General features: G+C 65.5%; 114 protein-coding genes and 2 tRNA genes (2 of these 116 only partly in view). 57 read left to right on the plus strand and 59 right to left on the minus strand.

Going from position 1 to position 110420, the window contains the following annotated elements; genetic code table 11:
- A protein-coding gene (gene uvrC / locus GRI55_RS11190; RefSeq protein ID WP_160767213.1) for an excinuclease ABC subunit UvrC crosses the window boundary here: on the minus strand, window positions 1-316 show its beginning. Its footprint begins 1649 nt before the window's first position; the window shows 316 of its 1965 coding nt (coding positions 1-316); it begins with the start codon at window positions 314-316; the stop codon falls past the left edge of the window.
- Between the two features lie 64 nt (window positions 317-380).
- On the opposite strand from uvrC, the gene GRI55_RS11195 reads away from it, so the two are divergent.
- Window positions 381-1664, plus strand: coding sequence for an APC family permease (locus GRI55_RS11195; RefSeq protein ID WP_160767214.1), 1284 nt, complete (start codon window positions 381-383; stop codon window positions 1662-1664).
- A complete protein-coding gene (locus tag GRI55_RS11200) occupies window positions 1665-2837 on the plus strand; it encodes a BaiN/RdsA family NAD(P)/FAD-dependent oxidoreductase (RefSeq protein ID WP_160767215.1) in 1173 nt (390 codons plus the stop codon).
- Between the two features lie 29 nt (window positions 2838-2866).
- On the opposite strand, the gene GRI55_RS11205 is transcribed toward GRI55_RS11200, so the two are convergent.
- Entirely contained in the window at window positions 2867-5809 is a 2943-nt protein-coding gene (locus GRI55_RS11205; protein WP_160767216.1) for a TonB-dependent receptor plug domain-containing protein, read from the minus strand.
- Window positions 5810-6016: 207 nt separating this feature from the next.
- Here GRI55_RS11205 and infA point away from each other — a divergent pair, with 207 nt between their 5' ends.
- The 6 genes from infA (at window position 6017) to GRI55_RS11235 (ending at window position 9518) form a co-directional block, all read left to right on the plus strand.
- Complete coding sequence (gene infA, locus GRI55_RS11210; RefSeq protein ID WP_047806247.1) at window positions 6017-6262, plus strand: translation initiation factor IF-1; 246 nt, start codon at window positions 6017-6019, stop codon at window positions 6260-6262.
- A gap of 6 nt (window positions 6263-6268) precedes the next feature.
- Complete coding sequence (locus GRI55_RS11215) at window positions 6269-6844, plus strand: Maf family protein (protein WP_160767217.1); 576 nt, start codon at window positions 6269-6271, stop codon at window positions 6842-6844.
- The gene (locus tag GRI55_RS11220; protein ID WP_160767218.1) at window positions 6837-7808 is read left to right on the plus strand and encodes a ribonuclease E/G; all 972 of its coding nucleotides are present in this window, start codon (window positions 6837-6839) and stop codon (window positions 7806-7808) included. The genes GRI55_RS11215 and GRI55_RS11220 overlap by 8 nt, the downstream gene beginning before the upstream one ends.
- Window positions 7798-7986 (plus strand): DNA gyrase inhibitor YacG, encoded by a 189-nt coding sequence (yacG, locus tag GRI55_RS11225; protein ID WP_050599790.1) that lies wholly within the window; start codon window positions 7798-7800, stop codon window positions 7984-7986. The genes GRI55_RS11220 and yacG overlap by 11 nt, the downstream gene beginning before the upstream one ends.
- A gap of 90 nt (window positions 7987-8076) precedes the next feature.
- A tRNA-Phe gene (locus tag GRI55_RS11230) sits at window positions 8077-8151 on the plus strand.
- 50 nt (window positions 8152-8201) lie between these two features.
- Window positions 8202-9518: a cation:proton antiporter gene (locus GRI55_RS11235; RefSeq protein WP_160767219.1), complete on the plus strand. Its 1317-nt coding sequence runs from the start codon at window positions 8202-8204 to the stop codon at window positions 9516-9518.
- Here GRI55_RS11235 and GRI55_RS11240 read toward each other — a convergent pair.
- Genes GRI55_RS11240 through GRI55_RS11250 form a run of 3 tightly spaced genes read right to left on the minus strand, consistent with a single transcriptional unit; the run spans window position 9515 to window position 12530 of the window.
- On the minus strand, window positions 9515-10771 hold the full coding sequence (locus GRI55_RS11240; RefSeq protein WP_160767220.1) for an adenosylmethionine--8-amino-7-oxononanoate transaminase: 1257 nt from the start codon (window positions 10769-10771) through the stop codon (window positions 9515-9517). The two genes, GRI55_RS11235 and GRI55_RS11240, sit on opposite strands and share 4 nt — an antisense overlap.
- Window positions 10768-11388 (minus strand): dethiobiotin synthase, encoded by a 621-nt coding sequence (gene bioD, locus GRI55_RS11245; RefSeq protein WP_160767221.1) that lies wholly within the window; start codon window positions 11386-11388, stop codon window positions 10768-10770. Before bioD ends, GRI55_RS11240 begins: the two co-directional genes overlap by 4 nt.
- Window positions 11385-12530, minus strand: a complete 1146-nt coding sequence (locus GRI55_RS11250) for an 8-amino-7-oxononanoate synthase (RefSeq protein ID WP_160767222.1) — start codon at window positions 12528-12530, stop codon at window positions 11385-11387. Before GRI55_RS11250 ends, bioD begins: the two co-directional genes overlap by 4 nt.
- Before the next feature lie 149 nt (window positions 12531-12679).
- On the opposite strand from GRI55_RS11250, the gene purC reads away from it, so the two are divergent.
- Window positions 12680-13483: a phosphoribosylaminoimidazolesuccinocarboxamide synthase gene (gene purC, locus GRI55_RS11255; RefSeq protein WP_050599882.1), complete on the plus strand. Its 804-nt coding sequence runs from the start codon at window positions 12680-12682 to the stop codon at window positions 13481-13483.
- Window positions 13484-13591: 108 nt separating this feature from the next.
- Here the strand turns inward: purC and GRI55_RS11260 are convergent, their stop codons facing one another.
- Window positions 13592-15817 (minus strand): TonB-dependent receptor, encoded by a 2226-nt coding sequence (locus GRI55_RS11260; RefSeq protein ID WP_160767223.1) that lies wholly within the window; start codon window positions 15815-15817, stop codon window positions 13592-13594.
- Window positions 15818-16084: 267 nt separating this feature from the next.
- Here GRI55_RS11260 and purS point away from each other — a divergent pair, with 267 nt between their 5' ends.
- Both purS and purQ read left to right on the plus strand, forming a co-directional pair.
- Window positions 16085-16318 carry a phosphoribosylformylglycinamidine synthase subunit PurS gene (gene purS / locus GRI55_RS11265; RefSeq protein ID WP_050599796.1) on the plus strand — a complete coding sequence of 78 codons (234 nt, stop codon included), beginning with the start codon at window positions 16085-16087 and terminating at the stop codon, window positions 16316-16318.
- The gene (gene purQ, locus GRI55_RS11270; protein WP_160767224.1) at window positions 16318-16995 is read left to right on the plus strand and encodes a phosphoribosylformylglycinamidine synthase subunit PurQ; all 678 of its coding nucleotides are present in this window, start codon (window positions 16318-16320) and stop codon (window positions 16993-16995) included. Before purS ends, purQ begins: the two co-directional genes overlap by 1 nt.
- Here the strand turns inward: purQ and GRI55_RS11275 are convergent, their stop codons facing one another.
- Both GRI55_RS11275 and glmS read right to left on the minus strand, forming a co-directional pair.
- Window positions 16996-19362 (minus strand): putative bifunctional diguanylate cyclase/phosphodiesterase, encoded by a 2367-nt coding sequence (locus tag GRI55_RS11275; RefSeq protein WP_307019095.1) that lies wholly within the window; start codon window positions 19360-19362, stop codon window positions 16996-16998. It abuts the gene before it with no gap.
- A gap of 79 nt (window positions 19363-19441) precedes the next feature.
- Window positions 19442-21265: a glutamine--fructose-6-phosphate transaminase (isomerizing) gene (gene glmS, locus GRI55_RS11280; protein ID WP_160767225.1), complete on the minus strand. Its 1824-nt coding sequence runs from the start codon at window positions 21263-21265 to the stop codon at window positions 19442-19444.
- Between the two features lie 256 nt (window positions 21266-21521).
- Between glmS and GRI55_RS11285 the strand changes: the two genes are divergently transcribed.
- A complete protein-coding gene (locus GRI55_RS11285) occupies window positions 21522-23048 on the plus strand; it encodes a CpaF family protein (RefSeq protein ID WP_050599799.1) in 1527 nt (508 codons plus the stop codon).
- Window positions 23049-23099: 51 nt separating this feature from the next.
- Here GRI55_RS11285 and GRI55_RS11290 read toward each other — a convergent pair whose 3' ends face one another.
- Window positions 23100-23330, minus strand: a complete 231-nt coding sequence (locus tag GRI55_RS11290) for a hypothetical protein (protein WP_063506533.1) — start codon at window positions 23328-23330, stop codon at window positions 23100-23102.
- Between the two features lie 82 nt (window positions 23331-23412).
- Here GRI55_RS11290 and GRI55_RS11295 point away from each other — a divergent pair, with 82 nt between their 5' ends.
- Both GRI55_RS11295 and GRI55_RS15165 read left to right on the plus strand, forming a co-directional pair.
- Window positions 23413-24333: a DMT family transporter gene (locus GRI55_RS11295; protein ID WP_050599801.1), complete on the plus strand. Its 921-nt coding sequence runs from the start codon at window positions 23413-23415 to the stop codon at window positions 24331-24333.
- A 52-nt stretch (window positions 24334-24385) separates the two neighbouring features.
- The gene (locus tag GRI55_RS15165) at window positions 24386-24514 is read left to right on the plus strand and encodes a hypothetical protein (RefSeq protein WP_255357748.1); all 129 of its coding nucleotides are present in this window, start codon (window positions 24386-24388) and stop codon (window positions 24512-24514) included.
- A 128-nt stretch (window positions 24515-24642) separates the two neighbouring features.
- On the opposite strand, the gene GRI55_RS11300 is transcribed toward GRI55_RS15165, so the two are convergent.
- Window positions 24643-25140 carry a lactoylglutathione lyase family protein gene (locus GRI55_RS11300; RefSeq protein ID WP_063511666.1) on the minus strand — a complete coding sequence of 166 codons (498 nt, stop codon included), beginning with the start codon at window positions 25138-25140 and terminating at the stop codon, window positions 24643-24645.
- A 93-nt stretch (window positions 25141-25233) separates the two neighbouring features.
- On the opposite strand from GRI55_RS11300, the gene GRI55_RS11305 reads away from it, so the two are divergent.
- On the plus strand, window positions 25234-26130 hold the full coding sequence (locus tag GRI55_RS11305) for a LysR family transcriptional regulator (RefSeq protein WP_160767226.1): 897 nt from the start codon (window positions 25234-25236) through the stop codon (window positions 26128-26130).
- A 38-nt stretch (window positions 26131-26168) separates the two neighbouring features.
- Here the strand turns inward: GRI55_RS11305 and GRI55_RS11310 are convergent, their stop codons facing one another.
- From GRI55_RS11310 to GRI55_RS11375, 14 genes are all read right to left on the minus strand, one after another.
- The gene (locus GRI55_RS11310) at window positions 26169-26762 is read right to left on the minus strand and encodes a DUF938 domain-containing protein (protein WP_160767227.1); all 594 of its coding nucleotides are present in this window, start codon (window positions 26760-26762) and stop codon (window positions 26169-26171) included.
- Window positions 26759-28309 carry a fatty acid--CoA ligase gene (locus GRI55_RS11315; RefSeq protein ID WP_160767228.1) on the minus strand — a complete coding sequence of 517 codons (1551 nt, stop codon included), beginning with the start codon at window positions 28307-28309 and terminating at the stop codon, window positions 26759-26761. The genes GRI55_RS11310 and GRI55_RS11315 overlap by 4 nt, the downstream gene beginning before the upstream one ends.
- A gap of 77 nt (window positions 28310-28386) precedes the next feature.
- Window positions 28387-28839, minus strand: a complete 453-nt coding sequence (locus GRI55_RS11320) for an ABA4-like family protein (RefSeq protein WP_050599806.1) — start codon at window positions 28837-28839, stop codon at window positions 28387-28389.
- Complete coding sequence (locus GRI55_RS11325) at window positions 28839-29543, minus strand: NAD(P)H-binding protein (RefSeq protein ID WP_160767229.1); 705 nt, start codon at window positions 29541-29543, stop codon at window positions 28839-28841. The genes GRI55_RS11320 and GRI55_RS11325 overlap by 1 nt, the downstream gene beginning before the upstream one ends.
- A complete protein-coding gene (locus tag GRI55_RS11330; protein ID WP_160767230.1) occupies window positions 29536-30696 on the minus strand; it encodes a deoxyguanosinetriphosphate triphosphohydrolase in 1161 nt (386 codons plus the stop codon). Before GRI55_RS11330 ends, GRI55_RS11325 begins: the two co-directional genes overlap by 8 nt.
- A 113-nt stretch (window positions 30697-30809) precedes the next feature.
- Complete coding sequence (locus GRI55_RS11335; protein WP_050599809.1) at window positions 30810-31499, minus strand: aspartate/glutamate racemase family protein; 690 nt, start codon at window positions 31497-31499, stop codon at window positions 30810-30812.
- A gap of 74 nt (window positions 31500-31573) precedes the next feature.
- Window positions 31574-32554 carry an alpha/beta fold hydrolase gene (locus tag GRI55_RS11340; RefSeq protein ID WP_160767231.1) on the minus strand — a complete coding sequence of 327 codons (981 nt, stop codon included), beginning with the start codon at window positions 32552-32554 and terminating at the stop codon, window positions 31574-31576.
- On the minus strand, window positions 32551-33567 hold the full coding sequence (locus GRI55_RS11345; RefSeq protein ID WP_160767232.1) for an SO2930 family diheme c-type cytochrome: 1017 nt from the start codon (window positions 33565-33567) through the stop codon (window positions 32551-32553). The genes GRI55_RS11340 and GRI55_RS11345 overlap by 4 nt, the downstream gene beginning before the upstream one ends.
- Window positions 33564-34757, minus strand: coding sequence for a parallel beta-helix domain-containing protein (locus GRI55_RS11350; protein WP_063513205.1), 1194 nt, complete (start codon window positions 34755-34757; stop codon window positions 33564-33566). The genes GRI55_RS11345 and GRI55_RS11350 overlap by 4 nt, the downstream gene beginning before the upstream one ends.
- 59 nt (window positions 34758-34816) lie before the next feature.
- Complete coding sequence (locus GRI55_RS11355) at window positions 34817-35161, minus strand: hypothetical protein (protein ID WP_160767233.1); 345 nt, start codon at window positions 35159-35161, stop codon at window positions 34817-34819.
- Between the two features lies 1 nt (window position 35162).
- On the minus strand, window positions 35163-36611 hold the full coding sequence (locus GRI55_RS11360) for an NAD(P)(+) transhydrogenase (Re/Si-specific) subunit beta (protein WP_160767317.1): 1449 nt from the start codon (window positions 36609-36611) through the stop codon (window positions 35163-35165).
- Between the two features lie 98 nt (window positions 36612-36709).
- Window positions 36710-36994: an NAD(P) transhydrogenase subunit alpha part 2 gene (locus GRI55_RS11365; protein WP_050599815.1), complete on the minus strand. Its 285-nt coding sequence runs from the start codon at window positions 36992-36994 to the stop codon at window positions 36710-36712.
- Between the two features lie 24 nt (window positions 36995-37018).
- A complete protein-coding gene (locus GRI55_RS11370; protein WP_160767234.1) occupies window positions 37019-38149 on the minus strand; it encodes a Re/Si-specific NAD(P)(+) transhydrogenase subunit alpha in 1131 nt (376 codons plus the stop codon).
- Window positions 38150-38153: 4 nt separating this feature from the next.
- Window positions 38154-38279, minus strand: coding sequence for an aa3-type cytochrome c oxidase subunit IV (locus GRI55_RS11375; protein WP_082835688.1), 126 nt, complete (start codon window positions 38277-38279; stop codon window positions 38154-38156).
- Window positions 38280-38466: 187 nt separating this feature from the next.
- Between GRI55_RS11375 and GRI55_RS11380 the strand changes: the two genes are divergently transcribed.
- Together GRI55_RS11380 and GRI55_RS11385 are read left to right on the plus strand one after the other, a co-directional pair.
- On the plus strand, window positions 38467-39885 hold the full coding sequence (locus tag GRI55_RS11380; protein WP_160767235.1) for a sigma-54-dependent transcriptional regulator: 1419 nt from the start codon (window positions 38467-38469) through the stop codon (window positions 39883-39885).
- A gap of 18 nt (window positions 39886-39903) precedes the next feature.
- Window positions 39904-40686, plus strand: a complete 783-nt coding sequence (locus tag GRI55_RS11385; protein ID WP_160767236.1) for an SDR family oxidoreductase — start codon at window positions 39904-39906, stop codon at window positions 40684-40686.
- Between the two features lie 8 nt (window positions 40687-40694).
- Here GRI55_RS11385 and folP read toward each other — a convergent pair whose 3' ends face one another.
- The 3 genes from folP to GRI55_RS11400 form a co-directional block, all read right to left on the minus strand.
- Window positions 40695-41810 carry a dihydropteroate synthase gene (folP, locus tag GRI55_RS11390; protein ID WP_160767237.1) on the minus strand — a complete coding sequence of 372 codons (1116 nt, stop codon included), beginning with the start codon at window positions 41808-41810 and terminating at the stop codon, window positions 40695-40697.
- Window positions 41811-42044: 234 nt separating this feature from the next.
- Complete coding sequence (locus GRI55_RS11395; protein ID WP_160767238.1) at window positions 42045-42575, minus strand: hypothetical protein; 531 nt, start codon at window positions 42573-42575, stop codon at window positions 42045-42047.
- Window positions 42576-42671: 96 nt separating this feature from the next.
- Complete coding sequence (locus GRI55_RS11400) at window positions 42672-43811, minus strand: site-specific DNA-methyltransferase (protein WP_160767239.1); 1140 nt, start codon at window positions 43809-43811, stop codon at window positions 42672-42674.
- A gap of 410 nt (window positions 43812-44221) precedes the next feature.
- On the opposite strand from GRI55_RS11400, the gene GRI55_RS11405 reads away from it, so the two are divergent.
- Both GRI55_RS11405 and GRI55_RS11410 read left to right on the plus strand, forming a co-directional pair.
- Entirely contained in the window at window positions 44222-44434 is a 213-nt protein-coding gene (locus tag GRI55_RS11405) for a cold-shock protein (RefSeq protein ID WP_050599822.1), read from the plus strand.
- Window positions 44435-44528: 94 nt separating this feature from the next.
- Window positions 44529-44741 carry a hypothetical protein gene (locus GRI55_RS11410; RefSeq protein WP_050599823.1) on the plus strand — a complete coding sequence of 71 codons (213 nt, stop codon included), beginning with the start codon at window positions 44529-44531 and terminating at the stop codon, window positions 44739-44741.
- On the opposite strand, the gene GRI55_RS11415 is transcribed toward GRI55_RS11410, so the two are convergent.
- Window positions 44738-45388 carry a ribonuclease HII gene (locus GRI55_RS11415; RefSeq protein WP_160767240.1) on the minus strand — a complete coding sequence of 217 codons (651 nt, stop codon included), beginning with the start codon at window positions 45386-45388 and terminating at the stop codon, window positions 44738-44740. The two genes, GRI55_RS11410 and GRI55_RS11415, sit on opposite strands and share 4 nt — an antisense overlap.
- Here GRI55_RS11415 and GRI55_RS11420 point away from each other — a divergent pair.
- The 6 genes from GRI55_RS11420 to GRI55_RS11445 all read left to right on the plus strand — a co-directional run bounded on the left by GRI55_RS11420 (window position 45387) and on the right by GRI55_RS11445 (window position 50573).
- Window positions 45387-46574, plus strand: a complete 1188-nt coding sequence (locus GRI55_RS11420; RefSeq protein WP_160767241.1) for a PQQ-dependent sugar dehydrogenase — start codon at window positions 45387-45389, stop codon at window positions 46572-46574. The genes GRI55_RS11415 and GRI55_RS11420 overlap by 2 nt on opposite strands.
- A 49-nt stretch (window positions 46575-46623) precedes the next feature.
- Window positions 46624-47145 carry a GNAT family N-acetyltransferase gene (locus tag GRI55_RS11425; protein WP_063512244.1) on the plus strand — a complete coding sequence of 174 codons (522 nt, stop codon included), beginning with the start codon at window positions 46624-46626 and terminating at the stop codon, window positions 47143-47145.
- A 212-nt stretch (window positions 47146-47357) separates the two neighbouring features.
- A complete protein-coding gene (locus GRI55_RS11430) occupies window positions 47358-47906 on the plus strand; it encodes a DUF1285 domain-containing protein (protein ID WP_160767242.1) in 549 nt (182 codons plus the stop codon).
- Entirely contained in the window at window positions 47903-48496 is a 594-nt protein-coding gene (locus GRI55_RS11435) for a CoA pyrophosphatase (protein ID WP_050599828.1), read from the plus strand. The genes GRI55_RS11430 and GRI55_RS11435 overlap by 4 nt, the downstream gene beginning before the upstream one ends.
- 105 nt (window positions 48497-48601) lie before the next feature.
- Window positions 48602-49783: a CCA tRNA nucleotidyltransferase gene (locus tag GRI55_RS11440; protein WP_307019074.1), complete on the plus strand. Its 1182-nt coding sequence runs from the start codon at window positions 48602-48604 to the stop codon at window positions 49781-49783.
- 229 nt (window positions 49784-50012) lie between these two features.
- Entirely contained in the window at window positions 50013-50573 is a 561-nt protein-coding gene (locus GRI55_RS11445; RefSeq protein WP_050599830.1) for a hypothetical protein, read from the plus strand.
- A 126-nt stretch (window positions 50574-50699) separates the two neighbouring features.
- On the opposite strand, the gene parC is transcribed toward GRI55_RS11445, so the two are convergent.
- Entirely contained in the window at window positions 50700-53000 is a 2301-nt protein-coding gene (parC, locus tag GRI55_RS11450) for a DNA topoisomerase IV subunit A (protein ID WP_160767243.1), read from the minus strand.
- Between the two features lie 98 nt (window positions 53001-53098).
- Between parC and GRI55_RS11455 the strand changes: the two genes are divergently transcribed.
- Both GRI55_RS11455 and GRI55_RS11460 read left to right on the plus strand, forming a co-directional pair.
- A complete protein-coding gene (locus GRI55_RS11455; RefSeq protein WP_160767244.1) occupies window positions 53099-53656 on the plus strand; it encodes a type 1 glutamine amidotransferase domain-containing protein in 558 nt (185 codons plus the stop codon).
- 93 nt (window positions 53657-53749) lie between these two features.
- On the plus strand, window positions 53750-55465 hold the full coding sequence (locus GRI55_RS11460) for a mechanosensitive ion channel family protein (RefSeq protein ID WP_160767245.1): 1716 nt from the start codon (window positions 53750-53752) through the stop codon (window positions 55463-55465).
- 43 nt (window positions 55466-55508) lie between these two features.
- Here GRI55_RS11460 and GRI55_RS11465 read toward each other — a convergent pair whose 3' ends face one another.
- The 3 genes from GRI55_RS11465 to GRI55_RS11475 form a co-directional block, all read right to left on the minus strand.
- Entirely contained in the window at window positions 55509-55835 is a 327-nt protein-coding gene (locus tag GRI55_RS11465) for a 2Fe-2S iron-sulfur cluster-binding protein (RefSeq protein ID WP_160767246.1), read from the minus strand.
- On the minus strand, window positions 55832-56908 hold the full coding sequence (locus GRI55_RS11470; RefSeq protein WP_063505423.1) for a cysteine desulfurase family protein: 1077 nt from the start codon (window positions 56906-56908) through the stop codon (window positions 55832-55834). Before GRI55_RS11470 ends, GRI55_RS11465 begins: the two co-directional genes overlap by 4 nt.
- Before the next feature lie 98 nt (window positions 56909-57006).
- The gene (locus GRI55_RS11475) at window positions 57007-58101 is read right to left on the minus strand and encodes a cysteine desulfurase family protein (RefSeq protein ID WP_202392472.1); all 1095 of its coding nucleotides are present in this window, start codon (window positions 58099-58101) and stop codon (window positions 57007-57009) included.
- Window positions 58102-58178: 77 nt separating this feature from the next.
- Between GRI55_RS11475 and GRI55_RS11480 the strand changes: the two genes are divergently transcribed.
- Together GRI55_RS11480 and GRI55_RS11485 are read left to right on the plus strand one after the other, a co-directional pair.
- Window positions 58179-58835 (plus strand): alpha/beta hydrolase, encoded by a 657-nt coding sequence (locus GRI55_RS11480; RefSeq protein ID WP_160767247.1) that lies wholly within the window; start codon window positions 58179-58181, stop codon window positions 58833-58835.
- 152 nt (window positions 58836-58987) lie between these two features.
- Entirely contained in the window at window positions 58988-59650 is a 663-nt protein-coding gene (locus GRI55_RS11485) for a TonB family protein (protein WP_160767248.1), read from the plus strand.
- 10 nt (window positions 59651-59660) lie between these two features.
- On the opposite strand, the gene GRI55_RS11490 is transcribed toward GRI55_RS11485, so the two are convergent.
- The gene (locus GRI55_RS11490) at window positions 59661-59870 is read right to left on the minus strand and encodes a hypothetical protein (protein ID WP_050599838.1); all 210 of its coding nucleotides are present in this window, start codon (window positions 59868-59870) and stop codon (window positions 59661-59663) included.
- A gap of 107 nt (window positions 59871-59977) precedes the next feature.
- On the opposite strand from GRI55_RS11490, the gene GRI55_RS11495 reads away from it, so the two are divergent.
- The 3 genes from GRI55_RS11495 to GRI55_RS11505 all read left to right on the plus strand — a co-directional run bounded on the left by GRI55_RS11495 (window position 59978) and on the right by GRI55_RS11505 (window position 63918).
- Window positions 59978-60355 (plus strand): DUF3597 domain-containing protein, encoded by a 378-nt coding sequence (locus tag GRI55_RS11495; RefSeq protein WP_160767249.1) that lies wholly within the window; start codon window positions 59978-59980, stop codon window positions 60353-60355.
- A gap of 37 nt (window positions 60356-60392) precedes the next feature.
- Complete coding sequence (locus GRI55_RS11500) at window positions 60393-62246, plus strand: DUF885 domain-containing protein (protein ID WP_160767250.1); 1854 nt, start codon at window positions 60393-60395, stop codon at window positions 62244-62246.
- 73 nt (window positions 62247-62319) lie between these two features.
- Window positions 62320-63918 (plus strand): DUF1570 domain-containing protein, encoded by a 1599-nt coding sequence (locus GRI55_RS11505; RefSeq protein ID WP_160767251.1) that lies wholly within the window; start codon window positions 62320-62322, stop codon window positions 63916-63918.
- A 183-nt stretch (window positions 63919-64101) separates the two neighbouring features.
- On the opposite strand, the gene GRI55_RS11510 is transcribed toward GRI55_RS11505, so the two are convergent.
- On the minus strand, window positions 64102-65700 hold the full coding sequence (locus tag GRI55_RS11510; RefSeq protein WP_063506846.1) for a phosphoenolpyruvate carboxykinase: 1599 nt from the start codon (window positions 65698-65700) through the stop codon (window positions 64102-64104).
- Window positions 65701-65881: 181 nt separating this feature from the next.
- Between GRI55_RS11510 and GRI55_RS11515 the strand changes: the two genes are divergently transcribed.
- The 7 genes from GRI55_RS11515 to GRI55_RS11545 all read left to right on the plus strand — a co-directional run bounded on the left by GRI55_RS11515 (window position 65882) and on the right by GRI55_RS11545 (window position 71151).
- The gene (locus GRI55_RS11515; protein WP_160767252.1) at window positions 65882-66637 is read left to right on the plus strand and encodes a response regulator transcription factor; all 756 of its coding nucleotides are present in this window, start codon (window positions 65882-65884) and stop codon (window positions 66635-66637) included.
- 14 nt (window positions 66638-66651) lie between these two features.
- Complete coding sequence (locus GRI55_RS11520; protein WP_160767253.1) at window positions 66652-68217, plus strand: stimulus-sensing domain-containing protein; 1566 nt, start codon at window positions 66652-66654, stop codon at window positions 68215-68217.
- Window positions 68214-68660: an HPr kinase/phosphorylase gene (locus GRI55_RS11525; RefSeq protein ID WP_063511631.1), complete on the plus strand. Its 447-nt coding sequence runs from the start codon at window positions 68214-68216 to the stop codon at window positions 68658-68660. Before GRI55_RS11520 ends, GRI55_RS11525 begins: the two co-directional genes overlap by 4 nt.
- 11 nt (window positions 68661-68671) lie before the next feature.
- Entirely contained in the window at window positions 68672-69568 is an 897-nt protein-coding gene (rapZ, locus tag GRI55_RS11530) for an RNase adapter RapZ (RefSeq protein WP_050599845.1), read from the plus strand.
- A gap of 71 nt (window positions 69569-69639) precedes the next feature.
- Window positions 69640-70065: a PTS sugar transporter subunit IIA gene (locus GRI55_RS11535; RefSeq protein ID WP_050599846.1), complete on the plus strand. Its 426-nt coding sequence runs from the start codon at window positions 69640-69642 to the stop codon at window positions 70063-70065.
- Complete coding sequence (locus tag GRI55_RS11540) at window positions 70062-70340, plus strand: HPr family phosphocarrier protein (protein ID WP_050599847.1); 279 nt, start codon at window positions 70062-70064, stop codon at window positions 70338-70340. The genes GRI55_RS11535 and GRI55_RS11540 overlap by 4 nt, the downstream gene beginning before the upstream one ends.
- Before the next feature lies 1 nt (window position 70341).
- On the plus strand, window positions 70342-71151 hold the full coding sequence (locus GRI55_RS11545) for a TrmH family RNA methyltransferase (RefSeq protein ID WP_307019063.1): 810 nt from the start codon (window positions 70342-70344) through the stop codon (window positions 71149-71151).
- A 26-nt stretch (window positions 71152-71177) separates the two neighbouring features.
- Here GRI55_RS11545 and GRI55_RS11550 read toward each other — a convergent pair whose 3' ends face one another.
- The 5 genes from GRI55_RS11550 to recR form a co-directional block, all read right to left on the minus strand.
- A complete protein-coding gene (locus tag GRI55_RS11550) occupies window positions 71178-71540 on the minus strand; it encodes a response regulator (RefSeq protein ID WP_063505769.1) in 363 nt (120 codons plus the stop codon).
- Window positions 71537-72610: a PAS domain-containing protein gene (locus GRI55_RS11555; protein WP_160767255.1), complete on the minus strand. Its 1074-nt coding sequence runs from the start codon at window positions 72608-72610 to the stop codon at window positions 71537-71539. Before GRI55_RS11555 ends, GRI55_RS11550 begins: the two co-directional genes overlap by 4 nt.
- A 93-nt stretch (window positions 72611-72703) precedes the next feature.
- The gene (locus GRI55_RS11560) at window positions 72704-74167 is read right to left on the minus strand and encodes a DNA recombination protein RmuC (protein WP_160767256.1); all 1464 of its coding nucleotides are present in this window, start codon (window positions 74165-74167) and stop codon (window positions 72704-72706) included.
- 163 nt (window positions 74168-74330) lie between these two features.
- Window positions 74331-74897, minus strand: coding sequence for a peptide deformylase (def, locus tag GRI55_RS11565; protein WP_160767257.1), 567 nt, complete (start codon window positions 74895-74897; stop codon window positions 74331-74333).
- A 200-nt stretch (window positions 74898-75097) separates the two neighbouring features.
- Entirely contained in the window at window positions 75098-75694 is a 597-nt protein-coding gene (gene recR / locus GRI55_RS11570) for a recombination mediator RecR (RefSeq protein WP_063506123.1), read from the minus strand.
- A 52-nt stretch (window positions 75695-75746) separates the two neighbouring features.
- Here recR and fmt point away from each other — a divergent pair, with 52 nt between their 5' ends.
- From fmt to GRI55_RS11585, 3 genes are all read left to right on the plus strand, one after another.
- Window positions 75747-76655, plus strand: a complete 909-nt coding sequence (gene fmt / locus GRI55_RS11575) for a methionyl-tRNA formyltransferase (RefSeq protein ID WP_160767258.1) — start codon at window positions 75747-75749, stop codon at window positions 76653-76655.
- Window positions 76656-76973: 318 nt separating this feature from the next.
- The gene (gene truA / locus GRI55_RS11580) at window positions 76974-77735 is read left to right on the plus strand and encodes a tRNA pseudouridine(38-40) synthase TruA (RefSeq protein ID WP_160767259.1); all 762 of its coding nucleotides are present in this window, start codon (window positions 76974-76976) and stop codon (window positions 77733-77735) included.
- A gap of 81 nt (window positions 77736-77816) precedes the next feature.
- Window positions 77817-78929, plus strand: a complete 1113-nt coding sequence (locus GRI55_RS11585; RefSeq protein WP_050599885.1) for a zinc-binding dehydrogenase — start codon at window positions 77817-77819, stop codon at window positions 78927-78929.
- A 57-nt stretch (window positions 78930-78986) separates the two neighbouring features.
- On the opposite strand, the gene GRI55_RS11590 is transcribed toward GRI55_RS11585, so the two are convergent.
- A complete protein-coding gene (locus tag GRI55_RS11590; RefSeq protein ID WP_160767260.1) occupies window positions 78987-79964 on the minus strand; it encodes an asparaginase in 978 nt (325 codons plus the stop codon).
- A gap of 86 nt (window positions 79965-80050) precedes the next feature.
- On the opposite strand from GRI55_RS11590, the gene GRI55_RS11595 reads away from it, so the two are divergent.
- Window positions 80051-80126: transfer RNA gene (locus GRI55_RS11595), tRNA-Val, on the plus strand.
- A 49-nt stretch (window positions 80127-80175) separates the two neighbouring features.
- On the opposite strand, the gene GRI55_RS11600 is transcribed toward GRI55_RS11595, so the two are convergent.
- Window positions 80176-80733, minus strand: coding sequence for a TlpA family protein disulfide reductase (locus GRI55_RS11600; RefSeq protein ID WP_307019057.1), 558 nt, complete (start codon window positions 80731-80733; stop codon window positions 80176-80178).
- A gap of 16 nt (window positions 80734-80749) precedes the next feature.
- On the opposite strand from GRI55_RS11600, the gene argH reads away from it, so the two are divergent.
- The 4 genes from argH (at window position 80750) to GRI55_RS11620 (ending at window position 84466) form a co-directional block, all read left to right on the plus strand.
- The gene (gene argH / locus GRI55_RS11605) at window positions 80750-82126 is read left to right on the plus strand and encodes an argininosuccinate lyase (RefSeq protein WP_160767321.1); all 1377 of its coding nucleotides are present in this window, start codon (window positions 80750-80752) and stop codon (window positions 82124-82126) included.
- Complete coding sequence (gene lptM, locus GRI55_RS11610; RefSeq protein WP_050599860.1) at window positions 82126-82362, plus strand: LPS translocon maturation chaperone LptM; 237 nt, start codon at window positions 82126-82128, stop codon at window positions 82360-82362. The genes argH and lptM overlap by 1 nt, the downstream gene beginning before the upstream one ends.
- Before the next feature lie 61 nt (window positions 82363-82423).
- Window positions 82424-83686 (plus strand): diaminopimelate decarboxylase, encoded by a 1263-nt coding sequence (gene lysA, locus GRI55_RS11615; RefSeq protein ID WP_050599861.1) that lies wholly within the window; start codon window positions 82424-82426, stop codon window positions 83684-83686.
- A 12-nt stretch (window positions 83687-83698) separates the two neighbouring features.
- Window positions 83699-84466: a precorrin-2 dehydrogenase/sirohydrochlorin ferrochelatase family protein gene (locus GRI55_RS11620; protein WP_063506989.1), complete on the plus strand. Its 768-nt coding sequence runs from the start codon at window positions 83699-83701 to the stop codon at window positions 84464-84466.
- Here the strand turns inward: GRI55_RS11620 and GRI55_RS11625 are convergent.
- Window positions 84463-85434 carry a helix-turn-helix domain-containing protein gene (locus tag GRI55_RS11625; protein ID WP_160767261.1) on the minus strand — a complete coding sequence of 324 codons (972 nt, stop codon included), beginning with the start codon at window positions 85432-85434 and terminating at the stop codon, window positions 84463-84465. The genes GRI55_RS11620 and GRI55_RS11625 overlap by 4 nt on opposite strands.
- Before the next feature lie 124 nt (window positions 85435-85558).
- On the opposite strand from GRI55_RS11625, the gene GRI55_RS11630 reads away from it, so the two are divergent.
- Both GRI55_RS11630 and GRI55_RS11635 read left to right on the plus strand, forming a co-directional pair.
- A complete protein-coding gene (locus GRI55_RS11630; RefSeq protein ID WP_160767262.1) occupies window positions 85559-86131 on the plus strand; it encodes an RNA polymerase sigma factor in 573 nt (190 codons plus the stop codon).
- A complete protein-coding gene (locus tag GRI55_RS11635) occupies window positions 86128-86502 on the plus strand; it encodes a DUF6768 family protein (protein WP_063506991.1) in 375 nt (124 codons plus the stop codon). Before GRI55_RS11630 ends, GRI55_RS11635 begins: the two co-directional genes overlap by 4 nt.
- On the opposite strand, the gene GRI55_RS11640 is transcribed toward GRI55_RS11635, so the two are convergent.
- Both GRI55_RS11640 and GRI55_RS11645 read right to left on the minus strand, forming a co-directional pair.
- Window positions 86499-87002 (minus strand): L,D-transpeptidase family protein, encoded by a 504-nt coding sequence (locus GRI55_RS11640; protein WP_160767263.1) that lies wholly within the window; start codon window positions 87000-87002, stop codon window positions 86499-86501. The genes GRI55_RS11635 and GRI55_RS11640 overlap by 4 nt on opposite strands.
- A gap of 29 nt (window positions 87003-87031) precedes the next feature.
- Window positions 87032-88321, minus strand: a complete 1290-nt coding sequence (locus GRI55_RS11645; RefSeq protein WP_063506993.1) for an adenylosuccinate synthase — start codon at window positions 88319-88321, stop codon at window positions 87032-87034.
- A gap of 125 nt (window positions 88322-88446) precedes the next feature.
- Between GRI55_RS11645 and GRI55_RS11650 the strand changes: the two genes are divergently transcribed.
- Genes GRI55_RS11650 through GRI55_RS11660 form a run of 3 tightly spaced genes read left to right on the plus strand, consistent with a single transcriptional unit; the run spans window position 88447 to window position 90866 of the window.
- On the plus strand, window positions 88447-89265 hold the full coding sequence (locus GRI55_RS11650; protein WP_160767264.1) for an aldo/keto reductase: 819 nt from the start codon (window positions 88447-88449) through the stop codon (window positions 89263-89265).
- 52 nt (window positions 89266-89317) lie between these two features.
- Window positions 89318-90268 carry an oxygen-dependent tRNA uridine(34) hydroxylase TrhO gene (gene trhO, locus GRI55_RS11655; RefSeq protein WP_160767322.1) on the plus strand — a complete coding sequence of 317 codons (951 nt, stop codon included), beginning with the start codon at window positions 89318-89320 and terminating at the stop codon, window positions 90266-90268.
- Entirely contained in the window at window positions 90261-90866 is a 606-nt protein-coding gene (locus GRI55_RS11660; RefSeq protein ID WP_160767265.1) for a glutathione S-transferase, read from the plus strand. The genes trhO and GRI55_RS11660 overlap by 8 nt, the downstream gene beginning before the upstream one ends.
- On the opposite strand, the gene GRI55_RS11665 is transcribed toward GRI55_RS11660, so the two are convergent.
- The 3 genes from GRI55_RS11665 to GRI55_RS11675 all read right to left on the minus strand — a co-directional run bounded on the left by GRI55_RS11665 (window position 90863) and on the right by GRI55_RS11675 (window position 94841).
- Window positions 90863-91975, minus strand: coding sequence for an ATP phosphoribosyltransferase regulatory subunit (locus GRI55_RS11665; protein WP_160767266.1), 1113 nt, complete (start codon window positions 91973-91975; stop codon window positions 90863-90865). The genes GRI55_RS11660 and GRI55_RS11665 overlap by 4 nt on opposite strands.
- Window positions 91976-92003: 28 nt before the next feature.
- On the minus strand, window positions 92004-93587 hold the full coding sequence (serA, locus tag GRI55_RS11670) for a phosphoglycerate dehydrogenase (RefSeq protein WP_160767267.1): 1584 nt from the start codon (window positions 93585-93587) through the stop codon (window positions 92004-92006).
- A gap of 96 nt (window positions 93588-93683) precedes the next feature.
- Entirely contained in the window at window positions 93684-94841 is a 1158-nt protein-coding gene (locus GRI55_RS11675) for a phosphoserine transaminase (protein WP_063506996.1), read from the minus strand.
- A gap of 235 nt (window positions 94842-95076) precedes the next feature.
- Between GRI55_RS11675 and GRI55_RS11680 the strand changes: the two genes are divergently transcribed.
- Window positions 95077-96249 (plus strand): glycosyltransferase family 4 protein, encoded by a 1173-nt coding sequence (locus GRI55_RS11680; protein ID WP_160767268.1) that lies wholly within the window; start codon window positions 95077-95079, stop codon window positions 96247-96249.
- On the opposite strand, the gene GRI55_RS11685 is transcribed toward GRI55_RS11680, so the two are convergent.
- Window positions 96246-96668, minus strand: coding sequence for a hypothetical protein (locus GRI55_RS11685; RefSeq protein WP_237452501.1), 423 nt, complete (start codon window positions 96666-96668; stop codon window positions 96246-96248). The genes GRI55_RS11680 and GRI55_RS11685 overlap by 4 nt on opposite strands.
- 73 nt (window positions 96669-96741) lie before the next feature.
- Window positions 96742-97362, minus strand: coding sequence for a PadR family transcriptional regulator (locus GRI55_RS11690; protein WP_237452502.1), 621 nt, complete (start codon window positions 97360-97362; stop codon window positions 96742-96744).
- Between the two features lie 105 nt (window positions 97363-97467).
- On the opposite strand from GRI55_RS11690, the gene GRI55_RS11695 reads away from it, so the two are divergent.
- Both GRI55_RS11695 and GRI55_RS11700 read left to right on the plus strand, forming a co-directional pair.
- A complete protein-coding gene (locus GRI55_RS11695; RefSeq protein ID WP_160767270.1) occupies window positions 97468-98790 on the plus strand; it encodes a replication-associated recombination protein A in 1323 nt (440 codons plus the stop codon).
- Window positions 98777-99655, plus strand: a complete 879-nt coding sequence (locus GRI55_RS11700) for a hypothetical protein (protein ID WP_160767271.1) — start codon at window positions 98777-98779, stop codon at window positions 99653-99655. Before GRI55_RS11695 ends, GRI55_RS11700 begins: the two co-directional genes overlap by 14 nt.
- Here GRI55_RS11700 and GRI55_RS11705 read toward each other — a convergent pair.
- The 4 genes from GRI55_RS11705 to GRI55_RS11720 form a co-directional block, all read right to left on the minus strand.
- Window positions 99652-100593 (minus strand): glutaminase, encoded by a 942-nt coding sequence (locus tag GRI55_RS11705; RefSeq protein WP_160767272.1) that lies wholly within the window; start codon window positions 100591-100593, stop codon window positions 99652-99654. The genes GRI55_RS11700 and GRI55_RS11705 overlap by 4 nt on opposite strands.
- A gap of 151 nt (window positions 100594-100744) precedes the next feature.
- The gene (locus GRI55_RS11710; protein WP_228135226.1) at window positions 100745-101623 is read right to left on the minus strand and encodes a hypothetical protein; all 879 of its coding nucleotides are present in this window, start codon (window positions 101621-101623) and stop codon (window positions 100745-100747) included.
- 163 nt (window positions 101624-101786) lie between these two features.
- Entirely contained in the window at window positions 101787-102527 is a 741-nt protein-coding gene (locus tag GRI55_RS11715) for a Bax inhibitor-1/YccA family protein (RefSeq protein WP_050599875.1), read from the minus strand.
- A 132-nt stretch (window positions 102528-102659) separates the two neighbouring features.
- Window positions 102660-103163, minus strand: coding sequence for a type III secretion system chaperone family protein (locus tag GRI55_RS11720; protein WP_063506248.1), 504 nt, complete (start codon window positions 103161-103163; stop codon window positions 102660-102662).
- A gap of 279 nt (window positions 103164-103442) precedes the next feature.
- On the opposite strand from GRI55_RS11720, the gene GRI55_RS11725 reads away from it, so the two are divergent.
- Window positions 103443-103871, plus strand: a complete 429-nt coding sequence (locus tag GRI55_RS11725; RefSeq protein ID WP_160767273.1) for a hypothetical protein — start codon at window positions 103443-103445, stop codon at window positions 103869-103871.
- Window positions 103872-103921: 50 nt separating this feature from the next.
- Here GRI55_RS11725 and GRI55_RS11730 read toward each other — a convergent pair whose 3' ends face one another.
- The 5 genes from GRI55_RS11730 to GRI55_RS11750 form a co-directional block, all read right to left on the minus strand.
- The gene (locus GRI55_RS11730; RefSeq protein ID WP_157052089.1) at window positions 103922-104311 is read right to left on the minus strand and encodes a hypothetical protein; all 390 of its coding nucleotides are present in this window, start codon (window positions 104309-104311) and stop codon (window positions 103922-103924) included.
- Entirely contained in the window at window positions 104308-105498 is a 1191-nt protein-coding gene (locus GRI55_RS11735; RefSeq protein ID WP_160767274.1) for a hypothetical protein, read from the minus strand. The genes GRI55_RS11730 and GRI55_RS11735 overlap by 4 nt, the downstream gene beginning before the upstream one ends.
- A gap of 80 nt (window positions 105499-105578) precedes the next feature.
- On the minus strand, window positions 105579-107798 hold the full coding sequence (locus GRI55_RS11740) for a GumC family protein (protein WP_160767275.1): 2220 nt from the start codon (window positions 107796-107798) through the stop codon (window positions 105579-105581).
- A gap of 9 nt (window positions 107799-107807) precedes the next feature.
- Window positions 107808-108521, minus strand: a complete 714-nt coding sequence (locus GRI55_RS11745) for a polysaccharide biosynthesis/export family protein (RefSeq protein WP_237452503.1) — start codon at window positions 108519-108521, stop codon at window positions 107808-107810.
- A gap of 111 nt (window positions 108522-108632) precedes the next feature.
- Window positions 108633-108956: a hypothetical protein gene (locus GRI55_RS11750; RefSeq protein WP_237452504.1), complete on the minus strand. Its 324-nt coding sequence runs from the start codon at window positions 108954-108956 to the stop codon at window positions 108633-108635.
- Between the two features lie 339 nt (window positions 108957-109295).
- Here GRI55_RS11750 and GRI55_RS11755 point away from each other — a divergent pair, with 339 nt between their 5' ends.
- On the plus strand, window positions 109296-109544 hold the full coding sequence (locus tag GRI55_RS11755) for a hypothetical protein (RefSeq protein ID WP_160767277.1): 249 nt from the start codon (window positions 109296-109298) through the stop codon (window positions 109542-109544).
- A 339-nt stretch (window positions 109545-109883) separates the two neighbouring features.
- On the opposite strand, the gene GRI55_RS11760 is transcribed toward GRI55_RS11755, so the two are convergent.
- Window positions 109884-110420: the final stretch of a TonB-dependent receptor gene (locus GRI55_RS11760; protein ID WP_160767278.1), read on the minus strand. It continues 2388 nt past the right edge of the window; 537 of the gene's 2925 nt are visible here — the last part of the coding sequence; its start codon lies beyond the right edge, outside the window; it ends in the stop codon at window positions 109884-109886.

Below are 110420 nucleotides of genomic sequence, written 5' to 3' on the forward strand. Positions count from 1 at the left end.
TGGTGACCACGATTTCCATCGCGCGGCACTGGCTGATCATCCGCTGGATGCGGTTGGTGAGGCCCTTGATTTGCGTGTAATTGGCGACCCGCGCCTTGAGGCTGCGCGCCTTGCCGACATAGAGCACGTCGCCGCGCGCATCGAGCATCCGGTAGACGCCCGGGCGCGGCTTGAGCGTCTTTACCGTTTCGCGGATCGCGGTGATGCCCGCTTCGAGATCGGGCTGCGCACCGGCCACGGTCTTGGTGGCGCGGTCCTCGTGGAACCGCTCCTTGCCTCTCGGATCATGCGGGGAACCGGCTTTCGTGCGCGACATGCAAGGGGAGATAGTGTGCCGCATCGGCTTGTGCAAAGCCGGTTTTGCCGCCATCCCCCGGGCGATGGACCCAACCAAAATTGCACCGCCGCGCACGGTCGGCTTCTGGGGCACCTCGCTGTTCCCGCTCAACGGGATGATCGGCGCGGGGATTTTCGCGCTGCCCGCAGTGCTGGTGGCGGCAGTGGGCAACTTCGCCCCATGGATGATGCTGGTCGGCGGGATCCTCTTCCTGCCGCTGGCGCTGTGCTACGCCTGGATGGCCACCCGGTTCGAGCATAGCGGTGGATCGGTGCTTTATGGCGAGGCCGCCTTCGGGCGGTTCGTCGGCTTCCAGGCCGGCTGGGCGCGCTATGCCAGCGCGATCGTGACCGCGGCGGCGAACATGCATGTGATGGTCGCCTATCTAGCCGCGCTGTTCCCCGGACTGGCGGGGCCGGTCGCCTCGCCCGTCGCGGTGGCGGTGGGGCTGGCGCTGATTACCGCGATCAATCTCTACGGCATGCGCGCCTCGGTCGGCGCGCTGGGCGTGATGACCGCGATCAAGCTGCTGCCGCTGGGCGCGCTGATCTTGTCGGCCTTCTTCGCGGGCAGCGAGATGGGGGCGGTGACGCTGCCGCAGTTCAGCCAGGTCGAGACGGTCATCCTGCTGACCTTCTATGCCTTCATCGGCTTCGAGGGCGTGGTCGAGGCGGCGGGCGAGTTCAAGCATCCCAAGCGCGACGTCCCGCTGTCGATCGTGACCATGGTGAGCGGGGTAACGCTGCTCTACATGGCGATCATCTGGGCCTTCATCGCGATCGGCCCCCAGTTCGCGGGCGAGGACAATGCGCTGGCGGGCGTGGCCGGTGCCTCGATGGGGCAGATCGGGTCGCTCGCGATCGTCGTCGCGGCCAGCTTCAGCATCGGGGCGAACAATTTCGCCAGCGGCGTGGCGCAGCCGCGGCTGATGTACGGCATGGCCGAGCGCGGCATGCTCCCGCGGTGGTTCGAATATGTCCACCCGCGCTTCCTTACCCCGTTCAACGCGATCCTGTTCTACGGCGTGGCGGCAATGCTGTTCGGCCTGTGGGAAGGCTTCGAAGTGCTGGCGATCGCGGGCACGCTGGTGCGGCTGGTGACCTATGTCGTGACCAGCTGCGCGCTGCCGGTGCTCGAACACCGCGAGGGGCGGATCGACCCGCTGCACCTGTTCTGCGTAATCTTCGCGGTGGCCAGCTCGCTGTTCATCGCGGCGCAGGCGCAGACGCAGTCGTGGCTGGTGTTCGGCGGGCTGCTGGTGGTGGGCACGCTGCTCTATTTCATCGCGGCGCGCCAGAAGCCCGAGTATCCGCTCGACGAGGCATAGATGGCCGAGGATTTCGATGCGATCGTCCTGGGCGCCGGCGCGGCGGGGCTGATGTGTGCGGCGCGTGCGGGGCAGCGCGGGCGCCGCGTGCTGCTGCTCGAACGCGCGGCGACACCGGGCAAGAAGATCCTGATCTCGGGCGGCGGGCGCTGCAATTTCACCAATATCGGTGCGGGTCCGGCCAATTACCTGTCGGCCAATCCGCATTTCGCCAAGTCGGCGCTGGCGCGCTACACCGCGCGCGATTTCCTCGCATTGGTCGAAAGCCATGGCATCGCCTGGCACGAAAAGACCCTCGGCCAGCTGTTCTGCGACGGGTCGGCCAAGGAGATCGTTGCCATGCTGCTGGAGGAATGCGCGAAGGGCGAGGTAGACCTGCGCTGCGGCGAGGAAATCGCCTCGGTCGAACAGGCCGGCGGGTTCACCGTCACCACGCCATCGGGCAGGTTTCGCGCGCCTTCGCTGGTGATAGCCACCGGCGGACCCTCGATCCCCAAGATGGGCGCAAGCGGCTATGCCTATGACCTCGCGCGGCAGTTCGGTCTCAAGGTGGTCGAGCCGCGCCCGGCGCTGGTGCCGCTGACGCTGGGCGGCGAGGAAGTGCTGTTCCGCGACATCTCCGGGGTTTCCGCGCCGGTGGTGACCAGCGCGGGGAAGGCGCGCTTTGCCGAGGCGGCGCTCTTCACGCACCGCGGGCTGTCGGGTCCCGCGATCCTGCAGGCGAGTTCCTACTGGCGTCCGGGCGAGCCGCTGTTCGTCGATTTCCTGCCCGACGAAAGCGGCGATTTCCTGCTCGACGCCAAGCGCGCCGCGCCCAGATCGACGCTGCGCGCATGGCTGCGCGAGCGCCTGCCCGCGCGGCTGGCCGATATCCTCGCCGAGCGGCTGAGGCTGGAAGTCGAGTTCGGCAATGCGCCCGACAAGGCGTTGCGCGGGGCGGGCGGACGGCTGAAGCGCTGGACGTTCCAGCCCAACGGGACCGAGGGCTTCGCCAAGGCCGAGGTCACCGTCGGCGGGATCGCCACCGCCGAGCTCTCCTCCAAGACGATGGAAGCCAGGCGCGTGCCCGGTCTCTACGCCATCGGGGAGGCCGTCGATGTCACCGGCTGGCTGGGCGGCTACAATTTCCAGTGGGCCTGGGCCAGCGGCGTGGCGGCGGGCGAAGCGCTCTAGCCGGATTGCCCGCCCCCCGTCGCGGGCAATCAGAAGACCTTCCGGAACTCGATCTCGAACGTCCGGCCGAGCGGGTCGACCAGCCACGGCTGGTAGCTCAGCGGGACCGTGCCGGTTTCGTCGGTCACGCGCTGCTGCGCGTCGAACAGATTGTCCACTCGCAGCGAGAGCCGTGCGCCCTTGAGGAAGCCGGGATTGTCGCCCGCCAGCCACTGCTGCTGTTCGAGGTTCATGAACAACCGCAAGTCGAAGGTCGCAAGGTCGTGGAAGCTGAGGTTGTCGACCTGCGATCCGCTGGCGTAGTTGGCCGACAGGCGCGCGCCGAGGCCGTTGTGGAACAGCCCGCCTTCCATCGTGACATTGTGCCGGTTCACACCGCTGCCGCTGAGCGCATCGCCGCCCAGCAGGTCGAGCTGCGGGATGCCGTTGGCGATGACCGCGTAATTCTCCAGCTCGATCGTGTGATAGACCGAAAGGTTCCAGCGTCCCTGTCCGCCACCGGGGCCACCAGAACCACCGCCACGACCGCGCCCGCCGCCGCCGCGCGTTTCACCGCCCGCAGCCGGCGATTCGCCCGCGTCGCTGCCCTCACCGCCGGGACCGCGTTCGCCGCCGGGGGCTGCACAGACGCGCGCACGAAGCTGGTTGAGCCGCTCGGGATCGACCTGGCCGTCGGGGCCCGCCAGCCGCTCGCGCACGCGTTCCGGCAGAGCCGCGAGGTCGACCGGAGTCGAGGCGGCGGGATCGGCCGGATTCCAGCCGGTGCACAGCCGTATGCGCGCGGCCTCCATCTCTTCGCGGGCCTGCATCCCGTCGGCGCTGCAAATCCGCTCGCGCGCCTGTGCGACACGCTCCGGGTCGACCTCGCCATTCTCGCCGCGCAGGCGCTGCTGCATCCGTTCGGGCAGTTGCGAGATATCGGGCTGGCCCTCGGATGAGCAGAACTGTTCGCGCAGTTGCTGGAAGCGCGCGCGATCGCTGGTCCCGCCTCCCGGCCCTTGTCCCTGCCCCTGACTTTGCGCGCCCGAACCTGCGGCTGCAGACGCGATCCGCGCCATCATCCCGCCGCGCCCACTGCGCGAGCCGCCCTCCGATTCCGAGCCGACGCGGCCGAAGAAATTGAAGCCATACCGGATGCGCGACGAGCCGCGCTCGGCAAAGGTCACTGCGCGCCGGTCAAGCTCGACCAGCTGGCCGTTCTCGCGCGTGACCCGATCGGGGAATGCCGCCTCGATTGCGGGGGTCAGCAGCGGGAAGCTTTCGGTCACGTCGTCCGACCGGTTGCGGACATATTCGACGCGGAAGTTCGACCGGTCGAACAGGTCGAAATCGTAGGAGGCCGCCAGCTTGATGTCGCGCTGGGTCTCCGCCAGCAGATCGGGATTGCCCCCGGTGACCACATTGGCGAGCACGGTGTCACCGGTCGTGAAATCGTAGACCGGGACGTTCAGGTCGACGATCTGCGGGTTGCCGAGCTGCGCGATCCCCGGGGCCTGTTCGCGCACGCTGTAGCTGGCCTGCAGCGAGAGGCTGTCGGATGGGCGCCAGTTGAGCCCCGCGTTCCAATTGGTCAGCAGCCCGAAGTCCGACAGGTCCTCGACCCCGCCGCCGAGATCGAGCGTCAGCTCGCCCAGCGGCGCGAGAAAGCCCTCGCGCGCGCTGGCGAGCGGGATGGCCAGGTTGAGCCCCGCCAGCAATTCGCGGCGATCGAGCGAGGTTTCGACGCCGGGATTGCGCGTGTCCTCGCTGTCGATCCCGTCGAGGTTGAAACCTGTTTTCGCAGTGACGTTCACCTCGCCGCTGGGCAGGAGGATCGGTCGCCCGGTCAATGTCAGGAGGCTGTCGAGCGTGTAGGTCCTGCTGTCGGCCTGCTCGATACCGCCGGCCGCCAGCGGACCGAGATCGCCCGCAATGTCGATTTCACCCGCGGCGGCAGCCGCAACGAGCGCGGCGGTATCGCGTCGCTGATCGGTCCACGTGGTGTTCCACCCGCGGGTCGCATCCACCGTAAGCGCGAGATCCCAATCGTCGATCGGGGCGTTGAACGAACTGCCGAGCGAGGCGGTGGTCGACCTGGTCCGCCGCGTGATCGGGTCGTCGTCGATCGCGCGCAGCTGCGAATTCCCGTCCGGATCGGTCAGCAGGACCGTATCGAGACCCGAGAGCGAGCGCGAGAAACTGCGGTCGAGATTGGCGTTGACCGACAGGCTTGGCACGCGTGCGCCCTCGCCGAAGGTGGTGTTCCAGGTGGTTTCGAGTTCGATGCCCTCGCTGTCGGAGGCGAGGCTGCGGAACTCGGCCGGATCGGGATCGCTCGCTACGGTGGGCGTGTTGCTTGTGGTCTGGATGATATCGCGCTCGGCCTCGGACAGCAGCGACGAGCTGTTGAATTCGGCACCGAACAGCAGGCGGTCTCCGCCATTGATGGTGAGCTGCGAATATTCGACCTCGCCGTTCGACCGGCCTCCGCGCGTGGGCTGGCCGTATTCGAGTTCGACCTCGCGGCTGGAAAAATTGTCCTTGAGGATGAAGTTGATCACACGCTGGTCGGCGGGATAGCCATATTGCAGCGCGACCTCCTCGGGGAAGACCTGCACCTTCACGATTGCCTCGGGAGGATAGCGGCGGAATTCGCGAAAGCCCGAGACACGGCGACCGTTGACGAGGAACACGGGACGCCCGCTGCCACGGCCGCTGGCCGAACCGGTCTGCGGCGCCAGCTGTTCGACCAGATCGGCCAGCGAATCCGCGCCATAAGCGGCGATATCGTCTTCATCGAGTTCGACCACCGGCGGAACCTCGGTTTCGACTTCGCCGCGGATGCGTTCGCCGGTCACGATGATCGCGTTCTCGGGCAGCGCCTCGCCCCCGGTGCCGCCCTGGCCGGTGGCGGGCGCCGCGTCCTGGGCATGGCCCGGCGCGGCAAGGGCGATGGTCAGCGCAAGTGCGGATATGCGGGTGAGAAATTGCATGGCAGGTTTCGCGGTCCTCAATCGTGGTCTCGTGTCCGCCCCCTCACCCGGTCCTGAAGCAGCTCAGGCGGGCGAGCAACAATCCTTGCGTAACAAAGTGTCGCAGCAGACTTGCACCGCGATTAACGTCTGCCACTTCCCTTTCTCACCCACTGAGGCTATGGGCGCGCGATACAAATCGTCCAACGACACGATCCAAGGAAATACATGGCGAAAGAAGAACTTCTCGAAATGCGCGGCAAGGTGGTTGAACTGCTGCCCAATGCGATGTTCCGCGTCGAGCTCGAGAACGGCCATGAAGTGCTCGGCCATACGGCCGGCAAGATGCGCAAGAACCGTATCCGCGTGCTGGTGGGCGACGAAGTGCTCTGCGAACTCACGCCCTACGACCTGACCAAGGCGCGCATCACCTACCGCTTCATGCCCGGTCGCGGCGGCCCCGGCCCGCAGTAACGGCACGTGGGCCAGCCCACACTCATCCTCGCATCGGCCAGTCCCCGCAGGCGCGAACTCATCGCGCGCCTCGGCGTGGAGCCGGCTGCGATCAATCCTGCCGATATCGATGAAACCCCGCTCGCTGGCGAACTGCCGCGCGACTATGCCACCCGCATGGCCCGCGAAAAGGCCGCAGCCGCGGCCTCGGACGATAGCCACGTCCTGGCCGGGGATACGGTGGTCTGCGCCGGTCGGCGGATCCTGCCCAAGGCAGAGGACGAGGCGACCGCGCGGCGCTGTCTCGAACTGCTGTCGGGCCGCCGCCACCGCGTGCTGTCCGCGATCGCGCTGCGCGCCCCCGACGGCAGGCTGCGCGAACGGCTGAGCGAGACGGTGGTGATCTTCAAGCGCCTCTCGACCGACGAGATCGACGCCTATCTCGCCAGCGACGAGTGGGAAGGCAAGGCGGGCGGCTATGCCATCCAGGGGATCGCCGAAGGGCTGATCCGCCGGATCCAGGGCAGCCATTCGGGCGTGGTCGGCCTGCCGCTCTACGAAACGCGCACGCTGCTCAAATCCGCCGGGTTCGACCTTGCCTGACTGGCTGGTCGAGCATGGCATCGGCGAAAGCCGTGCCCTGCTGGTCGAAGGCGATGACATCCTCGCCGCCAGGCTGCGCTGGCCGGGCGATTTGCCAGTCGGCAGCCGGGCACAGGCAGTGCTGGTATCCAAGCCCGCCGGCCGCAGCCGCGGCCTCGCGCGGATGGCCAATGGTACCGAGCTAATGGTCGACCGCATTCCCGCCCATTGCAACGAAGGCGCGGCGGTGCCGCTGGTCGTCACGCGCGCGGCGATCGCCGAACGCGGACGGTTCAAGCGTGCGCAGGCGCGGGTGGTCGAGGACACGGACAACAGCCCGTCGCAACAGGCGGACGATGTTTTCGCGATGGGCGATACGGTCCGCCGGCTGCCTGCTGGCGCGTGGGAAGAGGTATGGCACACTGCGTCTGCGGGCGAGGTCGCGTTCGCCGGCGGCGCGCTGCTGTTCAGCGTGACGCCCGCCATGACGCTGATCGATATCGACGGCGACCGCCCGCCGCGCGAACTGGCCCTGGCGGCGGTGCCCGAAATCGCGCGCTGGCTGCGCCTGTTCGACCTCGGCGGTTCGATCGGGATCGACTTTCCCACGCTGGCAACAAAGGCCGATCGCAAGGCCGTGGATGCCGCGCTCGATGCCGCGCTGGGCGGCTGGCCGCACGAGCGGACCGCGATGAACGGCTTCGGTTTCGTCCATATCGTGGCGCGGCTCGACGGGCCCTCGCTGCTGCACCGCTTTGCCACCGCGCGAATCGGGGCGGCGGCGCGCATGGCGTTGCGACGCGCCGAACTGGTCGAAGGGCCGGGCGCGACGCTGCTCACCGTCCATCCCGCGGTAAAAGCGAAGCTCAAGCCCGAGTGGCTGTCGGAGCTAGAACGGCGGACCGCGCGCCGGGTGCGGATAGAGATCGATCCGGGCCTTGCGATCGAGGCGGCCACCGCCCAGATCGTGGCGCATGACGACTAAACCCCGCCCCTGCCCCATCTGCAAGAAACCGCGCAGCGAGGAGCACACGCCGTTCTGTTCCGCGCGCTGCCGCGATCGCGACCTGTCGCAGTGGTTCGGCGACGGATATTCCGTGCCCGGCCGCCCCGCACTGCCCGAAGAAATCGCGGTTGCAGTGACGCAAGGTTCGGAAGACTGAAATTCCCCCCTTGCCAAGGCGTGCCAGCTTCGCCATAGGCGCGCTCTCATTGCTCGCGGGGCTGTTCAGGCCCCTCCGCCGAAGCAGTGTGCCCGGGTAGCTCAGTGGTAGAGCAGACGACTGAAAATCGTCGTGTCGGTGGTTCGACTCCGCCCCTGGGCACCACTTCGCCCCGATAGCTTCCCCTGCTTCCCCGCCCGCGCTAGTCAGCCGGGATGCATGACACCACCAGCACCGCGCTTTCCGCCTTCGACATCGCCGCGATCCTCGTGGTCGCCTCCGCGCTGCTCGGCTGGTTCAACCATCATTTCCTCAAGCTGCCGCATGTCATCGGGCTGACCGTGATGGGCGCGCTGGGGGCAATCGGGCTGACGGTGGCCGATGCCTTCATTCCCGGCGTGACGCTCGACGACTGGGTCGCCGACACGCTGCAGCAGCTCAACTTCACCGAGACGCTGCTGCAGGGCATGCTCAGCTTCCTGCTGTTTGCCGGCGCGCTGCATGTCGATCTCGACCGCCTGAAGGTCGCGTGGCTGCCGGTGCTGCTGCTCTCCACCGTGGGCGTGATGATTTCGACCGTGCTCGTCGGGCTCGCCATGTGGGGCGTGGGCATGCTGCTGGCGCTGGGGATCGCGCCGATCTGGTATTTCGTCTTCGGCGCGCTGATCGCCCCGACCGACCCGGTTTCGGTGCTCGGCGTGCTGCGCGAGGAAAAGGTCCCGCAATCGCTGCAAAGCGCGGTGGCGGGCGAAAGCCTGTTCAACGACGGCGTCGGCATCGTCGTGTTCATCATTCTCCTCGGCGCGGCGGTGAGCGGGAACGACTTCTCCTTCGCCGAGGGCGCACGGCTGTTCGCGATCGAGGCGGGCGGCGGCATCCTGATCGGGCTCGTCGCGGGCTATGTCGGCTACCGCGCGCTGGCGGGGATGGACGAATACACGCTCGAGGTGCTGGTCACGCTGGCGGTGGTGATGGGCGGCTATGCGCTGTGCAACTACCTCACGCTTTCGGGCCCGCTGGCGATGGCGGTGGCCGGCCTGCTGATCGGCAACCACGGCGTTACCTATGCGATGAGCGACGTGACGCGCGATTACCTCGTCAAGTTCTGGGAGCTGGTCGACGAATTGCTCAATTCGGTGCTGTTCCTGCTGATCGGGCTGGAAATGATCGTGCTGGTCGCGGGCTTTGACGAGCTGGTGCTGGCGCTGGCCGCAATCCCGCTGACGCTGGCCGCGCGCGGGGTCGGTATCTTTGTCTCGACCAAGGCGATCCCCGCCGCACGGCTGCAGGACAAGGGCGCGGGCCGCGTGCTGTGGTGGGGCGGGCTGCGCGGCGGGATTTCGATCGCGCTGGCGCTGTCGCTACCCGCGGGCGAGACGCGCGACCTGATCCTTGCCGCGACCTTCGCCGCGGTGCTGTTCAGCGTCCTCGTCCAGCGCGCCACGCTGGGCCGGCTGATCGAGAAGCTGAAACGCGACCACGCCCCCGCGGTCGAAGACGCTGCCCCCGCACGCGAACCGACTGTTCGTTAGTCGGCGGCGATGGCGTCCGCTGCGGTGCCGATCTCGGCCCAGATGCGCGCCAGGTCATCGTCCTCGATGCAATAGGGCGGCATGACGTAGACGGTGTTGCCGAGCGGCCGCAGCAGCAGGTCCGCCTCGCGGAACCGGCGCAGCAGCTTCGGCCCGAGGTCGGACAGATAGCTCCCTCCCGGATCGCCCAGCTCCAGCGCGGCGATCGTCCCGCAGCGCCGCGCGTTGCGCACCATCGCGTGATCCGCCAGCGTATCGAGATGCGCCTGCTGCTTCGCTGCCAGCGCCGCGATCCGCTCGAGGACCGGTTCCTCGCGCCAGATCGCGAGATTGGCATTGGCCGCCGCGCAGGCCACCGGGTTCGCGGTATAGCTCGACGAATGGTAGAAGGTACGCGTGCGGTCGGTCGAATAATGCGCGTCCCAGATCGGCTCGCTCGCCATGGTCACCGCCAGCGGCATCGCCCCGCCGGTCAGCCCCTTGGACAGGCACATGATATCGGGCACGACATCGGCCTGTTCGCAGGCGGTCAGCGTGCCGGTGCGGCCCCAGGCGGTCATGACCTCGTCGGCGATGAACAGCGTGCCGTGGCGGGCGCAGATCGCGCGCATCTCGGCCAGCACTTCGGGCGGATACATGAGCATGCCGCCCGCCCCCAGCACCAGCGGTTCGACGATGAACGCCGCCGCCCCGCCCGCGCATTCGGCTTCGAGCGCGTCGAGAGTGGGCTGAGGATCATTGCCGGGAAAGGGCACGCGCCCGACATCGAACAGCATCGGCGCATAGGCGGCGTTGAATACCCCGCGCGCGCCCACCGACATCGCGCCGATCGTATCGCCGTGATAGGAGTGCTCCATCACCACGATCCGGCTGCGGCCCTCGCCGCGGTGAGTCCAGAAGCCGAGCGCCATCTTCAGCGCGACCTCGACTGCAGTCGAACCGCTGTCGGAAAAGAACACGCGGGTCAGTTCTTCGGGCAGGATCCGGCACAATTCACGCGCGAGGTCCTCTGCCGGTTGGTGTGTCCAGCCGGCGAAGATCATCTGGTCGAGCCGCTGCGCTTGGTCGGCAATCGCCGCCATGATCCGCGGGTGGCAGTGGCCATGCGTGGTCACCCACCAGCTCGAGATCGCGTCCACCACGCGGCGCCTGTCCTCGGTATGCAGCACAGCGCCTTCGGCATGCGTGACCAGCGGAACCGGATCGCCCAGCCCGTGCTGCGTGAAAGGATGCCATACGGGCGAGTGGGTCATGCGAAATCCACCATATCGAAATTGTCGGTAAAGGCCCGGCCAAGCGTCGCCGCGTCGAGCGTGCCGAGCAGCGGCAGGCGGCCAAGCCGCTTTACGCCGCCGAGCCGGCAGATCGTCGCCTCGCTATCCTCCACCGCGTCGCCGACAAAGGCCACGCCGTGGATCGCTACCCCGCGCGCGCGCAGCGCTTCGATCGTCAGCAGCGAATGGTTGATTGTACCCAGCGCGGTGCGCGCAACGACGATCGCAGGCAATCCCCAGCGCGCGAACATGTCAGCGTAGAGCAAGTCCCCGCCAAGCGGCACCAGCGCGCCGCCGGCCCCCTCGACCACTAGCGGGCGCTGCGCGGGGAGTGCCAACCGGTCGGGATCGATGGCGACCCCGTCGATCTCGGCTGCGCGGTGCGGCGAACAGGGCGTCGCCAGGCGATAGGCCTCGGGCAGCACGCGGGTTTCGGGCAGACCCGCGAGCTTCGCCACCTGCGCCCGGTCGCCGCCTTCGTCCAGCCCCGCCTGCACCGGCTTCCAGTAATGCGCATTGAGCGCGCCGGTGAGCGCGGCGGCGAAGACGGTCTTGCCGACGTCGGTATCGGTGCCGGTGACGGTGAATGCACTCATGCGAGAATCTCCGAAAGCGTGTCGGCCAGCGCATCGATCTGCGCCCGGCCGATATTGAGAGTGAGCGAGATGCGCAGGCGGCTGCTGCCCGCAGGAACGGTGGGCGGGCGAATGCCGCGGATATCGAAGCCCGCGCTGCGCAGAGCCCCGGCAATCTGCATAGTCCGTGCTTCGTCACCCAGCACCAGCGGGATGATCTGCGATCCGCTGGCGCTGACGCCGAAGGGCGCGAGTTTGCGGCCCGCATAACCGATCAGATCGTGCAGCGCTTCGCGCCGCCCCGGCTCCTCCTCCACGATCCTCAGCGCCTCGCGCACGCAGGCGGCCATCAGCGGCGATGGTGCGGTGGAGAAGATGAAGCCCCGCCCGCGATTGATGACATGGTCGCGCATTACGCGCGGCCCGCACAGCAGCGCGCCTTCGCTGCCCAGGGCCTTCCCGCAGGTGCGCAGCACGATCGCATTGTCGCGCCCGTCGATATGCGCTGCCAGTCCCCGGCCGCCATTGCCGAACACGCCGGTCGCATGCGCATCGTCCGCCAGCAGCACCGCGCCATGGCGATCCGCCAGATCGGCCAGTTCGGCAATCGGCGCGCGGTCGCCGTCCATGCTGTAGAGCGTTTCGACCGCAATCCAGGCCTGGCCCGCGGCATTGCCCGCCCGCCAGTGCGCAAGCGCTTCGGCAAAGGCGCCGACATCGTTGTGCGGCACCGCAATGCATTCGGCGCGCGACAGGCGCATCCCTTCGTGCGCGCTGGCATGGACCAGCGCGTCGTAGAAGATCGCATCGCCGCGTTGGGGCAGTGCCGACAGCAGCACGCTGTTGGCGCCGTAGCCATTGGCAAGGAACAACGCGCTTTCGCAGCCGAAGAAGCTGGCGGCCTCCGCTTCCAGCGCCTCGTGTTCGGGATAGTTGCCCCGCAGCAGCCGCGAACCGCCCGAACCGACGGGAACGCCGCGCTCGAGCGCGTCCATCACGGCGTTCTTGAGCCTTTCGCTGCCCGCCAGCGCGAGGTAATCGTTCGAGGAGAAATCGGTGCCGCCGGGAAGCGACAGGCTGCGCAGCCGCGCCGCGCGCGCCAGACCCGTCAGATCGTCGACCTGCGCGGCAAGGGGGGTGTTGGTGGTGCGACCCATAGCCATGCCGCGCGCGCTAAACACCCCGCCGCGCGCCTGCAATTGCTTTCGTCAATCGGCTTCTGTATGGCTCGCTACACGCCCCGGCAGTCGCAATCGCCAGTCGATTCCGTCGCCGGGGCGCTGACTTTTCCAGCGTGAAGGAACGCATATTCATGGCTCGTCGGCGCCAGATCTACGAAGGCAAGGCCAAGATCCTCTACGAAGGCCCCGAACCGGGCACGATCATCCAGTATTTCAAGGATGACGCGACTGCGTTCAACGCCGAGAAGAAGGGCACGATCAATGGCAAGGGCGTGATCAACAATCGCATCAGCGAATATGTGTTCACGCGGCTGTCGCACATCGGCATCCCCACCCATTTCATGCGCCGCCTCAACATGCGCGAGCAGCTGGTGCGCCAGGTGGAGATCATCCCCCTGGAGGTGGTGGTCCGCAACGTGGCTGCCGGAACGCTGAGCAAGCGCCTCGGGATCGAGGAAGGCGAGCTGCTGCCGCACACGCTGATCGAATATTGCCTCAAGGACGATTCGCTGGGCGATCCCAAGGTCTCCGAAGAGGAAATCGCCTGCTTCAACTGGTGCAGCCATGAAGAGCTGCAGGACATGTCGAGCATGGCGATCCGCATCAACGATTTCCTGTCGGGCATGTTCAGCGCGATCGATATCCGCCTCGTGGATTTCAAGCTGGAATTCGGCCGTATCTGGGACGGGGACTACAGCCGCGTCATCCTGGCCGACGAGATCAGCCCCGACGGCTGCCGCCTGTGGGATATCAACACCGGCGAAAAGCTCGACAAGGACCGCTTCCGGCGCGACATGGGCGGCGAAAGCGAAGCCTATCAGGAAGTCGCGCGGCGTCTCGGCCTGCTGCAGAACGAAGACAGCGGCCCGGGCGAAGTGCTCGACATGAGCGCGCATCGCGGCCGGCTGCGGACGCCGTCCAAGCCCAAGAAGTAACGCGGTCAGCCGCACCCGGCGCTAGCCGGGCGGCGCGGCGTTGGCATAGAAAAAGGGCCGGAGGGATCGCTTCCCCCCGGCCCTTTTCTGTCGGTCGTCCGTCGCCGCTCAGTAGCTGACGCGGGCCGAGATACCGAACACGCGCGGATCGTTGACGAAGGCGGTGTTGTTGTTGAAGTCGATGCCGCCCTTCACATTGTCGGCATCGAGAATGTTGCGCACGAAGGCGGCGACTTCGAAGGTCCCGTCGAGCTTGGCATAGCCGACGCGCAGCCCGCCCTCGATCTGGTTGTTGGTGTTGAACTCGGCGCTTTCGTAGATGAAGATGTTCGTCTTGCCCTGGTAGGCCCAGTCGGTGAAGGCGAAGATCTCGCCCGAATTGCCCACCGGAACGGCGTAGCGGGCGGTCACGTCGGCGATCCATTCGGGCGCATTGGGGAACGGATTGCCGTCCACCAGCGCGCGGGTGTTGCCCGACAGGACCACGGTCGGGTCGGTCACGGTGCACTGGAAACAGATGCCCACGGCGAGCGTATCGTCCTGGATCTCGGTGTTGTTCCAGCTGACGCCTGCAGTGACGAGGAAATCGGGCGTGATCTGGAAGGCGCTGTCCAGTTCGAAGCCGTAGCCGCGGCCCTGGTCGGCATTGACCAGCTGCACGAGGTTGCCCGCACCACCGACCGCAGTGAACTGCGGATCGTCGATGGTGTAGTAATAGACCGCGCCGTTCAGACGCACGCTGCGGCCCGCGAATTCGGACTTGAACCCGGCTTCGTAGCTCATGATCTTTTCCGAGGTCGCGATCGACGGTGCCGAACCGAAGGCCACGTCGCGGCCCTGGATGGTCGGCGCGCGGAAACCGCTCGCCACGCGCGCGTAGACGCTGGCGTCGGCGCCGACATCGTAGAATGCCGCGAGATCCCAGCTGATGCGCTCGTCCTTGACGCTGCGTTCCTGCGCACCCGGGCCCGAGATGAATGAGGTCTGCGTCACTGCGAACGCCTTCTCGTCCTCGGTATAGCGCAGGCCGCCGGTCAGCTTGAGCGCGGGGGTGATTTCACCCGTCACCTGGCCGAATACCGCCCAGCTCTCGTTGGTGTGGTTGACGGTCACGGGCGGCGGGAAATCGAAGCCGATCGTGGTGACATCGAATTCGCTGTCGAAATAGAAGCCGCCGACCTGCCATTGCACCGGGCCATTCGAAGCCGACGCGATGCGGACTTCCTGCGTGAACTGCTCGAGATCGATCGAATCCTGCGTGTCGCTGGGAAACGGGATGAAGCCCGGACCGGTGACGAGGTTGCCCCCGTCGATATCGCCGCGGCTGCGGCCTTCGCTGTTGGCCCAGCTGGTGATGCTGGTGAAGGTCGCGAAATCGGCTTCGTAATCGACCTTGGCAGTCGCGATCTCGGCCTTGTAGGCGGCATCGTTGCGCCCGCCGGCATCGTAGAACACGGTGTCGCGATCGTAATTTTCGTTCAGCTCGTTGTCGCCCGGGCCGAGGATGTTGGCGCGGAACAGCGTCGACTGGCCGTCGAGGTCGCGGATCGAGTAACTGCCGAGGATCGAGAGGCGATCGCCAGGGGTGATCAGCAGCTGCGCACGGCCCGCCACTTCGCTGTAGGCGCCATAGGCGTCCTCTTCACCGGTGAAACCGTTGTCGACCCAGTTGTCGCGCTGCTGCCACAGGCCCGAAAGGCGCAGCGACACCACCCCGGGTGCGAGCGGTAGTGTCACGCCGCCATCGGCCGAGATGCTGTTGAAGCTGCCGTAGCTGACCGAACCGTCGACCGCGAACTCATCGCCCGGCTTGACCGTATCGATCTTGACGATGCCGGCGGGCGTGTTGCGGCCAAACAGCGTGCCCTGCGGGCCGCGCAGCACTTCGATGCGCTCGACATCGAAGATCGGGAAGGACTTGAGCGTGACGTTCTCCATCACGACATCGTCCATCACCACGGAGACCGGCTGCGATGCGGCGAGATCGAAATCGGTGTTGCCGAGACCGCGGATGTAGAAGCGCGGTGCGGCGCGGCCGTTCGAGCTTTCGACGAACAGGCCCGGCACGCGCGCAGCGAGCGCGGTGATTTCGGCACCGGCATCGAAGATCGTGCGCACGGTGTCGGCATCGAGCGTGGCGGCCGAGACTGCGACGTCCTGCAGGTTTTCCTCGCGCCGGTTGGCGGTCACGATGATGGTGTTGAGCTGGCCGTCGGCAGCTTCTTCGGCATCGGAGGCATCGGCCTCCTGCGCCAGGGCCGGCTGCGCGGCGAAGGCTGCCACAGCGAGAGTGCTCGCCCCGATGAAGCGGGCGGCGGTGGAACGAATGGTCATGTCGTGGGGGATTCCTGCTTGAGCGCGTCCAGAGTCGGGCACGCATTTGGAGGGGAGCGGCATCGTCGCCGTGGCCGCGCCATAGCAGATCGCGCGGCATCCGGGGGCATCACCGCCGCCAATGCGGCAGAATCATTACCGTTGTTGCAATTGCGCTACAACCGTCACCGATTAGCCACTGCGCCGGCCATGACCCGGCACCCCGCAGCCTACTTGAATGCCGGCAGAGCCTGCGCCATAGGCGCGCCAACACGAAAGGCCTGCTCGATGAAAATCCGCGTCCATGTCTCGCTCAAGCCCGGCGTTCTCGATCCGCAGGGTCGCGCCGTCCACCACGCCCTCGAAGGGCTTGGTTTCGAGGGCGTTGAAGATGTCCGCGTGGGGCGGTCGATCGAACTCGACGTGGCCGACAATACCAGCGACGCGGCGCTGACCGATATGTGCGAGAAGCTGCTCGCCAATACGGTAATCGAAAACTACCGCATCGAGAAGGTCGGCTGATGCCCCCGCGCGCCGCCGTCATCACTTTCCCCGGTTCCAATTGCGACCGCGACATGGCGGTGGCGATCGAGCGTGTGACGGGCACCGCGCCGCTGCGGGTCTGGCACGCCGATGCCGAACTGCCCGAGCGGCTCGATTTCATCGCGCTGCCCGGCGGCTTCTCCTATGGCGACTACCTGCGTTCGGGCGCGATGGCGGCGAACAGCCCGGTCATGCGCGGAGTCAAGCAACAGGCCGAACGCGGTGTGCCCGTGCTGGGCGTCTGCAACGGCTTCCAGGTGCTCACCGAAGCCGGCCTGCTGCCCGGCGCGCTGATGCGCAATGCAAGCCAGAACTTCATCTGCCGGACCGTCCCGCTGAAGGTCGAGAACAGCACTTCCCTGTTCACCGCGGGCTTTGCCAGCGGCCAGACCATCGACATTCCCGTGGCGCATCACGACGGCAATTACTTTGCCGACGAGGATACGCTCGACCGGCTCGAAGGCGAAGGCCGCGTTGCCTTCCGCTATGTCGAGAACTGCAACGGCTCGCGGCGCGACATTGCCGGCGTGCTCAACGCTGCGGGGAATGTCCTGGGAATGATGCCGCACCCCGAACGCGCCGTCGATCCGGCACATGGCGGAACCGACGGGCTGGCGCTGTTCGAAAACGCGCTCCGCTCGCTCGCGGACGCCTGATCAGGCGCTTTCGGCGCGCGGGCTTCCCGTCTGGCGGGCCATAACGTCGAGGACGTCGCTGGCCGGCATCGGGCGTCCGAAGTGGTAGCCCTGGATCTTGGTACAGCCCAGCTCGCGGATCATCTGCGCTTCTTCGTCGTTCTCGACGCCCTCCGCCGTCGTAGTCATGCCGAGGCTGTCCGCCATGGCGACGACCGCGCGGATGATCGCCAGCGATTCGGGGCTTTGCTGCGCGGCCCCCTGCACGAACGAGCGGTCGACCTTGATGGTCGAGAACTTGAGCCGGCGCAGATAGCCGAGCGAGGAATAGCCGGTGCCGAAATCGTCGAGCGCGATCGAGCATCCCAGCGCCATGCACCGTTCCAGCGCCTCGCGCGCAATGCTGGCATCGCGCAGGAAGATGCTTTCGGTGACTTCGATCTCGAGCCGCTTGGCGTTGAGCCCGCTTTGCGACAGCGCGCGTACCACCGAGGCGACGAAATCGGTTTCGAGCAATTGCTCGGGTGAAACATTGACGTTGACCCGCACGTGTTCGGGCCAGTTCTCGGCCGCTTCGAGGCAGGCGCGTTCCATCACCCAAGTGCCGATCGGGACGATCAGGCGGGTATCTTCGGCCAGCGGAATGAACTTGGCCGGGCTGACGAAACCGTGTTCGGGGCTGTTCCAGCGGATGAGCGCTTCGAAGCTGACCACTTCCTCGGTCGTCGCATCGACCACCGGCTGGTAATGCAGCACGAATTCGTCGCGTGCGAGTGCATGGCGGAGCGAGTTTTCGAGCAGGCGTCGCTCTTCGGCATTCGCATGCAGCGCGGGTTCGAATTCGCGGTGGGCCCCGCCGCCTTCGTCCTTTGCGCGGTACAGCGCGAGATCGGCGTTGCGCAGCAATTCCTCCACCGTCCGGCCATCGCGCGGGCCGATCGCCGATCCGACGCTGGCGCCGACGTAGAGCGTGTGGTTTTCGATCTGGTAGGGTTCGGACAGGCGCTGGATGATTTCGCGCGCCAGCGTGTCGATCCGGCTGCGGTCGCTCGTTTCGCGCAGGACTACGGCGAATTCATCGCCGCCTAGCCGGCCGCAGGTTTCGCCGTCGCGGACCAGCGCTTTCAGCCGCGACGCGACTTCCGCCAGCATCCGGTCGCCGACCAGGTGGCCGAGCGAATCGTTGATGCCCTTGAAGCGGTCGAGGTCGATCATCAGCAGCGCGCAGCGCGAGCGCCATGCCGCCGCATGCTCGAGCGCTTCGCCCAGCGCCTCATTCAGCATCCGCCGATTGGGCAGGTGCGTCAGCGTGTCGTAGCGCGCGAGGTAGGCGATCTTTTCCGACGATTCGCGCTGTTCGGTGATATCCGACCCGACACCGCGGAAACCCTGGTAGCGGCCCCGGTCGTCGACGATCGGCGTGCCCGAAAGCTCCCACCAGCGCTGCTGCCCGCCGATCGTGACCTTGACTTCGAGATTTGAGAAATTCTGGCGCCGTTTGAGCTTGTCGGCCAGGTCGTGTAGGCTTTGCGGAAAGCGTCCGGTCTGCCAGCAATCGCCCGAAATCAGCTGGAGGAACGACCCCCCTTCGATTTCCGCCGGTTCGCGTCCGAGGGCAAAGGCAAAACGCGGCGAGACGGACCTGAGCCGGCGGCCGGTATCGACCTGCCACAGCCAGTCGGCCTGACCTTCCTCGAATTCGCGCAGCAGCATCGAGACCACTTCGCTCTTTTCCTGCATCGCCGCTTCTGCCAGCCGCACCGCTACCGATACGCGCGCGCTTTCGATCACGCCGAACACGGCGAGCAGCGTGGACAGGACAACCACGGTCGCAAGGATCGGGTGGAAATCGATCAGGCTGGCGATGAGGCCGCCGACACCTGCCGCAAGCGCGAAGGTTATCGAACTGAGCGGCGCGCCATAGCGGCTGGCGCTGCTGGCCAGAACCAGCATTGCCGCGATCGCCCAGGCCAGCAGGGTATCGCCGAGCTGGCCATAGACCGCGCACAGGATGAGACCGACCGACCACATCGCGCCCTTCGCGGCAGTCGTTAACGCATGCGATTCCATTTCGGTGACCGAGATCGAACGGCTGTCGGCATCGCCCAGGCGAATATCGGCCCGCGCCGAATAGAGCACCGCCGAGATCAGGCCCAGACCCCAAGCTGCCAGCGCGGCAACCGGGACGGTCTGATAAACGGTAAACACGACGAGCGCGAAGCTGACCAGGTGCAGCAGCACCCGCGCGACAACGCGGTCCTTGAGGACGGCATATTGCTGGCCGTGAACCAGCGACCAGTTGGTGCCCTCGGGCGTTTCGAACCCGATGGCTTGCCTGATCGACAGCGACGCCGCTTTTGCTTTCTGTGTTGTTGCCTGGTCGGTCACCGCAGCACGGTTAACGGGAAAGTCTTAGCTCCCGGTAAAGGCCTCTAGCGAAATCCGCGCAGACAGCGAATTGCCGGGCCTATTCGACGGTTACCGACTTCGCCAGATTGCGCGGCTGATCGACATCCGTACCTTTGACGCAGGCGACGTGATAGGCAAGCAATTGCACCGGGATCGTATAGACCAGCGGCGCGATCAGCGGATGGACCTTGGGCATCTCGATCGTGGCGAGGCATCCCTCGCCCGCCTGCTCGAGCCCATCGGCGTCGGAAATCAGCACCACCTGCCCGCCGCGCGCGCGCACTTCTTCCATGTTCGAAACAGTCTTTTCGAACAGGGGCCCGGACGGTGCCAGAACGATTACCGGCACCTTGTCGTCGATCAGCGCGATCGGCCCGTGCTTCATCTCGCCACTGGCATAGCCTTCGGCATGGATATAGCTGATTTCCTTGAGCTTCAGCGCACCTTCCAAAGCAAGTGCATAGTCGGGTCCGCGCCCCAGATAGAGCACGTCGCGGGCTGGCGCGATCAGATGCGCCATGCTGGCGATATCATCATCGTGATCGAGCGCGGCGTTGAGCGCGGCCGGGGCTTCGAGCAGGTGGCCGACCACCTCCTGCTCTTCCTCGCGGCTCATCAGCCCCTTGGTGACCGCCATATGCGCCGCCAGGGCGGCAAGCACGGCCAGCTGGCAGCTGAAGGCCTTGGTCGAGGCAACGCCGATTTCGGGCCCGGCGTGCGTCGGCAGCAGCAGGTCCGCCTCGCGCGCCATCGAACTGGTGGGTACGTTGACGATCACCGCGATGGTCTGGCCGTTCTCCTTGCAGTGCCGCAGCGCCGCCAGCGTGTCGGCGGTTTCGCCGCTTTGCGAGATGAACAGCGCCAGACCGCCTTCTTCGAGGACCGGTTCGCGATAGCGGAATTCGGAGGCGACATCGATGTCCACAGGGACACGCGCGAATTGCTCGAACCAGTATTTGGCGACCATTCCGGCATAGAAGGACGTGCCGCAGGCCACGATGGTGACGCGCTTGATCTGCGACAGGTCGAAATCGAACTGTGGCAGCGCGACCGAATTGTCCGACTGGCGCAGGTAGGATCCGAGCGTCTGCGCGACCACGGTCGGCTGCTCGAAGATCTCCTTCTGCATGAAGTGGCGGTAATTGCCCTTCTCGACAGCTGCGGCCGAGGCGCCCGAGGTCTGGATCTCGCGTTCGACCGGCTGGTCTTCGGCATCGTGGATTTCAGCGGCTTCGCGGGTGACGACCACCCAGTCGCCTTCCTCGAGATAGCTGATCTGCTGCGTCAGCGGCGCCAGCGCCAGCGCGTCGGAACCGATATAGGTTTCGCCGTCGCCATAGCCGACCACCAGCGGTGACCCGCGGCGGGCGCCGATCAGCATGCCGGGATGGTCGCGAAAGGCGATCGCCAGCGCGAAGGCGCCGCGCAGGCGCGGCAGGACCTGCGCCACGGCCTCGCGCGGGCTGCTGCCGTTCTCGATTTCGCGCGAGACGAGATGGACCACAACCTCGCTGTCGGTGTCGCTTTCCAGCGTCCGGCCGTCTGCCTGCAATTCGGCGCGCAGTTCCTTGAAGTTCTCGATGATCCCGTTGTGCACCAGCGCGACGCGATCGGTTGCATGCGGGTGTGCGTTCTGCGCGGTCGGAGCGCCATGCGTGGCCCAGCGCGTATGCGCGATCCCCATGTCGCCGGGGGCGGGATTGGCAGCGAGTTCGGCGACGAGGTTGTTCAGCTTGCCTTCCGCGCGGCGGCGGATCAGCTTGCCATCGTCGAGCGTACACACGCCGGCGCTGTCATAGCCGCGGTATTCCATGCGGCGCAGGCCGTCGACCAGCCGGTCGGCGACCGGCTCCGAACTCACGATACCGATAATTCCGCACATTAACTCAATTCTCCGCACTTGCTTGCGGCGAGACTTAGCGGTTCTCGTCCAGCAATCAATCTTTGCGCGTTCGGCCACGCGCATCCGGGCGAAACGCGCGTTTTCGCAGCGCTTTGGGCATGGCGCGCATGCGCAGCCGGGCATTAGCGTTTAATCAAGGTTTCCAGCCTATTTACCCTGTTTCGAGAGACGAGCTTTGTCATATCCGGACAAGGTTCACCCAACCAATCAAGTATTTCCTCGGGGGTTTTCGGCAATGAGCGCATTCGGACGGAAAAACGGGCCGGCAGGGATCAATGCCGGTGCACGTCCGCAATTCGGAGTCGCCAAGCCCATGCGCGGCGGCACTCCGACGCCGTCCCCGAAATCGCCCGAACCCGACGATGGCGGCGAACAGTTTCCGCCGCTGCCGACCGACGCGCCCGAAGCCGCGGCACCCGCCTCCGCGAACGGCGATGCGATGTCGCGCCTCGCGGAGCGGATGAACACGACCCATTCGGGCCAGAGCGAGGTCGGCGGTTTCGAAGCCAGCGTCCACAAGATCAAGGAGCAGGTGCTCCCGCGCCTGCTCGAACGCGTGGATCCCGAAGCTGCCGCCACGCTGACAAAGGATGAACTGTCGGAGGAATTCCGCCCGATCATCATGGAAGTGCTGGCCGAATTGAAGGTCACGCTGAACCGGCGCGAGCAGTTCGCGCTCGAGAAGGTGCTGGTCGACGAATTGCTCGGTTTCGGCCCGCTGGAGGAATTGCTCAACGATCCCGATGTCTCGGACATCATGGTCAACGGCCCCGACCAGACCTATATCGAGAAGAACGGCAAGCTCGTCATCGCGCCGATCAAGTTCCGCGACGAGACGCATCTGTTCCAGATCGCGCAGCGCATCGTCAACCAGGTTGGCCGCCGCGTCGACCAGACAACGCCGCTTGCCGACGCCCGCCTCAAAGACGGTTCGCGTGTGAACGTGATCGTTCCGCCGCTGTCGCTGCGCGGCACTGCGATCTCCATTCGTAAGTTCTCCGAGAAACCGATCACCCTCGACATGCTCAAGGAATTCGGTTCGATGTCGGAAAAGATGTGCACCGCGCTGAAGATCGCGGGCGCATGCCGGATGAACATCGTCATCTCGGGCGGTACCGGTTCGGGTAAGACGACCATGCTCAACGCGCTGTCGAAGATGATCGACCCGGGCGAGCGCGTGCTGACTATCGAAGACGCCGCCGAACTCCGCCTGCAACAGCCGCACTGGCTGCCGCTCGAAACGCGCCCCCCCAACCTTGAGGGCCAGGGCGCGATCACCATCGGCGATCTCGTCAAGAACGCCCTGCGTATGCGGCCCGACCGCATCATCCTGGGCGAAATTCGCGGCGCGGAATGTTTCGATCTGCTTGCCGCGATGAACACGGGCCACGACGGTTCGATGTGTACGCTGCACGCCAACAGCCCGCGCGAATGCCTTGGCCGTATGGAAAACATGATCCTGATGGGCGACATCAAGATCCCCAAGGAAGCCATCAGCCGCCAGATCGCCGAAAGCGTCGATATCATCGTCCAGGTCAAGCGCCTGCGCGACGGTTCGCGCCGGACGACCAACATCACCGAAGTGATCGGGATGGAAGGCGACGTGATCGTGACGCAGGAACTGTTCAAGTTCGAATATCTCGACGAGGGCGAAGACGGCAAGATCATGGGCGAATACCGCTCGTCGGGCCTGCGCCCCTATACGCTCGAAAAAGCGCGCCAGTTCGGCTTCGACCAAGCCTATCTCGAGGCGTGCCTTTAAGGAGCTTCGCGAATTGACTAGCGCCTTCGGCCGCGAAGATGACGCCTGCAGCTAGCCCTGCAGGATCGCCGGCACCGCGGCCGCCAGCAATCCGCCACCGATGACCGCCAGGGCGAGGAACAGTCCGGTCCACGGCATCCAGCCAACGCGGTTGAGTTCGGCCCGCTTCATCCGCCGCCGTTCCATCAGCAGGCAAGCAAGCGCTGCGGCTATGCAGGCCGCGCCCCAGTAGGCGGCCAGTTCGGCATCGCTTGCGAACAGCAGGAATTCGGGTTCTTTCACAGTGCGGGCATATGGGCCGGCCGGGCGGCGGCTTCAATCTCCCGCTTGCACTGAGCCATGGCTGCTCTATCCGCCACAGGCGATGCAGCCCGAAAGCGATCATCCCCATCACCGCCCGCTGCTCGCGCTGGGACTGCGCCTGGCGGCGGCGCTGGTGCTGGCCGGACTGCTCGCTTGCGTAAAGCTCGCCAGCGAACGCGGCATCCACCTCGCGGAGATCATGTTCTGGCGGCAATTGCCGACCATTCCGATCCTGCTGGGATGGTTCGCGCTGCGGCGGCAACTCGGCACGCTCAAGACCGCGCGGATGGGATCGCACCTGCGCCGTTCGGGTTTCGGCATGGTCGGCATGACGATGAACTTCGGCGCGGCCACGCTGCTGCCGCTCGCGGTTGCCACCACGCTCAACTACAGCTCGGCGATCTTTGCCGTTGTGCTGTCGGCGCTGGTGCTGCGCGAACCGACCGGGGTCTGGCGCTGGAGCGCGGTGGCGCTGGGCTTCACCGGCGTCGTCGTGATCGCACAGCCATGGGGCGGCGAACTGCCATTGCTGGGGGCCGCGATCGCGCTCGGTGCCGCGCTGATGATCGCGCTGATTTCGGTCCAGCTGCGCGATCTCGGGCGCACCGAACACCCCTTTACCATCGTCTTCTACTTCTCGCTCTTCTCGGTGCCCGTGCTCGCGCTGGCGATGCCGTTCGTCGGCCAGGCGCATCCGCTGGAGGACTGGCTGCTCCTGCTCGCCTGCGGCGTCATCGGCCTGCTGGGACAGGTCCTGCTGACTGCGGCACTGCGCTACGGCATGGTCGCGAATGTCATCGTCATGGATTATTCGGGCCTCGTCTGGGCCACGCTGTTCGGCTGGCTGGTCTTCAGCAATCTGCCGCCCGCCTCGTTCTGGATCGGCGCGCCGCTGGTCGTCGGGGCCGGACTGCTGATCGCCTGGCGCGAACACCGGCTGGGCCTTGCGCGCCGGGCGCTGGCGGAACCGAAGGAAGCATGACCCGTTGAACCTGTCGCACCCCGCGTTGGGAGCCCTTTGGGAAGGAACGACGATGACCAAGAAAATTCTGCTTGCCCTCGGCATCACCACGATGACGCTGACCGCCGCCGCCTGCAACACCGTGCGCGGTGCGGGCGACGACCTGCAATCCGCCGCCAACACGGTCGACGACGCCACCTGAGGCGCAAGCAAAGCCCCACACGAAAACGCCCGCCCCACCGGCGGGCGTTTTCATATCCAGCCGCAGCGGCAGGTGGGACCAGCGCCAGGAAAGGCGGGGCGGTGTGACCGCCCCGCCCGCTATCCTACTCAGGAATAGGCGCCTTCCGAATAGGTCAGTTCGTAGCTGTGGCTGTAGACTTCGAAGACGATGCCGAAGGGGTCTTCGACATAGCACATGCGATAGGGTTTCTCGCCCGGGTAATATTCGCGGACCGGCATGCGCTGCTTGCCGCCGGCGGCGACGATCTTTTCGACCAGTCCTTCGACATCGGGATCCTGCACGCAGAAGTGGAACGTCCCGTGGCGCTTGTGGTCCAGATTGTCGTCAGGGGCGTAGTTTTCGGGAAATTCGAATATCTCGATGCCCACGCGGTCGGCCGTGGCCAGATGCGCGATCTTGAGCGACTTCCAATCGGGGCCGAACACATCGGTGCACATGACGCCGATCGGACTGTCATCCTCGAACACCTCGGTCGGTTCCATGATGGTATAGAGACCGAGAACTTCGGTGTAGAATGCGACCGCGGCGTCCAGGTCGGGGACCGACAGACCGATATGCGAGAAGGCCTTGGGGGATACGTTCATGGGGGATCCTTTCGATCGTTGGCCCGACCGATATCGCCCCAGCGCCCCAGAATTAGAAATTATTATCTCTCATAGATATGATAATACAGAATTATGAGAGAACTCAATTCGCTATGGCTGAAGTCCTTCACCGTGCTGTGCGAGGAACGTCATTTCACGCGCGCGGCCGAGCGGCTCAACATGACCCAGCCGGGCATGTCGCAGCATATCGCCAAGCTCGAGCAGCAATTGGGCGTGCCGCTTGTCGAACGCGACGCGCCGGGTTTCGCACTTACCGATGCGGGCGAGAAGACGCTCGCCATGGCGCGCATGCGGTGGCGCGAGGAACGCGACTTCCTCGACAGTCTCGATGGTGACGATGAAGATCGCGGCACGATCAGCGTGGCGAGTTCGGGCAGTTTCGCAATGCTGCTCTATCCCGCACTGATGGACTGGATGGCTCAGGCGCCCGGCATTTCCGCCCGCCTCACGGCAGCGCCGGAGGACAGCATTGTCGCAGGAGTGCTGTCGGGCAGCTACGATGTCGGCGTGATAGCGGGGGCCCCGCGCCATCCCCGGCTGGCCGCGGAATATCTGGGCGCCGAACCGCTCGATCTGATCCTGCCGCGTGAATGGGCCGGGCGCCTGCCCGGTTTCGACCAGTTGCAGTCGCTCGGCTTTATCCGGCACCCGGATGCCGCGGCCTATGCCGATGCGGTGCTGGGGGCGAACTTCGCCAAGGACTATCGCGGTACGGACCGGCTGCAGGTGCGCAGCTTCGTCAACCAGATCGGGCAGATCCCCGAACCGGTTGCCAGGGGCCTCGGTTATGCGATCCTGCCTCGCAGCGGGATTCTCGCTTACCCGGCGCGGGAAAAACTGGCGACCGCGCAGTTTGCGCAGCCCAGCTTCCTCGAACTGCATCTGGTGGAATTGAAGCGAAGGCGCCGCTCCGCACGAATTGAAAAGCTGGCGGGCTTGATCCGGAAAGAGGCGGGAAAGCTCGCCTGACGCGCGCTCGGCTATCCAGCGCCACCTTCCCCCCGCGCTCAGTCGCGGCGATAGACCAGCACCAGATTGTTCGCGGGCATGGCGCAGCGCGCCGTGCGGGTCATGCCGTGACCGGCAGCGAGCCGGTCGAGATCGGCGGTCGAGCGCAGGCCCCAGGCCGGGTCGCGCTGGCGCAGCGACTGGTCGAAGGCATGGTTGGAAGCCGCGGTCTCGACATCCGGCTCGACAAAGGGGCCGTAGAGCACGAGCGGCGCGCCGGATCCCAGCACGCGCCCCGCCCCCGCAAACAGCCCGACCGCCGCGTCCCACGGGCTGATATGCACCATGTTCACGCACAGCAGCGCATCAGCACTCACGATCGGCCAATCGGGCGCTGCAGCGTCGAGCGCGGTCGCCGGACGCAGGTTGGCCAGCCGCGCTTCCGCCGCCCAGGCATCGACCGAGGCCAGCGCCTCGGCATCGCGATCGCTCGGCTGCCAGTCGAGCGCGGGAAAGCGGCGTGCCATGAACACCGCGTGCTCGCCGCTGCCGCTGGCGATCTCGAGCACGGTCCCGCTGGCGGGCAGCTCGCGCGCCAGCACTTCGGCCAGCGGCTGCGAATTGCGCGCGGTAGCGGGCGCGTGGCGTTTCAATTGACCTGCCTGTCGCGCCCTTCCCAGAACGGCGCACGCAATTCGCGGCGCAGGATCTTGCCGCTGGGGTTGCGCGGCATCGCATCGATCACCTCGACCGTCTTGGGGACCTTGAACCCGGCCAGCCGCTCGCGCGTGAAGGCGATGATGTCATCGGGATCGACCGTGGTCCCCGGCTTGGGCACCACGCAGGCCTTGACCGCTTCGCCCCAGGTTTCGTCGGGCACGCCGATCACCGCCACCTCGCTCACGGCCGGATGACCGTAGATCGCGCTTTCGACCTGCGCGGGGTAGACGTTCTCGCCGCCCGAGATGATCATGTCCTTGATCCGGTCCTGGATATAGACGTAGCCGTCCTCGTCCATATAGGCGGCATCGCCGGTGTGCATCCAGCCGTCCTTCAGCGCGCCGCGCGTGGCATCGGGCAGGTTCCAGTACCCGATCATGTTCGACGGGCTCTTGCAGATCAGTTCGCCCACTTCACCGCAGGGCAGTTCGCCGCCGTCCTCGCCGATCACCTTGAGCTCCGCACCCGGTACGGCCTTGCCCGCACTGCGCATGCGCTGGTTGCCGTCGAGCGCGTGATCCTCGGGTGGGAGCATGGCAATGGTGCCGGTCGTCTCGGTCATGCCGTAGCATTGCAGGAAGCCTGCGCCGGGAATGGTCTGGACCGCCTCGCGCAGCAGGTCGAGCGGGATCGGCGCGGCGCCATACATGACGTATTTGACCGCCGACATGTCGGTGTCTTTCGCCCGCGGATGCTGCACCACCATTTGCAGCGCGGCAGGCACGATGAACAGCCGCGTGATGCCCTGTTCGAACGCATCGAGCACCCCTTCGGGAGTAAACTCGGCCTGCACGATGGCGCGGATGCCGGCAGCGATCGCCATGATCCCCAGCCCGGTCCCGCCGATATGCGCGCAGGGCATGCAGATGAGGATCGCCTCGTCCTCGTCCCAGCTCGACCACGGCTGCGCCGCTTCCTCGGCGGGCAGGCGCAGCGAGAACAGATTGGCGTTGGTCAGCACCGCGCCCTTGGGATTGCCCGTTGTGCCTGAGGTATAGAGCTGCAGCACGGCATCGTCGGCCCCGGCGGCGGCGAAATCGCCCGGCTGGGCAGCGGCGATCTCGGCCCTGGCGGTCGGCGTGTCGACGATCGGCGGCGCGGCATCCATCTGGCCGCAGGCCTTGTCCGCCAGTTCGCCGAACCCCTCGTCGATGAACAGCAGCTTCGCGCCGGTGTCGCCGAGGATATAGGCGATTTCGGGAGCGGCGAGACGCCAGCCGATCGGCACCATGACGATCCCCAGCCGCGCGGCCGAATAGAACAGTTCGAAATAGTGGCGCGCGTTCTTGCCCAGCCAGGCGATCCGGTCGCCTTTTTCCAGTCCGCGCGCGCGGAGCATAGCCACGATCTTGCGCGAACGATCCTCGAGCTCGGCAAAGGTCAGCGCGCTGCCTTCCTGCTCGAGCGCGACCTGATCGGGTTTTTCCTTCGCCCAGTGCCTGATGAGCTCATCGAAGGTGAGCTTTTCGTGTTCTGCCATAGATCCTCTCCGCTGTTTTCAGCAGTTGGGGTCATCATGGCAGATGGGTTGCGTTGCGCAACCCGATTCGCCGCGTCCTATTGCCAGCGCCCGCCGGCCCGCGCCCGCCGCTCGCGGATGGCCAGCCACAGCAACAGTCCCAGCGGCCCCGCCATGAAGGTGGCGAACAGGATCGGCGCCTGGATCCAGCGCGAAAAGCCTTTCGCATCCGCATCGCGCGCGATCCACAATCCGGCGAACATGTCGAAAGCGAGATAGTGGATCCATCCGATCGTCGCCCCGCCGTCGCTGGCGAAGATGCCGCGGACGCCTTCGATGCTGGTGAAATCGGCGGGCGCATCGCCGCCGCCCGCAGCGAGTGCGCCGGTCAGGATACCGATCAGTCCGGCGCTATAGGCCAGGCACAGCAGACCCACGCCGGCATAGAGCACCGCTGCGAGCAATGCGGGCCAGCGCGGCAAGAGGATAAGCCCCGCCCACATCACCATGGCGAGCAGGTTTGCCGTACCGAATACCGTTTCCCATGTCATCACAGCGCCTCACGTCCCAGTTGCGGCAGCGTCCGGGCGGCGGCCCGGATCGCGTCATTGTCATGTACGAACCGGCCGCGCGCCGCGCGTTTGGCCAGCGCCAGCGCAGCCTGCGCGACGATCTCGGCCTTGATCCCGCGATACTGGCGCAGCCTGCCGTGCAATAGCAGATTTGCCAAGGGCGCAGCAGCGATCCCCAACCGCTCGGCAGGCCGCCGGTCTTCCTCCGCACGCGTGCCGCGCAGCAGGCCGGGACGCAGGATATCGAGTCGCGCGAAACCGACCTTCGCCAGTTCGCGCTCGGTCTCGCCCTTCACGCGGAGGTAGAAGGCCCGGGCGTGCGGATCGGCGCCGACCGAACTGACATGGACGAAACGTGCGACCCCGAGGCGCTGCGCGGTCCGCGCGGTGTCCATCACCAGATCGCGATCGACCGCGCGAAACGCGGCCTCGTCGGCACCGGCCTTCTTCCACGTCGTGCCCACCGCGCAAATGATCGCGGTCGGCCTGACCGCTTCGATCACGTCGCCCCAATTGGCGGGATCGGCGACGAACAGTTCCATCTGGATACCGCGCGGCAATTGCGTCTCGCGCCGGGCAATCCCGGTCAGGCGCACATCCTCGCGCCCCACGCATTGCGCCATCACCCCCGCGCCGATCAGCCCGGTGGCCCCGATGAGGCCGATCCGCACCGCGTCAGACATTGCTGAGCCCTTCGGGCATGCTGCCATAGATGCGGGCGCATTGGGTGATGGCGAAGCGATCGGTCATCCCGGCGATGAAATCGGCGATATGGCGGCTGCGCTGCGGTTCGCTTTCGGGCAGGCTCACACGCCATTCCTCGGGCATGGTGGCCGGATCCCGGTGGTAGGCGGCGAACAGGCGCGAGATGACGTCATGCGCGCGCCGGGCCGTTTCCATCTGTTCCTCGTGGTAATACAGCCGGTCGTACATGAAGCGCTTGAGCACGCGTTCATGCTCGCGCATCGCGGGCGAGAAAGCCGCCAGCTGGCGCCCTGCCGCGCGGACTTCGGCGGCGCTGCCGACGCCCTTCACCTGCTCGCGCGTATGCATCAGCAGGTCGGTGACCATCAGCCCGATCTGCGTGCGCACCAGTTCGCGCAGTTGCCGGTCGCGCGGGGCGTGGGGAAAGCGTTTCTCGACCGCGCGCCACTGGTCGGCCAGCCAGTCGAGCGCGAGCAGGTCGTCGAGATCGAGGAAGCCCGCGCGCAGGCCATCGTCGATATCGTGATTGTCATAGGCGATATCGTCGGCAATCGCAGCGACCTGCGCCTCGAGCGAGGGCCAGGTCGACAGCTCGAGCGGGAAAGCCCGGTCGATTTCTTCCAGGGCCCAGCCCGGCGCGGACACGGGCCCATTGTGCTTGGCCAGACCCTCAAGCGTTTCCCAGGTCAGATTGAGCCCGTCGTGGTCGCAATAGGGGCTTTCCAGCCGCGCCAGCGTGCGCAGGCCATGGGCATTGTGATCGTAACCGCCCGCGCCGACCATCGCTTCCTCGAGCGCGGTCTCTCCGGCATGGCCGAAGGGCGGGTGCCCGATGTCGTGCCCCAGGCAGATCGCCTCGGTGAGGTCTTCGTCCAGGCCCAGCTCGCGCGCCAGCACGCGGCCGATCTGCGCGACCTCGATGCTGTGTGTCAGCCGGGTGCGGTAGTGGTCGCCATCGGGCGCGATGAACACCTGCGTCTTCGAGCGCAGGCGGCGGAAGGCGATCGAGTGGACGATCCGGTCGCGGTCGCGCTGGAATTCGCTGCGCGGCCCGCGCGTCCCTTCGCGTTCCTCGGGGAATTCACGGCCGCGGCTGGCGGCGGGATCGGAAGCGTAGGGAGCTCTGTGCATGCGCGCAGAGGCTTAGGTGTTCGCCCGCGGGGCGACAACGTGAACGAAATGCGAACCCGCGGGGTTTTCGGCAGAATGTGCGAGCGCGGAGCCGGGGCCCCGCGCGGGCGCTGTCAGCCGAGGATCCAGTCGGCCGCGGCGCGGCAGTGGATATCGGTGGAATCGTACACCGGCAGGACATTGGCATCGGTATCGACCACCAGTTCCAGCTCGGTACAGGCCAGCACGATCGCCTGGGCCCCCTGCTTTTCCTTCATCGTGATGACCGTCTTGAGTGCGCGTTCGGCATCGCGGGTGACGCGGCCCAGCATCAATTCCTTGTAGATGATCCCGTCGACCAGTTCGACATCGCCCGGATCGGGGGGCAGCAGGTCGACCCCGTGCCCGACCAGCCGCTGGCGATAGAAGCTTTCGGTCATCACGAAGCGCGTGCCGAGCAGCGCCGCGCTCTTGCAGTCGGCGTCTTCCATCGCCTGCCCCACCGCATCGGCGATATGCAGCACCGGGATCGACACGCCTTCGGTCAGCCGGTCGTACACCTTGTGCATGGCATTGGCCGCGACGACGAGCGCTTCGGCCCCGGCGCTTTCCAGCCGACGTCCGGATTCGATCAGCGTCGCCGCGATCGCATCCCAGTCGTCGGCATTTTTCGCCGCCGCAATGGGTGCGTAATCAAGGCTTTCGATGAGCAGCGGCGGACTGGCCATCGGCGCCGACCGCTTCTGCACGAACTTGTTGATGCGTTCGTAATAGGCGCGGGTCGAGATCCAGCTCATACCCCCGATAATGCCGAGCTTGCGCAAGCGTCTGTCCCTTTTTCACCCTGATAACCAGCGACCGCGGTTGGCCCGCGTATCGAGGGCTTACAACGGGCGGGTCATACGCCGGTTCCGTCTTGCGGCGTATCTCGCGAAGACAGCGTCCGGGCAAGCCATTGTTGCAGATCGGCAGCGCTGCGCTCGGGGGCTTCTTCCATCGGCAGGTGGCCGATCCCGGGATAGGCGGCCAGCGTCGCATCGGGCAGGTGATCCATGTACCAGCCCGCCGCTTCGTAGGGGATCAGCTTGTCCTCTTCGCCCCACATGACCAGCGTCGGCACATCGGTTTGGGCAACCTGCTCGGCCGAGAAGGCGCTGCGCGGGGTCGAGAAACGCGCGCGCGTGGCATCGCGGTTGCCGGGGTAGCGCGCCAGTTCCCAGTAGCGGTCAACCGCTTCACCGGTGACGATCTTCTGGTTGGAGACGCTTTGCGACAGGCTGCGTTCGACCAGCGAGCGCGGCAGGACCTGGCTCATCACGCTGCCCACGCCGGGCATTGCAGCCAGCTTGAAGGCGATATTGCCATCGGCATCGCGCTCGATCGGGGCCCCGCTGGCATCGACGAGGACGAGCCCGTCGAGCCGCTCCGGACTGGCGATGGCATATTGCATGGCGATCGCACCGCCCATCGAATTGCCCGCAAGCACGAACCGCTCGACCCCCAGAGCATCGACGACCGCATCGATATCGCCGGCAAAGGCTTCGATGCTGTAGTCGGCATCGGCAGCGGGGCCGGTCAGCCCGTGACCGCGCTGGTCGAACCGGACCACGCGGAAATCCGCGCTCAGCGCATCGGTCCATGCCTGCCACGTATGCAGATCGGCGTTGGATCCGTGCAGCAGTACGATAGCGGGTGCATCGCGCGGGCCTTCGTCGCGGACATGGACCTGCCGGCCATCCCCGACCGCGAGCATGCGCGACGGGGCGGCCCCGTATTTCGCCTGCATTTCGGCCGGGTCGGTGTCGGGCACGCGCAGGATGAAGAACGCGGCCAGAAGGACGAGCGCCAGAGCGCCCAGAATGCGCCAGAACCATTTCACGGTGCCATCTCCTCGATCCAGCGGCGCACGATGGTGAGTCCTTCTTCATCAACCGTCGCCTTGCCCAGTTCGGGCATCGCCACGCCGGGTTCCGGGCTTGCCATGCGATAGGTGAGGATCGACGCGTCGGGCGATCCGGGCACGATATCGAACAGATGGCCACCCGCCCCGCGCCCGGCCGCCACGGGTCGCTTGCCGATCCCCAGCGCCTCGGGTGCCTGCTGCTCCCACCTCAGGTCGAGCCCGCTGTTCGAGGCGGTCGCGCCGGGCTGATGGCAATGCGCGCAGTTCACTTCGAGATAGGCGCGCGCAGCGGCGGTCAGCGGCGCGCTTTCACGCGCCTCCCACAGTGGCAACTGGTCGGCATCCTGCGGCATGGTATCGAGATGCCCGTCCGCGACCATCCGGCTCAACCAGGCGTGCGACAGATTACGCGCCTTGGGGCCTATGGGCACCACTTCACCGCTCAGCCCGTGACATTCCTTGCACTGGTTCTTGTTGGGGACGCGGTAACTGATCGCCTGCCCTGCCGGAGTGGTCAGGGCGATCCGCGCGCCGACCACTGCCAGCTGCGCATCGGTCTGCGCCTCGTTCCACAGATAGGGCAACGCCAGCCAGCCGTCGGCGCGGTGCAGCAGCACGCGTGTTTCGATCAGCCGCCGTTCGCTGCCCTCGCCGAAGGCAAAGGTCTTGATCAGCGCCGTACCCACCGGCAGATCGAGCAGGCCTTCACCCTGCGCGCCGAACTGCGTGCCCGCTGCGCGGTAGACAAACCGCAGTTTCTCAGCGCCATCGGAATAGAGCGGCGTGTTCAGGCGATATGGATGGACCCCGGCCACGGGCAACTGCGCGCCTGCGTCGTCGAAGAACCCGTAGTCCGACAGCAGCCGCGGCATGCCATCGCCCATGATCGCGGCATCGTTGACGGCTGCCTGCTGCGGCGGGGCCGCCCGCGCGATCATCGCGCCCGAGAGCGCTGCGACCGCACAGGCAAGCCATCCGAAGGATTTCATCCGCCAAGCCTTTGTTCGAGCGCTGCGGGCGCACCGATGCCGCTCCGGTCGAATGGCTGGCCGGGCGTGCCCACAGCCAGCGGACCGGGCTGCGCCGCGCCGAGGCCCTTGCCCGCTTCGGTCAGGTTGAGGTTCCACCCCGCGGTCCCTTCGACCGCCGAAAGCGAACCGAGGCCATCCCACAGCACCGGCGGCAGTTCGCCGCCGAAGGCCGCCAGCAGCATGTCCGCACCCTCAAGCTGCGGATCGTAGCCGCCGCCGTCATAGCGGTTTTCGCCCACCACCACGTCGCGCGGCAGCGGATTGTACCGCTCGTCCTCGAACTCCTGCGTGTAGGCGATGACCATGATCGGCGCGGTCGGATTGCGCGACAGGATGTTATCTTCGATCAGCACCTTGTCGTTGGCCATCACCATGATCCCGGTGCCGCGCCGCACGCCCGCGACGATATTGCCCGGCGGCGCGAAATTGGGCGTGTCGTTGGCGATCACCAGATTGTTGGCGACGATTACATTGCCGCCGCCCATCACCGGCAGATTGGGCAGGTCGAACACCAGGATCCCGCCGGTGTTGCGCGTGGCGACATTGTGTTCGACCAGCGCGTTGCGGCTGTTCTCGATCTCGATCCCGGCGACATTGGCCTCGGCAATCGAATTGCGCACGGTGATGTTGTGCGACTGGCCGACATAGATGCCCGCATCCGATGCGCCGGTGACCTTGACGCCATCGACCAGCACGCCGTCGCTTTCAACCGGATAGACGCCATAGGCGCCGTTTTCGGGATGGGGACCGCGCGTCCAGGTCACGCGGATGCGGTGATAGACGATATTGTCCGCGCCCTTGGATTTCACCCCGTCGCCCTTCGGGTTCTCGAGCGCGAAATCGCGCAGCGTCACGCCGTCGCTGGTCACCAGCAGCCCTTCGCCCGCGCCCTGCTGCGTAGTGAAATCGAGCACGGTGCCGTCCATTCCTGCGCCGCGTACGGTCACATCGTCGACATCGAGGCTGAGACCATCGGTCAGCGTATAGCGGCCCGCAGCGAGCACGATCTCGTCACCCGGTTCGGCAAGGATCAGCGCTTCCTGCAGGGCTTCCTGCGCGCCGTCCCCCGGCACGATAGAATGCGTGGCGGCAATGGCCGGCGCCGCGCCTGCAAGCAGCGCGGCGGCGATCGACAGTCTGATGGTCATGAGTCTCTCCCTTGCAACCCATTGTGCCGCAAGGGACGGCGATTGCAAGCGGGTGCGGTTCAGCCCCGTGCGAAGGCGCAGACCGCGGCTGAACTCGCGGCAACCTCGAGCACTTCGCCATCGTCCACGCGCCGGACGCGTTCGAGGAATTCGGCAATGCTCAGCGGTATGGCGCGTTCGCCTTCCTGCGCCCGCAGGTTTTCCAGCTTGCGCAGCTGGAGCACCGACAGCCGCTGCGCCATGCGCTCGGCCATGCACCCGGCCATAGGCTGCGGCAGGCCGCGTGCGACGAATTCATCCTCCAGCCGGCCCTCCGCGGTATCCTGCAATCCGCCGCCGATGGTCGCCCACAGGGCGACCCCGCCAACGGCCAGCAGCGCGAGAACGATCAGGATGCGTTTCACCTCAGTCGAGCGCCTTCACGATTTCCTCGACCATCTTCTTCGCATCGGACAGCAGCATCATCGTCTGATCCATGTAGAAGACGTCGTTATCGACCCCGGCATAACCGACGCCGCCCATGCTGCGCTTGATGAAGAAGACCTGCCGGGCCTTGTCCACGTCGAACACGGGCATGCCGTAGATGGGCGAGGACTTATCGGTTTTCGCCGCCGGATTGACCACGTCGTTGGCACCGATGATGAAGGCGACATCGGCCTGCGCGAACTCGCTGTTGATGTCCTCCAGCTCGAACACCTTGTCGTAATCGACCGATGCTTCGGCGAGCAGCACGTTCATGTGCCCGGGCATGCGGCCCGCGACTGGGTGGATCGCGAACTTCACCTCGACACCCTTTTCCTCGAGGATATCGGTCATCTCGCGCAGCGCGTGCTGCGCCTGCGCCACCGCCATGCCGTAGCCGGGGATGATGATGACCTTCTCCGCCTGTTCGAGCATGAAGGCCGCATCCGCCGCGCTGCCCTGCTTGTAGGGGCGCTGTTCGCGCGGTTCGCCGCCTGCCGCCCCGCCGTCCTCCGCGCCGAAGCCGCCCGCGATCACGCTGAGGAAGCTGCGATTCATCGCGCGGCACATGATGTAACTGAGGATCGCGCCCGAAGAGCCCACCAACGCGCCGGTGATGATCATCGCGCTGTTGCCCAGCGTGAAGCCCATCGCCGCCGCGGCCCAGCCCGAATAGCTGTTCAGCATCGACACCACGACCGGCATGTCCGCCCCGCCGATGGGGATGATCAGCAGGAAGCCGATCAGGAAGGCGAGCACGGTCAGCGCAACGATCAGCGGCAGCGTTTCCGCCGGGCCGGTCGCCATGGCGAACAGCGCGGTGAGCACGACGATCGCCGCCAGCGTGCCCAGATTGATGACATGGCGCGCAGGCAGCAGGATCGGCGAACCGCTCATCCGGCCCGACAGCTTGGCAAAGGCGATGACCGAGCCGGAAAAGGTAATCGCGCCGATGGCGATGCCGAGGCCCATCTCGACCTTGGAGACCGCGCCGATCCCGCCATCTGTGGTCAGCAGGCCGAACGCGCCCGGATTGAGATAGGCCGCCCAGCCCACCAGCACGGCGGCAAGGCCGACGAGCGAGTGGAAGGCGGCGACCAGCTCGGGCATCGCGGTCATGGCGATGCGGCGGGCTATGAGGAAGCCGACCAATCCGCCGATCGCGATGGCGATGGCGATCTCGACGATATTGGCGATATCGTGCGTCACCAGCGTCGTCGCCACCGCGATGAGCATGCCCGCCATGCCGAAGCGGTTGCCCGTCCGGCTGGTCGAGGGCGACGAGAGGCCGCGCAGCGCGAGGATGAAGAATACGCCCGCGACGAGATAGGCGAGCGCGACCCACGGGTTCACCGCTTCACCGGTCGCCGCGTGGGCGGGGGTGGCCCACATCGTCATCCCAGCGAAAGCTGGGATCGCTGCCCAATTGGCGCGGAACGTGCCGAGAGAGATCCCAGCTTTCGCTGGGATGACGGGGTTGAAGGAGAACATCACTTCTTCTCCTTCTTCTTGTACATGGCAAGCATGCGTTCGGTCACGGCAAAGCCGCCGAAAATGTTCACGCTGGCGAGCACCACACCTGCCAGCCCCAGCCATTTGGCAACCGCGCTGCCCGCCTCGGCGCTGGCGATGAGCGCGCCGACGATGATCACCGAGGAGATCGCATTTGTGACCGCCATCAGCGGCGTGTGCAGCGCGGGCGTCACAGACCAGACCACGTAATAGCCGACGAAACACGCCAGCACGAAGATCGACAGGATCGAAATGAAGTCCATGTGCGGCCCCTCCCCGGGCCCGGATTACGCGGGGGTCAGTCTCTCGTTCACGACCTTGCCGCCCTGCGTCAGCCGCACGGCGTCGCCGATCTCCTCGTCGAGCACGGGCCTGCCGGCCTCCTCGTCCCAGAAGGCGGACAGGAAGTTGTAGAGATTGCGCGCGAACAGCGCTGAGGCATCGGCTGCCAGGTGTCCGGCAGTGTTCGAATAGCCGACGATCTTGACCCCGTGCTTCTCGACCACCTCGTCGGGACGTGAGCCTTCGACATTGCCGCCCTGCGCCACAGCGAGGTCGAAAATGACGCTGCCGGGCTTCATGCTCGCGACCTGCGCATCCGAGATCAGCCGCGGCGCGGGCCTGCCCGGGATCAGCGCAGTGGTTATGACGATATCCTGCTTGGCGATATGGCTGGAGACCAGCTCTGCCTGCGCGGCCTTGTACTCGTCGCTCATCTCGGTGGCATAGCCGCCCGAGCCCTCGCCTTCGATGCCCGCGACATTCTCGACGAAGATCGGCTTGGCGCCGAGCGACTGGATCTGCTCTTTCGTCGCCGACCGGACATCGGTGGCGGAGACCTGCGCGCCAAGCCGCTTGGCTGTCGCGATCGCCTGCAGGCCCGCCACGCCCACGCCCATCACGAACACCTTCGCCGCCTGCACGGTGCCGGCGGCGGTCATCATCATCGGAAAGGCACGGCCATACACATTGGCCGCAGTCAGCACTGCCTTGTAGCCGGCGAGATTCGACTGGCTGGAGAGGACATCCATGCTCTGCGCGCGGGTGATGCGCGGCATGAATTCCATGCTCAGCGCTTCGAGGCGTGCTGAAGCATAGGCCTCGACCAGCTCGCCGTTGCGGAAGGGATCGAAGGTGGCCGCGACCCAGGCACCCGGCTTCGCACCCGCCAGCGCGGACGGGTCGGGAGCCTGAACGCCGAGCACGATGTCGGCATCCTTCACCATCTGTGCAGCGGGGCCGACTTCGGCCCCAGCCTCGCGGTACGCCTCGTCGGTCACGGAGGCGCCGGAGCCGGCACCTTCCTCGACAGCGACTATGGCCCCGAGCGCGGCGAACTTCTTCGCCGTTTCGGGTGTCAGCGCGACCCGGCTTTCGCCCGGCGCGCGCTCTCTCAGAACCGCGATGCGTAGCGCCATCCGGTTATTCGGCGATCAGGATGACGACGATCAGCGTGATTACAGCAATCAGCGGGACGGACCATTTGAGCATGCTGATAAACGAACCGTAGGTCCGGTTGTGCGCCTTGTGGTCGTTGGCGGATTCCATGATGCGATTTCCCTGTGTGGAATTGATATCGCGGCGGGTCTATCGCGGAGGTGCGCGCTGCTCAAGCCCCGCTGTTTGCGCGTCCCCGGCGGGACAGGCTTAATCGCCTCTTTACGCTATCGGGGTAATGGGCTTTCACGCGGACGTGCTTCAGGCCCGCATGTCCCTGGGGAGAATGGCGAGAGATATGGCGACACAGCGATCGCGCCTCTTGATGCTGATCGACGACGAGCCGGCCCAGGGCCGGCTGGTGTCGGCGCTTGCCGCGCGCGAAGGATGGCGTACGCTGACCGTGGCGACAGGCGAAGACGCGCTCGAAATGCTGGCATCGCCGGGCGGCGGCGAAGTGACCGCCATCCTGCTCGACCAGTGGGTGCCGGGCGACCAGGCGTGCGAACTGATCCGCGAACTGCGCGCGGCGCGCCCCGATGTCCCCCTCCTGATGCTGACGGCCAACACCTCGCCGCTGCTGGCAGTCGAAGCCATGCGCGCGGGCGCGACCGACTATCTCATCAAGCCGGTCGATCCCGACCGCCTGCTCGCTGCGCTGGCCGATGCCACCTATGGCGCGCGGCCCAACGCCGAGTTGCAGCCGCTGGCCGAGAAGCTGCCCCACCCGGTCGATTTCGACGGCATGGTCGGCACCGCCGCCCCGTTCCGGACCGCGCTGGCCAAGGCGGCGACTGCGGCGCGCGGCCATGCGCATGTGCTGGTCGAAGGCGAAAGCGGTACCGGCAAGGACATGGTCGCCCGCGCGATGCTCGCCGCCAGCACCCGCGCGAAGGCGGAGCTGCGCGTGGTGCGCTGCGGCGGCCTGCCGTCAGCATCGCTCGAATCGCTGCTGTTCGGCCACGAGCAGGGCGCTTTCGCGGGCGCTTTCGACCGCCAGAGCGGACTGATCGAACAATGCGACGGCGGCACGCTGATCCTCGACGATGTCGACCGCATTCCTGAAGAACAGCAGAACCGTCTTGCCGAAGTGCTGGCCACCGGGATCGTCCGCCCGACCGGCGCCGCGCATGGCTTCAAGATCGACCTGCGCGTCTTTGCCACCAGCGATCACGTGCTCGAGGACCGCGTGGCCGCGGGCCAGTTCTCGCAGGCGCTGTTCGACCAGCTGTCGGCCACGCGGATCAGCATGCCGCCCCTGCGCGAGCGGCTGGGCGACATCCCCGCGCTGACCCGCTATTTCCTCGCCAAGTTCGGCGAACAGCCCGGGCTCAAGCACCATTCGATCGCCGACAGCGCGCTGAGCCTGCTCGAAGGCTACGACTGGCCCGGCAATGTCCGCCAGCTGCAGGCCGCGCTGTTCCGTGCCTGCGTGTTCGAACAGCGCGAGGCGCTGACCGCGCACAGCTTCCCGCAGCTGGCCGAGATGCTGGGTGACGAGGTCGACCGCGGCGAAAGCCGGGCACGCGGCCTTGGCCTGTTGCTCTATACCGACGACGGCAACGTCCGCCCGCTGGAAGAGATCGAGGCCGACATCATCCGCCTCGCCATCGGCCATTACCGCGGGCGGATGACCGAGGTCGCGCGCCGGCTCGGCATCGGCCGCTCGACGCTCTACCGCAAGCTCAGCGAACTCGGCATCGACAGCGCCGCCTGAGCGGACTAGCCCGTAGCCATGGGCAAACTCGACGACATGCTGTGCGTGGTCACCGGCGGCGCACGCGGAATCGGCAAGGCGATCTGCACCGCCTTCCTTGCCGAAGGCGCGCGCGTCGTGCTGACCGATATCGACGAAGACGAAGGTAGGAAAGCCGCCGCCGGGCTCGGTTGCAGCTTCCACTGCCTCGACGTCGCCAGCGAAGCCGAATGGGACGCGCTGGCCGCGGCCTTCCCCGCGATCGACGTGCTGGTCAACAACGCCGGGATCACCGGGTTCGAGGACGGCCCAGCGCCGCATGACCCCGAGAACGCCAGCCTTGCCGAATGGCACCGCGTCCACAGCGTCAACACCGACGGCTGCTTCCTCGGCTGCCGCTATGCCCTGCGCGCGATGAAGGCCAAGGGGACTGGCTCGATCATCAACATGTCCTCGCGCTCGGGCCTCGTCGGCATTCCCGGCGCAGCGGCCTATGCCGCGAGCAAGGCGGCGATGCGCAACCACAGCAAGTCGGTCGCGCTCTACGCCGCGCAGCAAGGCTGGGCGATCCGCTGCAACTCGGTCCACCCCGCCGCGATCCTCACCGACATCTGGGAGCCGATGCTGGGCGACGGGCCAGACCGCGACGCGAAGATGGCCGCGCTGGTCGCCGACACGCCGCTGAAGCGCTTCGGCACGGCCGAAGAGGTCGCAGCGGCATGCGTCTACCTCGCCAGCGCCGACAGCGGCTATATGACCGGCGCCGAACTCACGCTCGACGGCGGGCTGCTGGCGGGCAGCGCCGCTTCGCCCGGAAGCTAGGCTCGCAGCTAGGCGGGCAGGTCGGCGAAGTCGGTCAGCGCGGCATCGCGCAGGCCGCGCCAGACATTGCGCGCCTGCACCGTCTCGGCGACATCGTGGACCCGCACCATCTGCATGCCCGCGCGCAGCCCCTCGAGCGCCAGCGCTACGCTGCCGCCCAGCCGCTGCTCGACCGGCGCTTCCTTCGACAGCGCGCCGATCATCCGCTTGCGGCTGGCCCCCAGCAGCAGCGGATGGCCCAGCGCATGGAACAGCGGCAGCGCGTTCATCAGCGCGAGGTTCTCCGCCAGGCTCTTGCCGAAGCCGATGCCCGGATCGAGCAGGATGTGCTGCGCCGCGATCCCCGCTTCGAGCGCGGCATCGCGCCGGGCGCGCAGCGCGTCGAACACGTCGAACACCACGCTGGCATAGTCCGCGCCCGCATGCAGGTCCTCGCCCGCCGCGCCGGGCGCATGCATCAGCACCACCGGACAACCGGCGCGTGCGACCACTTCGGCGCTGCGCGGATCATGCGCGAGGCCCGAGACGTCGTTGACCAGATGGGCGCCCGCTTCCAGCGCGGCTTCCATTACAGCCGCCTTGCGCGTGTCCACGCTGACCGCCGCGCCCATGCCGGCGCAGGCCTCGATCGCGGGGACGACGCGGTTGATCTCGTCGCCTTCCCACAGCGGCTTGGCACCCGGGCGCGTGCTTTCGCCGCCCACATCGATGATCGCCGCCCCCGCTTCGACCATGGCGGCGGCGTGGTCACGGCCTGCCTCGGCATCGTCGAGGAAGCGCCCGCCGTCGCTGAAGCTGTCGGGGGTGACGTTGAGGATGCCCATCACCTGCGGCTGGTCGAGCGGCACGGTCCGCGCACCCAATTGCAATGGCGGATGCGCGAGCGTCAGATTGGCCCATTGCGCCTCGGCCTCGGCGCCAAGCTCTTCGGGCAGGCGGCCGAGCGCTTCGGCCATGGTGTCCGGCGCCGCAAGCCAGCGCTCGACCACCTCGCCATCCCGCCGCAGGATCACCGCGAAGCGGCTGGCATAGACCATTGTGCCTGCCAGCCGGATGGCATTGCCGTGCTCGGACTGCGGACCGGGGACGAAGCCGATGGGGCGAATGTAGACCTGACCGCTCATTGTTGGACTTCCCCAGGGCAAGCACCGCGACATGGACCGGGTGTTACACGGTCCAATGCGAAAAAAGGCGCGGAGTGGTTGGCGGGCCTGCGGTCGTGCGGGTGGGAGGCGGTGAGGCGCTGGATCATGCGCAGGGTCTTAGCGGGTTGATGGGAAGTAGGACAGGGCGGCCAAATCCCTCCGTGATCGGAGCTCGACAAGTTCAGATACGACTGCACGGCGAACCCGACGTATCTAACGGATCAATCTTGCACCACTGTTGAGCCGTGCGAGTCCTTCCAATCCACGCTTATATTTCTCATCAGCCACCCTTTTTTCCTTACCGGTCAAGGTGACGTCGGTATCTTGTGGACCGAGATAGCAAGTCACGGGAGTAAACTTGGATTTGCATTTCGGGCATTTTGCATCGAATGACGCACCGTCTTGTTTGAGTTGGATCATAGACCCTTCGAGCCGACAAGACGGACACACCGGGAAACCCAAAGGCTTTCCATTTTCGCCGGTGAAATACTCGTACTCGCCATCTGCTTTTACGAGCGCTCCGCTAATTTCGAAGTTCGCTTTTAGGATCGACAACTCTCTATCCCGTTCGGCAAGAGTCTCTTTCGCATCAATGAGCGCCAACTTTGCATCGGAGAGTGCATCAATTAGATCCACTAGTTTCGACTTCATCGTGGCTTGATCGAAACTCTGCTCTAGGCTTCTCATCCCACGCGCGATGTCCAGCGCCTGTTTTGCCGCTGCGATTCCAGTTAGAATTTCCATGGCAATCCTTCCAATCCCTCACGTTGGAAAGATAAGTTCGCACTCTGTTCTTTGCAACTAGCCTGTCAACAGTTTAGCTAGTGGAAATCGCGACCCTCAGTCTTCCACCGCCAGGAGGTACAGCTGCCGCGCGGCGTCGATCGGCTTGGCTTCGCCTTCGACTTCATAGTGCCAGAAGGTCCAGCCGTTGCAGCTGGGCGCGCCTTGCAGCTCCTTGCCGAGACCGTGGATGCTACCGGTCTGTTTCTCATGCGCGAGCGAGCCGTCGGCGCGGACGGTGGCGGTCCAGCGGCGTTTCTTGTCGAACACCTTGGTGCCGGGCTTGATGAAGCCGTTTTCGACCAGCGCGCCGAAGGCCACCTTGGGCGCGCTGCGGCCCGCCTGCATCGTGGTGAGCGCGCTTTCGTCGAGCGGGAGTTCCTTCTCGATCCGTTTGATCGCGGCGTCGCGGTAATTGCCTTCGCGCTCGCAGCCGATCCATTCGCGCCCCAGCCGCTTGGCCACCGCGCCGGTGGTACCGGTGCCGAAGAAAGGATCGAGCACCACGTCGCCGCGCTCGGTGGTGGAGAGCAGCACGCGGTAGAGCAGGCTTTCGGGCTTCTGCGTCGGGTGGACCTTGTGGCCGCCCTCCTTCAGCCGTTCGGCGCCGTTGCAGATCGGCAGCACCCAGTCGCTGCGCATCTGCAATTCGTCGTTCAGCGTCTTCATCGCGCGGTAGTTGAAGTGGTACTTGGCCTTTTCGCCCTGGCTGCACCACAGCAGCGTTTCATGCGCATTGGTGAAGCGCGTGCCGCGGAAATTGGGCATCGGGTTCGACTTGCGCCAGACGATGTCGTTGAGGATCCAGAAGCCCAGGTCCTGCAGGATCGCGCCGACGCGGTAGATGTTGTGATAGCTGCCGATCACCCACAGCCCGCCATCGGGCTTGAGCACGCGCTTGGCCTCGGTCAGCCATTCGCGGGTGAAATCGTCGTAGATCTTGAAACTGTCGAACTGGTCCCAGTGATCGGTCACCGCATCGACATGGCTGCCGTCGGGCCGGTTGAGATCGCCCCCGAGCTGGAGATTGTAGGGCGGGTCGGCGAAGACGAGGTCCACGCTCGCATCGGGAAGCCGGCGCATGGCGGCCACGCAATCGCCATCGAGGATCTGCCCCAGCGGGAGCAGTTCCTTCGGCGTATGCGCCGGTTTTACAGCCGCTTTGACGCGACTCTTCGTGGTCTCGATGACCCCCATGATATGCTTCCCTGTCCTGACTTATCCACAGGGTGAGTCCAAACGGAGTCGCGGTCAAGCGCCAAATTGGGCGGCGCGAAGCGGGTTCGCCGGCTTCGCAGAAAGAACAGAAGGTGCCCGTCACAAGATATTGAGTCCCCGTGGATTCGCAGGACTCTAGATGGTGCGGTGTGGCGCGCAGGACTCAATCGGGCAGCGGATTAAATGATTAGGGAATGCCGCACATGTCTGCTACAAGGATGCCGCTGACGTCGAAATTTGCGACGGACTTCGGATTTTGACGACCGCCGCTTGCCTTCAGTGGCCCCGGCGCAAACCAGACGACGACTTCCTTTCATCGGACGATTTGACGCACGACCGCACCGCATGTCGCGGCGCGGCAACCTCTCGCGTTCTCGAAAGGAACCATCATGAGCAAGACCGGAACCGTAAAGTTCTTCAACACCGACAAGGGCTATGGCTTCATCCAGCCCGACGACGGTTCGGACGACAGCTTCGTCCACATCAGCGCCGTCCAGGCCGCCGGCATGCACTCGCTCGATAAAGAGCAGCGCCTCAACTACGAAGTTGAAACCGGCCGCAATGGCAAGGCCAGCGCCGTGAATCTCTCGGCTGCCGACTGATTCCATTCCGGTTCGCGCGCCGCCGGCCCCGCAACGGGCCGCGGCGCGCGCACCACCTTACGCCCCCTTCCCGCCGCACCCCCCGGAGACGCCTATGGCCAGCCAGACTTACGAATTCTATGCCGCGCGTGCGGCAGAGGCTGCCTCCGATGCGGAGGCGGCGACGCTGAGCAATGTGCGCGACCGTGCGCTGCGCTCGGAAGCGACCTGGCAGGCGCTTGCCGACCAGGCCCGCGCAGTGGCCGAACAGCGCCGCAAGATTGCCGCGACCAAGGCCGCCGAAGCCGAAGCCGAAGCGAGCGCCTAGGCCGCCGAGGCCGCGCTTTCCGCAAACAGATCGACCTGTGCCACCGGCGCGAAACTGCGCCGATGCAGCGGCGTGGGTCCGCGCGTGCGCAGCGCTTCGAGATGCTCTGCCGTGCCGTAGCCAGCGTTGCGTTCCCACCCGTAATGCGGGTGCTGCCGCGCCGCTTCGCGCATCAGCCGGTCGCGATATTCCTTGGCCAGGATGCTGGCCGCCCCGATGCAGCGTTCCTTCCCGTCACCGCCGACGATCGGCCGGGCCTGCGCCCAGCGCCATGCGGGGTTGCGGCCGTGCGGGGTCATGTTCCCATCGATCAGCACCGCATCGGGTTCGCACGCCAGCGCATCGACCAGCCGCGTCACTGCCAGCGTCATTGCCTGCATGGTCGCGTGGAAGATGTTGAGCCGGTCGATTTCCGCCGGTTCCACCACGGCCAGCCCCCAGGCGCAGCGCGCGCGGATCTGCGGTTCCAGCGCGCCGCGGCGCTTGGCCGACAGTTTCTTGGAATCGTCCAGTCCGCCCGGACATGGCTTGCACAGCACAACCGCGGCTGCGACAACGGGGCCTGCCAGCGGGCCGCGCCCGGCCTCGTCGACGCCCACCACCAACGGCGCGGCACCAAGTCCATTCTGGGGAGTTGCACTGAACATGAAACGGACCTCTATCCCAAAGCCTTTCTGGGCCCTCACCCTATCGCCCCTGCTGCTTGCCGCAAGTTGCGGCTACGCCGGATCAGGGGATAGCCCGCCTGCGCAGGGCGCTGCCGCGGGCGACCCGGCGGGCGCATGGGACGGCGATTTCGCGATTGCCGAGCATGGCAGCTTCTCCGAACCCTGGGCCTCGGCCTTCATTCCCGGCACGTCGATGCTGTTCATCACCGAAAAGCCGGGAACGGCCAAGGTCTACGATACGGTGCAGGACCGGCTGATGACTGTCAGCGGCCTGCCGCAAGTCGACTATGGCGGCCAGGGCGGTCTGGGCGAGGTCGCCTTCCTGCCCGGCGAAAGCGCGAATGCCGTCGGCACACGGACGATCTACCTTACCTGGGCGGAAGCCGGCGAAGGCGATACGCGCGGCGCGGCGCTGGGGCGCGGCACACTGTCATGCCCGCTGGCCGACAGCTGCCGGATCGACGATCTCGCCGTGATCTGGCGCCAGAGCCCCAAGGTGACCGGGCGCGGGCATTATTCGCACCGCATCGCCTTCAGCCCCGATGGGCAGCACATCTTCCTTGCCAGCGGCGACCGCCAGAAGATGGAACCCGCGCAGGACCGGCAGAGCCATCTGGGCAAGATCGTCCGGCTCGAGCTCGACGGGACACCCGCGGGCGACGGCGCGATCGACGGGGCGCTGGACGATGTCTGGTCGATGGGCCACCGCAACATCCTGGGCATGGATTTCGACGCGCAGGGCCGATTGTGGGAAATCGAACACGGCCCCAAGGGCGGCGACGAGCTCAACGTGGTCCGCAAGGGCGCCAATTACGGCTGGCCGCAGCGGTCGAACGGCGTCCATTACGACGGCGATCCGATCACCGACCATTCGGCGGACGACGGCTTTGCCAAGCCCGCGGTCAACTGGACCCCGGTGATCGCGCCCGGCAACATGGTCTTCTATTCGGGTACGCTGTTCGACGGACTGGCCGGGGACCTGCTGATCGCCGGGCTCAAGAGCGAGGCGATCGTCCGCGTGGCGACCGATGGCGACAGCGCCCGCGAAGTGGCGCGTTACGACATGGGTGAACGCATCCGCCAGATCGTCGAAGGACCCGATGGCGCGTTGTGGGTGCTCGAGGATGGCGACGGCGGCCGACTGCTCGAACTTCGCCCCGGCTAAGGCGAATTATATCGACTTGGCCGGCCAGCGCCCCTAATCGGCGCGCCCCATGGCGACGCTCGTCCCCCTTGCCGCGATCGATCCCGCGCTGGTCGACCAATTGCTCGACACCGCTTTCGGTGAGGGGCGCCATGCGCGTACCGCCTATCGCATCCGCGAAGGCGCCGACTGGCTCGAGGCGCTGAGCTTCGCCGCGCTCGACGACGAGGATTACCTCGTCGGCACCATCCAGCTGTGGCCGGTGGCGCTGACCGACCCCAAGGGGCGCGCGCACCCGATGATCATGGTCGGCCCGGTCGCGGTCATGCCCGGCCGGCAGGGCGAAGGCTTCGGCAAGGCGCTGATGGCCGCCAGCCTAGGCGCGATCGACGCAGGGTTCGAAGAGGGTGCGGCCCCACTACCGCAGGTGATGATCGGCGATCCCGACTATTACGACCGCTGGGGCTTCATCGCCGACCATACGCAGGGCTGGCACTGCCCCGGCCCGTATGAAAAGCACCGTCTGCTGGCGCGCTCGGGCAATCCGGCGATCCTGCCCGATGAAGGCATGCTGGGGCCGTGGAATTCCTGATGCGGGCGTGAAGCGCACCCGCGCTTCCCTCGGCTGCGCAGCGTCTGACGCAGTCAGCCGCGAACAGACGCCATCTTTGCGCCGTCATCCCTGCGCAGGCAGGGATCCAGATAGCCACCCCGGATGAGCTGACATGAAGCCATCTGGGCTCCTGCCTGCGCGGGGGCTAGGGGGTATTGAGTGAGCGGGAGTGTTCTGCCATCGCTCGCACCGTGCCCTACACCCCGCCCCCCGAGCTCGCCGGAATGTCGCTCGCGCAGATCGCGCAGGCGGTGGCCGATCGCAAATTGCCCCCGGTCGAGGAATGGTCGCCCGAAGCGGCCGACGACAGCCACATGCGGATCGCCGCGGACGGCACCTGGTATCACGATGGCTCGCCGATCAAACGCCCCGCGATGGTCCGCGCCTTCGCCGGCCTGCTCAACCGCGAAGAGGATGGCCGCTACTGGCTCGTGGTCCCTTACCAGAAGCTCTCGATCGAGGTGGAGGATGCCTGCTTCATCGCCACCGATGTCAGCCAGGCGGAAGGCGATCTGGCCTTCCGGCTCAACACCGACGAACTGGTGGTCGCAGGCCCCGACAACCGCATCCGCGCATCGGGCGATCCCGACAGCCCCGCGTTGTACCTGCATGTCCGCCGCAGCTGCGAGGCGCGGCTCAACCGCTCGACCTATGAACAGCTGGCCCGTATCGCGCTGGAGCGCGGCGACGACTGGACAGTGACCAGCGGCGGCGAAACCTTCTCGCTCCGACCCGCATGAGCGCGATCTTCGACCGGCTGACCCGGCTGTTCGAAGACGGCCACACGCGCGACCTCGATGACCTGCTGACCGACAGCCGCTTTGCCGATGCCGATCGCACCGCGGATGCCGCGGTGCTGATCGCGGTGACCGAACAGCCCCGCCCCACCGTCCTGCTGACCCAGCGCCCGCGCACCATGCGCGACCACCCCGGGCAGGTCGCCTTTCCCGGCGGTAAGCTGGACCACGGCGAAACGGCGGTCGAGGCCGCGCTGCGAGAGGCGTGGGAAGAGCTGGCGATCGCACCCGAACAGGTGCGTTTGATCGGGACCACCGACCGTTACCAGACCGGCACGGGCTTCGATATCACCCCGGTGCTGGCCACCGTGCCGCACGACCTGCCCATCCGCCCCGACCCGCGCGAGGTCGAAAGCTGGTTCGAATGCCCGCTCGACAAGCTGATGGACGCGCAGCTGTGGCAGCGCAATTCGGTGTTCTGGCAGGGCGCGCAGCGCGACTATCTGGAAATGGACCATGACGGCTACCGGATCTGGGGCGTCACCGCGGCGATCTGCTGGAACCTGTCGCGCCGCGTGGCCTGGTTCGATTGAGCGCCTGCCTCCCGCGTCGCGCCGCGCGCTTGTCGCCGCGCCGTGCATGACCTAATCGGCGCGCACACCACGCCGCGAGCCGGCCAGCCTCGAACGGATACGTAAGTGACCACCACGCACCTGCCCCAAGCCGAATGGACCCGGCGCGACAGCCTCGCCCGGCTGGTGGCGGCGCTGGGCGCGGAGGATATCCGCTGGGTGGGCGGCTGCGTGCGCGATACGCTGCTGGGCCACGCCAGCAACGATATCGATGCCGCGACGCGCCACTTGCCCGCCGCCGTGATCGACCGCTGCAAGGCTGCCGGGATCCGCACGATCCCGACCGGGATCGACCACGGCACGGTGACCGCCATATTCGATGACGGCAATGTCGAGATCACCACGCTGCGGCGCGATGTCGAGACCGATGGCCGGCGCGCGACGATCGCCTTCAGCGGGGAATGGAAGGATGATGCCGCAAGGCGCGACTTCACCATCAATGCGCTCTACGCGCATCCCGCAACGCTGGAGATCGACGACTATTTCGGCGGGCTGGGCGATCTGGCTGCGCGCCGCGTGCGCTTTATCGGCGATGCCGAAACCCGCATCCGCGAGGACCACCTGCGGATCCTGCGCTATTTCCGCTTCGCCACGCGCTTCGGTGACGACTGGGACGCCGAAGCCAGTGCCGCCTGCGCCGCGCTCGCCCCGACGCTGAAGGGGCTGAGCCGCGAACGCGTGGGGTGGGAGCTGCAGAACCTGCTGGCGCTGCCAAACCCGGCACCCACTGCGGCGCGCATGCGCGAACTGGGCGTCCTGCCCGAAGTGCTCCCCGAATGCGGCACGCGCGAGATCGACCAGCTCGTCCGGCTCATCGCAGCCGAAGATAGCGCTGGCATCCCGGCCGATCCGATGCGCCGCCTCGCCGCGCTGCTGCCGCCGATCGTTCCCGTCGCCGAAGCCGTTGCCGCCCGACTGCGCCTGTCGCGCAAGCAGCGCGACCGGCTGGTCTGCGTCGCTCGTCGCAGCGCGCAGGATGGCGCACATCCGCGCGGCCTCGCCTACCGCGTGGGCGCCGACTGCGCGCTCGACCGGCTGCTGATAACGGGCGCCGATCCGGCACCCATGCTTGGCTGGCAGGCGCCCGCCTTTCCGCTCAAGGGCGGCGAGATCGTCGCGCGCGGGGTCGCCAAGGGCCCCGAGGTCGCGCGGATCCTGCAGGAGGTCGAGGCGCTGTGGGTGGAAGAACGCTTCCCGCCGCGCGCGCGGGTGGAAGAGCTGCTCGACCGGGCGCTGGCGGGCAGCTGAACGCGGGCCCCGCGGCGACTTCAGCCTGGCTTAAGGTGCATTGCAGCATAAGGGCCACGCGGTTGCAAAAAAAAGCCGACCGTGAAATAGAGTCCCGGTTCCCCCGCGGGGAATTACCGATGGCGCAGGACCCCGTTCTCGCCGGCTCTTTCCAGTTTGATCGGTTCGATCGCGCGTCTCGCGTGTGGGAGAACCGCGTAATCCACAAAACAAGCCTTGGAGTTGCAGTATGAAAATCGCGAAGCTGGCCCTTGCCGCTGCCGCCCTCACCACCACCGCCGCGGTCGCCCCCGGCGTGGCCGTCGCCCAGGAAGCTGCAGCCAGCGTCGCTGCCGGCACCACCGTTTACGGCAATGACGGCGCAGAAATCGGCACGGTCGAAACCGTGGACGGCGAAACCGCCATCCTTGTGGTCGACGGCATGAAGGCCCCGGTTCCCGCTGCCGCTTTCGGCACCGGTGAAAACGGCGCGACGCTGAACGCCACCAAGGCGCAGATCGTCGGCATGCTGCAGGCTGCGCAGCAGGAAGCCATGGCCAAGCGCGACGCCGCGCTGGTTGTCGGCGCCGAAGCCGTGACTGCCAAGAACGCCCCGCTCGGCACCGTGCTCGAGATCGAAGGCGACAATGTCATCATCGCCCGCGGTGGTGACGAAGCCAACAAGATCACGCTGCTGCGCGAACATTTCGCTGCGGCCCCCGACGGCAGCCTGATGGCGCTGCTGACCAACGAACAGATCGATGCCGCCATGGCCGCATCGGCTCCGGCTGCCGAAAGCACCGGCGAATAATTCCGTAGCCCTTTACCGGGTCGCAACAAGGCCGGGGACGAGCGATCGTCTCCGGCTTTTTGTTGGATGGGTCTGTTCTGCGTGCGCTAGCGGCGTCCGCCGCCAGCTTGCGGCACTCGACCAACCTCAATCGAACGTATTGTCCCGCGGGAAGCCTTGCGGCGGCATCCGCCCCGCCCCGCCGCGCGCGACCTTCCACTGCCACATCTCGCCTTCGGTGCGGGTGCGGCCTTCCTTGCCGCCCATCGTCCAGCTCAGCCCTTCGTCGAGCGTGAAGGTGATCGCGTCGGACAAGCCGCCATCGCGGTACCGTTGCAGCGTCACGCCCTGCCCGCGCGACAATTGCGGCAGCTCCTCGAGATTGAAGACCACCAGCTTGCGATTGTCGCCGACCACGGCGACGTGATCGTGCGCCGCGTCGATCACCCGCGCCACCGCCAGCCGGGCATCGCCCTTCAGATTGACCACTTGCCGGCCCTTGCGGGTTTCCGCCAGCAGGTCGTCGGTCGTCGCGCCGAAGCCCTTGCCGGTATCGGCGGCCAGCAGCAGCCGCTGGCCGGGCCGGTGGACGATCACCGCGACGATCTGGGCGCTGGCATCGATATCCAGCGTGTTGCGCACCGGTTCGCCGAAACCGCGCGCGCCGGGCAGCTTGTCCGCCCCCAGCGTGAAGAACCGGCCCTTGTCGGTCGCCAGCAGCAGCTTGTCGGTGGTCTGCGCGTGCAGCACATAGCCGGGGCCGTCGCCTTCCTTGTATTTGAATTCCTGGTCCAGCGGCAGGTGCCCCTTGGCGCCGCGCACCCAGCCCTTCTGCGACAGGATCACCGTGACCGGTTCCTTCTCGATCATCGCGTCCATGCTGAATTCGACTGCGGGGGCGGCTTCCTCGATCGACGTCCGGCGGCGGCCGAGCGCGGTATCGGGGCCGTATTCCTTGCGCAGGGCGCCCAGCTCGCGCTTCAGCCGCGTACGCTGGCGCGCGGGGCTGGAAAGCAGTTTCTCGAGCCCGTCCTGTTCCTTGAGCAATTCGTCCTTCTCGCCGCGCAGTTCCATCTCTTCCAGCTTGCGCAGGGACCGCAGCCGCATGTTGAGGATGGCTTCCGCCTGCCGGTCGGTGAGGCTGAACTCTTTCATCATCACCGCCTTGGGCTCATCCTCGTAACGGATGATCTCGATCACCCGGTCGAGGTTGAGAAAGGCGGTGATATAGCCTTCGACCAGTTCCAGCCGCCGCGCGATCTGGTCGAGCCGGTGCTGGCTGCGCCGCTGCAGGATGTCGATCTGGCTGCCGATCCAGTTGGTCAGCAGTTCCTTCAGCCCCATCACCATCGGCGTGTGGCTGGCGTCGAGCACGTTGAGGTTGAGCCCGAACCGCGTTTCCATATCGGTCAGCTTGTAGAGGCTTTCCTTGAGCAGTTCGGGATCGACATTGCGGCTGCGCGGGACCAGCACGATGCGGATCTGCTCGTCGCTTTCGTCGCGCACATCCTCGAGGATCGGCAGCTTCCTGTCGCCGATCGCAGCGGCGATCTGCTCGATCAGCTTGCCCTTGGGCACCTGGTAGGGGATCTCGCTGATCACCAGCTGCCACTGGCCACCGCCGGTGCGTTCGATACCCGCTTCGCGATCCTCGGCCTTCTCGGCTTCGGCGGCGTGGAAGCGCCCGCGAACGCGGAAGCTGCCGCGCCCGGTTTCATAGGCATTGGCGACTGTAGCAGCGCTTTCGGCGACGATCCCGCCGGTGGCGAAATCGGGGCCCTTGAACAGTTCCATCAACCGCGCGTGTTCGACATGCGGATTGTCGATCACCTCGAGCGTGGCATCGACGATCTCGGCGACATTGTGGCTCGGGATATTGGTCGCCATGCCCACTGCGATGCCGCTGGCGCCATTGGCCAGCAGGTTGGGGAACAGGCCGGGCATGATCTCCGGCTCTTCTTCCTCGTTGTTGTAGGTCGGGATGAAATCGACCGTGCCCGCGTCGAGGCCTTCCATAAGGCGCATCGCGGTCTTCGTCAGGCGGGCTTCGGTATAGCGGTAGGCAGCCGCGTTATCGCCGTCGATATTGCCGAAATTGCCCTGCCCTTCGACCAGCGGATACCGCAGCGAGAAATCCTGCGCGAGGCGGACCATCGCGTCATAGGCCGCGGTGTCGCCATGCGGGTGGTACTTGCCGATCACCTCGCCCACCACGCGGGCCGATTTCTTGAAGCCGCTGGAGGGATCGAGCTTGAGCTGGCGCATGGTCCACAGCAGCCGGCGGTGGACCGGCTTCAGCCCGTCGCGCAGGTCGGGCAGCGACCGGGCAGTGATGGTGGAGAGCGCATAGACGAGATAGCGTTCCGAAAGCGCACTGTCGAAGGGCGCATCGACGATCGCGTCGAAGGGGTCTTTCTCGCTGTCGAGAGTGGTGTCGTTGGCGGCCATGCGATCTGCCCTATCACCGCCACGGCCCGCCTAGAAGCACGGAACGGTGCGCTTTCCCCACGCGTTGCATGGGCAACACCAAATCACGGAGTTTACCTATGACAAAGCGCGTAATGATCCTCGCCACCGATGGCTTCGAACAGTCGGAACTGATGAAGCCGAAAGCCAATCTCGAGAAGGCCGGTATCGAAACCGAGGTCGTCAGCCTCGAGGAAGGTTCGATCCGTGGCTGGGACGACAAGGACTGGGGCGAAAGCGTCGCGGTCGACAAGACGGTCGACAATGTCGCTAATTGCGAAGGCTATGACGCGCTGCTGCTGCCCGGCGGCCAGATCAACCCCGACATCCTGCGGATGAACGAACGCGCCGTGGCAATCGTGCGCGAGTTCGCAATGGCCGACAAGCCGATCGCCGCGATCTGCCATGCGCCTTGGCTGCTGGCCGAAGCCGATGTGGTGAAGGGCAAGACCGTCACCAGCTGGCCTTCGATCCGCACCGACCTCAAGAATGCCGGTGCCAATGTGGTCGATCAGGAAGTTGCGCAGGACGGCAAGCTCATCACCAGCCGCAACCCCGGCGACATTCCCGCCTTCAGCAAGGCACTGATCGAGATGCTGGGCGAAAGCGTCGCCGACGAGCAGCTCGAAGCCGCCTAAAACCATCCGATATCAACAGCATGGCCCCGCCGCGTTCGCGCAGCGGGGTTTTGTTTGCCGGGACCGATCGCGCGCGTGATGCATTGGGGCCGCATGGGGAAACATCACACCAGCTTCACTCGCGCCCTCGTCATGCTGATCTGCGCGCTGTTTGCCGTCCAGGCCGCCGCGCAGTCGGGCCGCACGGTCGCATCCGATTCCGAACCCTTCGTCTATCAGGTCGAGCAGCTGCAGAACGCGGCCGGGTCCGCACAGACCCCGCTTGATCTCGATACGCCGATGGGGCTGATGGAAAGCTTCATGCGCGCGGGCGAGAAGGAAGACTGGGCCCGCGCGGGCGCGGCGCTGGACCTGGCCAATGTCGACCCGGCAGAGCGGCAGCCCGAACAGCTGACCGCGCAACTTTACGACCTGATGCACCGCTCGGTCGCGTTCGACTGGGCCACCCTGCCCGACCGCCCCGATGCGGTCGACACCACCACGACTTCGAAGGACCCGATGTCCGGGGTCGCGCGGCGTTCGCTCACCATCGGCCAGCTGGAACTGTCCAACCGCACGGTCCCGATCCGGCTGGCGCGGGTGCAGGCCCCGGGCGGCGAACCGGTGTGGGTGTTCAGCCGCCAGACGGTGGAGAATGTTCCCGCGCTCTATGCGGTCTACGGCCCCAGCAAGTTCGAGAAGAGCCTGCCGCCGGCGCTGCGCGAGCAGGCGTTCTGGACGCTCGCCTGGTGGGAAGTGATTGCGCTGCCGCTGATCCTGTTCGCGGGCGCGCTGGCTGCTGCGCTGACCTATCTCGCGATCAGCCGGCTGCGCCGCCGGCAGGACGAGGATTCCAAGCTTTACGGCGTGCTCCAGGCGATCCACCTGCCCGCGACCTTGCTGGCCTTCGCGGGGACTTTCGCGCTCGTCCGCCTGTCCTTCTTCCGCCTGTCGGGGCCGGTGAAGGACCTGCTCGACCCGCTGCAGCTGGTGCTGATCATCGCCGCGATCATCGGGATCGCGCTGTCGGTCATCGAAGCGCTGTTCGATTTCGCCACTTCGCAGCGTACCGACGAACTCGAAGCGCCGGACAACAACGCCGATCGCAATTTCTACACCAAGATGAGCGCGATCCGCCGCATCATCACGGTGATGATCCTGCTCGCGGGTATCGGCTTCCTGCTCGTCGCGAGCAATCTGTCGAGCACGCTGGGCTTTTCCATCATGGCATCGGCGGGCATCCTGGGCCTCGTGCTGGCCTTTGCCGCGCGCAAGGTGCTGGGCGACATCATGGCCAGCGTCCAGATCGCCTTTGCCCAGACCGCCCGCATCGGCGATGCAATCCGTTATGACGGGCAATGGTGCTATGTCGAGAAGATCGGTTTCACCCACCTGCGCCTGCGCACCTGGGACGAACGCCGCCTGATCGCACCGGTCAGCGATTTCACCAATGACAGCTTCGAAAACTGGACCAAGGAAGACGCCAGCCTGATGATGCATGTCGAACTCGAACTCGACAACCGGGCCGATGTCGACGCCTTGCGCCAGCCGTTTCGCGACTTCGTGGAGAATGACGAGGACGTGGTCGATCCGGGCGATGCCCAGTGCGAAGTCGTGGCGCAGAATGCGCGCGCAATGACGGTGCGCTTCATGGCCCGCGCGGCCGATCCGAAGTGCGGCTGGGCGATGCACTGCCGCCTGCGCGAACGGATGCTGCAGGTAGCCTCCGAACTCGATGCAGGGGCGGACCGCGAACCGGCCCCCGCCTATTTCCCGCGCGAACGCGAAGTGCGGATGGACCTGACGCGCGCAGACGAAGCGCAGGGCTAGAACCCCCTGTACGAGGAGGCGCAGGCCCGAACGCGCGCTTGGGTCAGCGGCTCATGTCGTAGCTTTCGGCAGGCAGCCGCACTTTCAGGCCATCGAGGTCGGGCGCGAGATCGATCTGGCACGACAGCCGGCTGGTCCGCGCAACGCCCGCGGCCAGGTCGAGCATGTCCTCTTCTTCCTCGCTGGCCGCGTCCAGCCGCGCGAACCATTCGTCCGCAACGATCACATGGCAGGTCGAACAGGCCATCTGGCCTTCGCAGGTCCCTTCCAGCGGCAGGCCTGCCGCCTGCGCGACGCGCAACAGATTGTCGCCCGGCTGCGCCTCGACTGTCACCGTTTCGCCACGGGCGGTTTCGAACTCGACCTTCACAGTCCCTGCTCCTTTGCCGCGGCGTTGATCTTGCCGGCCGCTTCCTCGATCTCTTCCATGGTGGTGTAGCGCCCGAAGCCGAGCCGGATCGACGACTTGGCCTGCGCCTTCGAACAGCCGATCGCCTCGAGCACATGGCTGGTGCGGCCCGATCCGCTGGCACAGGCGGACCCGGCGGAAAACATCACGTCACGCACGTCGCTCATCAGCCGGTTCACATCGAGCCCGTCGCGGCGGATGTTGAGATTGCCGTGCCAGCGCGCGTCCTCGCTGCCGTTGAACTCCCAGCCGTCGAACAGTTCGCACGCGCGGTGCCACAGCGCCTCGACATGGTCGGCATCCTGCGCCATCCGGTCGCGCGCTTCGGCGGCGGCAGCGCCCATACCGGCGACCAGCGCGGGGGACACCGTGCCCGAACGCAGCCCGAATTCCTGGCCGCCCCCGGTCTGGACTTCGTGCAGGTCGACCCCATCGCGCACCCACAGCGCGCCGACCCCCTTGGGGCCGTGGAACTTGTGCGCCGAAACCGCGATCATGTCGGCGCCGGTCACTTCGATCTTGCCATAGGCCTGCACCGCATCACAGAAATACAGCGCGTTGTTCTCCTTCGCCTTGCGGTGCCATTCGACCGTTGGCTGGATGGTCCCGATCTCGTTGTTGACCTGCATCAGGCAGACCAGCCGCGTATCTGCGGGCAGGTCCTGCCGGGTGTTGCACTGCCCGTCCCTAGCGACATTGAGGACATGGCAGGCCCCGGCATCGCGCGCGGTGTCGAGCACCGCGGCGTGTTCGATCGCCGAAACCGATACCGTGCCTTGCGTTCCGCTGCCGCGGATTGCCAGGTTGATCGCCTCGGTCGCGCCGCTGGTGAAGATCACCTTCCCGCCCGCGGGGAACAGCGCGGCAACCTGGTCGCGGGCCATTTCGACCGCGGCCTTGGCCTGCCGTCCCATGCGATGCGGGCTGTGCGGATTGCCGAAACCGGTCCCGCCCGGCCCGTCCAGCCAGCGCATCATCGCGTCGCGCGCTTCGGGCGCAAGCGGGGTGGTGGCCTGGTAATCGAGGTAGATCATTGCGGTCTCATACAGTGATTGCGGTCAAAGCGAAGCGAGCCCGGGTGTCCTTGCGCAGGCCCCGCCGGGCCGGCGTTTCGCTGCAAGGGAGGCCCGGGCTAGGCATCCGCCAGTTCAAGCCAGACCGCGCAAAAGCGTTCCACCTCGGCGCGGGTGGTGTTCCAGCCGAAGGACACGCGGATGGTGTTGGCGGCGATGGCCGGATCGAGCGCCATCGCCTCAAGGACACGGCTGGTCTTCATCGTCCCGCTCGAACAGGCCGATCCCTGGCTGACCGCGATGCCTGCCATGTCGAACCGCATGACCTGCGCAGTGGCGCTCATCGCAGGCATGGCGATCGCGCGGATGTAGCGGGTCGGATCCGCCAGCCGATCGGACAGCCATGTCCCGCCGATGCGGCGGCATTCTCCGGCCAGCGCATCGAGCGGTTCGAGCACGTCGGGCGCGAGATAGCCATCGGCGCAGGCTTCGAGCGCTGCAGCCACGCCCAGCGCGGCAGGCATGTTCTCGGTCCCGCGCCGGTAGCCGCGTTCCTGCCCGCCCGAGGGTTCGAGCATGGCGTAATCCTTCACCAGCAGTGCCCCGCTGCCGATCGGCCCGCCGAACTTGTGCGCCGATACGATCGCCATGTCGCACGGCGGCAGATCGAACTTGCCCGCGCTTTGCGCGCAATCGGCCAGCAGCAGACCGCCCTCGCTATGGGTGATCGCGGCGATGGCAGCGAGGTCCTGACGGTTGCCGGTTTCCGAATTGATGTGCTGGGCCGCCACCAGCGGTCGTTCGCGCCGCACCGCTTCGGCGAGGTTTTCGTGATCGACCGCGCCATTGCCCAGGACGGGCAATTGCTCCGCCTGCGGTGAGGCCTGGAGGATGCAATCGTGTTCGACCGTGCTGACGAGCCGCGCGCCCGCCTTGGCATGGCCCAGCGCCAGCGCTGCCGCCTCGCTTGCGCCCGAAGTGAAGATGACCTCGCCGTCCCAGCCGAGCGCCTTCTTCACGCGCTCGCGCGCATCTTCCAGCAAGCGGCGTGCCCTGCGCCCTTCGGCGTGCGGGCTCGAGGGATTGGCCCAGTGCGCCAGCCCCTCCTCCATCGCTGCATGCGCCGCGGGGTGCAGCGGGGTGGTGGCGGCGTGATCGAGATAGATGCGGTTCGCGATGGTACGTGCTCGAAATGATTGCGATTTGATGGACAAACCCTATATAGCGCGCGACCTCGCGCAAAGCCTTATCCGGCGCAAGCGCTTCGACATTTGCTTAGGGTACACCTCCCATGCCGACCGTGATCTTTCCCGGCCCCGAAGGCCGCCTCGAAGGCCGTTTCTCTCCCGCCCCGCGCCCGCGCGCGCCGGTGGCGATGATCCTGCACCCGCACCCGCAGGGCGGCGGGACGATGAACGAACAGATCACGCAGCGTCTGTACAAGACCTTCGTCAACCGCGGCTTCGCCACGCTGCGCTTCAACTTTCGCGGCGTCGGGCGCAGCCAGGGCAGCTTCGACAATGGCGTGGGCGAACTGTCCGACGCGGCAAGCGCGCTCGACTGGGTCCAGCAGGTTCACCCCGAAGCCCAGGTCACCTGGGTTGCCGGGGTCAGCTTCGGCGCGCTGATCGGCATGCAACTGCTGATGCGGCGCCCCGAAATTCGCGGCTGGCTGTCGATCGGCGCACCGGCGAGCATGTACGATTTCTCCTTCCTGGCGCCCTGCCCTGCCAGCGGCATCTTCATCCACGGTGCGCAGGACACGGTTGTCCAGCCGCAGGCGGTCACCAAGCTGGTCGAAAAGCTGCGCACGCAGAAGCACATCACGGTGCATCACGAAGAAATTCCGCGCGCAAACCACTTCTTCGAAAACGAGCAGGAAGAGTTGATGAAGTCGGTCGACAACTACCTCGATTTCCGCCTCGATCCGAGCTGCCCGATCAAGTGATCCCGGCGGCCTCGAGACGGGCCGCACCCTGCCTTCGAAACGGCTAAGGTTGCGTAATGCAACGCGAAACCGCTTGGCGCACGGCCGTTATGTTGTAACATTCTCTTCATGAGAAGGCGGTCAGCCTTCCGCAATGGAAGAGGAGCAACATCATGTCCTATGTCGACCACAGCCACCGGCCCTCGCCTGCCAGCATGGCCGCGGTGATCGGGGTTCATGCCGCGATCGGCGCGATCCTCGTCGCGGGACTGACGGTTACCGGCACGGTGCCCGATATCGTCACCAGGATCGGGGCGACCAACATTCCGGTCGCGCCGCCGCCCCCGAAACCGCCCGAGCCGGCCGAACCCAGGCCCGCGCAGCAGAACGATACCGTGGTCCATGCGCCCAAGCCCGCGCGCGATCTGGTGATTGCCGAGCCGCGCTTCCAAACCGCCCCGCTGATCATCCCCCCGCTGCCGAGCCCGCGCCCGGGCCTCGGGCTCGACTTGCCCAAACCCGGCGTGGTGCCCGGCTTCGATCCCGTGGCCGCCAAGCCGCGCAACGATCCTGCCGCCTGGCTTTCGGCTGCCGATTATCGCCCCGCATGGATGCGGCGCGAAATGACCGGGCTGGCGCGCTTCAGGCTGGAGATTGCCGCGAACGGGCGCGTGACCGGATGCACCGTGACCGGGTCGACCGGTCATGCGCAACTCGATACGGCGACCTGCCAGTTGGTGGCAAAGCGTGCCCGGTTCGAACCCGCGCGCGGTGCCGGCGGCGAGGCTGTCGCCGGCAGTTACGACGGCGCGGTCCTGTGGCAGCTGCCCGAATAGCCCCGACTGTTTAGCGGGAGCCCTGCTCGAGCTTGTCGAGCGGGGCGTCGCCGCCCGCATCGGGCAGCACCCAGATCGCTACATTCGCCAGCGCCACCACGGCGAGAAGCACCATCAGCAGCGCGTTCCTCGTTGCCCCCGTCCGCCGCCACAGGAAGATCGCGCCGATCACCAGCAGGATGGCAGCAAGGACGGTAATCGAGAGGACGGCATCGAGCATGGCGGTTCCATACCCGGCCCCCACTCTACTGCAAGCCGCCACTGCACGCCGTCACCGCGGAACAGGCCGGGGACTGGCCCGTTCGCAATAGCAAAGGAGACGGCACGATGAGCATTTTCGGCAGGATCAAGGACGCGATTTTCGGCAGCGATGCCGAGGCGCAGGAAACGCCCCGGCCCAGTCCGACCGGAAATGCCTGGGCCGACGCGCCGGTGGTCGAGCCGAAGGCCCGCCCGATGGTCGATATCGAGAGCAGTCTCGACAACATGCCCGGGGCCGACCGCCTCAACTGGCGCACGTCGATCGTCGACCTGATGAAACTGATCGGGGTGGATTCCGATTACGAGAGCCGCAAGGCGCTGGCCGGCGAGCTGGGCCGCGTGGATTACACCGGCAGCGCCGAAGACAATGTCTGGCTGCACCGCCGCGTGATGAACGAACTCGGCGCCAATGGCGGCCAGGTACCTGCCGAATTCCGCGATTGATTTGACAGGCTTGCGCGCGGGCAGCACACCTTCGCGCATGAGCCAGACCAGCCTTTCCATCACCCGTCGCCAGGCCCTCGCAGGGCTTGGCGCCACTTCCGCCCTGGCGCTTTCAGGATGCGCCGCCAGCGCGCGTCCCGAAGCGATTGCGCAGGCGCGCGTCATCGGGGCGCAGCGCCTCCTCGAAGTCGTGGGGTACAACCTGCTCGAACACGAACCCGAGCGGGCGACCGCACTGGGCGTCGACACGGGCCGCCATGCCTATCTGCGCGGCCGGCTCGAAGACCAGTCTCCCGCCGGCCAGCAGGCCTATGCCGCAACCCTGCGGCAGGACCTCGCCCATGTCCGCTCCTTCCCGCGCGAGGGACTCGACAGCGAAACCCTGACCAGCCTCGACGTGGTCGAAAGCGCCTATGATCTCGCGCTCGACGGCTTTGCCCTGCCCTATGGCGATACGCCCGTCGGCAACTGGCGCACCGCGCCCTATGTCGTGATCCAGAACGTCGGCGAATATCTGGCGCTGCCGCGCTTCATGCAGTCGAACCACAAGGTCGAAAACGGCGACGATGCCGACGCCTATATCGAACGGATGGAGCAGATGCCCACCACCTTCGACGGCGAACTCGCGCGCATCAGCGCGGCGCGCGCCATGGGCGTGGTGCCGCCTGCCTTCCTGCTCGACAAGGCGATCGGGCAGATGCAGCAGACCATCGCCAGCGCGGGCAAGGGCGAACTGTTCGCCGCCGATCTGCGCAGCAAGCTGCAGGCCGCGGGCATGCCCGAAAGCCACGCCAATCGCGCGGCGATCCTCGAAGCCGGACCGATTGCCGAAGCGCTGACGCGGCAGCTCGAGGAATTGCGCGCCGAACGCGCGGTCGCCAGCGATGCGCCGGGCATGTCCGCGCGTCCGCGCGGCGACGAATTTTACGCCTGGGCCCTGCGTTCGAGCACCACCACGCGGCTGACGCCCGACGAGGTGCACGAGCAGGGGCTGGACGAACTCGCCGCGCTCCACGCGCGCATGGACCCGATCCTGCGAAGCATCGGCTATACCAGCGGTTCGGTGGGCGAGCGCATGCAGGCGCTGTCGCAGGATCCACGTTACAAGTTCGCCGAGGGCGATCCGGGCCGCACCGAGATCATGGATTTCATAGCCGAGCGGGTCGAGTGGATCAAGGCGCAGATGCCGCGCGCCTTCAACACGCTGGTCGATCCGAACATGGAAGTCCGCCGTATCCCGCCGGCCGAAGAAGTCGGCGCGCCGGGCGCCTATGGCGGCGCGGGCAGCAAGGACGGCAGCATCCCCGGGCGGTTCTGGATCAATTTGCGCACCACCGACCTGCACCGCAAATACGACCTCGCCGACCTCACCTATCACGAGACGATCCCGGGCCACGTCTGGGAGGGCGAATATTCGAACCGCTTGCCGCTGATCCGCTCGATCCTAGCGTTCAATCCCTTCAGCGAAGGCTGGGCGCTCTATGGCGAGCAGATCGCCGACGAACTGGGCGCCTATGACGGGTTCGAGGTCGGCCGGCTGGGCTATCTGCAAAGCCTCGCCTTTCGCGCCTGCCGCATGGTGGTGGATACCGGTCTGCACGCCAAGGGCTGGAGCCGCGCGAAGGCGGTCGATTTCTTCGTCACGCGCAATGGCAGCAAGCCCGCGGAGGTCGAGAGCGAGGTCGATCGCTATTGCAGCTGGCCGGGGCAGGCGACCGGCTACAAGCTGGGACACAGCCGTATCGTCGACCAGCGCGCACGGGCGCAGGGCGCGCTGGGCCAGGCATATGATTTCAAGGCGTTCAACGACGCGGTCGTGCTCGGCGGCAACGTACCGATGGATGTGCTCGAAAAGTACGTCGACCGCTATATCGCGGCAGCACGCAGCTGACGCATTTGTCATGGAAATGCGGCCCCCTGCCGCTAGGCTAACGGCAGCAACAACACGACAGGGGGTCGCAACCATGTTCAGACTTGTCGCTGCCATCGCAGCGCTATCTTTCGCCATGCCTGCACAGGCCGACTGGCATGTCGCCGAATCGGATCATTTTGTTATCTATGCCGATGATCGCTGGCAGGACCTGCAGGAATTCGGGGAAGCGCTGGAGCGCTATCATGCGGCGCTCAACGTGCTTCAGATGCGCGAGAACACGGTCCCCAGCCCGTCCAACCGGCTGACCATTTTCGTCGTCGGCAGCGAGGGCAGGCTCCGCAAGCTGGCCAGCGACAAATCGAACAATGTGGCGGGCTTCTATATTCCGCGCGCGGGATCTTCGCGTGCGTTCGTGCCCAGGATCAGCATGCGTGGGCGCGAGACCGACATCTCGGTCACCATCCTGCTACACGAATACGCGCATCACTATCTCATGTCGCGCACATCGAGCGCACTGCCGCGCTGGGTCAATGAGGGCGCGGCGGAATTCTATGCCTCGGCAAAATTCGATAACGATGGCGGGATCGCGATCGGTCGCCCAGCCTATCACCGCGCTGCAGAACTCTACCTTGCCAACGACGTCAGCGTTCACGAGCTGATCGATCCCGAACTGTATGCGAAAAACAAAAGCCGCCGCTTCGACGCCTACTATGGCCGCGCATGGGCGCTGTTTCACTACCTCTATTTTGCCAAGGATCGCGCCGGGCAAATGACCGAATACCTCCGTCTGATAATGGCGGGCTCCGAACAGACCGAGGCGGCAGTGGCGGCGTTCGGCGATCTGGATGCGCTGCAGAAGGATCTGGATCGCTATATCGCTCAGCGGCGGATGAAGGTGTACACATTGCCGGCCCATATGCTGCCGACCAATCCGGTGACGGTCCGCCGCCTGTCGGATGGCGAGGCGGAAATGATGCCGCTACGTATCCGTTCTCAGCGTGGTGTCAGCCGTGAAGAGGCGCTCGAACTGCTCCCCGATGTGCGCGAGGTCGCGGCTGACTATCCGCGAGACGCTGGTGTGCTGGCGGCCTTGGCGGAAGCCGAGTACGACGCGGGCAATCTCGACGCCGCCATCGCAGCGGCCGATGCGGCGATCGCGATCGATCCGGCGCGCAAGAACGCTTATGTCCAGAAGGGCTACGCATTGTTCGCCCAGGCCGCGGACGCCGAGGACGAAACTGCGGCCTACAAGGAAGCGATGAAGCCCTTCACGGCGCTCAACCGGCTGGAGAACGACCACCCGCTGCCGCTGATCCATTACTATCGCAGCTTCGCCGAGCGCGGAGTGGAGCCCAGCGAGACCGCCAGGCACGCGCTCGACCGCGCGGCGCAGCTTGCGCCGTTCGATCACCGCCTCGCAGTCAATGCGGCGCTGATGCATGCGAAGATCGGCAATATCGCGGCCGCGCGCCAGTATCTCACACCGGTCGCAGCCAACCCGCATGGTGGCAGCGCTGCTCGGCAGGCGCAGGTGCTGCTCGACCAGCTGGAGAACGCCGAAGAAGGCACGCCGTGGCGGCGGCGGCCGGTTGTCGATCTGACCCGGGCCCTGAGCTCCATCGCCAGGTCCGTGGCCGAGAAGGAACCGCAGCAGGCAGAGGATGGCGACGAGGCGGATCGGCCAGAGTAATGCGCCGGCGGAGGCGTTCGCGCGGCATCCGCGCCAAGCTGCACTGAGCAAGGCACCAACCCGTCCAGGCGCTCGCGTTCTTGCGCGCGCCTGCGCCGCTGCAAATTAAAGCCCCCGGTCCGCGTCGCCGCGGCCGGGGGTCTCCTCTCCAACTCGTTCACCCCCAAGCGGGGTGTATCCGGATCAGGCAGCGACCGATTTGCTCGGCGCTGCATCGCGCACGCCCTGGTCGACATGCGCTGCGAAGGGTTCGAAATTGTCGACGAAAAGCTGCACCAGCTTGGTCGCGGTGCGATCGTATTCGTCCTTGTCGGTCCATGTCGACCGCGGGTCGAGAATGCCCGTATCGACGCCCGCGACCGCAACCGGCACTTCGAAACCGAAGTTGGGGTCCTTGCGGAATTCGGCGTCGTTGAGCGACCCGTCGAGCGCCGCATTGAGCAGCGCACGGGTGGCCTTGATCGGCATCCGGCTGCCGGTACCGTACTTGCCACCGGTCCAGCCGGTGTTGACCAGCCAGCACTGAACCCCGCCCTTGGCGATGCGTTCTTTGAGCAGGTTGCCGTAAACGCTGGGGTGGCGCGGCATGAAGGGTGCGCCGAAGCAGGTGCTGAAAGTCGCTTCCGGTTCGGTCACGCCGATTTCGGTGCCCGCGACCTTGGCGGTATAACCCGACAGGAAATAATACATCGCCTGGTCGGGCGTGAGCCGCGCGATCGGAGGCAGCACGCCGAAAGCATCGGCGGTCAGCATGATTACGTTCGACGGGACCGGGCCGAGGTTCTTTTCGCTGGTGTTCGGTATCGACGACAGCGGATAGGCGCCGCGGGTGTTCTCGGCGAGGCTGTTGTCGTCGAGATCGATTTCGCCCGCATCGTTCATCACGACGTTTTCGAGCACGGTGCCTTCCATCTTGGTGGTGGCGTAGATTTCCGGCTCGGCCTCGGGATTGAGGCGAATCATCTTGGCGTAGCAACCGCCTTCGAAGTTGAAGACCGCCGTATCCGACCAGCCATGCTCGTCATCGCCGATCAGCGTGCGGCTGGCATCGGCCGACAGCGTGGTCTTGCCGGTGCCCGACAGGCCGAAGAACACCGCGGTCTTGCCGTCGGGGCCGATGTTGGCGCTGCAGTGCATCGGCATCACGCCCTTGGCGGGCAGCAGGTAGTTGAGAATGCCGAAGACGCTCTTCTTCATCTCGCCGGCATATTTGGTGCCGCCGATCAGGATCAGCTTCTCTTCGAGATTGACCGCGATCACGGTCTCGCTGCGCGTGCCGTGGCGTTCGGGGTCCGCCTGGAAGCTGGGCAGGTCGATGATGGTGTATTCGGGCACGAAACCGTCGAGCTCGGCTTCGGTCGGGCGTACCAGCAGCGTGCGGATGAACTGGTTATGCCACGCCAGCTCGTTGATCACCCGGACATTGACCCGGTGCTCGGGCTGCGAGCCGCCGAACAGGTCGGCGACGAAAAGCTCGCCCTTGTCCGCCACCGCCCTGAGGAAATCTTCCTTGAGCGCGGCGAAATGCGCCGGCGTCATCGAGGCATTGTTGTCCCACCATACGGTGTCTTCGGTTTCGGCGTTGCGGACGATGAACTTGTCCTTCGCGCTGCGGCCCGTGTGCTTGCCCGTTTCGACCACCAGCGGACCGTCCTTGGCACGGCGGCCCTCGCTGCGCTCCAGCGCGGCGGCGGTCAGCTCTTCCGAAGTCAGGTTGGGATGGATGGTGGCGGAAGTCTCGATGCCCTGGTCGGCAAGCGAATGGGAAAGCGAAAAGGTCACTGAATTCTCCAGCGCGGGATGCGGGTTCGTCCGGGAATCGCTCGCGCATACGAATGCGTGAGGTTCCCGGCAGGCAATAGTCATCCCCGGCCTCGACGTCAAACCGGCGCCCGCATCGCGAGTAGCGGCGAAGAATTCGCGCCGCGTTGTCTTGCCCGGGCATTGCGGCTAGGTCCGAACGATGGAAGTCACCGGCGCAGAAACGGCCCCCAGGGGCGACGAAAACCGCACTGTCATCGCGCTGGTCGACGATGATCGCAACATCCTCACCACCGTCTCGATTGCGCTGCAGGCCGAAGGCTTCGACACGCGCGTCTATTCGGATGGCGAAGCCGCGCTGGGCGCACTGCTGTCGAACCCGCCCGATCTGGCGATCTTCGATATCAAGATGCCCAAGATGAACGGGATGGAATTGCTGCGCCGGCTGCGCGAACAATCGCCGCTGCCGGTCATCTTCCTGACCAGCAAGGATGACGAGACCGACGAGCAGGCCGGTTTCGAAATGGGCGCGGACGATTACATCGCCAAGCCGTTCAGCCTGCGCCTGCTGCTGGCCCGCATTCGCGCGATCCTGCGCCGCAGCGGCGGCGATCACCCGCTGCTGTTGTCGGAACAGTTCGACGACAAGCCCGGCGAAGTGCTCGAACGCGGGCGGCTGTTCATGGACCCTGCCCGCCACCATGCCACATGGGACGGCGAACCGGTGTCGCTGACGGTGACCGAATTCCTCCTGCTCGAAGCGCTCGCGGCACGCCCCGGCGTGATCAAGAGCCGCAACCAGCTGATGGATGCCGCCTATCCCGACGATGTCTTCGTCGACGACCGCACGGTCGACAGCCATATCAAGCGCATGCGCCGCAAGTTCCGCAGCGTCGACCCGGACTTTTCCGCGATCGAGACGCTGTACGGCGCAGGCTACAGTTTCAACGAAGGTTGATCCGGACGCCCGCCATGTCCGAAACCGGCAGTGTCCTCAAAGGCGATCCGCGGATCGAGAAGCTGCGCTGGTCGCGCCGCCTGTCGCTCACCAGCCGCATCCTTTTCGTCAATGTCCTGCCGCTGGTGCTGCTTGGCGGCGGGGTCATCTATGTCGACGCCTATCGCAAGCAATTGCTCGACGAACGCTTCAAGCTGGCCCTCGTCGAAGCGCAAATCACTGCCGAAGCGCTGGCCGGGGCGACCCCGCAGCGGCAGGAAGCGCTGCTGATCCAGATCGGCAAGGAACAGCGGCTGCGCCTGCGCGTCTACGGCCCCGACGGGAAGCTCGAAGCCGACAGTTTCAGGCTCGCCCCGCCCAGCTTCACGCTGCCGCAGGCCAAGGAGGTCGACCAGGATGCCTTCGCCTTGCAGCTCGACCGCTGGTTCGACCGCGTGGTCGGTGCGCCCTCGCTGCCCGATTACGTCGAGCCCGAAACCGATGACGCCGCCGACTGGCCCGAACTAACTCGCGCCCGCGAAGACAGCCTCACGCAGATCGTGCTGCGCGATGCCCCCGACGGGACGCATGTGATCAATGCCGCCGCGCCGGTCGGGCTGGAGGGCGACACGCTGCTGCTCACGCGCAATCCGGTCGATATCACCGAAAGCGTGCGGCAGGCGCGTTCGACGGTAGCGCTGATCGTGCTGCTGGCGCTGGTTATCTCGACCCTGCTGTCGCTGTTCCTCGCGCAGACGATCGTGCGGCCCCTGCGCGAACTGGTGCAGGCCGCGGTGCGCGTGCGGCAGGGGCGCGACCGGCAGGTCGAAGTGCCGCGACTGCCGCAGCGACGCGACGAAATCGGCATGCTCGCGCGCTCGATCTCCGACATGACCGCTGCCCTGCGCCAGCGGATCGACGCGGTCGAACATTTCGCCGCCGACGTCGCGCATGAAATCAAGAACCCGCTGGCATCGCTGCGCAGCGCCACCGAATCGCTGGGCAAGGTCGAAGACCCGGCGCTGCGCGCGCAATTGCTCGAGATCGCGACGCATGACGTCCGCCGGATCGACCGGCTGGTCACCGAGATTTCCGATGCCAGCCGGATCGACGCGGAAATGTCTCGCACCGAGTTCGAACCGGTCGACCTCGCGCAGCTGCTGTGCACCATCGCCGAAAACCGCGCCGCGCGGGACGAGAACGAAGGGCGTCAGCTCGAGATATCCGGCGCCGACCGCCCGGCGAGGGTCATGGGCGTCCCTGTCCGGCTCGAGCGGGTGATCCAGAACCTGCTCGACAATGCCGTGTCCTTTTCGCCGCCGGGCGGGCGGATCTGGGCCGACATCGTGCAGCGCGAGGACTGGATCACGCTGACCATCTGGGACGAGGGACCGGGCATCCCCGAGGAAAAGCGCGAGAAAGTGTTCCAGCGCTTCCATTCGGATCGCCCGGCCGAAGAAGACTTCGGCAACCATTCGGGCCTGGGCCTCGCCATCGCGCGTACCATCGCCGAAGCGCATGACGGCACGCTGCTGGCGACGTCGCGGAGAGACGGCCAGAGCGGCGCGTGCCTCGAACTCGGCCTACCCAAAAAGCGATGAGCGCGCAGGTCCTTGCCAATGTGACCGCAGTGGTCGTGGACGGACAGGTCCTGCTGATCGAAGGCCCGCCGGGCGCCGGCAAGTCGGCGCTGGCGCTGGCGCTGATCGATCGCGGCGCGGTGCTGGTGGGGGATGATGCCGTCACCATTGCCCGCCGCGACGACCGGCTGCACGGATCGCCCCCGCCCAACACCGCCGGGCTGGTCGAAGTGCGCAATGTCGGCGTGATCGAACTGCCTGTGGGCGAAGGCCCGGTCGCGCTGCTGCTCGCCCTCGATCCGGGGGCCGCGAGGTTCCCGCTCGAAATCGCCACGCGCACGATCGCAGGCGTCGCAATCCCCGTGCTGCCCTTCGCGCCGGGCGATGCGGCGCAGGCCCTGCGCGCCGAACACGCGCTGCGCGAACACGGTCTCCCCCTCCCCAAACCCGGCGAAAGCGCATAGGCACGGCGCCCATGGCCGACGAATCGCTTCCCGTGCAGCACATCCTCCTCGTCACCGGCGTTTCGGGCGCGGGGAAATCGACCGCGCTGCAGGTGCTCGAGGATCTCGGATGGGAAACGATCGACAATTTTCCCATCCGGCTGCTCGGCCGGCTGGTCGGCGCCAAGGCGGACAATTCGCGCCTCGCGATCGGTGTGGATTCGCGGACCCGCGGTTTCGTGCCGTCGAAGGTCATCGAACAGTTCAAGAAGTTCGACGAGCGCGACGACGTCGAAGTGACCACCATGTTCGTCGACTGCGGCAGCGGCGAACTCGAACGGCGCTACAACGAGACACGCCGGCCGCACCCGATGGCGCGCGGCCGCACCGCGATGGACGGCATCAAGGCCGAACGCGAACTGCTCGAACCGCTGCGCCGCTGGGCCGATATGGTGATCGACACCACCGACTATTCGACCAACCACCTGCAGCAGGTCGTGCGCGAACGGTTCGCCGACCGGGCGGATCAGACGATGGCCGTGACCGTGACCAGCTTCGGCTTCTCGCGCGGGATCCCGCCGCTGGCCGACCTGCTGTTCGACATGCGGTTCCTCGACAATCCCCACTGGGCCCCGGGGCTGCGCGAACAGACCGGGCTCGATGCCCCGGTGGGCGAACACATCCTCGCCGATCCTGCCTTCGAACCCGTTTTCAGCCGGATCATCGACCTGCTGCTCGAAGCGCTGCCGCATTATGCGAGCCAGGGGCGCAGCTACCTCAACATCGCCTTCGGCTGTACCGGGGGGAGACACCGGTCCGTCTTCAGTGCGGAACGCGCGGCCGCGGTCTTGCGCGAAGCGGGATTTTCGCCCACGGTTATACACCGCAATCTTGGTTCACGCCCGGCCGACCCGCTCGAACGCGGATAGACCGGGGGCCAAGGAATGGTTAAGCGCCTCGCAGATACAATTTCGGGCATCGCAAACGGAACTGAAGCTGCATGATCGGCATGATCCTCGTCACCCACGGCCGCCTGGCCGACCATTTCATCGATGCGATGGAGCATGTGGTGGGCAAGCAGGAAGGCGTCGCCACGATCTGTATCGGTCCCAATGACGATATGGAGCAACGCCGCGCCGATATCGCCGATGCCATTCGCACGGTCGACCAGGGCCAGGGCGCGATCATCCTGACCGACCTGTTCGGCGGCACCCCGTCCAACCTCGCGATTTCGCTGCTCGACACGGGGCGTGTCGAAGTGATTGCGGGGATCAACCTGCCGATGCTCATCCGCCTCGCCGGCGCGCGCAAGAGCATGAATGTTGTCGATGCGGTCAACGCCGCGCAGACCGCCGGGCGCAATTACATCACGGTGGCCAGCGAGTTCCTCGGCCAGGACCTCGCCAGCGCGCGGAAAGCCTGTTGAGCGAGCAGCGCCGCAGCGTCGAGGTGGTCAACCAGCGCGGGCTGCACGCCCGCGCGAGCGCGAAGTTCGTCAATGCGGTCGCCGAGCTGCCCGAGGGCTGTTCGGTCCGTGTCGCCAAGGGCGACCACGAGGCTGCCGGCGGATCGATCCTCGGCTTGATGATGCTGGGCGCCGCCAAGGGCGATATGATCGAGATCATCGTGACCGGCGAGGATGCCGAACCGGTGATCGAGAACCTCGCCGCCATGGTCGAGGATGGTTTCGGGGAACCGTGACGTGACGGTAGAGCGTCGCCACATCACCGGCTTTTCCAATCCCACCGTCAAGGCTTTGCGCGCACTGCGCGAGAAGAAGCATCGCAAGGCCGCGGGCCGGTTCCTCGCCGAAGGGCTGCGGTTGCTGACCGATGCCCGCGAATGCGGCCATGTACCCGAAGTGCTGGTGCTGGCCGACCGCCGCGAACCGCACCCGCTGCTCGCCGCACTCGAGGCATCGGTCGCCGCAGCGGGCGGCGAGATCATCGAGACCACGCCCGACATCCTCGCCAAGATCACCGGCAAGGACAACCCGCAGGCCGTGGCCGGGGTGTTTGCCGAATTCGGCACTGCGCTGGAAGCGATCGAGAGGGAGACGGCAGAGATCTGGCTGGTGGCGCAGGCGCTGCGCGATCCCGGCAATCTGGGCACCATGCTGCGCACCGGCGATGCGATCGGCGCCGGCGGGTTGATCCTGATCGACGATTGCGCCGATCCCTTCAGCGTCGAAGCGGTCCGTGCCAGCATGGGCGCGATCTTCACGCAGCGGATCGCGCAGGCGCGGTGGGACGAATTCGAACCCTGGTTGCGCGGTGCGCCCGCCCAGTTGGTCGCGGCCAGCCTGCGCGATGCGCAGCCGTATCGCGGGGCGCCTTATGCCGCGCCCTGCTTCGTCATGGTGGGCAACGAATCGCGCGGATTGCCGGAACCGTACGAAATGGCCTGCGACTTGCGCGTGACCATGCCGATGAAGGGCCGCGCCGACAGCCTCAATGCGGCCGTAGCCGCGGCGGTTCTGGGGTATGAGGTTCTCGCCAACCTCGAGGGCTGACTTCGTGTCTGCCGGGGTCGCGGCGCTCAGGCCGGTTCGCAGGAACCGTGCAACCCGAACAGCTTCGCCACCACTTCCTCGGCCCCGCTGGGCTTGGCCATGATCGGCGCATTGAGTTCGCGCAGCGCTTCGCCCGTACGGTCGAGGTCGCCCGTATGCAGCAGGAAGGGTACGCCGCGTTTCTTCAACTCGACCGCCACGGGTTCGCAGGTTTCGCTGCGGCCTAGGTTCACGTCTAGTACCGCGCCATCGATCTCGGTGGTCCGCAGCAGCTCGAAAGCTTCGTCGCAATTGACCGCCACGACCGCGCGCGCACCATCATCTTCGAAGGCGAGTTGCAGGTCGAGCGCGATGAAGGGCTCGTCTTCCAGGATCAGGATGGATTTCATGATGTCAGCGGCAACGAAATGGTCGCGTGCAAGCCGTTTTCCTCCCAGGCTCGGTCGAGCGTGCCGCGCGAATAGGACAGCAGCCGCTCGGCAATATCGAAACCGGTCCCGGTTTGCTCGGGTTTGCGGTGGATCGGCGGCCCGCCGCGTTCCACCCATTCGATCACCAGCGACTGGCGGCCGTGGCGGTCTTCATCGTGGCACCACGATACGGTGATCGTCCCGCCATCGTTCGACAGCGCCCCGTATTTCGATGCATTGGTCGCGAATTCGTGCAGTGTCAGCCCCAGCGCCGACACTGCATTGGGTTCGGTCCGCGCGCTGTCCCCGTCGAAGACGATCCGGTCGCCCTCGGGATCGTAGGGGGCCAGCACCGAGCGGATCGCCTGCCCCACCTCGATCGTGCCGAACGAGGCTTCGTCGAGAGTGGGCTCGTATGCGCGGCCGAGCGCCTTGATCCGTTCGTTGATCTTGCTCGCCAGTTCGCGCGCATTCATCGCGCGGCCGGTGATGTTCACGATACCGCCGATGACCGCAAAGACGTTTTTGAGCCGGTGCGACACTTCGCGCGCCATGACCTTGGCGTGCTTTTCCTCGGCGCGCGCCAGATGGATATCGCTGACATCCCACTGGCTGCCGAAGAAATAGCGCAGTTCGCCATCTTCATCGTAAATCGGGCCGAGGTGGAGCGCGTTCCAGAAGGTCGATCCGTCCTTGCGATAGTTGAGCAGCTCGACCACCAGCACGTCTTCATTGTCCACCGCATGCCGAAGCTTGGCGATCTGCTCGGAACTGGTCTTCGGGCCCTGGAGGAAACGGCAGTTGCGGCCGATGATCTCATCCTGCCGGTACCCGGTCAGTTTCTCGAACGCCTTGTTGCAGAATACGATGGGCTGGTCTTGCTGGTGCGGATCGGTCAGGCACACCGCCATCCGCGTCTGTGCCATGGCCTGCTCGAACAGCAGCCCGGTGGCGCCGGCGAAATTGTCCGAATCGGGGCTGAAGGTCCGGCCAGCCTGCTGGGACTGGTCGAAGGTGGCGCGTTCGCCTCCACCATCACCGCGCTGCATGAGAAAGTCCTCGATCTGCTTCTACGGGCGAAACACGTCCTGCAGACGAACCCGTTTTGCGACCAACGTCGATCCCGGACGAAGGTTTCCGCCCTAATCGGCCGGCGTGGATTCCGGCGTTCCCGCGCTTCCGATCTGTGCGGCATCCTCGGCATTGTAGCGCGGGGTCGCCTCGACCAGCGGGACATCGGGGATTTCGGCCTTGCCGATCTCGACCCCCTTCTCGGCCATCCGGCGCCCCGAGGACAGCACGTTGCGCTCGAAGCTGCCGACGAACTTGTTATAATTGTTCACCGCGCTTTCGAGCCCGCCGCCGACCCGCTTGAGATGTTCCGAAGCGGCGCGCAGGCGATCGTAAAGCTCGGCCCCCATCGCACCGATCGCGCGCGCCTCGTCCGCCATCTTGTCCTGCCGCCAGACCTGCGCGACCGTGCGCGCGATCGCGACGAGATTGGTCGGCGTCGCGAGCAGCACCTTGTTGCGAAAGGCGAAGTCCCACAATTCGGGATCGTGTTCGAGCGCGGCGGCGACGAAATGCTCGCCGGGGACGAACATGACGACATAGTCGGGCGTGTCGTCGAACTGGCTCTGGTAGCTTTTCGAACCCAGCGTCTGGACATGCCCGCGCATCGATTTTGCATGCAGGTCGAGATGCCGGACGCGTTCACCCTCGTCATCGGCCTCGAACGCGGCCTGGTAGGCGTTCAAGGAAACCTTGGCGTCGATCACCAGCTTTTTCTGGCCCGGCACATGGACCACCGCATCGGGGCGCAAGCGCCCTTCATCGGTCTCGATCGAATGTTCGAGAATGAAATCGGTGTGTTCGGACAGGCCGCATTGTTCGAGCACGTTCTGCAGCGCGCGCTCGCCCCAGCGGCCGCGCGCCTTGGGCGCATTGGTCAGGCTGTTGCCGAGCCGCTGCGCCTCGCGCCGGACCTCTTCCTGGCCCAGCCGCATCTGCTCGATCTGCACCGCAAGCGAGGAGAACGCATTGGTGCGCTTTTCCTCCAGCGCGGCGACCTGGTCCTCGTATTTCTTGAGCCGGTCGCCCACCGGTTGCAGCAATTCGCGGATCTTGGCTTCGGAGGTCTTTTCCGAATGCCCCAGCCGCTCGGTCGCGCGTTCGAGAAACGCATCCTGCGCCTTGGTCAGCACCGCCGAACCGGTGTTCTGGAATTCCTTGAGCATTTCCTCGCGCGCTTCGATCAGCAGGCGTTTCTGCTCGTCGAAATTGGCGGTCTTTTCCTTCAGCGTCGCAAGCTCGGCGCTGAGCGCCCCGTTATTGCGGCGCATTTCCTCGAGCACCGCCTCGTGCTGGCGGCGCGTCTCGCGCAATTCGCCGTCGAGCGCGTCGGCCCGCTCGGCGCGGACCGTGGCATTTTCCAGGTCGACGATCGCCTTGCGGAACTTCGCGTCGAGTTCCTTCGCCTCCGCATCACGCTCGCCATGGCGGGCCTGCCAGTCCTTGACCGGCGCGGAGCCGAAGCGGTGACCGAGGAAATATCCCAGCGCGAGGCCGAGGACGAGCACGATGATGGCAATGAGGGTCGGATCCATGGCGCGACCCTACGCAGAACGGAGCGGGAACGCTAGGTGCACATTGCCATAATCAACACATGCGTCGCCCCTGCGCAGGCAGGGGCCCAGATGCCTTCTCGCAAAGGCGATAGCTTGGCTGGATCCCCGCCTGCGGGGGATGACGCAATCGTCCGGGAAGCCCTTACGCCGCTTCGCGCAGCTTCTTTAGCTTCTTGAGTGCCATGTTGCGTTTGAGACGGCTGAGGTGGTCGATGAACAGGATGCCTTCGAGATGGTCCATCTCGTGCTGGATGCAGGTGGCCATCAGGCCTTCCATGTCCTCTTCATGCGTTTCGCCCTCGAGGTCCTGATAACGCACGCGGCAGGTCGCCGGGCGCTCGACATCGGCGAAGATGTCGGGGACCGAGAGGCAGCCTTCCTGGTAGCTGGCGAGGTCTTCCGCGGGATCGAGGATTTCGGGGTTGATGAAAACCCGCGGCTCCTTCTTCGTCGGATAGTGGACGTGTTCGTGCCCGTCGTGATTGCACGGTTCGGGCTCGGCATCCTCATCCTCGGGCTGGAGGTCGATCACCAGCACGCGCTTGGGCACGCCGACCTGGATCGCGGCAAGGCCGATACCGGGCGCGGCATACATGGTTTCGAACATGTCGGAGACGAGTTCGTTCAGCTCTTCGCCGAATTCGGTGACGGGTTCGGACACGGTTTTGAGCCGGGGATCCGGCACTTCGAGGATTTCACGGATAGCCATGGGTTGCCAGATAGTCGCGCCATGCGGATTCTTCAATTGTTCGTTGCGTGCGCGCCGGACTTCCGTCCGGCTCTTGCTGTACCATCCCACGCCCCCTCCCGGCCCCCCATAGAATACCGTGCCGTGGGTGGCCGGGAGGGGGCGTGGGATGGCACAGCCGCAAGGGAAGCGCGGAGGCGCTTCCCGCACGCATCAAAAACCTACCCCAGCGGCCGCCGCGCGCGTAGCGCCTGGGCGAGCGTGCCTTCGTCGAGATAGTCGAGTTCGCCGCCGACGGGCAGGCCGTGGGCGAGCTGCGTGATACGCACCGGATGCTCTTCCAGCCGTTCGGCGAGGTAATGCGCGGTCGTCTGCCCTTCGAGCGTGGCGTTCATCGCCAGCACCACCTCGTCCACCCCGCCCGCCTCCACGCGCGCCAGCAATTGCGCGATATTGAGGTCTTCGGGCCGCACCCCGTCGAGCGCGGACAGCTTGCCGCCGAGCACGTGGTATTTCCCGGTGAACAGCTTCGCGCGGTCGAGCGCCCACAGGTCGGCGACATCCTCGACCACGCAGAGCGATTTCAGGTCGCGCCGCGGATCGCGGCAGATCCCGCACGGGTTGGTGGTGTCGACATTGCCGCAAGTGTCGCATTCGACCAGCGCTTCGCCCACCGTGGCGAGCGCTTCGAGCAGTGCGGGCAGCGCGCTTTCGCGGCGCTTGACCAGCCACAGCACCGCGCGCCGGGCGCTGCGCGGTCCGAGCCCGGGCAGGCGCGCCAGTGCAGCGGCGAGGGTTTCGATCTCTTGCGATGCCATGGGGCGACAGATAGGGGCCGCAGCCAAACAGAGAAAGGCCAACCGCCCAATCATGCGCATAATCTTCATGGGAACGCCCGATTTCGCAGTGCCGACGCTGCAGGCGCTGGTCGATGCGGCGCATGAGGTCGTCTGCGTCTATACCCAGCCGCCGCGTCCGGGTGGCCGCCGCGGGAAGGAACTGACCCCCACCCCGGTGCACCAGCGCGCCAGCGATCTGGGGATCGAGGTCCGCCATCCCAAATCACTGAAATCGGACGAAGATCAAGAGGCCTTAGCCGCACTTAATGCCGACGTCGCAGTGGTCGCTGCCTATGGGCTCATCCTGCCGCAGGCGGTGCTCGATGCGCCGGAGCATGGCTGCCTCAACGTGCATGCCTCGATCCTGCCGCGCTGGCGCGGTGCGGCGCCGATCCACCGCTCGGTGATGGCGGGCGATAATGTGACTGGCGTCACGATCATGCAGATGGAGGCCGGGCTCGATACCGGCCCGATGCTGGCGATGGCGCGCACCCCGATTGAGGGCAAGACCACCGGCGAGCTTACCGAGGAACTGGCCGAACTCGGCGCGCAACTAATGGTTGGCACCTTGCGCGACCTCAAGATCCATGTGCCGATCGCGCAGGACGATGCCGATGCGACCTATGCCGCCAAGATCGACAAGGCCGAGGCGCGGATCGAGTGGGACCGTCCGGCGGTGGAGGTGGTTCGGCATATCCACGGTCTCTCGCCCTTTCCCGGGGCCTGGTTCGAACTCGGTGGCCAGCGGGTGAAACTGCTGCGCGCCGAGGTGGTCGAGGGGGCGGGCGCGCCTGGCGAACTTCTTGATGAGCGGCTGGCGATCGCATGCACCGAGGGGGCGATCCGTCCGCTCGAACTGCAACGCGCGGGCAAGCCGAAGATGGATCTCGACACCTTCCTGCGGGGCAATGCGGTGGCCAAGGGTGTCATTCTCGAATGACTGCTGACTTTATCCGTCACCCCCGCGATGGCGGGGGCCCAGGTACCCTCTCGCCAGTCCGCAAGGTTAGCTGGATTCCCGCCTCCGCGGGAATGACGGATGGGAGCGTAATGCCAGAATGACCCGCTTCACGCTCACTTTCGAATTCGACGGTCCTGCGCGGCAATGCGGTGGTGCCGGGTACGATACTCGAATGACCGCAACCTCAGCACGTCACCCCCGCGACGGCGGGGGTCCAGATACCCTCTCGCCTGCCGCGATCGTCGGCTGGATTCCCGCCTCCGCGGGAATGACCGGTACGAGGAGTATAGTCCGCCGATGACTCGTTTCGCGCTTACTCTCGAATTCGACGGGACGCCCTTCTTCGGCCTCCAGCGGCAGAAAGACGGGCCCAGCGTCCAGCAGGCGGTCGAGGAAGCGGCGTTTCGCGTGCTGGGCGAGGAGGTGCGGTTGCACAGCGCCGGCCGGACCGATGCGGGCGTGCACGCTATCGCGATGCGCAGCCATCTGAATGCCGAGAAGGACATCAAGCCTTACCGCCTGATGGAGGCGCTCAATGCGCACCTCCGCCCCGATCCCGTCGCGGTGACGCATTGCGCGATCGTCCCCGACGACTGGCATGCGCGTTTTTCCTGCACCGGGCGGTCCTATGTCTACCGGATTGCCAACCGCCGCGCGCCGCTGACGCTGGAACGCGGCCGGCTGTGGCAGGTGCCGCAGGAACTCGATGCGCAGGCCATGCACCGCGCGGCGCAGGCGCTGGTCGGGCTGCATGATTTCACCACTTTCCGCTCGGTGCATTGCCAGTCGGACAGCCCGGTGAAGACGCTCGATCGGCTCGATGTCGAGCAGGTGGCGACCCCGATGGGCGCGGAAGTGCGCGTGCATGCCGCCGCGCGCAGCTTCCTCCATCACCAGGTCCGCTCGATGGTCGGCTGCCTCGCGCTGGTCGGGATGGGCCGCTGGCCCGAGGAACGCATGGCCGAAGCGCTGGCGGCGCGCGACCGGCAAGAGCTGGGATTGAACGCGCCGCCGCACGGCCTGTATTTCGTATCGGCGAGCTACCCCGCGGATAGTTGACCCAACGTCACCCTAGCCAAGCGCCACGAGCGCGCCTAGCGATAGGCCGGTTAGGTCCAGAATTGAATTGGGAGAATGCAGATGACCACCACCGGAAAGCAGCTTTTCACCACTCTTGAAAGCGACGGTACGCTGACCGTCGAGATCGCGCAGAGCGAATTTCCCGATCCCACCGGCAATCAGGTGCTGGTCAAGATGGAAGCGGCGCCGATCAACCCGTCGGACCTCGCGATCCTGACCGGCGCGGCCGATTTCGAGAATGCCGACTATTCGCCCGGCAAGGTCGTCGCCAAGATGCCCGAGCCGTTCAACTCGGGTCAGAAAGCACGCCATGGCCAGCGCCTGCCCGCAGGCAACGAAGGTGCAGGCACGGTCATCGCGACCGGCGACAGCGACATGGCCAAGGCGCTGATGGGCCAGCGGGTCGCCTGCGTGCCCGGCACCGCCTACAGCGAATACGCGATTGCCGATGCCGCCATGTGCCTGCCACTGGGCGATCACAGCGCCGAAGCCGGCGCGTCGAGCTTCGTCAATCCGATGACCGCGCTCGGCTTTGTCGAGAACGCCCGGATGGATGGCCACAAGGCGATCCTGCACACCGTCGGCGCATCCAATCTCGGCCAGATGCTCAACCGCATCTGCCTCGAGGACGGCATGGGCCTCGTCAATATCGTGCGCAAGGACGAGCAGGCCAAGCTGCTCAAGGACCAAGGCGCGACGCATGTCGTGAATTCCTCCGACGACGATTTCCTCGACCAGCTCAAGGCGGCGATCGACGATACCGATGCTTTCTACGGCTTCGATCCGATCGGCGGCGGCAAGATGGTCGACACCTGCTTCAAGGCAATGGAACAGGTCGCGGTCGGCAAGATGACCGAATATTCGCGCTATGGCTCGAACCAGCAGAAGCGGATGTTCATCTATGGCCGCCTCGACTTCGGGCCGACCACGCTGACCCCCAGCTACGGGTTCGGCTGGACGCTCTCGGGCTGGCTGCTGACGCCGTTCCTGCAATCCGCGGGAATGGAAACGGTGATGCGCATGCGCAAGCGCGTGCTCGACAACCTCACCACCACCTTCGCCAGCGGCTACAAGACCAAGGTCGATCTCGAAGGCATGCTGACCAAGGATGCGATCCTCGATTATCGCCAGATGAAGACCGGCGAGAAATATCTCGTGATGCCGCACGGCTAGGCGCGACCCGAATGCTTCCCCGTCCGCAAAGCGATGCGGGCGGGGACAGCGTCCGGCCTACCTCATGTCGAAGGCGCGCTGGATCGTGGCGGGATCGCTTTCGCCCGCGGCCAGCAGCAATTGCAGCAGGATCCGCGCCTTTTGCGGATTGAGCGCGCGGGCCGCGACGAAACCGTTGGCATCGTCCTCGTCCTCGCGGTCGACCAGTCCCTCGTCGGCCCGGCTGGCGCGGATGACGCAGACCCCGCGCGAAGCAAGCCTCGCCAGTTCCTGACGGACGCCATCTGGCATGTTCCCTTCGCCAACACCAGCCAGCACGATGCCGCGCGTGGTATCGCTCACCTGCCGGTTCAGGTCGGCCCCATCGAGACCGGCATAGGCGTAGACGATGGCCACCCCGGGGAAACTCTTTGGCCAGCCGAAGGCCGCCCCGGCCCCGGTCCGCCAGGGTGCGCCGAACCATTCGAGCGAAGCGGGCGTTACCAGTCCGACCGATTCGCGCGGGAACCCGCGAAAGGCCTCGGTCCCGCGCGTGCGGACCTTGTAGACGTCGCGCGCGGCAAAGATCCGGTCGCCCATCACCACCAGCACCCCGCGCCCCGCAGCATCGGGATCGCTCGCCACGCGTACGGCATTGGCGAAATTGCGCAGCCCGTCATAGCCCACCGCATCGGCGGGCCGCATCGCGCCGACCACCACCACGGGCTTGTCCGCCGGCAGCGTCTGGTCGAGCAGGAACGCGGTTTCTTCCAGCGTATCGGTGCCGTGGGTTACGATGACACCCTGACACGCCGGGTCCGCCAGCGCCGCCTGCGCAGCCTGGTGGAGCGGGGTCCACACCATCGGTCCGATGTCGGCCGAATCGATATTGGCGATCTGCTTGCCCGAAAGCTCGGCCTCGAGCCCCAGCCCGCCGACCTTTTCGAGATAGTCCTCGATCCCGATCTCGCCCGAACGGTATCCCGGGGTAATCGCGGAACCGGCGATCCCGGCGATCGTGCCGCCGGTGGCGAGGACGGTAAGCTTGGTGGTCATGCCCGCCGCCTAGCGGGCCACGCGCGATCTCGGCAATTGATTTTGCCGAATTGGGCGCTATGTGCAGCGCACCGCTGAAACGGAGCGGGCGATTAGCTCAGTTGGTAGAGCATCTCGTTTACACCGAGAGGGTCGGCGGTTCGAGCCCGTCATCGCCCACCATTTCCGCCGGTGCCGCGATCGTGGCACCCGCTCGGCGCCGCTTGCCGCCCTACTCCGCAATAGCGCGGTCGATCGCGGCGCGCGCCTCCTCGCTGGTCCAGTCGTAACCGCCCTGCACCCGCCAGACCTCCTGCCCCGCCGCATCGTAGAGCACGGTGGTGGGCATGCTCCCCCCGCCAACCGCGAAGCCGATTGCGCTTTCGGGATCCATCCAGGGTTCGAGCCTCGCATAGCCGCCCTGAGCGAAGAACGGGCCGACCACTTCGGCGCCCTGCATGTCCTGGCTCACGGTCAGCACCCGCAGGCGATCTTCGTATTCGCCGGCAAGCGTATCGAGCAGCGGCATCTCCTCGACACACGGCGCACACCAGGTTGCCCAGAGATTGAGCAGGACGGGCGTGCCCTGCAGCGCACCGAGATTGAGCGTGCGCCCTGCCGGATCGGTCACATTCAGCGCCGGCATCAGTTCGCCCGCCGCGCTCTCGTCGATCTGTCCGGTTAGGGCAGACGAAGCGCTGCTTTCTTGCGCCGCATCGGGTGCGCCCCTATCGCAGCCCGCGACTGCAAGACCGAGGATGATGGCAAGCGTGAACGACAAGCGGGACACTCAGGGCTCCAACAGCATGTGGGGCGGCAGATTCGCCGAAGGACCTAGCGCGATCATGCGCGAAATCAACGCCTCCATTCCGTTCGACAAGATCCTGTGGCGCGAGGATATCGAAGGCAGCCGGGCGCATGTCGCCATGCTCGCGCGGCAAGGTATCGTCTCGGCCGAAGATGCGGGCACCATCGATCAAGGATTGCAGCAGATCGCCGCGGAGTACGAGCGCGACGGGGTCCCCGAGGACTGGGACCTGGAAGACATCCACATGACCGTGGAGGCCCGCCTGACCGAAATCGTCGGCCCGGTAGCGGGGCGGCTGCACACCGCGCGCAGCCGCAACGACCAAGTGGCGACCGACTTCCGCATGTGGGTGCGCACCGCCAACCGGCGCGCCATCGCGGGCATCGAAGCGGTGCTGGCCGCGCTGGTCGCCCGCGCCGAGGAGCATGCCGGCACGATCATGCCCGGCTTCACGCATTTGCAGACCGCGCAGCCGGTGACGCTGGGCCATCACCTGCTGGCCTATTTCGAAATGCTGATGCGGGATCGTTCGCGCTTCGCCGATGCACTGGCGCGGATGGACGAATGCCCGCTGGGCTCGGCGGCGCTGGCGGGCACCGGCTTCGACCTCGACCGCGACATGACCGCCGAGGCGCTTGGCTTCGCACAGCCCACGCGCAACAGCCTCGACGCCGTATCCGATCGCGATTTCGCGCTCGATTACCTGACCGCGGCGAGCCAGTGTTCGCTGCACCTGTCGCGGCTGGCGGAGGAATTCATCATCTGGGCCAGCCAGCCCTTTGGTTTCGTCAAGCTGCCCGACACGCTGTCGACGGGCAGTTCGATCATGCCGCAGAAGCGCAATCCCGATGCCGCCGAGCTGGTGCGCGGGCATGCCGGCCGCGTGATCGGCTGCGCGACATCGCTGATGATCACGATGAAGGGCCTGCCGCTCGCCTATTCGAAGGACATGCAGGACGACAAGCCGCCGGTGTTCGAGGCTGCGGGCCTGATCGATCTCAGCCTTGCCGCCATGGCGGGGATGGTGGCCGACAGCGGCTTCGACACCGCGCGCATGCGCCGTGCGGCCGAAGCCGGCCACGCCACCGCGACCGACCTGGCCGACTGGCTGGTGCGGCAGGCGGATATTCCGTTTCGCGAAGCGCACCACATTACCGGGGCGGCCGTGAAGCTGGCCGACGAGCAGGGCGTCGCGCTCGATGGACTGTCGATCGGCGATCTGAAGGCTATCGACGAACGCATCGACGAGCGCGTGTTCGATGCGCTGTCGGTCGATGCCTCGGTCGCGGCGCGCGCTTCCTATGGCGGGACGGCGCCGCAGCGCGTAAGGCAGCAGGTGGCCGCGGCGAAACAGCGTCTCGGCATGGAGGATTGATGCGCCACCGGATCGCCCTTGCCGCGCTGCTGATGCTTGCTGCCTGCGGGCAGAAATCCGCGCTCGAACCGGTGGAAGGCGCAGCGCTGCCGCCCGCCCCCTATGGCGCGGATGTGCAGCCCACCGCCGATGAACTGCTGGTGCTCGATCCCGAGGCCGCCCCCGCGCGCAGCGTCGAGCTGCGGACCCGTTCGGAAGAGCGCGAGGACGATCCTTTCGATCTGCCGCCCGAGTGAATTTCAATCGGGCAAGCAAGGCTTGCTCGACAAAGAGAATGCCTTTGGGCAGGGGCCTGCCATGGACCATTTCGAGCTGAAAGACGGCGTGCTTCACGCCGAGGACGTTCCGCTGCCGCGCATTGCGGAAGAAGTCGGGACGCCCGTCTACATCTATTCGCGCGCGACGCTCGCGCGGCACGCACGCGTGTTTCGCGAAGCGCTGGCAGGGGTCGACAACCCGCACATCGCCTTTGCGGTGAAGGCCAATCCCAACCTGGCGGTGCTCAAGATCCTCGCCAGCGAGGGCTATGGCGCCGATGTCGTCTCGGGCGGGGAACTGGCCCGGGCGCTGGCAGCGGGCATGAAACCCGCGGATATCGTTTTCTCGGGCGTGGGCAAGACGCATGCCGAACTGGTGCAGGGTCTCGAGGCGGACATCGGCCAGTTCAACATCGAGAGCGAAGAGGAAGGCTACGAGCTGGCCGCGATTGCCGCGCGGCACGGCAAGCGCGCGGCCTGCGCACTGCGGGTCAACCCCGATGTCGATGCGCGCACGCATGAGAAAATCTCGACCGGCAAGCGCGAGAACAAGTTCGGCGTCCCGCTCGACCGGGCGGCAGATATCTATGGCCGGCTGGCGCAGGAGGACGGCCTCGATATGCGCGGCGTGGCAGTGCACATCGGCAGTCAGCTCTCGACGCTCGAGCCGCTGGAGACCGCCTTCGGCAAGGTCGGCGCGTTGATTGCGGAATTGCGCGCCGCGGGATGCACGGTGACGCATGCCGATCTCGGCGGCGGACTGGGGGTGCCCTACAAGGCAGGTGAAAACTTGCCCTCCCCCGCCGAATACGGCGCAATGGTCGCGCGGGTGACGCGCGACTGGGGGGTGCAGCTGATGTTCGAACCCGGGCGCGTGATCGCGGGCAATGCCGGCGTGCTGCTGACGCGGGTGATCCGTGCCAAGCGCAGCGGTAACGGCCCCCCGTTCGTCGTCGTCGATGCGGCGATGAACGACCTTGCCCGCCCGGCGATGTATGGCGCATGGCACGATTTCGACGCGGTCGCGCCGACCGGCGACCGCATGACCGCGCATATCGTCGGACCGATCTGCGAGACGGGCGATACCTTCGCGATGGACCGCGAATGCGATGCGCTGGTGGCGGGCGACCTCGCCGTATTTCGCACCGCCGGCGCCTATGGCGCGACGATGGCCTCATCCTACAACTCGCGCGGCTTCGTGGCCGAAGCGCTGGTCGACGGCGACCGCTATGCCGTGGTTGCAGACCGGATCGCGGCAGCGGCGATCATGGATGCCGAACGCGTACCCGAATGGCTCACCTGATGCAGCGTCGCGATGCATAGCCTGCCGCTCTTCCACCGGATCGCCGGCGCGCGTGTTGTCGTTGTCGGCGAAGGCGAAATGGCGGCGGCCAAGGCGCGGCTGGTGGAACGCGCAGGGGGCATCCCCTGCCCCGAGACAGAAGCGCATTACGCCAGGCTGGCATTCGTGGCGCTGGAAGACGGACATGCCGCCCAGACCGCCGCGCTGCGCCTCAAGCGCATGGGCTTGCTGGTCAACGTGGCGGACCGTCCCGAACTGTGCGATTTCACGCTCCCCAGCGTGCTCGACCGCGACCCTGTGCTGGTCGCAGTAAGCACCGGCGGCGCATCGGCCGGATTGGCGAAACACCTGCGGCTGCGGCTCGAAGCCATCCTGCCGCAATCGCTGGGCGCGCTGGCGAGCGGGCTGAGCGCCGCGCGCGACCGGATCCGGGCGCGCTATCCCGATGGCGATACGCGCCGCCGTGCGATCGACGCCGCGCTGCAGGAAGGCGGCCGGCTCGACCCGTTCGAACCCGCGAGTGCCGAGGGTGTCGACGGCTGGCTCGATCGGACCCGGGCTGACGATGGGGCGCAGGTCGTCGACGTCACGCTTGCCAGCGACGATCCGGAGGACCTGACGATCCGCCAGGCGCGCGCGCTGGGCCGCGCCGACACTGTGCTGCACGACCCGCAGGTTCCCGAGACCATCCTGATCCGCGCCCGCGCCGACGCCGCCCGCGCGCCCCTTCCCGCAGAGACACCCGCAAGCGGCCTCACGGTCATCCTGCGACGCAGCTAGACCACCGCTAGGTCGGTGACGCCGATTTCACTGAAATAACGGGCCAGCGCGTCGGCCGTGTTTTCGGACAGCGCGATATAGGCGCGGCGGCGGTCGTGCGGGTCGGACACGCGGACCAGCAGGTCGGCATCGACCATCTGCCCGATCCAGCGCAATGCCGTGGTTGCCGGGACCCCGGCGGCGATGCAGAGCGACGTAACCGAAACCTGCTGGCGTTCGGCGCGTGCTGCGGCGAGATCGAGCAGAATATCCCACGCCGGATCGGCGAACAGGTCGGCGTCGAAATGGCGCATGCGCGCTTGGCGGGCCTTGATGATCCGCCGCAGCACGGCCGCTTCGGGCAGGCGCGGCCGCTGTTCCTCTTCGCGCGCGGACCGCTGGTCTTCGCCCTGCGCCCGCCATGCCTGCGCGGGGGATTCGAAGCGGAAGGCGCCCCCGCCCTCGCGCTGCCCGGGCGAAAGTTTCTCCAGCCGTTCGGCGATCCGGCCGACCTGTTCGGTCAGTCGCAACAGCATCAGCCGGTCCTCTTCGCCCATTTCGCGCAGCCGCAGGTTGGGCACGCGCGCCAGCACGCGGCCGATCGCGATGATCCGTTCGGCGCGGCCCGGATCGACCAGGATCTGCGGGGCCGAGAGCGAAAAGCAGCCGAACACGCTATCGAGCGCGGCCATGGTGGTCGATACCACCAACTGCGCGCCGGCCTTTCCCCCGCGCATGTCGAGCCGCGAGAGCAGCGCCAGCGCATCCGCGCTCGCTACCGCGCAATCGACCATCACGAGATCGCCCAGCGCCGCGAGCGGCCCCTGCGCATATTCTTCGAGGCTGCAGCATTCGCGCACCCGGAAACCCGCCGCGAGCGCATCTTCGCGCATTTCCGCGCGGATATGGTCGCGGTCGGCCAGGACGGTGACCGACAGCTGGCATCCGGCAGCATCGCGCACCGGCTCGTAATCGAAATTGGCTTGCATCGACTCGCGCTCCTTCACTGCAGATGTAGAACATGGTGAGAACAAAAGCGGATCAGGTCAAGAAGCGGGGTACAAATCGCGCGCACGACTGAACCATTCGCGCGGCTGCTGCGACTATCCCCATGTGACTAGCAGCAAGACCGCTCCTCCCCCACCGGCCCAATCGGAAGCCGGTCGGCGCTATGACGAATGGCTCGTCACGCTGGTGCAAGCGGGTGACCGCGAAGCCGGAGAACGGCTGGCCCGGCGCTGGCACCCGCGGCTCCTGCGTACCGCGCGGCGCCTGCTCGGCGGCACCGACAGCGCGCTGGTTGCGGTGCAGGACAGCTGGATCGCGATCCTGCGCGGGATCGGCGGCCTGCGCGACCCCGCCCGCTTCGCACCCTGGGCCTTCGGGATCCTCCGGCGGCGCTGCGCGGACCGGGTGCGATCGGCGCAGCGCGAGCGCCGCCATCAAGGCACAGGCGACGCCGCGCTGGTGGCAATCGCCGCCGCGGCTTCGGAGGGCACGGCCATCCGCCAGGCCTTTGCCGCGCTGCCGGCGGACCAGCGGCTCGCCGCGCAATTGTTCTTCGGCGAGGGGCTGACGCTCGCCGAAATCGCCGAGGTCCAGGCCGTACCGCTGGGTACGGCCAAGACCCGCCTGTTCCATGCCCGCCGCAAGCTGAAGGCGGCTCTATCCGGAGACGACCCATGACCGACACAGATGCCCGTATTCGCAGCGCGCTCGACGCGGACGACAGGGAATTCCTCGCCAGCCTCGGGCCCGATCGCGGCATGTTCCGCCAGATCGGCGACAGCATGCATGGTCCGCTCGGTGGATGGATGAAATTCAGCTTCGCGCTGGCCATCGTGATCGGGCTGGCGCTGGCCTATTGCCTGTACCGCGCGCTGACCTTCGACAGCCTCGAAGCGCTGATCGGCTGGGGCCTTACCGGCCTCGCGCTGCTGGTAATGCAGGGTTTCCTCAAGGAATGGATGTTCGCGCGGATGAACATGCTGGCCGTGCTGACCGAGGTCAAACGGCTGCAATTGCAGGTCGCCATGCTGCAGGAAGATCGCGGCTAGGGCCGGATCTCGATTGGCGTGCCGTCGGGCACCAGGCTCCACAATTCGGCGATCTCGGCATTCGACAGCGCGATGCAGCCGTCGGTCCAGTCACCCGGCACGCGCGCATCGTAGGGGAGCCCGTTGGGCTGTCCGTGAATGAAGATCAGCCCGCCCGGCGACCGGCCGCGGCTGCGCGCATAGGCGCGGTCCTGCGCATTGGGATAATCGATGTGCAGGCTGAGGTAATAGCTCGACTGGCGGTTGCCATAGGTGATGGTGTAGCGCCCCTCGGGCGTGCGCTCGTCGCCCTGGAAACGCTTGTGGCCGACCGGCGCATCGCCATATTGCAGGCCCGTATAGCGGCGGATCACGCGGTCGTCCTGATAGACCAGCAGCGTGCGCTCGGACTTGTCGATCAGGATGAAATCCGCCCGTTCCCCAGCCCGGGCCTGCTGCGCCTGCAGCGGCACGGCGCACAGTGCACCGAGCGCTGCGAAAAAGGCGAGGAAAGCGCGCATTACGTAAGCATCCTAGCGCGGATTTCTCATCAATCCATAAACGGATCGCGCATCAGGATCGTATCGTCGCGCTCGGGGCTGGTGGAAACCAGCGCCACCGGCGTTTCGATCAGTTCCTGCACGCGCTGGATGTATTTGACCGCATTGGCGGGCAGGTCAGCATAGCTGCGCGCGCCCGCGGTCGATTCCTGCCAGCCTTCCATGCTTTCGTAAATCGGCTCGACAGCGGCCTGGTCGGCGGCATGGCTGGGGAAATAGTCGTAGACATTGTTCCGCAACCGGTAGCCGGTGCAGATCTTCACCTCGTCGAGACCGTCGAGCACATCGATCTTGGTCAGCGCGATGCCGGTCACGCCGCTGATTGCGCAGGTCTGGCGCACCAGCACGGCATCGAACCAGCCGACCCGGCGCTGGCGCCCGGTAACCGTACCGAATTCATGCCCGCGCTCGCCGATGCCCTTGCCCACCTCGTCATCCAGCTCGGTCGGGAAGGGACCGCTGCCGACGCGGGTGGTGTAGGCCTTGACGATGCCCAGCACGAAGCCGGTGGCGTTGGGGCCCAGCCCGCTGCCTGCCGCGGCCGTGCCACTGACCGTGTTCGAGCTGGTGACGAAGGGATAGGTCCCGTGGTCGATGTCGAGCAGGACGCCCTGCGCGCCTTCGAACAGGATCTTGGCGCCCGCCTTGCGAACCTTCTTCAGCCGTTTCCACACCGGCTGCGCATATTTGAGCACGAAGGGCGCGATCTCGCGCAGTTCGGCGAGCAATTGCTCGCGGTCGACCGGCTCCTGCTCGAACCCAGCGCGCAGGGCATCGTGATGCGCGCACAGCCGGTCGAGCTGCGGTTCGAGCGCGTCGAGATGCGCCAGGTCGCATACGCGGATCGCGCGGCGGCCGACCTTGTCCTCGTAAGCCGGACCGATACCGCGCCCGGTGGTGCCGATCTTGCCCGATCCGGCGGCCGCTTCGCGCAGCCCGTCGAGATCGCGGTGGATCGGCAGGATCAGCGGGCAATTGTCCGCCACCGCGAGGTTGTCGTCATTGATGGTGACGCCCTGCGCTTCGAGTTTCTCGATCTCGGCCTTGAGCGCCCACGGGTCGAGCACCACGCCATTTCCGATCACGCTGAGCGTGCCCGAAACGATACCGCTGGGCAGCAGCGAGAGCTTGTAGGTGGTCCCGTCGATGACCAGTGTGTGGCCGGCATTGTGCCCGCCCTGGAAGCGCACCACGGCATCGGCGCGGCTGGCCAGCCAGTCGACGATCTTGCCCTTGCCCTCATCGCCCCATTGGGCGCCGATCACGGTGACGTTGGCCATTCGATAGTTCTCGCAAATGTAAGGAAATCAAACGCCGCGGGCGTTAGGCTGATCTATGGCACGGGGCAAGGCGAATTGCCGGAAACATGCGCCGTCTGCACCATTGTATGGGCAAAGGAGATTTCATGACCGATTACCCCACGCTTTCGCTGAATGACGACCGCCAGATCCCGCAGCTCGGCTTCGGCACCTACAAGATCGACGAGGACGATGCACCCGAAGCGGTCAAGACCGCGCTCGATGTCGGCTACTGGCTGGTCGACACCGCGGCCATCTACCAGAACGAACGCGGCGTCGGCAAAGGTGTTGGCGACTGGTCCGACATCTTCCTGCAGACCAAGATCTGGAACGAAAGCCAGGGCTACGAGCGGACCAAGAAGGCCGCCGACAAATGCCTCGAACGGTTGGGGCGCGACCATGTCGACATGCTGCTGATCCACTGGCCCTGCCCCGAAAAGAACCTGTTCGTGGAAACGTGGAAAGCGTTCATCGAACTGCGCGACGAAGGCAAGGCAAAGTCGATCGGCGTATCGAACTTCCGCGAGGAGGACCTGCGCCGCATCATCGACGAAACCGGCGTCACGCCCGCGCTCAACCAGATCGAACTGCACCCCACCTTCCAGCAGCGCGAACTGCGCAAGCTGCACGACGAACTGGGCATCGTCACGCAGTGCTGGTCGCCGCTGGGCCAGGGCGCGGGGATCGAAAACGAGACCATTGCCGCCATCGCCGAGGAAACCGGCCAGCCTGCCAGCGCCGTGATCCTGCGCTGGCACATGCAGCATGGCCTGTGCCCGATCCCCAAGGCATCGAGCCGCGATCACATCGAAGCCAATTTTGCAGCGCTCAAGTTCACCCTCACGGACAACCAGATGTCGCGCATCGACGCGCTTGACGATCCCGAAGGCCGGATCGGGCCCGATCCGAGCGATTTCGAAGGGTAATATCGGCGGGGTGCGCCACGGCGGCAAGGCTGCTAATGGCGCACCCGTGACCATGACCGACGACCCCATCCGTATTGCCGCGCTGTACCAGTTTGCGCGTTTCGACGATCCGCGTGCGCTGCGCGCGCCGCTGCTTGCGGTATGCGAAGCGAACGCCGTGCGCGGAACTCTGCTGCTGGCGAAGGAAGGCATCAACGGCACGATCGCCGGAAGTGATAAGGGTGTCGAAGCGGCGCTCGACCATATCCGTGCACTGCCGGGCTGCGCCGAGATCGAGATCAAGGAATCGCGCGCCGCGATCATGCCCTTCCACCGCACCAAGGTGCGGCGGAAGAAAGAGATCGTGACCATGGGCCAGCCCGATCTCGATCCGCTTGCAGGGGTCGGCACCTATGTCGCGCCCGAGGAGTGGAACGCGCTGATTTCGGATCCGGAGACGATCGTGATCGACACGCGCAACGATTACGAAGTGCAGATCGGCACCTTCGAAGGCGCGATCGACCCGCAAACCGCCAGCTTCGGCGAATTTCCCGAATGGTTTCGCGCCAAGCGCGCCGAACTGGAGGCCGAGGGGCGCAAACCCAGAATCGCCATGTTCTGCACCGGCGGGATTCGCTGCGAGAAATCGACCGCCTTCGCGCGCGCCGAGGGGGTGGACGAGGTCTATCATCTCAAGGGCGGCATCCTCAATTACCTGGAACACGTGCCCGAGCAGGACAGCCTGTGGCGCGGCGAATGCTTCGTCTTCGACGAACGGGTCAGCGTCGGCCACGGACTGGCGGCGGGCACCCACGGCCTGTGCCGCGCCTGCCGCAGGCCGCTGAGCGAAGCCGACATGGCGCATGACCATTTCAGGGAGGGCGTGTCCTGCCCGCGTTGTTATGACGAGCGCAGCGACGAGCAGCGCGCGCGTTATGCCGAGCGCAACCGTCAGGCGCGGCTCGCACGCGAACGCGGCGAAGAACACATCGGCCGGCGCGACGAAGCAGAGCGCGATGGCTGAACCGGTCCTCTACAGCTTTCGCCGCTGCCCCTATGCCATGCGCGCGCGCATGGCGCTGCGGATCGGCGGGGCATCCTACGAACACCGCGAGGTCGTCCTGCGCGACAAGCCGGCGGAAATGCTCGAGGTGTCGCCCAAGGGCACGGTGCCGGTGCTGGTTGCCGGACCGGGCGAGGTGATCGAGGAAAGCCGCGACATCATGCGCTGGGCGCTGGCGCGCAGCGATCCCGAAGGCTGGCTCGAGCGCGACGATCCGGAGTTGATCGAAACCAATGACGGGCCGTTCAAGCACCATCTCGACCGCTACAAATACGCCACCCGGTACGACGATGTCGATCCGGCGCAGCATCGCACGGCGGCGCTGGACATCCTGCGCAGGCTGGACGAGCGGCTTTCGCAGTCAGCCTATCTGCGGGGCGAGACGCGCGGCTTTGCCGACATCGCGATATTTCCCTTCATCCGCCAGTTCGCCAACGCCGACCACGACTGGTTCGACGCCCAGCCGCTGCCCCACCTCCAGGCCTGGCTGGCTGGGCTCGTCGGATCCGAACTGTTTACGGGCATCATGGCCAAGCACGCCCAATGGAAGGCCGCCTAGAGCGGTTTGACGTCGCTTTCGTCGAGGACGTGCGAGCAGCCGAGCGCGCGCGGATCGTCGCTGGCCGACACTGCCGCCACCGTGCGCCAGCCGATGGCGCGCAGCCGTGCTGCATTGGCGCGGTCATGGCCCAGCGGCAGGAACAGCGTCTCGCGCCGGTCGGCATTCGCCGCGCCAAGCGCATCGAGCAACGGGTCCATGTAGAGCGAGAAGCCGGTGGCGGCCTCGTCGCTGCCCTTGATCGTATAGGTCCCGCCGCGGCCCAGCGCGCGCCGCGCGCCTTCGCCGTACAGCGTGAAGCCGAACCAGCTCTGGTATTCGAACCCGTGGCGTTCGGTCGGGTCGAGCGTAACCCGCGCGCGGTCGCCGATCGTCGCGGCGATTTCGCGCAAGCCGGCAATCCGGCTGGCAAGCGCGCCGCCCGCATCGATCGCGGCCAGCTTGGCAATCGCCGTGTCGAAAGGCCCGGTGGCGTAAAGCAGCGGAAGATAGGCTTCGCCGCCCGCATCGCGCAGGCCGCCGGCATCCTTGGTGTCGAGCTCGCGCCGGACCGCGTCGCGCTGCTCCGCACCGAGCGGCATGGCTTCTTGCGCCAGCGTATCGACGACGTCGGGGAGCGTGAAATCGATCGAGATATTGGTCACGCCCGCGGCGCTGAGCGCGTCGATCGCCACAGAAACCGCTTCGCTGGCGGCAGCCACGCTGTCGGTGCCGATGAGTTCGGCGCCCATCTGTAGGCGCTGGCGCGCGGGATCGAGCTGGTCGGCGCTGAGCAACGCGACATCGCCGGCATAGCACAACCGCAGCGGACGCGGGGCAGCCGCCATGACGGTCGCGGCGATGCGGCCCACCTGCACCGTGATGTCGCTCCGCAGCGCCAGCGTGCGCAGGCTGTCGGGATCGGTGAAGCGGATCATCCGCCGCGTGGCGACGCCGTCCATCCGCCCGGCCAGCGAATGCTCGAACTCGACGAGCGGGGGCCGCACACGGTCGTAGCCATGCGCATCCATCGCGTCGAGCACGGCGCGCATGGAGGTGGTCATCGTGCGCGCCCGCTCGGGCAGCGCGTCTTCGAGGCCGACGGGCAGGAGGTCGTCTTGGGTAGTCATGATGACGCGCCCCCTGCCCTATCGTTTGTCAGAATGCCAGCGGCATCACGACCTTGACGCCTTCCAGCGCGCAGGCCTGCTCGACCACTTCGGGCGGAATCGGCGCATCGACGCTGAGCAGCACGGTGGCTTCGCCCCCGGCCTGCCGCCGTCCGAGGTGGAAGGTGCCGATATTGATGCCCGACTGCCCGAGCAACGAACCGATCCGGCCGATGAAACCGGGCGCATCTTCGTTGACGATATAGAGCATGTGGCCGTCGAGTTCGGCCTCGATCCGCACGCCGAACAGCTCGACCAGCCGCGGGGCATCGGCTCCGAACAGCGTGCCCGCCACCGAACGGTCGCCCTGGTCGGTGCCCACCGTCACGCGGATCAGCGTGTTGTAGACGCCTTCCTTCTCGTGGCGGATCGAGCGGATGTCGAGCCCGCGTTCCTTCGCCAGATAGGGCGCGTTGACCATGTTCACCGTGTCCGAATACTGGCGCATCAGCCCGGCCAGCACCGCGCCTTCGATCGGCTTGCCCGACAGTTCGGCTGCCGCGCCTTCGCGCTCGATCGAAATCTTGGTCAGATTGCCATGCGCCAGCTGGCCCACCAGGCTGCCGAGGTCTTCGGCCAGACCCATATAGGGGCGCAGCTTGGGTGCTTCCTCGGCGCTGAGGCTGGGCATGTTGAGCGCATTGGTGACGCCGCCGCTGACGAGATAATCCGCCATCTGTTCGGCCACCTGCAGCGCGACATTGACCTGCGCTTCGGTGGTGCTGGCACCGAGGTGCGGCGTACACACGAAGTTGGGCTTGCCGAACAGTGGGCTGTCCTTGGCCGGTTCGCTCTGGAACACGTCGAGCGCGGCCCCGGCAACCTGCCCGCTGTCGAGCGCATCGGCCAGCGCCGCCTCGTCGATCAGGCCACCGCGCGCACAGTTGACGATCCGCACGCCCTGCTTGGCCTTGGCGAGGTTTTCCGCCGACAGGATATTGCGCGTCTCGTCGGTCAGCGGCGTGTGGAGCGTGATGAAATCCGCCTTGGCCAGCAGCGTGTCGAGATCGGCTTTCTCGACCCCGATTTCGACCGCGCGTTCCTCGGTCAGGAAGGGATCGTAGGCGACGACCTTCATGCGCAGGCCCAGCGCGCGGCTGGCGACGATGCTGCCGATATTGCCCGCGCCAATCAGACCGAGCGTCTTGCCGGTCACTTCGACACCCATAAAGTCGTTCTTGGGCCATTCGCCCGCCTGCGTGCGGACATTGGCGGCGGGGATCTGCCGCGCCAGCGCGAACATCATCGCGATGGCGTGTTCGGCCGTGGTGATCGAATTGCCGAACGGCGTGTTCATCACCACCACGCCCTTGCCGCTGGCGTAGGGGATATCGACATTGTCGACGCCGATACCGGCGCGGCCAATGACCTTGAGATTGGTCGCCGCATCGAGGATTTCGGGCGTGACCTTGGTCGCGCTGCGGATGGCGAGGCCATCGTACCGGCCGATCACCGCCTTGAGTTCATCGGGCGTCATGCCCGGTTTCACGTCGACATCGCAGCCGCGCTCTTCGAAAATGCGCGCGGCGTTCGGGTCCATCTTGTCCGAAATAAGGACTTTGGGTTTGTTCATGATTTTTCTCTCGTCATCCCAGCGAAAGCTGGGATCGCTTTCGATTTGGTCGGAGCGAGCGGATAGCGGTCCCAGCTTTCGCTGGGACGACGCCAATTATGCCGCTTTCACCTGTTCGTAGGCCCACTCGATCCACGGCAGGAGACGCTTGAGGTCTTCCTGCTCGACCGTGCCGCCGCACCAGATGCGCAAGGACGGCGGGGCGTCGCGATAGCCGTTGAAATCATAGCCGACGTCGCGGTCCTCGAGCAGCTTGACGATCTTCTTCGGCACCGCTGCCTTCTCGTCATCGGGTAGCTGATCGTACCACTCGCCCTGGAAGACGAAGCACACGCCGGTGTTGGTCCGCTTGGCCGGGTCGGCGACCATGTTGCGCAGCCAGGGGGTCGCCTCGATCCAGTCGAGCACGATCTTGGCATTGGCATCGGCGCGTTCGAACATCGCCTTGCGCCCGCCCATCGCCTGCGCCCATTCGAGCGCGTCGATATAGTCTTCGGTCGCCAGCAGCGAGGGTGTGTTGATCGTCGCGCCCTCGAATATGCCGGTGTTGATCTTGCCGCCCTTCTTGAGGCGGAAGAGCTTGGGCAGCGGCCATTCGGGGTCGTATTCCTCGATCCGCTGCACCGCCTTGGGGCTGAGGATGAGCATGCCGTGCTGCGCTTCGCTGCCCATCACCTTCTGCCAGCTGTAGGTCGTGGCATCGAGCTTGGCCCAGTCCATCTCCATCGCGAAAACGGCGCTGGTGGCATCGTTGATCGTCACGCCTTCGCGGCCCGGGGCCAGCCAGTCGGTGTTCGGGATCTTGGCGCCCGAAGTGGTGCCGTTCCAGGTGAAGACGACGTCGTTGTCCTGCGGGATGCTCGCCAGATCGGGGATTTCGCCGTAATCGGCGTCCATGACCGTAAGTTGCGGCAGCTTGAGCTGCTTGACCGCGTCCTGGATCCAGACATTGCCGAAGCTTTCCCATGCCGCGACGGTCGCCGGGCGATCGGGGCGCAGCATGGTCCACATCGCGCATTCGAGCGCGCCGGTATCCGAGGCCGGCATGATGCCGACGAGGTAATCCTCGGGCACGCCGAGCATTTCCTTCGACAGGTCGATGGCATATTTCAGCCGCGACTTGCCGAGCGCGCTGCGATGCGAGCGCCCGAGCGATTCGGTTTTGAGATTGGCGGCAGACCAGCCCTTGTGTTTGACGGTCGGTCCGGACGAAAAGAAAGGGCGCTCGGGTTTGAGCGTAGGTTCGGCAGTCATGTATTCTCTCCTTGCAGAGAGCTCGCGCGGCGTTGGGACCGCGTGGCCCGCCGCCCGCACTAATGTTGCGCCGCAGCGAGTCAATGTGAAATACCGGTAGTGCGATAAAGTGCAGCTACGACACGACAGGCGACAGCCGCGAAGGCATGATCGTGGAATGCGAAAAATCCCTGCGGTTACAATCACGCTGCAAGCCGATGGACGGCATCGGCCATCTTCCCTAAAGCGCCGCGCAATGGATGTGACCGATCTTCGCATCGCGCTGTTCAGCGGGAACTACAATTACACTCGCGATGGCGCGAACCAGGCGCTCAACCGCCTGGCAGGCTTCCTGCTCAGGCAGGGCGCGGCGCTGCGCGTCTATGCCCCGGTCGTGGCCGAACCCGATTTCCCCGCGACCGGCGACTTGGTCGACATTCCCAACGTCCGCATGCCGGTGAAGGGCCGCGGCGAATACCGCCTGCCGCTGCGCATCGACGACCGCGTGCGCGCCGATCTGGCCGAATTTGCGCCCAATATGGTGCATCTGTCATCGCCCGATCCGGCCGCGCACGGCGCGCTCAAATGGGCGCGCGCGAAGGATATCCCGGTGCTGGCGTCGGTCCATACGCGGTTCGAAACCTACCCGCGCTATTACGGTCTCGGTTTCCTCGAACCGCTAGTCGAAGGCATGCTGCGCCGCTTCTACCAGCGCTGCGATGCGCTGGTGGCGCCATCGCAAAGCCAGATCGCCGAACTCACCGCGCAGGCGATGCATGACGATATTTCGATCTGGTCGCGCGGGGTCGACCGCACGGTCTTCGATCCGTCCAAACGCGATCATGCATGGCGCCGCGCGCACGGCTTGGCCGATGACGATGTGGCAATCGTGTTCCTCGGCCGGCTGGTGATGGAAAAGGGGCTCGACGTCTTTGCCGAAACGATCGTGCAATTGCGCAAGCGCCAGGTCCCGCACAAGGTTCTGGTAATCGGCGACGGGCCCGCGCGCGAATGGTTCGAAAAGGCGTTGCCCGGCGGCATTTTCGCCGGCTTCCAGACCGGCAGGGATCTGGGCAAGGCGCTGGCGAGCGGCGATATCTTCTTCAATCCGTCGATCACCGAGACTTTCGGCAATGTCACGCTGGAGGCAATGGCCTGCGGATTGCCGGTGGTGGCCGCCGGGGCCACCGGTGCGGCGAGCCTGGTCGACGACGGGCGCACGGGCCGTCTGGTCGCGCCGGGCAAGCCCGATGTCTTCGCCCCCGCCTGCGCCGAGGCGCTGGCGCCCTATTGCACCGATGACGACCTGCGCCTGCTGCATGGTGCCAATGGCGAACAGGTCGCGCGCGCCTATACGTGGGACGCGATCAACCAGGCGGTGGTCGACACCTATCTGCGGCTGATCGAAACACGCGCCGCCGCCCGCTAGCGCAGCACGCCTGCTGCGCTCATCCAGCGCGAATACCACAGCGAAAACAGCGTCGAGATCCAGATCGCCGCCATCAGCAGCGGGTTCTGCAGGCTGTCGGGGATCTGCGAGACCAGCAGTTCGAAATAGGTCGTCGCGATCAGCCCCACGGTCGCCACGGCGAACGCGGCGAAGGCCAGCTTGCGGCGCAGCAGCAGAAGGATCGACCCGAGCAGCGCGCCCCACACGCCCAGCGCCCAGGCCGCATCGGCCCAGGCCGGGAAGGTATCGAAATATGCGATCTGTTCGGGCGTCATGCCCAGTTCGGCCAAGCTACCCGTTTGCGTCATCAGGTAGCTGTAACAGCCGATCGCATTGAACAGCAGCGTCGCTATGCCCACCACCCAGAGGTGCCAGGGCGTGTGTGTGGTGTCCGTCATGTCCGAACCCTCCCCCATCGCGACCCGCGGGCGCAGCCTAGCCCGTCTCCCGCGGATCGCCAAATGGCAGGGGTCAGAGCCGCTCGATCTTCTTGGCCAGGTCGTCGACCAGATCGACGATCTCGCGCACCGTGTCCTCGTCCAGCTTTCCCGAACGCGCCCGGTTCTTGAGCACGCTGGCGAGATTGCCGACCGCGCGGAACATTTCGGGCGTGGCATAGGCGCGGCGATGAGTGCCATGACCCGACAGCCGCTCGAACAGCGCCGTCACTTCATCCGCGCGTTCCGCCAGTTCGGACCGCCCCGCATCGGTGGCCTGGTAGGCCTTGCGGGTCTCGTCTCCGGGAGTCGGCGCTATCGCGCCCTCGTCCTCGAGCAGCGACAGCGTCGGATAGATCGTCCCCGGGCTCGGGGCATACGCCCCTTCGGTCAGTTCCTCGATCGCCTTGATCAGCTCATAGCCATGGCGCGGCTCGTCGGCGACGAGCTTGAGCAGCACCAGCCTGAGTTCGCCCGGCCCGAACATGCGCCGGCGGCGTTCGCCCTTGCGCGGGCCGAAATCGAATCCCCAGTCGGAGCCGCCGAAGCGCGCCGATGCACCGAACCCGCTTTGCGCTTCCGCCCCGGCCATCATCGCCGCGATGAACGGCCAGCCGCGCCTGCGCGCGCCGTGGCGCCTGTGTGCCTTGTTCATATCGCTATCCTTGCCTTATCTTCGATAGATCTACGATATATCTTTAAAGGCGCCATGCAAGTCGCCCCTGCAATTTTCCGGCGAACACCCTATGTCAGCCGACCAATGGCCGATCTCTTTCCCGAAGACCTCCCGCACAGCGCAGCGCCGGATACGCCGCGCGAAGATGCACCGCTGGCCGATCGCCTGCGTCCCGCCACCCTCGGCGAAGTGATCGGACAGGATCACCTCACCGGTCCCGAGGGCGCAATCGGCCGGATGGTCGCCGCCGGGCGCCTGTCGAGCATGATCCTGTGGGGCCCGCCGGGTACGGGCAAGACCACCATCGCACGGCTGCTTGCCGACAGCGTGGGCATGCGCTTCGAAAGCGTCAGCGCCGTGTTCAGCGGCGTGGCCGATCTCAAGAAAGCCTTCGCGGCTGCCGACAAGGCTGCGCAGGCCGGCCAGCGCACGCTGTTGTTCGTGGACGAGATTCACCGCTTCAACCGTGCGCAGCAGGATGGCTTCCTGCCGTTCGTCGAACGCGGGACGGTGACGCTGGTCGGCGCGACGACCGAGAATCCCAGCTTCGCCCTCAACGCCGCTCTGCTCAGCCGGACGCAGGTACTGATCCTGCAGCGGCTCGACCGGGAAGCGCTGGGCCTGTTGCTCGACCGCGGCGAAACGCTCGAGGGGCCCTTGCCGCTGACCCCCGAGGCGCGCGATGCGCTGGTCGCCAGCGCCGATGGCGATGGCCGGTTCCTGCTCAACCAGGCCGAAACGCTGTATAACGCCCAGCTCCCCGAACCGCTCGATCCCGCGGCACTGGGGGCATTTCTCCAGCGCCGCGTCGCGGTCTACGACAAGGACCGGGAAGGCCATTACAATCTCATTTCGGCGCTGCACAAGGCGGTCCGCGGGTCCGATGTGCAGGCCTCGCTCTATTACCTCGCGCGCATGCTGACCGCGGGGGAGGAACCGCGGTTCCTCGCACGGCGACTGGTCCGCATGGCGGTGGAGGACATCGGCATGGCCGACCCGCAGGCGCTGGTGCAATGCATGGCCGCCAAGGACGCCTACGAATTTCTCGGCAGTCCCGAAGGCGAACTGGCGCTGGTCCAATCCTGCATCTATCTCGCAACCGCGCCCAAGTCGAACGCCGCCTACAAGGCGCAGAAGGCATCCTTCAGATCGGCGAAGGAAACGGGCAGCCTGATGCCCCCGCAAAACATCCTCAACGCGCCCACCAAGCTGATGAAGGACATCGGCTATGGTTCGGGCTACACCTATGATCACGATGCCGACGAAGGCTTCTCGGGCGACGATTACTGGCCCGAGGAAATGGAGCCGCAAAGCTATTACCAACCGGTCGAACGCGGTTTCGAACGCGAGGTGAAGAAGCGGCTCGATTACTGGGACAAGCTGCGACGCGACCGTGCGCAGCTTTAGGCACTTCCTGGCGATCGACTGGTCGGGCGCAAAAGGGCCGGTACAGAAGGGCATCGCGCTGGCGCTGGCCGATGCCGGTGGGGGCCCGCCCGTGTTGGTCGAACGGGGCCGTGGCTGGTCGCGCGGCGACGTGCTGGCGCTGCTGCGCGAGGACCTGCCCGACGATACGCTGGTCGGGATGGATCTGGGGATTGCGCTGCCCTTCGCCGATTGCGGGGCCTATTTCCCCCGCCGCGACGTGCTGTTGCCCGATGCCCCGTCGCTATGGGCGCTGATCGACGATATCTGCGCCGGCGATCCCAATCTGGGCGCGCAAAGCTTTGTCGACCATCCCGGGTTCGCGCCCTATTTTCGCAATGGCCGGGATACGGGCGTGCATTTCGGTTGCGACGGTGCCGCGCATGGACGCGGGCGTTTCCGAGTCACCGAACAGGCTCAGGCGGAGATGGGCTGCAAGCCCTATTCGAATTTCAACCTCGTCGGTGCGGCGCAGGTGGGCAAGTCCAGCCTGACGGGAATGCGCGTGCTGCACCGGCTGCGCGGGCACCTGCCCGTCTGGCCGGTCGATCCGGATCCGGGACACGGCTCGCTGGTCGTCGAAATCTACACCAGCCTCGCCGCGTTGGAATCCGGGCGCAGCGCGGCAAAGGCCAAGATGCGCAGCTTCGAAGACCTCAATTCCGCGCTGGCCGGACTCGGCAGCCCGCCCGTGGCCGGACGGGGCGCGATCGAGGACCATTCGTCCGACGCACTGCTCACCGCCGCGTGGCTTCGCCGCGTCGCAAGCGATCGGACGCGCTGGGCACCGGCGCGGCTGACGCGGGATATCGCCCGCACCGAAGGCTGGACCTTCGGCGCGCTCTAGCCTTCGGGAAGCGGTCCGCTGAAGACCGACCAGCCGGTCCGCTGGGCAATCTCGGCAAGCGCCCGCGCGCCCAGCAGGCTGGTGCCCGCGCGGTTCAGCCCGGGCGACCACACGGCAATCGCGGCGCGGCCCGGAACGCTGGCGAGAATCCCGCCGCCCACCCCCGATTTGCCCGGGAAGCCGACTTCGAAAGCGAATTGCCCCGAATTGTCGTAATGGCCGCACAGCAGCATCAGCGCATTGATGCGGCGCGCCCGGCTGGCCGAACACATCCGCTGGCCGGTCACCGGGTCGCTGCCATCGAAGGCAAGAAATAGCGCGCTTTCGGCTAGCTGGCGGCAGCTCATCGACAGGGCGCATTGGCGGAAATAGACCGACAGCACCTCTTCCACCGGGTTCAGCAGACGTCCGAAATCGGCGAGGAACCACGCCAGCGCGCGATTGCGTTCGCCCGCCTCGCTCTCGCTGCGCGCCACGTCCTCGTCGAACGTGATCGCCGGGTTGCGGCCCATGCGGCGCAGCCGATCGAGCAGGTCGCGCACCGCTGCGTCGACGCCGCGGTTGCCGATGAACCGGTCCGTCGTCACGATCGCGCCCGAATTGATGAAGGGGTTCCGCGGAATGCCCTTTTCCTTCTCGAGCTGGACGATCGAATTGAAGGCATCGCCCGACGGTTCGCGGCCGACCGCGTCCCATAGCGCCGATCCCTCGCGCTCGAGCGCGAGCGCAAGTGCGAAGACCTTTGAAATCGACTGGATGGAAAAGGCTTCGTCGACATCGCCTGCGGCAGCCACGCGCCCGTCGGGCGTGGCGATGGCTATGCCGAACTTGCGCGGGTCGACCGCTGCCAGCGCGGGGATATAGCGCGCAGGATTGCCGCTGCCGCGATCATCGGCCAGCGCATTCCATGTCTCGGTAACGATTGTCTGCAGGTCCATCGCGGTGCCGATAGGCGCGGCCGGCGCCAGGGGCAAACATTGCTGGCGGTGATGGGCGTAGGCGCGAGCGCAAGGCGGTGCTTGCCAATACGAACGAAGGCGCGCCGTTCACCGGGGAACGGCGCGCCTCGCAGGATCATCTTTGCGGAAACTAGTTCGAATTGTCGTCGCTGGGAATAGGTTGCACGACCGGCAGCGACGAACGCGTTTCGTCGACCGGCGCTACGGGGATCTGCGCCCCTGTATCGGGATCGACAACCTTGGTTTCCTGCAGCGGCGTAGCGGTCAGCGTCGCGGGATCCGAACCCGGCTGCGGCGCCTGGTAGCCATAGGCGTTCTTGACCGCGACGTATCCCGGCTGGGAAGAGCCATAGCGATCGCCGTAGCGCGCATCCCATGCCGCCGATTCCCGCTGGTATTCCTCATAGGCCACGAAGAACCGCTCGAACGGGCCTTCGAACGTCTGGAAGTTGGCCAGCGCAAAGGCAATCGGATCGATCTGTTCGGCCGCCAGATACTGTTGCGACACGCCCAGTGCGGTGCGGCAGAAATCCGCCCGTGCGGGCGGCAGCGCGAAATAGTTGTAGACCATCGTCATCTGGCTTTCGCGCGCCTGGATACCGGCGCGGCGGGCGCCGTGTTCCTGCCGGTATTCGGCATCGATCCGATCGTTCACCCGCTTGAGCGGGCGCGCATGGTCCGAGATATAGCTGCTGTAGGCGTCGAGGATCGGCTGGTACTGCGGATCGAGACAGTTGAGCGCCGCGACATTCCAGGCCGAACGGAAGTGCCACACCTTCTCGTCGTCCGAAATCCCCAGGTGCACAGTCTCGCGCTGGCCGAGCGAGTTCACGCGGGGGATGGTCATCACATAGGATGCCTGGCCCGGGGGCTGCGGACGGATCGGGACCGCTTCCACCACCGGCGGCGGCGGGGGCGGCGGCGGCGGCGGGGTGGCGCAGGCGCCCAGGACGGCGATGCCGGCAGCCACGGCCGCCATGCGAATGGTGATGTTCGAACCGCGGTTCATGACGCGTGACCCTCCTCGGAAAATAAGGCGATCATCCTGCCTCGTCATCGGTTGACGGGGGATGAAGAAAAACTGCCTAGCGTTTGGCAATGGCAAAGAAAATGCCCGGGGCGCTGGTTACGCCCCGGGCACGTTCAAACGATTCCTGTTTGCGACGAATGGTTTATTCGCGGCTGCCCATGAAGCGCAGCAGGAACAGGAACATGTTGATGAAGTCGAGATACAGGCTCAGCGCGCCCATGATCACGGCCTTGCCGGCAAATTCGGTACCGCGCAGGTACTGATATTCGCGCTTCAGGCGCTGCGTGTCATAGGCGGTAAGGCCGGCGAAGATCAGCACGCCGATGAAGCTCACGGCGAGCGTCAGCGTGCTCGACTGCAGGAAGATGTTGATCACGCTGGCGATGATCAGGCCGATCACGCCCATGACCAGGAAAGTTCCCATGCCCTGCAGGTTCTTCTTGGTGGTGTAGCCGAACAGGCTGAGACCGGCGAAGGCCCCTGCCGTGGCGAAGAAGGTCGCGGCGATGCTTTCGCCCGTATAGACGAGGAAGATCGTCGACAGCGACAGGCCCATCACTGTGGCGAAGGCCCAGAACATCAGCTGCAGCGTAGCCTGGCTGAACTTGTTGACGCCGAAGCTCATCGCGAAGACGAAGCCCAGCGGCGCCAGCGCAACGATCCACATCAGCGGACCGCTGGCGAAGGTCAGCGCCAAGCCGCTGCGCGCGGTCAGCATGGCGACCAGTCCGGTCAGCAACACGCCCGAAGCCATATAATTGTAAATCTTGAGCATGTGGGCGCGCAGGCCCGCATCGAAGGTTTCCTGCCTGGCAACGGCGTCGCCAGCGCGTGGCACCGAGCCGAAGCCCTGCCTCTGGTCGGTGTCGTTCCAATTGGCCATGTGTCTGCAACTCCTTTTGGCGGCGCGGTGATACGCGCTGCTCCTGGGAAGAATATCGGCACTTTGGCGCGCGATTTCAAGCGAAACCGGAATTCGCACGGCTAATTCGGATTAACCCCGAACCCCAGCGCCTTACGCCTCTCCGGCGGCATCCACCATTGCCGCTTCGAGCGCTTCTGCCGGCGTGCGCCCGCCCCACAGCACGAACTGGAACGCCGGGTAGAACCGGTCGCATTCCTCGACCGCGATTTCGACCAGCGCCTGCGCCTGGTCGAGACTGAGCATGCCGTCGTCGCCCAGCATCGTGCCATTGCGGTAGAGCAGCACGCCGCCATTCGACCAGATGTCGAAATGGCCAAGCCACATCTGCTCGTTCACCAGGCTGACCAGCTCCTGCGCCTGCGTGCGCTTGTCCTTGCCGATGCGGATGTCGGGCAGGCAGAGGATTTGGAGGACGAGGTCCTCGGGGCGCCAGATGCCGCGCAGCTGGTAATTGGTCCAGCTTCCCTGGATCTCGCCGCACAGCTCGTTCGCCGTCGTCTCGCATGGCCAGCCGCGCGCCCGGAACAGCGCAGCCAGCATGTCGAGCGGCGCTGCGTCCTGATCCGTGTCGTAGCGCTCTTCCGCTGCCCTCATCGAAGCTGTCCCGTGGCCGTCATGGGTACGGAATGCAGAACCGGGACCCGGCTTGGCAATCCGCGCGGCGATCCACGCTGGGGAGAACCGTTAACGCCTGTGCAAAGCCTGTGAACAAGCCGGCACGGCGCGTTAACCATGCGGGTTTGTCACAGCGAACCTCTGGACTGCTTCACAAGTTGCCATGGCGGCACCGAGGTCACGCAAGTTTTTTCTGGCAATGGGCTCGGACCGGTTAGGTCGCTTGGCGGGACCCCAGATTCTTCGTATGGAAGCCGCATGATCCAATCCGTCTTACGTGCCAGCTTGGCTTCCGCTGCGACTTTGATGCTTACCGCTTGCTCTGCTGCGACCGATGTCGAGAAGCAGCAGCCTTCGCAGGCCGAGTTTAGTGCCGAGGACAAACGAGTGGCCCAAGCGCTATCGATCGGTCGCAACGTCGAGCGCGCTGACGCGACGCCCCAATACGAAGCCATGCTCTGCAACCTCGCACTGGAAGCGATTGGTGAGCGGTTGGAGAACACCGATCTGTTAACGTCAGAGCAAATCGAGGTCTTCGAAAAGGCAAAAGCCATTTACCAGAATCGTGCTGGTGTGGGCCTGACGACCGAAGAGCGCGAAAAGACACGGACCGACGTCGAAGCAGCCTATCCCGAAGCAAAAGACCGCGCACGGTTCGCGATGGGGTGTCTGCGAGATCTTGTATGAATGACCTCAATTCTGATCGTAACGGCGACGAACGGATCTAGCGAAGCAGCCTATTGAGGCCCTGCTGTTGGTCGCTGCTTTACCGTCTGTGCGCGGCGCTCCGCACGCTCGAACGGAGCTGTGGCATTGGCCGTGGGATCGTAGTTGCGATCGATCCGGTTCCGAATACGGTTCTGCACGCGGTTTTCGACGCGATTGTTGATACGCCCCAGAGGAGAAACTGCCTCCGGCGTACCACGCTGGATTTGCCGCTGGCCCACCTCACCTACACCAGTATCCGCTGTCCGACCGGTGTCGCCAAGACCATCGTTTTGGTTCTGCGCGGGTTCCTCGGTTTGACGCACATTCGGATCGATCGGCACATTTTGTGCCGCTAAGGGTACGCTCAGCGCCGAAATCGTGAATGCCATGATCTGCTTGGCGGAAGTCAAGTGGTTCACGGTTGGCTCCCTTCCGGCAACTGCACCGGCAACAGTTGCGCCTGTAAGATTTGTCCGGTCACACCCATGATGTCGTCTGACGCACGGGCAACCAAAGACAAGGTTTGGGCGTCACAGTCTTGCGCAACTGTGAACTGCCCAGCAAAACGCCCACCCCGCTCGTCCGAGTTGGGCATTGAGAAACGCCCCATCTCGCGGCCGTCGGAACAGGTAAGCACCCAGTAGGGCCGTGACGTTCGGGGTTGGTCCAAACCTCTGCTGCGGCCCACCAGACGATATTTACCGGCGGGCAACAACTGAGTTTGACTTACCAGCTGGCCGCCCGTGCTAGGTGGAACCGAAAAATCGAGGAGGCCGCCCTTCCCGTCGCGCAAGATTGCAGCCCCAAGCCGGGCGTCGTGACCCACTCTCCAGTCAAACGCCGCTCTATCATTTGCTTGCATGGCAAAGCCGGGATCGCGAGACCGATTGCGTTGCGCCCGAGGATGAAAGCTTTTGTAATATGCCCAAGCATTCTCGAATTTATTCTGCGACACCAAGACATTGACAAGAGCGGAGCCCAGGTCTTCACCCACTTCTAAACCAACCTTCCGTCCTTCGCGGAACAAAGCAACGGCACCTTCCGGCTCAACTCCACTGGTCGCCGCATAGGCGAGGAAGCCGTCACCCCAGACCGGGTCTTTTGCCAAGATCGTCAGCAGGTCCGCGCGAATTCGGGGCTCGGACAACGCCGCTGCAAGCGTGGGGTACAAATCTCCTGCCGCGCTGTTCGATGTACGTAATGCGATGTCGTAATTGCGAAGTGCATCGGCTACGTCGCCTCGATCAACAGCCTTTTCGATCGCCCATATGCGTGGCCGCAGTTCGCGCCGGGATAGTGCGGTAGAATACGAAAATATGCGATCCGCGCGTGCGACTTCGCCACGCAGTTGCGCCTGAAACCCCAACACTGTTAATGCTTCTACCGCGGTGGGATCGGCTAGCAGAGCGCGGCGTGCAAGGTCAGCAGGCTTTGAGTTTGCCTCCATAGTGGGGGCGATCGTGAAAGCTTCCTGCGCGTATTTGGCAGCAATAACTCCGTTACCGGGCGCTATCGCATAGGCGGTCGCTGGGTCCACTTTGGCAATGACATTGGCCAGACTATGCGCTGTACTGAAATAGCCAAAGACAAGAGCGCCGAACGCCAAGCCAATGCGAATGGACCATTCGCGTCTCGAACGCCGAGCAAATTCGGACTTGAGCCCCCGCTTCCGCCTTCGCCGGCCCATCAGGCTGTCTCGGTCTCCACGTCGCGCCCGTAGCCATACCCATACTCGTAGCCATAGCCATAGTGAGCCTTGCGAGCCTCGAACTTGGTCAGCACGGCGCCGCAGATCCGCGTCCGCACCGCAGCGAGGCGGCTGAGAGCGGTCTTCACTTGGCTCGAACGTATCCCATGCGATTCCACCGCATAAATGACGCCGTCAACATGGCCGGCGATGAGCGGAGCGTCCGCAAGCCCCATCACAGGCGGGGAATCGACAACCACATGATCGTAGTTTTCATGAAGATGATCAATCAACTGACGCATCCGGGTGCCGGTCAACAACTCTGCTGCGTTCGGCGGGATCGGGCCAGCGCTCATCGCATCCAGATTAAGGTCATCCATGTGGAAAATGGATGGCTCGTAGTTGTCGTCGCCAGCAAGGAAGTTGCTCACCCCATGATCGTGGCCCACGTTGCCCAAATGGTGGACCGAAGGCGAACGCATGTCCCCATCGATAAGGATGACGCGCTTTCCGGACCGCGCCAACATGGTAGCCAGAGCCAGCGAGGTGGTCGACTTGCCTTCGGCCGGCCGCGTAGAAGTCACCGAGAAAGAGCGGGGAACTCCGCGCTCCGTCGTGAAAGCCAAATTGGTCTGGACAGCAATGTATGCGTCGACCAGTTCCGATTTGCGATCAAGCAAAGCATCGCGGGGCGTTCCACCATCGTCGACTTTGGGTACAGAGCCAAGCAATGGGAGGCCCAACCGGTGCTCAACCTCGGACGGATCCGCGATTGCTTCGTCCAGCTGTTCAAGTGCGAACGCCAAACCAGTGCCAAGGCCAAAGCCTACTAGAAGCGAAATGACGACATTGAGCAGCAACTGAGGACTGGATGGAACCTTTGGCACCGTGGCGGTGTCGATGATAGCCACATTGTTGACGCCAACCCCCGCCGCAACACCGATTTCCTTGAATCGCTGCAATAGACCATCATACAGCGCCCGGTTTGTATCGACCTCCTGCTGAAAGATGTTGTACTGGATTGAACGACGGCGCAGATCGAGGTAGTCGCTTTTGAGTGAGCTGACACGCTGCTGAAGCGCACCTTCGCGAGCAAGCGCCTGCTGGTACTCTGCCTCCACTGAAGCCGATATACGAGCTTCTTCGCGCTCAAGTGCACGGCTAAGTTCATCTATACGCGACTGAAGCGACTGGGCTTGAGGGTAGCCAGGTTCAAACCGTACCATCAACTCCTGGTATTCAGATTCGAGTTCCGCACGCTTCTGCCGCAAACTATTAATGGTGTAATTGCCTAAAGCCTCTGCGGAACTGCCGCTTCCGCCTTCTTGGCGGAAGCGAGCCTCCGCAGCGATTCTATCTGCGGTAGCGTCGTTCAACGCCGCGTTGAGTGCTGCTAGGTTGTCGACGACAATCGAGCGTTCCTGAGTGCTTGAACCATTAACTGCTGACTGAGAGGGCAGATTAATGATTTCTTGATTAGAGGCATATGTGACGAGCTGGCGCTGAGATTCGTCAAGCCTGTCCTTATACTCTGCTAGCTGGCGCTGAAGCGCCTTGCGACCGTATGATGTCGACTGAACCTTGCGTTCAAGGTTGATTTCGATGAAATTCTCCGCCCAAGCGTTCGCAACCTGGGCTGAAAACCGAGCGTCGGGGCTCGTGAAGCTAATATCCACGAGGCGAGACAGACGAGTGGGATCAATGTCGACTTCGTCGAGCAAAATTCTAGCCGCTTCGCGTTGCCGCTGTGCGCGACCTTCTGCAGGATATCGGCCATTGGCAATTTCGAACGCCGGATTATCCGCCCCATCGAAGCGGAACATTTCGAAAAATTCCGGGCGGTCAACCAACCCCAATTCGGCCGCCACGCGCTCTGCCAGTGAACGCGCGCGCAGCAGCCCGTATTGCGTTTGGTAGAACTCCTGATCAGCGACACTCGCTTCGCTCTCAACCCCCTCAATATTCGTGACCTGATCGGCCTCGCGGGAAATCTCGATAGTCGACACGGCCGTATATTGCGGCGTCATGAGTAGCGTAAACACAACACCCAATAAGACGGAAGCCAAAACCGCCCCAGCAATTACCCACCGCCATCTCCGAGCGACACGTAGATACTGCCCCAAAATGGACGGCCCGCTGTTGACCGCCCCGATGAAGTTGGGTGAACGAGGTTCATCGACCTGCTGCTCGCGATCGGAATAAGAAGAAAGAATATTCATTGCTCCAACCTATCTCCGCAAGACAGCAACTATGGGCGCAACAAGCAATGGCGCCACGCTGATGAAATCGCGGAATAGACGTCGCTGAGGGCTGTCGCCAACTACCACAAGATCGTTAGCGTAGATCGGTGGATCATCGTAGAGGCCACGGCGGATCGCTTCGATATTATAAAGGCCTGCGATGCGCTGACCTTGCACCGTGCGCAGGACGACGACATCATCCTCGTCTGCGAATTCGGCAAGGCCGCGAGCAGACGCCACCGCGCGCAACAAGGTCATCTGGTTGGTCACGGGATAGAGCCCTGGCTCGACCACTTGACCATCAATGGTAACGACCTGACTAACCGAACTGACAATGTTCACCGTGACGTTCGGATTGCGCACGTACCGACCTGACAATTGTTCCTCGATATCGAGAGCCAACTCTGCGGCGGTTTTCCCGCCCGCATCTATAGCGCCGATCAGCGGCATCGCGATACGGCCGCCCGCATCGACCTGCATTTCCCGGCTAAGCTCAGGAACACCGTAAACGCTGACGGATATGGTATCCAGCGGCCCGACCAGCGCCAAGCGGTCCTCAGCAATAAGATCACCGCGATTTGGGGTCGGCATCTCCGTCCGACCTTCGAAGACGGTTAGCTCTGGTGTAGAATGTATCGGCGCTTGGCCTGCGCACCCAACGAGCGCAAGCGCAGCCGCAGACAGGGCGAAATAATGACGCATAGGACAGAGGTTCCGTAGAATGTTTCTTGGTGGGCTATAGATGGTGGGAATCGCACCGTAAAGACGTGTGAGACACCCGGGAGGCCAAGCCACCTATAAACGCTGCTTAGCCTAGTGATTTGCCAGAGAGAATAGCGGGATCACTACCGTTCTTTCACAGATCCAACGCGCCAGAAAACCGTGGATTTCTGACTGGTTGATCCGCTTCAGTTTGCTATGTTGGAAGCCAATGTTGCGCTTGCGGCGCGCGTTGTAACCCCTTCGCAAATTTCTACGGTGTCCGAGATGCGCCGCTTGAATCACGGCAACACCACCCTCTGCAGTCGATGACGAGGCCCCGGGCTTTACCTCTTTGCCGCTCGAGCACAGCAACAGTTGGGATGTCTCGAGAAATTGCCGGAAGACCGAATCAGCCATGACAGTGAGCAGATCCATTTGATGATACAGGCGATGGCGCTATCTCAAACCGGACAAACCCGATTGGTCATCCGCCGCTTCCCCGCCGCCTTACCATATTGCGTACCGCTAGAAAGGACCATGCACTACTAACTCATTCGATAATTCTGACCAAGATGGTCGCATCCACGGGTCTTGCGCTTGACGCTCGGTATCTTGAGATCGCAAGAACTCTTACTAAGAAAGCGCGAGAGCAGCAGCGCGCGAGTCGAAAGGCTAGCCAGCTCTAGCTACGGCTGCAGTTGCCGTGAGAGCGTCGGCCCACTGTATATTTCGGCATTGAAGGCGGACTAGGCTACTTGCGGCATTACCGGCATCGTGGACAAGGATTTGTTGCGGATCAGCTGGGTCGATAGCTGTAGGGGGATAAAATGCCGCGTCCACGATGGTGCCGGGCTGTGCACGATCGATCCGGGTGATCTCATGCATCGCCGGGCTCAGGACAAGCATGTTTATCTGATCGTCGAACTCGCCCAGCGATCCGCTCCGGCGACATTGGTACCGCGCACACCCGGTGGGCCCCACGGCGCGCTGACCGAGGACAACACCTCTCCTCATGCGACCTAGCATGGCGCGCTGGACCACAGCAGCATCATCAAGAACTTCAGCGAGTTGCGCGAGGAGTTGCACGCGGCAGATAGCCTTTTCATGAGCTAGACCGAGTTCGAGATAGTCGCGTATCTGATCTCGCGCGGGGTTGAGAGCGGGGCGAGCCCCGAAGAACGATCAAGACGGTACTGCTGCGGTTGCGCGGCAATCCGCTGGAAGGGGTTGAAATCTTGATACCAAGAAAGCGCTGGTCGAGTGAGAGGTGACCACCTCTGACGTTTCAGCAACTGTAGTCGGTACGAAAAAGGGGCGACCCGCAGGCCGCCCCTTCCCTCTCCCCCCGCTCTTGCGGGTAGCTTAGAACTTCGCCCCGATCGCGATGCCGTAACGCCGCGGATCAAGCGTGAAGATGTTTGTGAAATTGCCCGACGAAGCGTCGGTGACATAAAGGCCCGTTACCGAGTCGCTGTCAAAGATGTTCTGCACGAAACCGCGTACGAACCAGCGGTTGTCGTTCCCGTTCAGCGTGATCGAGGCGTTCGCCTGGACGAACGGTTCGATCCGGTTGACGTTGCCGTTGAACACATTGCCGTATTGTTCGCCCGTATAGGCCAGATCGAACCGCGGGACGAGCGACATGCCATTGTCGAAATCGGCAGTGTACTGCACGCCCACCGAAGCCTTGTATTCAGGCGCCTGAGGCAGGCGATTGCCCCTCAGATTGACCTCCACGCCCGGGCTCAGCACGTCGATCGGACCCAGAGCTGCGAAAGCCGGGTTGGCGGTCTGCGCGTCGAGCACGCTGCAGATGCTGAACGCACCGGTCGAGGCAATCCCCCCGTCGGCGGGAAAGGCGGCCGGGCCCTGCAGTCCCAGTCCGGCGTTCACCGCCCC

The organism is Qipengyuania citrea (genome assembly GCF_009828015.1).
GTDB lineage: Bacteria > Pseudomonadota > Alphaproteobacteria > Sphingomonadales > Sphingomonadaceae > Qipengyuania > Qipengyuania citrea.

What these genes read in the sequence shown, in the direction of transcription:
- GRI55_RS11195 (WP_160767214.1), top strand. Translation starts at nt 381, where the DNA reads ATGGACCCAACCAAAATTGCACCGCCGCGCACGGTCGGCTTCTGGGGC.
- GRI55_RS11200 (WP_160767215.1), top strand. Translation starts at nt 1,665, where the DNA reads ATGGCCGAGGATTTCGATGCGATCGTCCTGGGCGCCGGCGCGGCGGGG.
- GRI55_RS11205 (WP_160767216.1), bottom strand. Translation starts at nt 5,809, where the DNA reads ATGCAATTTCTCACCCGCATATCCGCACTTGCGCTGACCATCGCCCTT.
- infA (WP_047806247.1), top strand. Translation starts at nt 6,017, where the DNA reads ATGGCGAAAGAAGAACTTCTCGAAATGCGCGGCAAGGTGGTTGAACTG.
- yacG (WP_050599790.1), top strand. Translation starts at nt 7,798, where the DNA reads ATGACGACTAAACCCCGCCCCTGCCCCATCTGCAAGAAACCGCGCAGC.
- GRI55_RS11235 (WP_160767219.1), top strand. Translation starts at nt 8,202, where the DNA reads ATGCATGACACCACCAGCACCGCGCTTTCCGCCTTCGACATCGCCGCG.
- GRI55_RS11240 (WP_160767220.1), bottom strand. Translation starts at nt 10,771, where the DNA reads ATGACCCACTCGCCCGTATGGCATCCTTTCACGCAGCACGGGCTGGGC.
- bioD (WP_160767221.1), bottom strand. Translation starts at nt 11,388, where the DNA reads ATGAGTGCATTCACCGTCACCGGCACCGATACCGACGTCGGCAAGACC.
- GRI55_RS11250 (WP_160767222.1), bottom strand. Translation starts at nt 12,530, where the DNA reads ATGGCTATGGGTCGCACCACCAACACCCCCCTTGCCGCGCAGGTCGAC.
- purC (WP_050599882.1), top strand. Translation starts at nt 12,680, where the DNA reads ATGGCTCGTCGGCGCCAGATCTACGAAGGCAAGGCCAAGATCCTCTAC.
- GRI55_RS11260 (WP_160767223.1), bottom strand. Translation starts at nt 15,817, where the DNA reads ATGACCATTCGTTCCACCGCCGCCCGCTTCATCGGGGCGAGCACTCTC.
- purS (WP_050599796.1), top strand. Translation starts at nt 16,085, where the DNA reads ATGAAAATCCGCGTCCATGTCTCGCTCAAGCCCGGCGTTCTCGATCCG.
- purQ (WP_160767224.1), top strand. Translation starts at nt 16,318, where the DNA reads ATGCCCCCGCGCGCCGCCGTCATCACTTTCCCCGGTTCCAATTGCGAC.
- glmS (WP_160767225.1), bottom strand. Translation starts at nt 21,265, where the DNA reads ATGTGCGGAATTATCGGTATCGTGAGTTCGGAGCCGGTCGCCGACCGG.
- GRI55_RS11285 (WP_050599799.1), top strand. Translation starts at nt 21,522, where the DNA reads ATGAGCGCATTCGGACGGAAAAACGGGCCGGCAGGGATCAATGCCGGT.
- GRI55_RS11295 (WP_050599801.1), top strand. Translation starts at nt 23,413, where the DNA reads ATGCAGCCCGAAAGCGATCATCCCCATCACCGCCCGCTGCTCGCGCTG.
- GRI55_RS15165 (WP_255357748.1), top strand. Translation starts at nt 24,386, where the DNA reads ATGACCAAGAAAATTCTGCTTGCCCTCGGCATCACCACGATGACGCTG.
- GRI55_RS11300 (WP_063511666.1), bottom strand. Translation starts at nt 25,140, where the DNA reads ATGAACGTATCCCCCAAGGCCTTCTCGCATATCGGTCTGTCGGTCCCC.
- GRI55_RS11305 (WP_160767226.1), top strand. Translation starts at nt 25,234, where the DNA reads ATGAGAGAACTCAATTCGCTATGGCTGAAGTCCTTCACCGTGCTGTGC.
- GRI55_RS11315 (WP_160767228.1), bottom strand. Translation starts at nt 28,309, where the DNA reads ATGGCAGAACACGAAAAGCTCACCTTCGATGAGCTCATCAGGCACTGG.
- GRI55_RS11320 (WP_050599806.1), bottom strand. Translation starts at nt 28,839, where the DNA reads ATGACATGGGAAACGGTATTCGGTACGGCAAACCTGCTCGCCATGGTG.
- GRI55_RS11325 (WP_160767229.1), bottom strand. Translation starts at nt 29,543, where the DNA reads ATGTCTGACGCGGTGCGGATCGGCCTCATCGGGGCCACCGGGCTGATC.
- GRI55_RS11330 (WP_160767230.1), bottom strand. Translation starts at nt 30,696, where the DNA reads ATGCACAGAGCTCCCTACGCTTCCGATCCCGCCGCCAGCCGCGGCCGT.
- GRI55_RS11345 (WP_160767232.1), bottom strand. Translation starts at nt 33,567, where the DNA reads ATGAAATCCTTCGGATGGCTTGCCTGTGCGGTCGCAGCGCTCTCGGGC.
- GRI55_RS11350 (WP_063513205.1), bottom strand. Translation starts at nt 34,757, where the DNA reads ATGACCATCAGACTGTCGATCGCCGCCGCGCTGCTTGCAGGCGCGGCG.
- GRI55_RS11360 (WP_160767317.1), bottom strand. Translation starts at nt 36,611, where the DNA reads ATGTGGGCCACCCCCGCCCACGCGGCGACCGGTGAAGCGGTGAACCCG.
- GRI55_RS11365 (WP_050599815.1), bottom strand. Translation starts at nt 36,994, where the DNA reads ATGGACTTCATTTCGATCCTGTCGATCTTCGTGCTGGCGTGTTTCGTC.
- GRI55_RS11370 (WP_160767234.1), bottom strand. Translation starts at nt 38,149, where the DNA reads ATGGCGCTACGCATCGCGGTTCTGAGAGAGCGCGCGCCGGGCGAAAGC.
- GRI55_RS11375 (WP_082835688.1), bottom strand. Translation starts at nt 38,279, where the DNA reads ATGGAATCCGCCAACGACCACAAGGCGCACAACCGGACCTACGGTTCG.
- GRI55_RS11380 (WP_160767235.1), top strand. Translation starts at nt 38,467, where the DNA reads ATGGCGACACAGCGATCGCGCCTCTTGATGCTGATCGACGACGAGCCG.
- GRI55_RS11385 (WP_160767236.1), top strand. Translation starts at nt 39,904, where the DNA reads ATGGGCAAACTCGACGACATGCTGTGCGTGGTCACCGGCGGCGCACGC.
- folP (WP_160767237.1), bottom strand. Translation starts at nt 41,810, where the DNA reads ATGAGCGGTCAGGTCTACATTCGCCCCATCGGCTTCGTCCCCGGTCCG.
- GRI55_RS11395 (WP_160767238.1), bottom strand. Translation starts at nt 42,575, where the DNA reads ATGGAAATTCTAACTGGAATCGCAGCGGCAAAACAGGCGCTGGACATC.
- GRI55_RS11400 (WP_160767239.1), bottom strand. Translation starts at nt 43,811, where the DNA reads ATGGGGGTCATCGAGACCACGAAGAGTCGCGTCAAAGCGGCTGTAAAA.
- GRI55_RS11405 (WP_050599822.1), top strand. Translation starts at nt 44,222, where the DNA reads ATGAGCAAGACCGGAACCGTAAAGTTCTTCAACACCGACAAGGGCTAT.
- GRI55_RS11410 (WP_050599823.1), top strand. Translation starts at nt 44,529, where the DNA reads ATGGCCAGCCAGACTTACGAATTCTATGCCGCGCGTGCGGCAGAGGCT.
- GRI55_RS11420 (WP_160767241.1), top strand. Translation starts at nt 45,387, where the DNA reads ATGAAACGGACCTCTATCCCAAAGCCTTTCTGGGCCCTCACCCTATCG.
- GRI55_RS11415 (WP_160767240.1), bottom strand. Translation starts at nt 45,388, where the DNA reads ATGTTCAGTGCAACTCCCCAGAATGGACTTGGTGCCGCGCCGTTGGTG.
- GRI55_RS11425 (WP_063512244.1), top strand. Translation starts at nt 46,624, where the DNA reads ATGGCGACGCTCGTCCCCCTTGCCGCGATCGATCCCGCGCTGGTCGAC.
- GRI55_RS11435 (WP_050599828.1), top strand. Translation starts at nt 47,903, where the DNA reads ATGAGCGCGATCTTCGACCGGCTGACCCGGCTGTTCGAAGACGGCCAC.
- GRI55_RS11445 (WP_050599830.1), top strand. Translation starts at nt 50,013, where the DNA reads ATGAAAATCGCGAAGCTGGCCCTTGCCGCTGCCGCCCTCACCACCACC.
- parC (WP_160767243.1), bottom strand. Translation starts at nt 53,000, where the DNA reads ATGGCCGCCAACGACACCACTCTCGACAGCGAGAAAGACCCCTTCGAC.
- GRI55_RS11455 (WP_160767244.1), top strand. Translation starts at nt 53,099, where the DNA reads ATGACAAAGCGCGTAATGATCCTCGCCACCGATGGCTTCGAACAGTCG.
- GRI55_RS11460 (WP_160767245.1), top strand. Translation starts at nt 53,750, where the DNA reads ATGGGGAAACATCACACCAGCTTCACTCGCGCCCTCGTCATGCTGATC.
- GRI55_RS11470 (WP_063505423.1), bottom strand. Translation starts at nt 56,908, where the DNA reads ATGATCTACCTCGATTACCAGGCCACCACCCCGCTTGCGCCCGAAGCG.
- GRI55_RS11480 (WP_160767247.1), top strand. Translation starts at nt 58,179, where the DNA reads ATGCCGACCGTGATCTTTCCCGGCCCCGAAGGCCGCCTCGAAGGCCGT.
- GRI55_RS11485 (WP_160767248.1), top strand. Translation starts at nt 58,988, where the DNA reads ATGTCCTATGTCGACCACAGCCACCGGCCCTCGCCTGCCAGCATGGCC.
- GRI55_RS11490 (WP_050599838.1), bottom strand. Translation starts at nt 59,870, where the DNA reads ATGCTCGATGCCGTCCTCTCGATTACCGTCCTTGCTGCCATCCTGCTG.
- GRI55_RS11495 (WP_160767249.1), top strand. Translation starts at nt 59,978, where the DNA reads ATGAGCATTTTCGGCAGGATCAAGGACGCGATTTTCGGCAGCGATGCC.
- GRI55_RS11500 (WP_160767250.1), top strand. Translation starts at nt 60,393, where the DNA reads ATGAGCCAGACCAGCCTTTCCATCACCCGTCGCCAGGCCCTCGCAGGG.
- GRI55_RS11505 (WP_160767251.1), top strand. Translation starts at nt 62,320, where the DNA reads ATGTTCAGACTTGTCGCTGCCATCGCAGCGCTATCTTTCGCCATGCCT.
- GRI55_RS11515 (WP_160767252.1), top strand. Translation starts at nt 65,882, where the DNA reads ATGGAAGTCACCGGCGCAGAAACGGCCCCCAGGGGCGACGAAAACCGC.
- GRI55_RS11520 (WP_160767253.1), top strand. Translation starts at nt 66,652, where the DNA reads ATGTCCGAAACCGGCAGTGTCCTCAAAGGCGATCCGCGGATCGAGAAG.
- GRI55_RS11525 (WP_063511631.1), top strand. Translation starts at nt 68,214, where the DNA reads ATGAGCGCGCAGGTCCTTGCCAATGTGACCGCAGTGGTCGTGGACGGA.
- rapZ (WP_050599845.1), top strand. Translation starts at nt 68,672, where the DNA reads ATGGCCGACGAATCGCTTCCCGTGCAGCACATCCTCCTCGTCACCGGC.
- GRI55_RS11535 (WP_050599846.1), top strand. Translation starts at nt 69,640, where the DNA reads ATGATCGGCATGATCCTCGTCACCCACGGCCGCCTGGCCGACCATTTC.
- GRI55_RS11550 (WP_063505769.1), bottom strand. Translation starts at nt 71,540, where the DNA reads ATGAAATCCATCCTGATCCTGGAAGACGAGCCCTTCATCGCGCTCGAC.
- GRI55_RS11555 (WP_160767255.1), bottom strand. Translation starts at nt 72,610, where the DNA reads ATGCAGCGCGGTGATGGTGGAGGCGAACGCGCCACCTTCGACCAGTCC.
- GRI55_RS11560 (WP_160767256.1), bottom strand. Translation starts at nt 74,167, where the DNA reads ATGGATCCGACCCTCATTGCCATCATCGTGCTCGTCCTCGGCCTCGCG.
- def (WP_160767257.1), bottom strand. Translation starts at nt 74,897, where the DNA reads ATGGCTATCCGTGAAATCCTCGAAGTGCCGGATCCCCGGCTCAAAACC.
- recR (WP_063506123.1), bottom strand. Translation starts at nt 75,694, where the DNA reads ATGGCATCGCAAGAGATCGAAACCCTCGCCGCTGCACTGGCGCGCCTG.
- fmt (WP_160767258.1), top strand. Translation starts at nt 75,747, where the DNA reads ATGCGCATAATCTTCATGGGAACGCCCGATTTCGCAGTGCCGACGCTG.
- truA (WP_160767259.1), top strand. Translation starts at nt 76,974, where the DNA reads ATGACTCGTTTCGCGCTTACTCTCGAATTCGACGGGACGCCCTTCTTC.
- GRI55_RS11585 (WP_050599885.1), top strand. Translation starts at nt 77,817, where the DNA reads ATGACCACCACCGGAAAGCAGCTTTTCACCACTCTTGAAAGCGACGGT.
- GRI55_RS11590 (WP_160767260.1), bottom strand. Translation starts at nt 79,964, where the DNA reads ATGACCACCAAGCTTACCGTCCTCGCCACCGGCGGCACGATCGCCGGG.
- argH (WP_160767321.1), top strand. Translation starts at nt 80,750, where the DNA reads ATGTGGGGCGGCAGATTCGCCGAAGGACCTAGCGCGATCATGCGCGAA.
- lptM (WP_050599860.1), top strand. Translation starts at nt 82,126, where the DNA reads ATGCGCCACCGGATCGCCCTTGCCGCGCTGCTGATGCTTGCTGCCTGC.
- lysA (WP_050599861.1), top strand. Translation starts at nt 82,424, where the DNA reads ATGGACCATTTCGAGCTGAAAGACGGCGTGCTTCACGCCGAGGACGTT.
- GRI55_RS11620 (WP_063506989.1), top strand. Translation starts at nt 83,699, where the DNA reads ATGCATAGCCTGCCGCTCTTCCACCGGATCGCCGGCGCGCGTGTTGTC.
- GRI55_RS11625 (WP_160767261.1), bottom strand. Translation starts at nt 85,434, where the DNA reads ATGCAAGCCAATTTCGATTACGAGCCGGTGCGCGATGCTGCCGGATGC.
- GRI55_RS11635 (WP_063506991.1), top strand. Translation starts at nt 86,128, where the DNA reads ATGACCGACACAGATGCCCGTATTCGCAGCGCGCTCGACGCGGACGAC.
- GRI55_RS11640 (WP_160767263.1), bottom strand. Translation starts at nt 87,002, where the DNA reads ATGCGCGCTTTCCTCGCCTTTTTCGCAGCGCTCGGTGCACTGTGCGCC.
- GRI55_RS11645 (WP_063506993.1), bottom strand. Translation starts at nt 88,321, where the DNA reads ATGGCCAACGTCACCGTGATCGGCGCCCAATGGGGCGATGAGGGCAAG.
- GRI55_RS11650 (WP_160767264.1), top strand. Translation starts at nt 88,447, where the DNA reads ATGACCGATTACCCCACGCTTTCGCTGAATGACGACCGCCAGATCCCG.
- trhO (WP_160767322.1), top strand. Translation starts at nt 89,318, where the DNA reads ATGACCGACGACCCCATCCGTATTGCCGCGCTGTACCAGTTTGCGCGT.
- GRI55_RS11660 (WP_160767265.1), top strand. Translation starts at nt 90,261, where the DNA reads ATGGCTGAACCGGTCCTCTACAGCTTTCGCCGCTGCCCCTATGCCATG.
- GRI55_RS11665 (WP_160767266.1), bottom strand. Translation starts at nt 91,975, where the DNA reads ATGACTACCCAAGACGACCTCCTGCCCGTCGGCCTCGAAGACGCGCTG.
- serA (WP_160767267.1), bottom strand. Translation starts at nt 93,587, where the DNA reads ATGAACAAACCCAAAGTCCTTATTTCGGACAAGATGGACCCGAACGCC.
- GRI55_RS11675 (WP_063506996.1), bottom strand. Translation starts at nt 94,841, where the DNA reads ATGACTGCCGAACCTACGCTCAAACCCGAGCGCCCTTTCTTTTCGTCC.
- GRI55_RS11680 (WP_160767268.1), top strand. Translation starts at nt 95,077, where the DNA reads ATGGATGTGACCGATCTTCGCATCGCGCTGTTCAGCGGGAACTACAAT.
- GRI55_RS11685 (WP_237452501.1), bottom strand. Translation starts at nt 96,668, where the DNA reads ATGACGGACACCACACACACGCCCTGGCACCTCTGGGTGGTGGGCATA.
- GRI55_RS11690 (WP_237452502.1), bottom strand. Translation starts at nt 97,362, where the DNA reads ATGAACAAGGCACACAGGCGCCACGGCGCGCGCAGGCGCGGCTGGCCG.
- GRI55_RS11695 (WP_160767270.1), top strand. Translation starts at nt 97,468, where the DNA reads ATGGCCGATCTCTTTCCCGAAGACCTCCCGCACAGCGCAGCGCCGGAT.
- GRI55_RS11705 (WP_160767272.1), bottom strand. Translation starts at nt 100,593, where the DNA reads ATGGACCTGCAGACAATCGTTACCGAGACATGGAATGCGCTGGCCGAT.
- GRI55_RS11710 (WP_228135226.1), bottom strand. Translation starts at nt 101,623, where the DNA reads ATGAACCGCGGTTCGAACATCACCATTCGCATGGCGGCCGTGGCTGCC.
- GRI55_RS11715 (WP_050599875.1), bottom strand. Translation starts at nt 102,527, where the DNA reads ATGGCCAATTGGAACGACACCGACCAGAGGCAGGGCTTCGGCTCGGTG.
- GRI55_RS11720 (WP_063506248.1), bottom strand. Translation starts at nt 103,163, where the DNA reads ATGAGGGCAGCGGAAGAGCGCTACGACACGGATCAGGACGCAGCGCCG.
- GRI55_RS11725 (WP_160767273.1), top strand. Translation starts at nt 103,443, where the DNA reads ATGATCCAATCCGTCTTACGTGCCAGCTTGGCTTCCGCTGCGACTTTG.
- GRI55_RS11740 (WP_160767275.1), bottom strand. Translation starts at nt 107,798, where the DNA reads ATGAATATTCTTTCTTCTTATTCCGATCGCGAGCAGCAGGTCGATGAA.
- GRI55_RS11745 (WP_237452503.1), bottom strand. Translation starts at nt 108,521, where the DNA reads ATGCGTCATTATTTCGCCCTGTCTGCGGCTGCGCTTGCGCTCGTTGGG.
- GRI55_RS11750 (WP_237452504.1), bottom strand. Translation starts at nt 108,956, where the DNA reads ATGGATCTGCTCACTGTCATGGCTGATTCGGTCTTCCGGCAATTTCTC.